The sequence below is a fragment of the Pseudomonas sp. Eth.TT006 genome (genome assembly GCF_054456575.1).
In genome coordinates, this window is sequence record NZ_JBTJEN010000011.1 from 109,709 (window position 1) to 195,167 (window position 85,459).

General features: G+C 60.4%; 84 protein-coding genes (1 of these 84 only partly in view). 44 read left to right on the plus strand and 40 right to left on the minus strand.

What is annotated here, in order from left to right; translation table 11 throughout:
- The 3 genes from ACXR0M_RS18600 to ACXR0M_RS18610 form a co-directional block, all read left to right on the plus strand.
- A protein-coding gene (locus tag ACXR0M_RS18600) for a DUF6311 domain-containing protein (protein WP_458833242.1) crosses the window boundary here: on the plus strand, positions 1-525 show its final stretch. 1,581 nt of this gene lie to the left of the window's left edge; the window shows 525 of its 2,106 coding nt (coding positions 1,582-2,106); the start codon falls outside the window, past its left edge; its stop codon occupies positions 523-525.
- 78 nt (positions 526-603) lie between these two features.
- Entirely contained in the window at positions 604-1,524 is a 921-nt protein-coding gene (locus ACXR0M_RS18605) for a LysR substrate-binding domain-containing protein (protein ID WP_458833243.1), read from the plus strand.
- A 106-nt stretch (positions 1,525-1,630) separates the two neighbouring features.
- Positions 1,631-1,996 carry a 5-carboxymethyl-2-hydroxymuconate Delta-isomerase gene (locus tag ACXR0M_RS18610; RefSeq protein WP_458833244.1) on the plus strand — a complete coding sequence of 122 codons (366 nt, stop codon included), beginning with the start codon at positions 1,631-1,633 and terminating at the stop codon, positions 1,994-1,996.
- A 3-nt stretch (positions 1,997-1,999) separates the two neighbouring features.
- Here ACXR0M_RS18610 and ACXR0M_RS18615 read toward each other — a convergent pair whose 3' ends face one another.
- Together ACXR0M_RS18615 and ACXR0M_RS18620 are read right to left on the minus strand one after the other, a co-directional pair.
- Positions 2,000-2,935, minus strand: coding sequence for a LysR family transcriptional regulator (locus tag ACXR0M_RS18615; RefSeq protein ID WP_458833245.1), 936 nt, complete (start codon positions 2,933-2,935; stop codon positions 2,000-2,002).
- A gap of 201 nt (positions 2,936-3,136) precedes the next feature.
- Positions 3,137-4,318, minus strand: coding sequence for a cyanate transporter (locus ACXR0M_RS18620; protein WP_458833246.1), 1,182 nt, complete (start codon positions 4,316-4,318; stop codon positions 3,137-3,139).
- 217 nt (positions 4,319-4,535) lie between these two features.
- On the opposite strand from ACXR0M_RS18620, the gene rnd reads away from it, so the two are divergent.
- From rnd to ACXR0M_RS18635, 3 genes are all read left to right on the plus strand, one after another.
- On the plus strand, positions 4,536-5,669 hold the full coding sequence (rnd, locus tag ACXR0M_RS18625) for a ribonuclease D (RefSeq protein ID WP_458833247.1): 1,134 nt from the start codon (positions 4,536-4,538) through the stop codon (positions 5,667-5,669).
- Entirely contained in the window at positions 5,666-5,959 is a 294-nt protein-coding gene (locus tag ACXR0M_RS18630; protein WP_458833248.1) for a YcgL domain-containing protein, read from the plus strand. Before rnd ends, ACXR0M_RS18630 begins: the two co-directional genes overlap by 4 nt.
- Before the next feature lie 117 nt (positions 5,960-6,076).
- The gene (locus tag ACXR0M_RS18635; protein ID WP_458833249.1) at positions 6,077-7,009 is read left to right on the plus strand and encodes a D-2-hydroxyacid dehydrogenase; all 933 of its coding nucleotides are present in this window, start codon (positions 6,077-6,079) and stop codon (positions 7,007-7,009) included.
- A gap of 122 nt (positions 7,010-7,131) precedes the next feature.
- On the opposite strand, the gene ACXR0M_RS18640 is transcribed toward ACXR0M_RS18635, so the two are convergent.
- Positions 7,132-7,725 carry a nitroreductase family protein gene (locus ACXR0M_RS18640; protein WP_458833250.1) on the minus strand — a complete coding sequence of 198 codons (594 nt, stop codon included), beginning with the start codon at positions 7,723-7,725 and terminating at the stop codon, positions 7,132-7,134.
- Between the two features lie 164 nt (positions 7,726-7,889).
- Here ACXR0M_RS18640 and ACXR0M_RS18645 point away from each other — a divergent pair, with 164 nt between their 5' ends.
- On the plus strand, positions 7,890-8,339 hold the full coding sequence (locus ACXR0M_RS18645) for a YcgN family cysteine cluster protein (RefSeq protein ID WP_064586443.1): 450 nt from the start codon (positions 7,890-7,892) through the stop codon (positions 8,337-8,339).
- Positions 8,340-8,435: 96 nt separating this feature from the next.
- Here the strand turns inward: ACXR0M_RS18645 and ACXR0M_RS18650 are convergent, their stop codons facing one another.
- The 4 genes from ACXR0M_RS18650 to ACXR0M_RS18665 all read right to left on the minus strand — a co-directional run bounded on the left by ACXR0M_RS18650 (position 8,436) and on the right by ACXR0M_RS18665 (position 10,666).
- Positions 8,436-8,813, minus strand: coding sequence for a YgaP family membrane protein (locus ACXR0M_RS18650; RefSeq protein WP_458833251.1), 378 nt, complete (start codon positions 8,811-8,813; stop codon positions 8,436-8,438).
- Between the two features lie 82 nt (positions 8,814-8,895).
- On the minus strand, positions 8,896-9,366 hold the full coding sequence (locus ACXR0M_RS18655) for an RNA methyltransferase (RefSeq protein ID WP_007911337.1): 471 nt from the start codon (positions 9,364-9,366) through the stop codon (positions 8,896-8,898).
- A 192-nt stretch (positions 9,367-9,558) separates the two neighbouring features.
- Positions 9,559-9,930, minus strand: a complete 372-nt coding sequence (locus tag ACXR0M_RS18660) for a YajD family HNH nuclease (protein ID WP_064586446.1) — start codon at positions 9,928-9,930, stop codon at positions 9,559-9,561.
- Positions 9,931-9,979: 49 nt separating this feature from the next.
- Positions 9,980-10,666 carry a spermidine synthase gene (locus ACXR0M_RS18665; protein ID WP_458833252.1) on the minus strand — a complete coding sequence of 229 codons (687 nt, stop codon included), beginning with the start codon at positions 10,664-10,666 and terminating at the stop codon, positions 9,980-9,982.
- 80 nt (positions 10,667-10,746) lie between these two features.
- On the opposite strand from ACXR0M_RS18665, the gene ACXR0M_RS18670 reads away from it, so the two are divergent.
- On the plus strand, positions 10,747-11,031 hold the full coding sequence (locus ACXR0M_RS18670; protein WP_458833253.1) for a hypothetical protein: 285 nt from the start codon (positions 10,747-10,749) through the stop codon (positions 11,029-11,031).
- On the opposite strand, the gene ACXR0M_RS18675 is transcribed toward ACXR0M_RS18670, so the two are convergent.
- On the minus strand, positions 11,028-11,501 hold the full coding sequence (locus ACXR0M_RS18675) for a cyclic nucleotide-binding domain-containing protein (RefSeq protein ID WP_007969596.1): 474 nt from the start codon (positions 11,499-11,501) through the stop codon (positions 11,028-11,030). The genes ACXR0M_RS18670 and ACXR0M_RS18675 overlap by 4 nt on opposite strands.
- A 199-nt stretch (positions 11,502-11,700) precedes the next feature.
- Entirely contained in the window at positions 11,701-13,755 is a 2,055-nt protein-coding gene (locus tag ACXR0M_RS18680) for a S9 family peptidase (RefSeq protein ID WP_458833254.1), read from the minus strand.
- A gap of 236 nt (positions 13,756-13,991) precedes the next feature.
- Here ACXR0M_RS18680 and ACXR0M_RS18685 point away from each other — a divergent pair, with 236 nt between their 5' ends.
- The 3 genes from ACXR0M_RS18685 to ACXR0M_RS18695 are packed head-to-tail and all read left to right on the plus strand — an operon-like array spanning position 13,992 to position 15,838.
- Positions 13,992-14,489, plus strand: a complete 498-nt coding sequence (locus tag ACXR0M_RS18685) for an MFS transporter (RefSeq protein WP_458833255.1) — start codon at positions 13,992-13,994, stop codon at positions 14,487-14,489.
- 15 nt (positions 14,490-14,504) lie between these two features.
- Complete coding sequence (locus ACXR0M_RS18690; RefSeq protein WP_401062963.1) at positions 14,505-15,281, plus strand: class II glutamine amidotransferase; 777 nt, start codon at positions 14,505-14,507, stop codon at positions 15,279-15,281.
- 14 nt (positions 15,282-15,295) lie between these two features.
- Complete coding sequence (locus tag ACXR0M_RS18695; protein ID WP_458833256.1) at positions 15,296-15,838, plus strand: DUF2937 family protein; 543 nt, start codon at positions 15,296-15,298, stop codon at positions 15,836-15,838.
- Between the two features lie 147 nt (positions 15,839-15,985).
- On the opposite strand, the gene ACXR0M_RS18700 is transcribed toward ACXR0M_RS18695, so the two are convergent.
- The gene (locus tag ACXR0M_RS18700; protein WP_458833257.1) at positions 15,986-16,900 is read right to left on the minus strand and encodes a LysR family transcriptional regulator; all 915 of its coding nucleotides are present in this window, start codon (positions 16,898-16,900) and stop codon (positions 15,986-15,988) included.
- Between the two features lie 159 nt (positions 16,901-17,059).
- Between ACXR0M_RS18700 and ACXR0M_RS18705 the strand changes: the two genes are divergently transcribed.
- The 4 genes from ACXR0M_RS18705 (at position 17,060) to ACXR0M_RS18720 (ending at position 20,798) form a co-directional block, all read left to right on the plus strand.
- Positions 17,060-18,346 carry an MFS transporter gene (locus ACXR0M_RS18705; RefSeq protein ID WP_458833258.1) on the plus strand — a complete coding sequence of 429 codons (1,287 nt, stop codon included), beginning with the start codon at positions 17,060-17,062 and terminating at the stop codon, positions 18,344-18,346.
- A 78-nt stretch (positions 18,347-18,424) separates the two neighbouring features.
- Positions 18,425-19,177, plus strand: a complete 753-nt coding sequence (locus ACXR0M_RS18710; protein WP_458833259.1) for a 5-oxoprolinase subunit PxpA — start codon at positions 18,425-18,427, stop codon at positions 19,175-19,177.
- On the plus strand, positions 19,174-19,878 hold the full coding sequence (pxpB, locus tag ACXR0M_RS18715) for a 5-oxoprolinase subunit PxpB (protein ID WP_458833260.1): 705 nt from the start codon (positions 19,174-19,176) through the stop codon (positions 19,876-19,878). The genes ACXR0M_RS18710 and pxpB overlap by 4 nt, the downstream gene beginning before the upstream one ends.
- Positions 19,875-20,798 (plus strand): 5-oxoprolinase subunit C family protein, encoded by a 924-nt coding sequence (locus ACXR0M_RS18720; RefSeq protein WP_458833261.1) that lies wholly within the window; start codon positions 19,875-19,877, stop codon positions 20,796-20,798. Before pxpB ends, ACXR0M_RS18720 begins: the two co-directional genes overlap by 4 nt.
- A 116-nt stretch (positions 20,799-20,914) precedes the next feature.
- On the opposite strand, the gene ACXR0M_RS18725 is transcribed toward ACXR0M_RS18720, so the two are convergent.
- Both ACXR0M_RS18725 and ACXR0M_RS18730 read right to left on the minus strand, forming a co-directional pair.
- Positions 20,915-22,093: a vWA domain-containing protein gene (locus tag ACXR0M_RS18725; protein ID WP_007956512.1), complete on the minus strand. Its 1,179-nt coding sequence runs from the start codon at positions 22,091-22,093 to the stop codon at positions 20,915-20,917.
- Between the two features lie 12 nt (positions 22,094-22,105).
- The gene (locus tag ACXR0M_RS18730; protein WP_458833262.1) at positions 22,106-22,951 is read right to left on the minus strand and encodes an AAA family ATPase; all 846 of its coding nucleotides are present in this window, start codon (positions 22,949-22,951) and stop codon (positions 22,106-22,108) included.
- Positions 22,952-23,152: 201 nt separating this feature from the next.
- Between ACXR0M_RS18730 and ACXR0M_RS18735 the strand changes: the two genes are divergently transcribed.
- Both ACXR0M_RS18735 and ACXR0M_RS18740 read left to right on the plus strand, forming a co-directional pair.
- Positions 23,153-23,383, plus strand: coding sequence for a DUF4160 domain-containing protein (locus ACXR0M_RS18735; protein WP_458833263.1), 231 nt, complete (start codon positions 23,153-23,155; stop codon positions 23,381-23,383).
- The gene (locus tag ACXR0M_RS18740; RefSeq protein ID WP_458833264.1) at positions 23,371-23,868 is read left to right on the plus strand and encodes a helix-turn-helix domain-containing protein; all 498 of its coding nucleotides are present in this window, start codon (positions 23,371-23,373) and stop codon (positions 23,866-23,868) included. The genes ACXR0M_RS18735 and ACXR0M_RS18740 overlap by 13 nt, the downstream gene beginning before the upstream one ends.
- Here the strand turns inward: ACXR0M_RS18740 and ACXR0M_RS18745 are convergent.
- Positions 23,865-24,941, minus strand: a complete 1,077-nt coding sequence (locus ACXR0M_RS18745; protein WP_458833265.1) for a DUF748 domain-containing protein — start codon at positions 24,939-24,941, stop codon at positions 23,865-23,867. The genes ACXR0M_RS18740 and ACXR0M_RS18745 overlap by 4 nt on opposite strands.
- Before the next feature lie 127 nt (positions 24,942-25,068).
- Between ACXR0M_RS18745 and cysK the strand changes: the two genes are divergently transcribed.
- From cysK to ACXR0M_RS18760, 3 genes are all read left to right on the plus strand, one after another.
- Positions 25,069-26,043 (plus strand): cysteine synthase A, encoded by a 975-nt coding sequence (gene cysK, locus ACXR0M_RS18750; protein WP_458833266.1) that lies wholly within the window; start codon positions 25,069-25,071, stop codon positions 26,041-26,043.
- A 183-nt stretch (positions 26,044-26,226) separates the two neighbouring features.
- Positions 26,227-27,165, plus strand: a complete 939-nt coding sequence (locus ACXR0M_RS18755; RefSeq protein ID WP_458833267.1) for an aspartyl/asparaginyl beta-hydroxylase domain-containing protein — start codon at positions 26,227-26,229, stop codon at positions 27,163-27,165.
- Between the two features lie 14 nt (positions 27,166-27,179).
- The gene (locus ACXR0M_RS18760) at positions 27,180-27,401 is read left to right on the plus strand and encodes a hypothetical protein (protein ID WP_458833268.1); all 222 of its coding nucleotides are present in this window, start codon (positions 27,180-27,182) and stop codon (positions 27,399-27,401) included.
- A 26-nt stretch (positions 27,402-27,427) separates the two neighbouring features.
- Here ACXR0M_RS18760 and ACXR0M_RS18765 read toward each other — a convergent pair whose 3' ends face one another.
- Complete coding sequence (locus tag ACXR0M_RS18765; RefSeq protein ID WP_458833269.1) at positions 27,428-27,967, minus strand: hypothetical protein; 540 nt, start codon at positions 27,965-27,967, stop codon at positions 27,428-27,430.
- Positions 27,968-28,416: 449 nt separating this feature from the next.
- Between ACXR0M_RS18765 and ACXR0M_RS18770 the strand changes: the two genes are divergently transcribed.
- Entirely contained in the window at positions 28,417-29,280 is an 864-nt protein-coding gene (locus ACXR0M_RS18770; protein ID WP_458833270.1) for a DMT family transporter, read from the plus strand.
- Between the two features lie 149 nt (positions 29,281-29,429).
- Here the strand turns inward: ACXR0M_RS18770 and ACXR0M_RS18775 are convergent, their stop codons facing one another.
- On the minus strand, positions 29,430-30,338 hold the full coding sequence (locus ACXR0M_RS18775; protein WP_458833271.1) for a DMT family transporter: 909 nt from the start codon (positions 30,336-30,338) through the stop codon (positions 29,430-29,432).
- A gap of 85 nt (positions 30,339-30,423) precedes the next feature.
- Positions 30,424-32,049, minus strand: coding sequence for a methyl-accepting chemotaxis protein (locus ACXR0M_RS18780; protein ID WP_458833272.1), 1,626 nt, complete (start codon positions 32,047-32,049; stop codon positions 30,424-30,426).
- 420 nt (positions 32,050-32,469) lie between these two features.
- Between ACXR0M_RS18780 and aceK the strand changes: the two genes are divergently transcribed.
- The 5 genes from aceK (at position 32,470) to ACXR0M_RS18805 (ending at position 40,683) form a co-directional block, all read left to right on the plus strand.
- Positions 32,470-34,191, plus strand: coding sequence for a bifunctional isocitrate dehydrogenase kinase/phosphatase (aceK, locus tag ACXR0M_RS18785; RefSeq protein WP_458833273.1), 1,722 nt, complete (start codon positions 32,470-32,472; stop codon positions 34,189-34,191).
- Between the two features lie 136 nt (positions 34,192-34,327).
- Positions 34,328-38,239, plus strand: coding sequence for an ATP-dependent RNA helicase HrpA (gene hrpA, locus ACXR0M_RS18790; protein ID WP_458833274.1), 3,912 nt, complete (start codon positions 34,328-34,330; stop codon positions 38,237-38,239).
- A gap of 314 nt (positions 38,240-38,553) precedes the next feature.
- Entirely contained in the window at positions 38,554-39,675 is a 1,122-nt protein-coding gene (locus ACXR0M_RS18795; protein WP_458833275.1) for a beta-ketoacyl-ACP synthase III, read from the plus strand.
- A gap of 166 nt (positions 39,676-39,841) precedes the next feature.
- A complete protein-coding gene (locus tag ACXR0M_RS18800) occupies positions 39,842-40,456 on the plus strand; it encodes an RNA polymerase sigma factor (protein ID WP_458833276.1) in 615 nt (204 codons plus the stop codon).
- On the plus strand, positions 40,450-40,683 hold the full coding sequence (locus tag ACXR0M_RS18805; RefSeq protein ID WP_458833277.1) for an anti-sigma factor family protein: 234 nt from the start codon (positions 40,450-40,452) through the stop codon (positions 40,681-40,683). Before ACXR0M_RS18800 ends, ACXR0M_RS18805 begins: the two co-directional genes overlap by 7 nt.
- Positions 40,684-40,846: 163 nt before the next feature.
- Here ACXR0M_RS18805 and ACXR0M_RS18810 read toward each other — a convergent pair whose 3' ends face one another.
- Positions 40,847-42,169: a putative porin gene (locus tag ACXR0M_RS18810; protein WP_458833278.1), complete on the minus strand. Its 1,323-nt coding sequence runs from the start codon at positions 42,167-42,169 to the stop codon at positions 40,847-40,849.
- 279 nt (positions 42,170-42,448) lie between these two features.
- Between ACXR0M_RS18810 and ACXR0M_RS18815 the strand changes: the two genes are divergently transcribed.
- Entirely contained in the window at positions 42,449-43,573 is a 1,125-nt protein-coding gene (locus ACXR0M_RS18815; protein WP_458833279.1) for a GNAT family N-acetyltransferase, read from the plus strand.
- Positions 43,574-43,682: 109 nt separating this feature from the next.
- Here the strand turns inward: ACXR0M_RS18815 and ACXR0M_RS18820 are convergent, their stop codons facing one another.
- The 6 genes from ACXR0M_RS18820 to ACXR0M_RS18845 form a co-directional block, all read right to left on the minus strand.
- On the minus strand, positions 43,683-44,021 hold the full coding sequence (locus ACXR0M_RS18820; protein ID WP_458833280.1) for a hypothetical protein: 339 nt from the start codon (positions 44,019-44,021) through the stop codon (positions 43,683-43,685).
- Positions 44,022-44,183: 162 nt separating this feature from the next.
- The gene (locus tag ACXR0M_RS18825) at positions 44,184-44,456 is read right to left on the minus strand and encodes a hypothetical protein (RefSeq protein ID WP_458833281.1); all 273 of its coding nucleotides are present in this window, start codon (positions 44,454-44,456) and stop codon (positions 44,184-44,186) included.
- A gap of 389 nt (positions 44,457-44,845) precedes the next feature.
- Positions 44,846-46,678 carry an ABC transporter ATP-binding protein gene (locus tag ACXR0M_RS18830; RefSeq protein WP_458833282.1) on the minus strand — a complete coding sequence of 611 codons (1,833 nt, stop codon included), beginning with the start codon at positions 46,676-46,678 and terminating at the stop codon, positions 44,846-44,848.
- Between the two features lie 88 nt (positions 46,679-46,766).
- A complete protein-coding gene (locus ACXR0M_RS18835) occupies positions 46,767-47,324 on the minus strand; it encodes a peptidylprolyl isomerase (protein ID WP_458833283.1) in 558 nt (185 codons plus the stop codon).
- Positions 47,325-47,327: 3 nt separating this feature from the next.
- Complete coding sequence (locus ACXR0M_RS18840; protein ID WP_458833284.1) at positions 47,328-48,131, minus strand: alpha/beta fold hydrolase; 804 nt, start codon at positions 48,129-48,131, stop codon at positions 47,328-47,330.
- Positions 48,132-48,145: 14 nt separating this feature from the next.
- Positions 48,146-49,069, minus strand: a complete 924-nt coding sequence (locus ACXR0M_RS18845) for a LysR family transcriptional regulator (RefSeq protein WP_007914443.1) — start codon at positions 49,067-49,069, stop codon at positions 48,146-48,148.
- 49 nt (positions 49,070-49,118) lie between these two features.
- Here ACXR0M_RS18845 and ACXR0M_RS18850 point away from each other — a divergent pair, with 49 nt between their 5' ends.
- The 6 genes from ACXR0M_RS18850 (at position 49,119) to ACXR0M_RS18875 (ending at position 56,067) form a co-directional block, all read left to right on the plus strand.
- Positions 49,119-49,433 carry a 3-phosphoglycerate kinase gene (locus tag ACXR0M_RS18850; protein WP_458833285.1) on the plus strand — a complete coding sequence of 105 codons (315 nt, stop codon included), beginning with the start codon at positions 49,119-49,121 and terminating at the stop codon, positions 49,431-49,433.
- A gap of 229 nt (positions 49,434-49,662) precedes the next feature.
- A complete protein-coding gene (locus ACXR0M_RS18855; RefSeq protein WP_458833286.1) occupies positions 49,663-50,262 on the plus strand; it encodes an FMN-dependent NADH-azoreductase in 600 nt (199 codons plus the stop codon).
- Positions 50,263-50,588: 326 nt separating this feature from the next.
- Complete coding sequence (locus ACXR0M_RS18860; protein WP_458833287.1) at positions 50,589-51,455, plus strand: carboxylate/amino acid/amine transporter; 867 nt, start codon at positions 50,589-50,591, stop codon at positions 51,453-51,455.
- 97 nt (positions 51,456-51,552) lie between these two features.
- Complete coding sequence (locus tag ACXR0M_RS18865; RefSeq protein ID WP_458833288.1) at positions 51,553-54,150, plus strand: S-type pyocin domain-containing protein; 2,598 nt, start codon at positions 51,553-51,555, stop codon at positions 54,148-54,150.
- Positions 54,134-54,409 carry a bacteriocin immunity protein gene (locus ACXR0M_RS18870; RefSeq protein ID WP_458833289.1) on the plus strand — a complete coding sequence of 92 codons (276 nt, stop codon included), beginning with the start codon at positions 54,134-54,136 and terminating at the stop codon, positions 54,407-54,409. Before ACXR0M_RS18865 ends, ACXR0M_RS18870 begins: the two co-directional genes overlap by 17 nt.
- Positions 54,410-54,492: 83 nt before the next feature.
- Entirely contained in the window at positions 54,493-56,067 is a 1,575-nt protein-coding gene (locus ACXR0M_RS18875; RefSeq protein ID WP_458833290.1) for a bacteriocin immunity protein, read from the plus strand.
- On the opposite strand, the gene ACXR0M_RS18880 is transcribed toward ACXR0M_RS18875, so the two are convergent.
- Positions 56,027-56,917 carry a LysR family transcriptional regulator gene (locus tag ACXR0M_RS18880; RefSeq protein WP_458833291.1) on the minus strand — a complete coding sequence of 297 codons (891 nt, stop codon included), beginning with the start codon at positions 56,915-56,917 and terminating at the stop codon, positions 56,027-56,029. The two genes, ACXR0M_RS18875 and ACXR0M_RS18880, sit on opposite strands and share 41 nt — an antisense overlap.
- Before the next feature lie 171 nt (positions 56,918-57,088).
- Here ACXR0M_RS18880 and ACXR0M_RS18885 point away from each other — a divergent pair, with 171 nt between their 5' ends.
- Positions 57,089-57,733, plus strand: a complete 645-nt coding sequence (locus tag ACXR0M_RS18885; protein WP_458833292.1) for a hydrolase — start codon at positions 57,089-57,091, stop codon at positions 57,731-57,733.
- Positions 57,734-57,895: 162 nt separating this feature from the next.
- Here ACXR0M_RS18885 and ACXR0M_RS18890 read toward each other — a convergent pair whose 3' ends face one another.
- Positions 57,896-59,194 carry a mechanosensitive ion channel family protein gene (locus ACXR0M_RS18890; RefSeq protein ID WP_458833293.1) on the minus strand — a complete coding sequence of 433 codons (1,299 nt, stop codon included), beginning with the start codon at positions 59,192-59,194 and terminating at the stop codon, positions 57,896-57,898.
- Positions 59,195-59,384: 190 nt separating this feature from the next.
- On the opposite strand from ACXR0M_RS18890, the gene ACXR0M_RS18895 reads away from it, so the two are divergent.
- Positions 59,385-60,725 (plus strand): DEAD/DEAH box helicase, encoded by a 1,341-nt coding sequence (locus tag ACXR0M_RS18895; RefSeq protein ID WP_458833295.1) that lies wholly within the window; start codon positions 59,385-59,387, stop codon positions 60,723-60,725.
- Between the two features lie 61 nt (positions 60,726-60,786).
- On the opposite strand, the gene ACXR0M_RS18900 is transcribed toward ACXR0M_RS18895, so the two are convergent.
- The 3 genes from ACXR0M_RS18900 to ACXR0M_RS18910 form a co-directional block, all read right to left on the minus strand.
- Positions 60,787-61,386, minus strand: a complete 600-nt coding sequence (locus ACXR0M_RS18900) for a hypothetical protein (RefSeq protein ID WP_458833296.1) — start codon at positions 61,384-61,386, stop codon at positions 60,787-60,789.
- A 12-nt stretch (positions 61,387-61,398) separates the two neighbouring features.
- Positions 61,399-61,983 (minus strand): papain-like cysteine protease family protein, encoded by a 585-nt coding sequence (locus ACXR0M_RS18905; protein WP_458833297.1) that lies wholly within the window; start codon positions 61,981-61,983, stop codon positions 61,399-61,401.
- A 263-nt stretch (positions 61,984-62,246) separates the two neighbouring features.
- The gene (locus ACXR0M_RS18910) at positions 62,247-62,522 is read right to left on the minus strand and encodes a hypothetical protein (RefSeq protein WP_458833298.1); all 276 of its coding nucleotides are present in this window, start codon (positions 62,520-62,522) and stop codon (positions 62,247-62,249) included.
- A gap of 196 nt (positions 62,523-62,718) precedes the next feature.
- Here ACXR0M_RS18910 and ACXR0M_RS18915 point away from each other — a divergent pair, with 196 nt between their 5' ends.
- Positions 62,719-63,111, plus strand: coding sequence for a transcriptional regulator (locus ACXR0M_RS18915; RefSeq protein WP_458833299.1), 393 nt, complete (start codon positions 62,719-62,721; stop codon positions 63,109-63,111).
- Positions 63,112-63,234: 123 nt separating this feature from the next.
- Here the strand turns inward: ACXR0M_RS18915 and ACXR0M_RS18920 are convergent, their stop codons facing one another.
- The 3 genes from ACXR0M_RS18920 to ACXR0M_RS18930 form a co-directional block, all read right to left on the minus strand.
- Positions 63,235-64,101: a DUF6279 family lipoprotein gene (locus tag ACXR0M_RS18920; RefSeq protein WP_458833300.1), complete on the minus strand. Its 867-nt coding sequence runs from the start codon at positions 64,099-64,101 to the stop codon at positions 63,235-63,237.
- A 71-nt stretch (positions 64,102-64,172) separates the two neighbouring features.
- Positions 64,173-64,889 carry a TorF family putative porin gene (locus ACXR0M_RS18925; protein ID WP_458833301.1) on the minus strand — a complete coding sequence of 239 codons (717 nt, stop codon included), beginning with the start codon at positions 64,887-64,889 and terminating at the stop codon, positions 64,173-64,175.
- Between the two features lie 204 nt (positions 64,890-65,093).
- Positions 65,094-65,282: a hypothetical protein gene (locus ACXR0M_RS18930; protein WP_016985943.1), complete on the minus strand. Its 189-nt coding sequence runs from the start codon at positions 65,280-65,282 to the stop codon at positions 65,094-65,096.
- A 339-nt stretch (positions 65,283-65,621) separates the two neighbouring features.
- Between ACXR0M_RS18930 and ACXR0M_RS18935 the strand changes: the two genes are divergently transcribed.
- The 3 genes from ACXR0M_RS18935 (at position 65,622) to ACXR0M_RS18945 (ending at position 68,165) form a co-directional block, all read left to right on the plus strand.
- Complete coding sequence (locus ACXR0M_RS18935; protein WP_458833302.1) at positions 65,622-66,458, plus strand: CvfB family protein; 837 nt, start codon at positions 65,622-65,624, stop codon at positions 66,456-66,458.
- 104 nt (positions 66,459-66,562) lie between these two features.
- Positions 66,563-66,967, plus strand: coding sequence for a DUF2177 family protein (locus tag ACXR0M_RS18940; RefSeq protein WP_458833303.1), 405 nt, complete (start codon positions 66,563-66,565; stop codon positions 66,965-66,967).
- A gap of 265 nt (positions 66,968-67,232) precedes the next feature.
- Positions 67,233-68,165 carry a DMT family transporter gene (locus ACXR0M_RS18945; RefSeq protein ID WP_458833304.1) on the plus strand — a complete coding sequence of 311 codons (933 nt, stop codon included), beginning with the start codon at positions 67,233-67,235 and terminating at the stop codon, positions 68,163-68,165.
- Here ACXR0M_RS18945 and ACXR0M_RS18950 read toward each other — a convergent pair.
- Complete coding sequence (locus tag ACXR0M_RS18950; RefSeq protein ID WP_458833305.1) at positions 68,110-69,291, minus strand: MFS transporter; 1,182 nt, start codon at positions 69,289-69,291, stop codon at positions 68,110-68,112. The genes ACXR0M_RS18945 and ACXR0M_RS18950 overlap by 56 nt on opposite strands.
- A gap of 104 nt (positions 69,292-69,395) precedes the next feature.
- On the opposite strand from ACXR0M_RS18950, the gene ptrR reads away from it, so the two are divergent.
- Positions 69,396-70,289, plus strand: a complete 894-nt coding sequence (ptrR, locus tag ACXR0M_RS18955) for a putrescine utilization regulator PtrR (RefSeq protein ID WP_458833306.1) — start codon at positions 69,396-69,398, stop codon at positions 70,287-70,289.
- A 143-nt stretch (positions 70,290-70,432) separates the two neighbouring features.
- Positions 70,433-70,561, plus strand: a complete 129-nt coding sequence (locus tag ACXR0M_RS18960; protein ID WP_256222727.1) for a PA1414 family protein — start codon at positions 70,433-70,435, stop codon at positions 70,559-70,561.
- Between the two features lie 115 nt (positions 70,562-70,676).
- Here ACXR0M_RS18960 and ACXR0M_RS18965 read toward each other — a convergent pair whose 3' ends face one another.
- The 5 genes from ACXR0M_RS18965 to speB all read right to left on the minus strand — a co-directional run bounded on the left by ACXR0M_RS18965 (position 70,677) and on the right by speB (position 75,967).
- Positions 70,677-71,402, minus strand: a complete 726-nt coding sequence (locus ACXR0M_RS18965; protein ID WP_458833307.1) for an MBL fold metallo-hydrolase — start codon at positions 71,400-71,402, stop codon at positions 70,677-70,679.
- An 84-nt stretch (positions 71,403-71,486) separates the two neighbouring features.
- Positions 71,487-72,866 carry a sodium:solute symporter family protein gene (locus ACXR0M_RS18970; protein ID WP_458833308.1) on the minus strand — a complete coding sequence of 460 codons (1,380 nt, stop codon included), beginning with the start codon at positions 72,864-72,866 and terminating at the stop codon, positions 71,487-71,489.
- A 158-nt stretch (positions 72,867-73,024) separates the two neighbouring features.
- The gene (locus tag ACXR0M_RS18975) at positions 73,025-74,527 is read right to left on the minus strand and encodes a purine-cytosine permease family protein (protein WP_458833309.1); all 1,503 of its coding nucleotides are present in this window, start codon (positions 74,525-74,527) and stop codon (positions 73,025-73,027) included.
- A 56-nt stretch (positions 74,528-74,583) separates the two neighbouring features.
- Positions 74,584-75,006: a YybH family protein gene (locus ACXR0M_RS18980; protein ID WP_458833310.1), complete on the minus strand. Its 423-nt coding sequence runs from the start codon at positions 75,004-75,006 to the stop codon at positions 74,584-74,586.
- Between the two features lie 10 nt (positions 75,007-75,016).
- On the minus strand, positions 75,017-75,967 hold the full coding sequence (gene speB / locus ACXR0M_RS18985; protein ID WP_458833311.1) for an agmatinase: 951 nt from the start codon (positions 75,965-75,967) through the stop codon (positions 75,017-75,019).
- Positions 75,968-76,364: 397 nt separating this feature from the next.
- On the opposite strand from speB, the gene ACXR0M_RS18990 reads away from it, so the two are divergent.
- Both ACXR0M_RS18990 and ACXR0M_RS18995 read left to right on the plus strand, forming a co-directional pair.
- Positions 76,365-77,258 (plus strand): LysR family transcriptional regulator, encoded by an 894-nt coding sequence (locus ACXR0M_RS18990; RefSeq protein ID WP_039772530.1) that lies wholly within the window; start codon positions 76,365-76,367, stop codon positions 77,256-77,258.
- A gap of 5 nt (positions 77,259-77,263) precedes the next feature.
- Entirely contained in the window at positions 77,264-77,860 is a 597-nt protein-coding gene (locus ACXR0M_RS18995; protein WP_458833312.1) for a tRNA-uridine aminocarboxypropyltransferase, read from the plus strand.
- A 145-nt stretch (positions 77,861-78,005) separates the two neighbouring features.
- Here ACXR0M_RS18995 and ACXR0M_RS19000 read toward each other — a convergent pair whose 3' ends face one another.
- The 3 genes from ACXR0M_RS19000 to ACXR0M_RS19010 form a co-directional block, all read right to left on the minus strand.
- On the minus strand, positions 78,006-79,367 hold the full coding sequence (locus tag ACXR0M_RS19000; RefSeq protein ID WP_458833313.1) for an HlyD family type I secretion periplasmic adaptor subunit: 1,362 nt from the start codon (positions 79,365-79,367) through the stop codon (positions 78,006-78,008).
- 136 nt (positions 79,368-79,503) lie between these two features.
- Entirely contained in the window at positions 79,504-81,666 is a 2,163-nt protein-coding gene (locus ACXR0M_RS19005) for a type I secretion system permease/ATPase (RefSeq protein WP_458833314.1), read from the minus strand.
- Positions 81,667-81,801: 135 nt separating this feature from the next.
- On the minus strand, positions 81,802-83,160 hold the full coding sequence (locus tag ACXR0M_RS19010) for a TolC family outer membrane protein (RefSeq protein ID WP_458833315.1): 1,359 nt from the start codon (positions 83,158-83,160) through the stop codon (positions 81,802-81,804).
- A gap of 532 nt (positions 83,161-83,692) precedes the next feature.
- Here ACXR0M_RS19010 and ACXR0M_RS19015 point away from each other — a divergent pair.
- The coding region (locus ACXR0M_RS19015) for a retention module-containing protein (protein WP_458833316.1) at positions 83,693-85,459 on the plus strand (1,767 nt) is incomplete at its 3' end.

Below are 85,459 nucleotides of genomic sequence, written 5' to 3' on the forward strand. Positions count from 1 at the left end.
AGAATCGATGGGTTGAATGTATTGGCGCCGGGCTGGAAACGTTGCGCCGAGTGCCTGCCGATATCGGCGCCGGACCCGTTGACGCTGATCTCGCCACTCAAGTCGGGCGAGCGAGTGGTGTTCACGCCTGGCAGTCTGGCGACTTTTTTTCTCGGCAAAGGCTGGTCGAACAATGAACCCTGGGGGACTTGGTCGGAAGGCAGTGAGTCGCAAATTATCCTGCGGCCTGATACGCCGGTGCATTCGTTTTTGCTGGAAACCACGGCGCTGCTGACTGCGTCACATACCGAGCAGGCGCTGGAGATCTTCGTCAATGATATTCGTGTGCTTTCTACCCGGCTGGTCAAGCCTGATGGGAATCGACTGAACGTCGAGTTGCCCGTCGAGGTGCAGCAGCGGGTCGAGCAGCAGGGCTTCATGAATATTCGCTTCAACTATGCCAACGCCGTTAGTCCCGAAGCGCTGGGCCTGAGCAAGGACCCGCGCAAACTGGCAATCGGGCTCCAAGCGCTGACGTTGAACTGAGTACCTTGCACCTTTCGCCCATAGACGATGCCTGTGGGCCTTTCTAAACTGCCCGCAGACCGGGAGTGGGGGCAGTGAATGAATCGCAATGAACTACGCAAGGCCGACATCAACCTGATGGTAGTGTTCGAGACCCTGATGCTCGAACGCAACGTGACCCGGGCGGCGGAGAAACTGTTTCTCGGCCAGCCGACCATCAGCTCGGCGCTCAATCGTCTGCGCGCGATGTTCAATGATCCGCTGTTCATCCGCGTCGGTCATCGCATGGAGCCGACGGCCCGCGCCGAAGAGCTGTTCAGGTACTTGTCGCCGGCCCTCGACTCGCTGTCGGTAGCCCTGAGTCTGACCCACGATTTCGACCCGGCGGTAAGCAACATGACGTTTCGCATCGGCCTGTCCGATGACGTCGAATTCGGCCTGCTGCCGCCACTGTTGCGCTCCTTGCGCCAGGAGGCACCGAACGTGGTGTTCGTGGTGCAACACGTCGATTATTGGCGCATCCCCGACCTGCTGGCCGCCGGTGATATTACGGTCGGCATCAGCCAGACCCGCGGCCTTCCGGCCAATGCCAAGCGCAAACTGCTGCGGCATATCCAGCCGAGCATCCTCCGTGCCGATGCTTCGGATTCGCCGCTCACCCTGGATGAGTACTGCTCGCGCCCGCACGTGCTGGTGTCGCACACCGCCAATATCAGCGGTTATGCCGATGAGTGGCTGGCGGAAATCGGCCGCACTCGCCACGTGGTGCTGTCGGTGCCGCAATACAGCGCGTTACCGGCGCTGCTCGCCGGCACCGACCTGATCGCCAGCCTGCCGGACTACACCGCCGAAGCCATGGCCGCCTCGGGCCGACTGTTCAAGGAACCGTTCCCGTTCAAGACGCCGATGCTGGACCTGTCGATGGTCTGGCTCAGCCACGTCGACAGCGATCCGGCCGAGCGCTGGCTGCGTTCGCGACTGGAAGCGTTCATGAGTGAGCGGCCGCTGACCGCGCCCTGATTGCCCGGCGCAATCGCGGCCTCGGCGTCGTCAGAAAAACCCGCAAGAGCGTAAGGCGCTGCTGTGGTATACGTACGACCTTTCTGCCGACTGACTGGAGCTCCTCATGCCACACCTGCACATGGAATACACCGCCAACCTGCCGCAACTGAATGCCGATGTGGCGTTGATCCGGCTCAACAACGTCCTGGTGGGCTCCGGTCAGTTCGCGGCAGAGTTCGACATCAAGAGCCGGGCGGTAAAAGTCGAAACCTTCAAAGTCGGCACCGGCATCAGCGAGCGCGGTTTTGTCTACGTGAAGCTGGCGATGCTCAGCGGTCGTTCGCCACAGATCAAGCAGCAGCTTTCCGAGAGCCTGTTGGCGGCATTGAAGGATTTGTGCGAATGGCCGGCCGGGGTAGAGCTGCAGCTGTGCGTGGAGCTGGTCGATATCGATCGCGAGTCCTACAGCAAAACTGCCATTGGCGTGTAGGACTCAGACCGCTTCCAGCTCACCGCAGACCTTGATCACCTGCTCGCGCAGCCAGACGTTGGCGCTGTCCTGATCGGCGGCCTGGCTCCATTGCATGTCGAGGGTGAACCCCGGCAAGCCGTTCGGCGCCTCGCAGTGATTGAACACTGCGTCATTGGTCAGCAGGCGCTGGATGCGTCGGGGCAGGGTGAGGATGAAGTCGGTGCCGGTGATCATTTTCAGCGCCGCACTGTAGCTGTTGGAGCGCGCGACGATCTGGCGTTTCTGCGCCTGCCGCGCCAGCCAGCCGTCGACCATATTGGTGGTGGAGGTCCACGGCGTCGGAAAAACATGCCGGCGCTCGGTGAAGGCCTGCAGGCTCAGGCGCGGTTCCAGCGGCGTGGCGCGTTTGTCGAAGACACAGACCAGGTCGTCCTCCAGCAGCTTTTGCGACTTGAGGTCGGTGTGGCTGCGGTGGAAATTGGGGCCGAAGCAGATCACCAGGTCGAGGCTGCCGTCGCGCAATTCTTCTGCGGGCACGTCGGTCTCGAACTTGTGCATGTTGACCATCACCGGCAAATCGTCGAAGTCAAAACGCTTCAACAGGCGCGGCAACACCAGTTGCTCGAAATATTCCGGGGCGCAGATATTGAAAGTCACCGCTTGCCGGGTCGGATCGAAGGCCGGTGCGCCGGCGTGACACAGGTTGATGCTTTCCAGAATCTTCTGCACATGGCCGTACATGGAGTCGGCCTTGTAAGTGGGGCGCATGCCGGTGCGGGTGTTGATGAACAGCTCGTCTTCAAAACTGGTGCGCAATTTTTTCAGGCAGTAGCTGACAGTGGACTGGCTGACACACAACGTCTCCGAGACGTCGGTGACGCTGCTTTGCTCATACACGGCGATAAACACCATGAGGTCCTGCATGTCGAGCTTTCGAAGCAAGTTACTGTTCAGCATCCGTTCCGTCCCACTGTGCTTCTTGCGCTGAAATCCGCGCAAACGTGTGCGCATGATCGTAACGGAACGATGGTCCCAGGACAAAGGCCTGTAGGACGATTCAGTGTCAGTTGTGGGACAGAAAGTTTTAGCAACACGACGTTACTAAACAATGCTCGGGAACGGTGGCAAGAGGCCTCTAGTCCGGCGCTGACATTTGCTTCAACGAATGTGCCGGGCGTATTGCCGTGGGTCGAAGCGCAGCACCATCAGCAGCATCACCACCATCACCGCGGTCAATGACCACCACGCCCATTCGAAGCTGCCGAGATGATCGCGGATGATGCCGGCCAGCAGTGGCGAGAGGCCGGCGATCAAATAGCCAATGCCCTGCACGAAAGCGGTCAGGCCACCGGCCCGTTGCGGGTTGTCGAGGTGGTCGAGCGCGACGATCAGGCTCATCGGGAACAGGCCGCCAATCCCCAGCCCCAGCAGACACGGCCACAGCAGGCTCAGCTGTTGCGGGCTGAGGATCAACCCGCAGAAGCCGGCAATGATCAGCAGCAGTAATGCCGCCAGGACCACACGACGATCACGGCTGCGGTTGGCGATGGCGGGGGTGAGCAACCCGGAAATCACCTCCATGGCCGTCAGCAAACCCAACAGCAGACCGGCATGTTGTTCGCTCCAGCCTTGTTCCACGTAATACGGCGCCAGCCAGGCGAGCACACAGGTGTAGGAAGCCGTCCCCAGACCGAAGAAGATTGCCAGCAGCCAGGCGCGGGAAAGGCCGAAGAATGATTGTTTGCCTACGACGGTGGTCTTTCTGGATGATGTGTTCGGTTGCGCGCACCAGACCAGCCACGCCAGTACGGCCAGCCCGGCCCAGATCGCCAGGCCGATGCGCCAACTACCGGTGTGCACCATCACCAGTGGCGCAAACGAAGCGGCCAGTGCAGCGCCGCCCATGATCGATGTGACGTAGAGGCCCATGCACAGCGCGACATGGTCCGGAAAACGTGACTTGATCAGCACCGGCATCAACGCCTGAATCAAGGCGATGCCGATCCCGGCCAGTACCGCGCTGCCAATCAACTGTGCCGCCGAATCCAGCCACAGCCGCGATAGCGTCGCCAAGCCGATAATCAACAATGACAGAATCACTGTGCGCTGCTCGCCCAGACGCCGACTGATGCCAATCCCGAAGAACATCGCCAGCCCCATCGCCATCACTGGCAGCATGGTCAGCAGTGAAGCCAGGCTGAAACTCAGCGCAATGTCACCGCGAATGGCTGACAACAAGGGGCCGACGGCGGCCATCGACGGACGCAGATTGAGCGCGACGAGGACGATGCCGAGCATCAGCCAGACAGCGGGGCGAGCAGGGGCGCGAAGGTTTTCCATCGGCAGACTCTGGTGGTTTGAGGCTGCCGATTAGGCGGCGCGACCCGCCTGTCGGCAAATCAGATTTCCCCGGCACTATTTAAAAACTAAATACCACTCCCCTGTAGGACTATTCTTTCTTTCTGGCAGGACATTTCGTTACAGCTGTGGCCCAGTGCAGGCGCGTAAAACGCCGGCGGCGATATATACTGCGCGCCATTCTTCAAGGGAGAGCCGTGTGGCTATCGATATTCACTGGATTCGCGACAACGAAAGCCTCGCGCAGTTTTGCGCCGAGTGGCAGCAGCTGCCGTTCGTTGCCCTCGACACCGAATTCATGCGGGTCGACACCTTCTACCCGATTGCCGGCCTGTTGCAGGTTGGCGACGGCAAACGCGCCTACCTGATCGACCCGTTGAGCATCGACGCCTGGCAACCTCTGGCGGCGTTGCTGGAAAACCCGGCGGTGCTGAAAGTGCTGCACGCCTGCAGCGAAGACCTCGAAGTGCTGATGCGCCTGACCGGCAGTCTGCCGGCGCCGCTGTTCGACACGCAACTGGCGGCGGCCTACCTGAACCTCGGGTTCTCGATGGGCTATTCGCGGCTGGTGCAGGAAGTGCTGGGCATCGAACTGCCCAAGGGTGAGACCCGTTCCGACTGGCTGCAGCGCCCGCTGTCCGACACGCAGATCAGCTACGCCGCTGAAGATGCGGTGCATCTGGCGGAAGTATTCGTACAGCTGCAGCCGAAATTGTCTGACGACAAATTCGCCTGGGTGCTGGAGGACGGCGCCGAGCTGGTGGCCAATCTGCGCCGCGAGACCGATCCGTACGAGGTGTATCGCGAGGTCAAACTGGCGTGGAAACTGTCCCGCGCACAGCTCGCGGTATTGCGTGAACTGTGTGCCTGGCGCGAACGTGAGGCCCGGGCGCGCAATCTGCCGCGCAACCGCATCGTCCGTGAACACTCGCTGTGGCCGCTGGCCCGCACGCAACCGGACAACCTCGCGGCGCTGGGCAAGATCGAAGACATGCATCCGCGTACCGTGCGTCAGGACGGCCAGTTTCTGCTTGATCTGATCAAGCGCTCTGGCAGTGTGGGGCCTGATCAATGGCCACCGGCGGTGCCAGAGCCGTTGCCGGTCGAAGCCGCTGCGCTGATCAAACAACTGCGCGCCCTCGGCCAGGTCGAAGCCGAACGCCTGGGCATCGCCCCGGAACTGATGCTGCGCAAGAAAACCCTCGAAGCCCTGGTCAAAAGCGGCTTTCCCGAGGGGCCTTATCAATTGCCTGAGTCGCTGCGTGGCTGGCGCCGCGAACTCATGGGCCAGAAGCTGCTCGACAGCCTGGCCAACGCCGGAGAACAGCCTTGAAACGTATTTGCTCCATTTACCAAAGCTCGAAGAAACCCGGGATGTACCTTTACGTGCTCAAGAGCGAGGCGCTGGAGCGCGTGCCCGAGGCGCTGATGGCGGCCTTCGGCAAAGCGAAGCACTCGTTCGATCTGGTGCTGACCCCCGAGCGCAAACTGGCGCGCGAAGACATCACCGTGGTCCTGGAAAACCTCGACAAGCAGGGCTATCACCTGCAGATGCCGCCTGCCGAGGACGAGTACATCGAACACCTGCCCGAAGAGTTGCTGCGACGCAACGATCCGGTCTGATCTGCGAGGCCCTGTTCTGGGCCTTTTGCTCCCTGGAACTGATTTTACGGCGACGACCGCCACGAAGGAGTGCGACTCCTTCGGCGGTTGCCTGCACGGTTTGCGAAAGGTTTGAAGATGCGCGTTCTGATTGCTGAACACGACCACGCGGTGTATGCCCGGCTGCTGCGTCAGGCGGCCCCTGAACTTGAAGTCCTGACCAGTGGCGACTCCGCCGAACTGGCCCGGCAGGCCGCCGATTGCCCGGTATGGCTGGGGCAGCCGGATCTGCTGGCGACGCTGTTGCGCCAGGGCCATCAACCGCAATGGCTGCAATCGACCTGGGCCGGCATCACGCCGCTGCTCGCCGACGGTTTGCGCCGTGATTACCGCTTGACCCGCGCGGTGGGGATCTTCGGTCAGGTGATGGCCGAATATGTGCTGACCTACATGCTCGGTCACGAGCGTGAAGTGCTGGCGCGTCTGGTCAGCCAGGTCGAGCGTAAATGGGACAGTCGCACCGGCCAGAGCCTGGTCGGGCGCAAGGTGCTGATCGTCGGCACTGGCGATATCGGCCAGAGCGTGGCGCAGTTTCTGCTGCCGTTCGGCGTCGAGTTGTACGGCATCGCCAGCGCCGCCCGCGAACAGGCGCCGTTCGTCGAAGTGGGATCGATGGAGGATCTGCCGCGGCTGGTGGGCGAAGTCGATTACGTGGTCAACCTGCTGCCGAACACCGTACACACCCACGATATTTACGACGCGGCGCTGTTCAAGCAATTCAAGCCGACCGGATTGTTCATCAACGTCGGACGCGGCGTGGCGGTGGTCGATGCCGATCTGGTCGAAGCGTTGAAGGAAGGGCACCTGGCCGGCGCGGTGATCGACGTCTGCCGTCAGGAACCGTTGCCACAGCGCCATCCGTTCTGGACTGCCTGGGGCCTGTTGCTGACCGGGCACAGTTCCGCGCCAACCTCGCCTGCGTTAATGACGCAGTTGTTCGTCGAGAATCTGCGGGCGTATCAGGCCGGTGAAGCGTTGCGTGGGGAAGTGGATTTCAACCGCGGTTATTGAGTCACCGCGATACCTGTAGGAGTGAGCCTGCTCGCGATGAGGGCGTGTCAGCCGACGTTAATGTTGTCTGACACGACGCCATCGCGAGCAGGCTCACTCCTACAGTGGTTTTGTGGTGTTGCTTAGAGGGTGAAATCGCCTTCCGCCACCAGCTCGCTCAGCGGGCGACGTGGGCTCGGCACTTCCCGCGCCTGCAGGTACTCGGCCAAAGTGGCCTTGTCACCGAGCTTGCCGACAGCAACCGCCGCGTGCAGTGCATAACCTTCAGGAATATTCAGCTCCTTGCGGGTCAGCTCCTGATCGAAACCGGCCATGCCGTGGGTGTGCCAGCCGCTGAGGCTCGCTTGCAGCGCCATATGGCCCCAGGCCGAACCGGTGTCGAAGGTGTGCCACAGCGCCGGCGTTTCTTCGCTGGCGCCGGGGGCGGTGAAGGTGGTTTTCGAGATCACGATCACCAGCGCCGATGCGTGTTGTGCCCAGCTGCGGTTGAACTCATTCAGTAGGCCGAGAAAACGCTCCCAGTTCGGCGTGTCGCGGCGCGCATAGAGGAAGCGCCACGGCTGCGAGTTGTAGGCCGAGGGAGCCCAGCGTGCGGCTTCGAAAAAGCTCAGCAGGGTGTCTTCCGGAATCGCTTCGCCAGTGAAGGCGCGTGGCGACCAGCGGTCGGTGAACTGCGGATGGATGGCGTAATCGGCAACGCGAGGGTTGGCACTCATCGAAGATTCCCAGTGGTGGTGGAGGCATGAATTCGTGGCAAAACCCTACTGGCCGGCGATTCGCCTGACAAGCACGATTTACCGACAGTCGCCAGCGCTTGGCCGACAAGGCCCAGGGCACTAGACTGGCGGCCTTTTCACCACCTGATGTTGATGCTTGAGCCATGGCCGCCAAAGTCGAACCGTTCTGGAAACGCAAAACCCTCGATCAACTGGATCATGAGGAATGGGAATCGCTGTGCGACGGCTGCGGTCTGTGCTGCCTGCAGAAACTCGAAGATGAGGAAGACAACAGCGTCTATTACACGCGCATCGCCTGCAAATTGCTGGACCTGAAAACCTGCCAGTGCAGCGACTACCCGAACCGCATCCAGTTTGTCCCGGATTGCATTCAGCTGACCCCGGGCCAGGCCGAAGAATTCAAATGGCTGCCGCCAACCTGCGGTTATCGGCTGGTAAGCGAGGGCAAGGATTTGCCGTTGTGGCACCACTTGGTCTGCGGTGACCGTGACGCTGTACACCACGAACGGATTTCCCAGTCCGGGCGCATGCTCGCCGAGGGTAGCGTGCCGGAGGATGACTGGGAAGATCATCTGATTTTCCGGGCCGGTTAAGCACCGTTATAAAGATCAAAAGATCGCAGCCTGCGGCAGCTCCTACAGAGATTGTGTAGGAGCTGCCGCAGGCTGCGATCTTTTGCTGTTAAACCGTTAAACCCCGGCTTTTGGCGATTTCACCGAATCATTGCCAGTCACCGTCGCGCTGCTGGTGGCCGCTTCGGCATTGGTCTTGAGCTGGCTCAGCTCTTCACCGGCGCGCTCGATCTTCGCCCGTACGTTGTTCATGTCCTGACGGCCTTTCTCCAGCAGGCTCTTCACCGAGCTGTGCCCGGTAATGCCGCGGGCCATCGCCACGCCGCCAATCGCTACCTGAATCAGGCCAAACACGCCGCCACGGCGCAGGCCCTTGCCGACCATGATCACGCCGCCCGCCAGCGAGCCGATGCGCTCCCAGCCTTCGACGTTCTGCTCTGAGCGAGTCTGAAACGGGGTGGATTCGATACGTTGGACGCGTTTGAGTTCGGTCATGATCTGTCTCCCAGGCTATGTGCAATAGATAGATAAGCTGACTGCCGCGGCCTTCAGCTTGTTCCATCGGATGTGCAACGTTTCAGCGGAATTTCGGCCCGGAGCGGGTGTTCAGACCCTTGGCCATGCGGTCGTAGAGCACGACGTTGACCGTGGCGGCGAGGTTCATGCAGCCGGTGGTCGGGATGTACACCACGTCTTCGCACCAGTCACGGATCTCTTTATCCAGCGAGCCGTCTTCCGGGCCGAAGATGTACAGCGCGCGGTCCGGGTGGGTGTACTCCGGCAGCGGGCGGGCGCCCTCGACCAGTTCCACGGCGACCGGCACGCAGTTGAGCGGCAGGATTTTTTTCAGGTCGTCGATGCCGATCAGCGGGATGTCGTAGTGCACACGCTTGGTGTCGGTGACGAAATCGGCGGCGCGTTCATAACGCTTGCCGGTGTAGAACACCGACGCCACGCCGTAACAGCCTGCGGCGCGCATCACCGAACCGACGTTCTCCGGTGACTTGGGGTTGTACAAACCAATGCAGCTGTAACGTTTGTCTGCCACGAGCGGGGTGCCTTCGGGAAAAAGAGCGCGATTATACGGGGATTGGGCGGTTGTGGTCAGATCATGGATTGGCGCTGTCTGGATGGCCGCCTTCGCGAGCAAGCCCGCGCCCACATTGGTTTTGTGTACGCCACAGATCCAATGTGGGAGCGGGCTTGCTCGCGAAGGGGCCAGTCCAGGCGCTGAAGAGTGTCAGTCTTCTTTCTTCATCAACCCGGCCAGCGCTGCAAACGGGTTATGCGTCGCCTTGGCAATTTTCGGCGTGCTCAGCGAGCCGTCGTCGAAGTACTGCTGGTCGGTGTAGCGCGAGTGTTCGTTGTCGTGGCAGTACAGGCACAACAGCTCCCAGTTCGAGCCGTCCTGCGGGTTGTTGTCGTGGTTGTGGTCGCGGTGGTGCACGGTCAGTTCGCTCAGGCGCTTGCCGGAGAACTCGCGGGCGCAGCGGCCGCACACGTGCGGGTACATTTTCAGGGCCTTGTCGCGGTAGCCCATTTCCTTGTCACGCTGATTGTCGGCCAGGATGCGATCAAGCTTCGAGGTGTTGGTCGGGGTGGACGAACTCATGGGTTCACCTTTGTAAAAAGACTGATGACGGTTATGCCGCCAGTTTAGCTCAGCCCTTGAGCTTCTCGGCAATCCAGATCGTATGGCGAGTGCCCTTGTTGCCGTGGGCGAACACCTGGACTTCTTCGGCCTTGAATCCGGCCTTCTTCAATTTGTCGGAAAACTGCCGGTCCGCGCTGGCCGACCACACCGCGAGTACGCCCTTGGGACGCAGGGCCTTGGCGCAGGCGTTGAGCCCGGCGGCGGAATACAGCCAGCTGTTGGTCTTCTGGGTCAGGCCTTCGGGGCCGTTGTCGACGTCAAGCATGATCGCGTCGAAGCCTTTCGGCTCGCTTTGCAGGACCTTGGCCACGTCATCCTGACGGATCACCGTGCGTGGATCGAGCAGCGGACGCCCGGACTTCTCACCCAGCGGCCCACGGTTCCATTCGACAACGCCCGGCACCAGTTCGGCGACCACCACTTCGGCGCTTTTGCCCAGATGCTTGAGCGCCGAGGCGAGGGTGAAGCCCATGCCCAACCCGCCGATCAGCACCCGCGAATTCGGCCGGCCGGCGACCTTGCGGCAAGGAATCTCGGCCAGCGCATCTTCGGAACCGTGCATGCGCGTGTTCATCAGTTGCCCGCCGTCGCCGCCCTGGATCTTGATGACGAAATCCTCGCCATACTCGAACAGGCACAGGGCGCCACCGTTGTCAGGGATCGGCGTGGTGTCGAGCAGAACGAAACGTTTCATGGAAATCTCTACAAGGGGGAAGGCAAGCAGGCCCGTTGGGAGTAGCCTGAGCGCAGACTAGAGGCCAAACGGAGCCCTTGATGAAGCGCACCATTCTAACGGTCATTGCCCTGGCCGCGCTCTCGATTACTGCAGTGCAGGCGCAGCAGACCTTTCCGGTCAGCCCGACGCCGCAACCCGGCGCGCCCGGGACCGCCACGCCGACGCCGTATCCGCAAATCACCCCGATCAACGTTCCCAAGTCCGGCGCCGGCAGTGGCAGCCCGCCGCTGGTGCCGATCGAAATGCCTAGCCCACCGAGCAAGGATCAACCGGTGCCGGGCATCGAGCCGGGCGCGACCAAGGCCAAATCCCCCGGCGGTTAAACCTGCTGCGCGGCCAGTTGACCGTCGGCCATGCGCAGGCGTTTGGACAGCGAGACGGCGAGGGCGCGGATGATTTTCGCGGCGATCTTCGGTGCGTCGTTGAGCATCTTTTCCAGCGAGTCCTTGCCCAGGTTCAACAACTGGCAGTTGCTCGCCGCGATGCAGGTGGCCGAGCGCCGTTCGCCATCCAGCACGGCCATTTCACCAAACGCCCGACCGCTGCGCAGGGTGGCCATGGTGATGACCTGGCCATCAGGCCCGGTTTTCTGTACCGCGACCTGACCGGTGTGGAGGATGCACATGAAGCTGCCGGCATCGCCCTCGCGAAAAATCGCCTCGCCCTCGGCCACGGTGCTGATGCTGAAATAGCCCGAAGCGGCGGCAAAGTCCGCCAGCTGCAATTGATCAAACAGGCCACAGTCCATCAGCCAGTCGCGGATTTCGTTGTTCAACAGAGTCGGTTCTGACATGTCATTGCGGTCTTTTTGTTTTCACATTCCAAGGCTTAACACGGACCCCTGTAGGAGCTGCCGAAGGCTGCGATCTTTTGATTCTGTTTTTTGAAAAGCAAGATCAAAAGATCGCAGCCTGCGGCAGCTCCTACATGGGGATCTGTGGATATCGGCCCCGCGGGTCTGGAGTTAAGACCCGAGTGACCGACGGAGTTCCTCAGGCCAGGCCCAAAACCTTGAACACAAATGCATATTCGAGTGCTACGTCACGTAATCCCTGATAACGCCCGCTCATCCCGCCATGCCCGGCGCCGAGTTCGGTCTTGAGCAGCAGCAGATTGTCGTCGGTCTTGGTCGCGCGCAGTTTCGCCACCCACTTGGCCGCTTCCCAGTATTGCACGCGGCTGTCGTTGTAGCCGGCGATGACCAGCGTGGCCGGATAGGCCTGTGCGCTGACGTTTTCGTACGGCGCATAGGCCTTGATCCGCTCGTAAACGTCCGGTTCTTCCGGGTTGCCCCACTCGTCGTATTCGGTGACGGTCAGCGGCAGCTCCGGGTCGAGCATGGTGTTGAGCACGTCGACGAAGGGCACTTCGGCAATCGCCACGCCGAACAGGTCCGGGCGCTGATTGAGCACCGCGCCGATCAATAGCCCCCCGGCACTGCCGCCGCTGATCGCCAGTTTCTCGGCGGTGGTGATGCCGTTGAGAATCAGGAATTCGGCGCAGGCAATGAAATCGCTGAAGGTGTTGGGCTTGTGTTCCTGCTTGCCGGCGCGGTACCAGGCTTCGCCCAACTCGCCGCCGCCACGCACGTGGGCGATGGCGAACGCCATGCCGCGATCCAGCAGACTCAGGCGGGCGTGGGAGAACCATGGATCGAGACTTGAGCCGTAAGCGCCATAACCGTACAGATACAGCGGCACCGGTTTGCCGAGCATCTCGCGCTTCATCACCAGACTGATCGGCACCTGCGTACCGTCCGGCGCGGTGGCCCACAGGCGTTGGCTCACATAGGCGTCAGCGTCGAACGGGCCGAGTACCGGGGTTTCCTTCAAAACCGTTTGCTCGCCGCTGGCAAGGATCAGTTGGCGCACCTGTGCCGGGCGATTCAACGCTTCGTAGCGCAAACGAATGCGGTCGCTCTCGAACTCCAGACTGTTTTGTACATAAAGGCTGTAGGCCGCATCCGGCAGTTGCACGCGATAAGGCGCCAGGCCCTGTGGGTGAACTTCGATGACCGGCAAGCCGCCTTCGCGCAGGCTCAGGGTCATGGCCTCGGCGTTGAGGGTGACGCCGTCGAGCATCACCTCGTCGCTGTGCGGGATCAGGTTCTGCCAATCGGCTTCGCTCGGCGCGATACCGGTGTCCGGGGCCTGATACAGGGCGAAGTTGATGCCGTCGCGGTTGGTGCGAATGAACCACGTCCACACGCCATCGAGCACGCCGTGGTCGACGTCGTATTCGTGATCCTCGACCCGTGGCGCCAGGCAGGTGAAGGGCAGGTGCGGCTGATGTGCGTCCAGCGCCCAGACTTCGCTGGTGGTCTTGCTGCCCAGGGTTAGCAACAGTTGCTGCTCGGAGCTGGAGCGGTAGCAATGCAGGAAGAAACGCCCGTCCGGCTCGTGGAATACTTCTTCGGCCGCGGTGCCGTCGAGGCGGTAGCGAAACAGTTTGTGCGGACGGTGGGTGTCGTCGAGCACGGCGAAAAACAGGGTCAGGCTGTCATTGGCCCAGGTCATGCTGCCGTCGCAGTCTTCGAATTCCAGTTCGCTGACCTTGTCGTTGGCCAGTTCCTTGACGAACAGGGTGTAGATCTCGTCGCCCGAGGTGTCGACGCTGTAGGCCAGACGCTGATGGTCGGGGCTGATGCTGAACGCACCGAGCGAGAAGAAGCCGCCGTTGGCCAGCTGGTTCGGGTCGAGCAGCAGTTGTTCGCGACTCTCGTCGAGGGTCAGGCTGTCGTCGGCCGGACGCGGGCAGCGGTAGTGCCGGGCGTATTCGTCGCCAGCGGTGGTGCGCGTGTAATACAGATACGGGCCCCACGGCGAGGGCAGGGACAGGTCGGTTTCGAGGATCCGGCCCTTGATCTCTTCGAACAGGCTTTCGCGCAGACCGGCCTGATCGGCGGTTTGGGCTTCCTGGTAGGCGTTTTCAGCCTTGAGGTAGTCGAGCACCACATCGGTGTCGCGCTCCTGCAGCCAGGCATACGGGTCGGTACCGGGCGCCCGCTGGGCAATCGGGGGAGTCATGACATTGGCGGATTCAGGCATGGAAGGCTCTCGGAAAATGTTCTGAATAAGGGTTTTCGCAGATAGTGAAACTGCTGCATTCCCTGTGGGAGCGAGCTTGCTCGCGAAGGCGTCCTGTCAGATGACATGTGTTTCACTGACCCGGCGCATTCGCGAGCAAGCTCGCTCCCACAGGGTTTGCTGTTGGCCGTCTGGTATTGGGACAAGCCTGGCGGGCGAAAAGTCGTTACTATAAGCGCCTCTTTGCCTGCCTTGCCATGGACACCATGACCGAGAACGACTATCTGATCGCCTGGGGCCTCTACGCCTTTGCCGCCGTAGGCTGCCTGTTGGTATGGCTGCGCCTGACCCGCTGGATGTGGCGCTGGCTGCGCGAGCCGCTAAGGGTGCTGATGGCAGTGTTGCTGTTCAGCCCGACCATCATCGACCCGGTTAAAGCCAAGGTCGCGCCGTCCATCGCCATCACCGCGCTGGACCTGGCCTTCAAGGTCGGCAACAACGCCTGGCGGGCGATTTCCGATCTGTTCATGTACGGCATGATCGCTTTCGGCATCTACCTGATTTTCGTGTTGATCCGTTTCCCGATCGAACGCGCTTCCCGCGCCCGTCGCGAGCAGGCCGAAGCCGCCAAAGCCGCGGCGCGGGCCGATGATCGAGACGACGATCAGCCGTTCGGCGCTGCCGGCGATGACCGCTACGGTCGGCCGCCGCTGCCAAACAACCCGCAGCGCATGCGGGTCGAGCCGCGTCTGTAAGCCGAGAGTCCGCACATGTGTGAATTACTGGGCATGAGTGCCAACGTGCCGACCGACATCGTGTTCAGCTTCACCGGCCTGATGCAGCGTGGCGGGCGCACCGGCCCGCACCGTGATGGCTGGGGTATCGCCTTCTATGAAGGGCGCGGCCTGCGTTTGTTCCAGGACCCGGCGGCGAGTTGCGAGTCGGAAGTGGCCAATCTGGTGCAGCGCTATCCGATCAAGAGCGAAGTGGTCATCGGCCACATCCGCCAGGCCAACGTCGGCAAGGTCTGCCTGTCCAACACCCACCCGTTCGTCCGCGAGCTGTGGGGGCGCAACTGGTGTTTCGCGCACAACGGCCAGCTCGCCGATTTCACCCCGATCAAGAGTTTCTACCGCCCGGTGGGCGACACCGACAGCGAAGCGGCGTTCTGCGATTTGCTCAACCGCGTGCGTGCCGCCTTCCCGGAGCCAGTGGATATCGAAGTGCTGCTGCCGGACCTGGTTGCCGCATGCGCCGAATACCGCAGCAAAGGCGTATTCAACTGCCTGCTCAGCGACGGCGACTGGCTGTTCTGCTATTGCTCGACCAAACTGGCACAGATCACCCGGCGCGCACCGTTCGGTCCGGCGCGGCTCAAGGACGTCGATGTGATCGTCGATTTCCAGGCGGAAACCACGCCCAACGACGTGGTCACGGTGATCGCCACCGAACCCCTGACCGAAAATGAAACCTGGACCCGTTACCAACCGGGCCAATGGAGCCTGTGGCGACGCGGCGAATGCGTCAGCCAGGGCACGACCGAATAAAGGATCTTTGCGCGATGTTGCTCAGTTATCTACGGCTGGTGTTGTTTGCGGCGGGCCTGTTGATCGGTGTCCAGGTGCCGGGGTTCATCAACGATTACGCGAAACGCGTCGAAGCCCATCTGATCGAAGCGCAGACCGGTTTGCGTGGCTTCCAGGGCACGGCCGAGCAGTTCTTCAAGGGCGACTTGCAGGCGCTGGTCGCACATTACCGTGCCAGTGACGACCCGGTGTTTCGCAGCGATGCCGACAGCCTGAGCACTTTGCTCAACCGCCAGATCGCACTGGATAAACAGTTCCAGGCCATGCAGGGTCCGTGGTACATCCGCTTCCTGCAAGTGGTGCTGGCCGCCGATCCGGACATCCGCAAGGAAACCTGGAACGGCTATAGCTACCAGATCCTGCTGACCCCGGAAGCGATGATCTGGGGCATGAGCGGCGCGCTGCTGCTGTCGTTCGGCATCGAGTGCCTGGTTCGGCTGATAGACTGGGTGGTACTGGGCGGCCGGCGTTTGCGCCAGAGCCGGCCGATCGAAGACCGCGACGTGCGCGGCCTCTAAAGCTTACAAGGCCCTCTGTGGCGAGGGGATTTATCCCCGATGGGCTGCGAAGCAGACCTGAATCCTGATAACTTGAACCCATCTGGGACAACGCTTGGGGCCGCTTCGCGCCCCATCGGGGATAAATCCCCTCACCACAAATAGCCTTCAGTCAGTCAGCGTGATGTAGTCTTTGCCAACCTTGCGCGCATAGTCTCCCAGCACCTGCTGACACAGCGTCACCATCTCCTCGACCCATTCCACGCCGACTCGCCAGGACACCACCACCTGTAAGTTCGGCGGTCGCTGATCGATACCGAGCAACGTCAGTTCGCCCCGCGCCAGTTCCTCAGTCACCAATACCGGCGGCAGCACCCCAATACCAAAGCCATCACGCAACAGCCGAGTGATCGCCGACACCGAGTTCACGCAGTTCAGGCGCGGCGCCGGTACGCCGTTGGCCTGCATCAATGCCAGCAGATCCTGATGCGGTCGGGAGTTTTTCGAGTAGGTGATGATCCGCTCCTGCGCCAGTTCAGTGAGGTCGGCGTAGTCACGGTTGTAGATGGACTGGCTGGCGACGATCCAGCCCAGCGGATGGCTGGCCAACTCCAGGCTGCGGACACTTTCATGGCGGATCAGATCGGTTTGCAGAACGATGTCAAGAAAGCCCTTTTGCAGCTGATCGCAGAGGTTGAGCGAGGTATCGGCGACCAGCTCGATTTCCACTCGCGGATACACATCGGTCATCTGCGCCACCAACGGGCTGAGCCAGGTGTGAATCACCGTGTCCATGACGCCGATGCGCACCCGGCCGACTTTGCTCGAACGGGTCTCTATCGATTGCTTGAGCGCGGTCATGGTGTCGAGCATCTGCTCGGCGTAATCCAGCACTTTCAAGCCTTCGGGGGTCAGGCTGACGCCGCGTGAATCACGCAGAAACAGCTTCACCCCCAACTCACCTTCGAGCACCGCGATGCGGCTGGAAATCGACGCCTGGGTGGTGAACAGCTTGTCGGCGGTCAGGCGAAAACTCTTCAGCCGGGCGACCCAGACAAAGGTCTCGAGAAACTTCAGGTTCATGGGCAAGGCTCGGGTGACAAGTTTTTCTTATGCCTAAGGCGGGTTTTTATTCGTTGGACGCAGCAGGGCGACGCGCCCAAAAATCGGCGCATCCGGTTCCCACGATAGGCGTCGTCGGGGCTGCGAACAAGACCAATAAAAAACCTGCGGAGATAAGCCATGAGTGCTCCCAACACCCTTGAAGCATCCACGACGACGGCGCGTCCGGGACCGTTCGACTGGTATCGCAACATCAATCAGCAGGAGCGTCGCACCTTCTGGAGCTGCAAGATCGGCTACGGCCTGGACGGCATGGACACGCAGATGCTCAGTTTCGTGGTGCCGACCCTGATCGCCATGTGGGGCATCACCACCGGGCAGGCCGGGCTGATTCACACCAGCACCCTGATCGCCTCGGCCATCGGCGGCTGGGTGGCGGGGATTCTCTCCGACCGCATCGGCCGTGTGCGCACCCTGCAATTGACGGTACTGTGGTTCGCCTTCTTTACCTTCCTTTGTGGCTTCGCCCAGAGTTACGAGCAGCTGTTGATCGCGCGAACCCTGATGGGTTTCGGTTTCGGCGGTGAATGGACCGCCGGCGCGGTGCTGATCGGGGAAGTGATCCGCGCCAAAGACCGCGGCAAAGCGGTGGGCATGGTGCAGTCCGGCTGGGCGCTGGGTTGGGGGCTGACTGCGATTCTGTATGCGCTGCTGTTCTCGGTATTGCCGCCAGAGGACGCGTGGCGGGCGCTGTTCATCCTCGGCATCGTGCCGGCGATCTTTGTGATCTTCGTTCGGAGGCTGGTGAAAGACCCGGAGATCTATCGCGAAGCCAAGGCGGCGCAAACCCCGGAGAACCCGGCGAAGTTCTACGAGATTTTCGCCCCCGGCATGCTTTTCACCACGTTCCGCGCCTCCTTGCTGACCACTGGCGCACTGGGCGGGTATTACGCGATCACCTCGTGGCTGCCGACCTTTCTCAAGAACGAGCGTGGCTTGAGCGTGCTCGGCACCGGCGGTTATCTGGCGATGGTGATCATCGGCTCCTACGTCGGCTATGTGATCAGCGCTTATCTTACCGACCTGCTGGGACGTAAAAAGAACTTCATTCTGTTCGCGGTCGGCTCGTTCACCATCGTCTTGCTGTACACGCAGCTGCCGGTGAGCAACGGCGTGATGCTGTGGCTGGGCTTTCCGTTGGGCTTCTTCGCCTCGGGGATTTTCAGCGGCATGGGCGCGTTTCTCACCGAGCTGTTTCCGACGCGGATTCGCGGTTCGGGGCAGGGCTTCTGCTACAACATCGGCCGGGCGCTGGCGGCACTGTTTCCCCTGTTGATCGGTTTGCTCAGCCAGAAAGTGCCGCTGAGCGTGGGTATCGGCGCGTTTGCTGCGGTGTCCTACGGGGTGGTGATTCTCGCCGCGTTGAGCCTGCCGGAAACCCGCGGCAAGCAACTGGATGCGCAGTAACTGATAATCTGCGAGGGCATTGCCCATCGGGTATTTGTCCTACGGATAGAAAGACAAGAAGCTACAGGAGTGTTTACTGTGAGCCGCCTGTTATTGAATTGTGACATTGGCGAGAGTTTCGGCAGCTGGACCATGGGGCTGGACGCCGAGATCATGCCCTTCATCGACTGCGCCAACGTCGCCTGCGGATTCCATGCCGGTGATCCGAGCATCATGCGCAAAACCGTCAGCCTCGCGCTGAGCCATGGCGTGCAGATCGGCGCGCATCCGGCCTATCAGGATCTGGTGGGCTTTGGACGCCGTTCGATGGCGTATTCCGCGCAAGAGCTGCAGGACATCCTGCATTATCAGATCGGCGCACTCGACGGCATTTGCCGGGCGCAGGGCGGGCGCGTGAGCTACGTCAAACCCCACGGCGCGATGTACAACGACATGATGGCCAACCCGGCGCAATTGCGTGCGGTGCTTCAGGCCATCACTGCGTACGACCGCAGTTTGCCGCTGATGCTGATGGCCACCCGCGATAACTCGGCGGCGCAGCAACTCGGTGATGAATACGGCGTGACCCTGTGGTTCGAGGCCTTCGCCGATCGCGCCTACGACAGTGCTGGCCGACTGGTCTCGCGGCAACTGCCGGGCGCGGTGCATCACGACGCGCAGGTCATCATCGACCAGGCCCTGACCATCGCCCGTGGCGATGAGCTTGTTGCCAGCGACGGCAGCGCCTTGCATCTGCAGGCCAACACCCTCTGTGTGCATGGCGACAACGCCAGTTCGGTGGCCGCCGTGCAGCGCATTCGCGAGGCCTTGAATCAGCAGAGCGCGTCATGAAGCCACGGATTGAAGTGGTGGCGGTGGACTGCCTGATGCTGCGCCTGTTCGATGACATTGCCGAAGCCAACATGCCGTGGATGCTCGCCGCCAGTGAGCGTTTGCGCGCTATGTTCGGTGCGCAGTTGATTGACCTGGTGCCGTCCTACACCACGTTGATGGTGCATTACGACCTGACCGCGCTGAGCCCGAATCAGGCGCGGGAATTAATCGCCGAGGCATTGATCGACCTGTCGCCGAACGAGCAGGGTGGTGGCCAGTGTCATGTGCTGCCGGTCTGGTACGACCTCAGTGTCGGCCCGGAACTTAGCCTGTTGGCGCAGCGCAGCGGTCTGGCGGTGGACGAGGTGATCCGTCGTCACAGCGCGCGCGAATATCAGGTGTTTGCCCTCGGCTTTGCTCCGGGCTTCGCCTTCATGGGGCTGGTGGAAGAGGCGCTGGCAGCACCGCGTCTGGACACCCCGCGCAAGAAAGTCGCGGCCGGCAGCGTCGGCATCGCCGAACGGCAGACCGCCGCTTATCCGGTAGTGTCACCCGGTGGCTGGAACCTGATCGGCCGCACCCCGGCCAGATTGTTCGACCGCCATCGCGACGGCTACAGCCTGATGCAGCCCGGCGATACCGTGCGTTTTGCAGCGGTCAGTCACGCCGAATTCATCAACCTTGGCGGCGATGACACACCGCTGGAGGCGCTGGCATGAGCCGACTGACGATTGAGGCGAGCACGCCGCTGTGCCTGCTACAGGACGCCGGACGCTTCGGCGTGCGCCATTTGGGCGTGACCCAGGGCGGCGCGGCGGACTGGTGTTCGATGAGCTGGGCCAACTGGTTGCTGGCTAATGCGCTGGATGCGCCGGTGATCGAAATCACCCTCGGCGGGTTTGCGGTAATCGCGGAAGACGATTGCCTGCTGGCTCTGGCCGGGGCGGATCTTGGCGCGCAGATCGATGGCCAGCCATTGGCGCCATGGCGCAGTTTCAAATTGGGCAAAGGGCAGAAATTGCAGTTCACCCAACCATTGCTCGGCGCGCGAGCTTATCTGGCGGCGCCTGGCGGTTTTGACGCGCCACAGGTGCTGGGCAGCAGCGCCACGGTGGTGCGCGAAGAACTCGGTGGTCTCGATGGTCTGGGGTTGCCACTGACCAAAGGTGCGGCGCTGAGTTATCAGGGCAAATCGCAGCAGGTGCGTGAAGTGCCAGCGCCGCATCGGCCGGATTTTCGCCTGAATACCCCGCTGGATCTGGTGCTTGGCGCGCAGATCGGTCAGTTCAGTGGGCAGAGTCTGTTTGATGTGTTCAACAGTGGCTGGACGCTGGACAGTCGCGCTGACCGCATGGGTATTCGGTTATTGGGCAAGGCCTTGCAGTATCAGGGGCTGCCGATGATTTCCGAGGGCATTCCGTTGGGCGCGGTGCAGGTGCCGCCGGACGGGCAGCCGATTGTATTGCTCAATGATCGGCAGACCATTGGCGGCTATCCGCGCCTGGGGGCGTTGACGCCATTGGCGTTGACGCGGCTGGCGCAGTGTCTGCCGGGTGAGAAGGTGTGGCTGAGGCCGGTGGTGCAGGATGTTGCGCACCGGGAGCATGTCGAATATTTGCGGCGTTTCAGAGCTGGCTAAAAGCTTCGCGAGCAAGCCCGCTCCCACAGGTATCGAGGTGGACACAAATCTTGTTAACACCGCTGATCACTGTGGGAGCCGGGCTTGCCCGCGAAGGCGTCCGCCCAGACAACCCATTATTTGGACAGAAACCGCATCCCTTCCTCAAGCCCGCGCAGGGTCAACGGATACATCTGATCCTCGATCAAATCGCGCACGATATTGGTCGATGAGGTATAGCCCCAGGTGTCCTTCGGGTACGGATTGATCCAGATAAGCTTCTTGTATTTCTCCATGAAGCGCTGCATCCACACATAACCCGGTTCTTCGTTCCAGTGCTCGACGCTGCCGCCGGCCTGGGTGATTTCGTACGGCGCCATGGCGGCGTCGCCGATGAAGATCACTTTGTAGTCGGCGCCGTACTTGTGCAGCAGGTCTTGGGTCGAGGTGCGCTCGGAAGTGCGGCGCATGTTGTTCTTCCACACCGATTCATAAATGAAGTTGTGGAAGTAGAAGTACTCCAGATGCTTGAACTCGGTCTTGCAGGCCGAGAACAGCTCTTCGCAGATCTTCACGTGTGCATCCATCGAACCGCCGATATCGAACAGCAGCAACAGCTTCACCGTGTTGCGCCGTTCCGGGCGCATCTGGATGTTGAGCAGGCCGGCGTCTTTGGCGGTGTGGTCGATGGTGCCGTCGATGTCCAGCTCTTCCGCCGCCCCCTGGCGGGCGAATTTGCGCAGACGCCGCAGGGCGACCTTGATGTTGCGCGTGCCCAGTTCCACCGAATCGTCGAGGTTCTTGTACTCGCGCTGATCCCAGACCTTGACCGCTTTGCCTTGGCGCTTGCCGGCGTCGCCGACGCGGATGCCTTCCGGGTTGAAACCGCCGGAGCCGAACGGGCTGGTGCCGCCGGTGCCGATCCATTTATTGCCGCCGGCATGGCGTTCCTTCTGTTCTTCGAGGCGTTTCTTGAACTCTTCGATCAGCTTGTCGAGGCCGCCGAGGGACTGGATCTGCGCGCGTTCCTCATCGGTCAGCGAGCGCTCGAATTCCTTGCGCAACCAGTCTTCGGGAATCAGCGCCTGCAAATGGTCATCGAGTTTTTCCAGACCATTGAAGTAGGCGCCGAACGCACGGTCGAACTTGTCGAAATGCCGTTCGTCCTTGACCAGAATCGCCCGCGACAAGTAGTAGAACTCGTCCATGTCGGCGAAGGTCACGCGTTGTTTCAGCGCGTTGATCAGGTCGAGCAGCTCGCGCACCGACACCGGCACCTTGGCGGCACGCATTTCATTGAACAGGTTGAGCAGCATGGCATTCGCCTCTTAGCGCGAACCGCGACGGCTCATGAACGCCAGGCGCTCAAGCAGTTGCACGTCCTGTTCGTTCTTCACCAAGGCACCGGCCAGTGGCGGGATGGCTTTGGTCGGATCGCGCTCGCGCAGCACCGCTTCGCCGATGTTGTCGGCCATCAGCAGCTTCAGCCAGTCGACCAGCTCCGAGGTCGACGGCTTCTTCTTCAGGCCCGGCACCTTGCGCACATCGAAGAACACGTCCAGCGCTTCGCTGACCAGATCCTTCTTGATGTCCGGGTAGTGCACATCGACGATTTTCTGCAGGGTAGTGCGGTCGGGAAAGGCGATGTAGTGGAAGAAGCAGCGGCGCAGGAAGGCGTCCGGCAGCTCTTTCTCGTTGTTCGACGTAATGATGATGATCGGGCGCTTTTTGGCCTTGATGGTCTCGTCGATCTCGTAAACGTAGAACTCCATCTTGTCGAGTTCTTGCAGCAGGTCGTTGGGGAACTCGATGTCGGCCTTGTCGATTTCGTCGATCAGCAGAATCACCCGCTCGTCGGACTCGAAGGCCTCCCACAGCTTGCCTTTCTTCAGGTAGTTGCGCACGTCATGGACTTTTTCGTTGCCCAGTTGCGAGTCGCGCAGACGGCTGACTGCATCGTACTCGTACAGCCCCTGATGGGCCTTGGTGGTGGACTTGATGTGCCAGGTGATCAGCTTGGCGCCGAACGATTCGGCCAGTTGCTCGGCAAGCATGGTCTTGCCGGTGCCCGGCTCGCCCTTGACCAGCAGGGGCCGCTCCAGGGTGATGGCGGCGTTGACCGCCAGCTTCAGGTCATCGGTGGCGACGTAGGCCTGGGTGCCTTCGAACTTCATCTGCTAATCCTCGAACGGTAACGCCGACCTGCACAGGCAGGGCGGAGGCGAAAAATCGGATGCCTCGACTATAACGCGCAGCCCGGTCGACTGTGAACGCAGACGGCGTATTCAGTCTCTGAATGGGGCGTCACATGTTGACTCAGTTTCGGCCCGGGGCCAGTATTCAGGTATCGCCGATTTGGCGATAGCCTCTCAGGCATGACGACTAAATACCGATTTCGCGACAAATACCGCATTCAGTTGCGCGAGAAGGATCACCCGCCACCCCATGTCCACCTGATCGGAGGCGGCGTGGAAGTGATGCTTAGCCTTGAAACTGTTGAAGTCATGGCGGGCAAGGCCCCACCGCTGATTATCAAGGAAGCGCTGGCGTGGGTTGCCGCTCATCAGGTGCAACTGCTGGAGGACTGGAAACGATGTTACCCATGAAAAGACCGCGTCTGGCAGCTGTTCAGGCACTGGCAGACTTTCGATTGAAGCTGACTTTTGTTGATGGTCAGGAACTGATGCTTGACCTGGGCCGAGATATCCACGCTTATCCAGGCTTGCATCCATTACTTGATCCTGAGGTGTTTGCCTCTGCCACCCTAGACGACTATGGTTGGACTGTTGAATGGATGGAACCCGATATACAGATTGGTGCAGACACACTCTATATGGATGCATTGGCGCAAAACGCTACCGATGAAAACACCCGGATTTTCATCGATTGGCGGGCACGTACCGGACTCACTCTGAGTCAGGCAGCCGAAGCGCTGGGGGTCAGCGTCCGCAGCATCAGTCGATACAGCAATGGACGGGAGACGGTGCCAAAGGCACTGGCCTTGGCTTGTCTCGGTTGGGACTCATTGCAACAAAAATCCGCGCTGGCAGCTGAAGACTCCGGTCGATATATCGTCAATCGTAAATCTTAGCCCGCATCCGGCTTAGGCCGTTCATACCGCGCATTAAAGGCTTGAATAAAACCATTGCGCAGAATCTGCAAAAACGCTTCGAACGCGCTGATGTTCTGCTGATGCACGTTGCCGCTGAGTTCTACCTTGGTGGCGAACTGGTTTTTCGCCTGGTTCTTCAGCACGGTTTCCGTACCGCCGACCAGTGCCTCCCAGACCGAACGGAAGATGCTCTTGTCCTTGTTTTCGACGTCCTGTTGCCAGTTGAACACTTCGACGTCGCGCAGCAGTGGTTTGATGTAGCCGCTGACCTGGGCTTTTTTCGCCTGGGCTTCGATGACCACGTCGCCGTGGCCGGCATTGAAATCGAATTTGCCGTAGGCCGAGGCGAAGTCGTTCATGCGCTTGAGTTCGATGTCGCGGGCGCGCAGGCGGAACTGGAAGTCTTCGAAATTGCTCAGCGGATCGAAGGTTGCGGTGGTTTCCAGCGGGGCGTGCCCCAGCAGCAGGGCTTTGCCGTCGAAGCGGGCGTCGCGTTTGCCCTCTTTGTCGACCACGTTGGTCAGGTTATAGATGCTGGCCTCGACCTTGGTCGCGTTCATGTTCACCGGTGGCTTGGAGCTGAAGTTGCGGAAAGTGATTTTGCCGTCGTGAATCTGCACCTCGTCGAGGGTGATCGGCAGCAATTTGCCGAGTTGCTCGCGCCAGTCGGTGCCTTTACCGGTCTGGGAATTCTGCTTGTTGGGCCCGCCATCGACAAAGTTGATCTCGGGGTTGAGGAACTGTACCTGCGCTACCACGGCATGCTCGTACCACAACGAATGCCAGCTGACGGCCAGATCGATCACCGGTGCGTTGACGAACGGCACCGGCACCTTGCCGTCGACCTTGACGATTTTCAGCCCGTTGATCTTGTAGGCGCCGCGCCACAAGGCCAGATCGACGTCGGTGATCTGCCCTCGATAGTCACCCATGTCCGCCAGTTTGCCGTTCAGGTAGTCGCGCACCATGTACGGCAAGGCGATGTGCAATGCGATCAGCAACACAACGATGATGGCGAAAATGCCCAGTGGCCAACTGTAGCGACGTTTCATGAAGACAACTCCCTGACGATGTTAGCGATTGACTGTCGTGTGGCGCAGACGTTCGACCCGACTGGACTGCGCCAGGCAACAGGCATACCTTGGAAGGCTGAATTCAACGCTGCATAAGGACCCAGCCATGAGCCGTATTTTTGCTGACAACGCCCATTCCATCGGCAACACGCCGCTGGTGCAGATCAACCGTATCGCGCCGCGTGGGGTGACCATCCTGGCCAAGATCGAGGGGCGCAACCCCGGTTATTCGGTCAAGTGCCGGATCGGCGCGAACATGATCTGGGACGCCGAAAGCAACGGCAAACTCAAGCCGGGCATGACCATCGTCGAGCCGACCTCGGGCAATACCGGCATCGGTCTGGCCTTTGTCGCGGCGGCTCGTGGTTACAAGTTGATGCTGACCATGCCCGCGTCGATGAGTATCGAGCGGCGCAAGGTGCTCAAGGCGCTGGGCGCAGAGCTGGTGTTGACCGAGCCGGCCAAGGGCATGAAAGGCGCGATCGAGAAGGCCGCGGAAATCGTTGCCAGCGATACCAGCCAATACTTCATGCCGTCGCAGTTCGATAACCCGGCCAACCCGGCGATTCACGAGAAAACCACCGGTCCGGAAATCTGGAACGACACCGATGGCGCGGTGGATGTACTGGTGGCTGGCGTCGGTACCGGCGGAACCATCACCGGCGTTTCACGGTATATCAAGAATACCCAGGGCAAACCGATTCTGTCGGTGGCGGTGGAGCCGCTGTCCTCGCCGGTGATCAGCCAGGCGCTGGCGGGCGAAGAGATCAAGCCGAGCCCACACAAGATTCAGGGGATTGGCGCCGGTTTCGTGCCGAAGAACCTCGATTTGTCGATCGTAGACCGGGTAGAACAGGTCACCGACGACGAGTCCAAGGCCATGGCGCTGCGGTTGATGCAGGAAGAAGGCATCCTGTGCGGGATTTCCTGCGGCGCGGCCATGGCGGTGGCGGTTCGGCTGGCCGAGACGCCGGAGATGCAGGGCAAGACCATCGTGGTGATTCTGCCGGATTCCGGTGAGCGTTATCTGTCGAGCATGCTGTTCAGCGATCTGTTCACTGACCAGGAGAATCAGCAGTAAGCCGTTGATTCAGATCAGCCGGGATTCAGGCTCGTTATGCTAATAAATGCTTTGTTGCGCAATGCTTGACACTGAATCTTGGCCTGGGCGGGTTTTTCCCGAGGCCGGTAGTGTTTATCATGGCCGGCTGCCATGCCGAATAAAGGGCCTTGCGCAGCGTTGTCTTTATTTTAGGAGTCGTTGATGACCTTTTCGTTAGCCGCCAAGGTGTTGGTGTTGCTGCTGTTTGTCGGCAGCATCCTCTATGTGCATTTGCGCGGCAAGGCGCGTCTGCCGGTCCTGCGTCAGTTCGTCAACCACTCGGCGCTGTTCGCACCGTACAACGCCCTGATGTACCTGTTTTCGGGCGTGCCGTCCAAGCCGTATCTGGATCGCAGCAAGTTTCCGGAACTGGATGTGTTGCGCGACAACTGGGAAACCATTCGCGACGAGGCGATGCACCTGTTTGACGAAGGCTATATCCGCGCCGCCGAAAAGAACAACGATGCCGGTTTCGGTTCGTTCTTCAAGAAGGGCTGGAAGCGTTTCTACCTCAAGTGGTACGACAAACCGCTGCCGTCAGCCGAAACCCTGTGCCCGAAAACCGTGGCCCTGGTCAGTGCGATTCCCAACGTCAAGGGTGCGATGTTCGCCCTGTTGCCCGGTGGCAGCCACCTGAACCCGCACCGCGATCCGTTTGCCGGCTCCTTGCGTTATCACCTGGGCCTGTCGACGCCGAACTCCGACGATTGCCGGATCTTCGTCGACGGTCAGGTCTACGCCTGGCGCGACGGTGAAGACGTGATGTTCGACGAGACTTACGTGCATTGGGTCAAGAACGAAACCGAAAAGACCCGCGTCATCCTGTTCTGCGACGTCGAACGTCCGCTGAGCAACCGTCTGATGACTCGCATCAACCGCGCGATCAGCGCCTGGCTGGGCCGTGCTACCGCGCCGCAGAACCTTGATGACGAACGGGTCGGCGGGATCAACCAGGCCTACGCCTGGAGCAAGACCTTCAGCGACCGATTCAGTGGCGTGGTCAAGCAGTGGAAACGCCGCAATCCCAAGGCCTACCGCATCATGCGTCCGATTCTGGCGGTGGTGGTGCTGACGTTGTTGGGCTATTGGCTGTTTGGCTGAAGCTGGACGTTGCAATGAAAAAAACCGCTCCTTGCGAGCGGTTTTTTGATCAAGCGAAGGTGAAAGAGGCACCGGCGAGAACGCCTCCTGGCTCTTCAGCGGCGGGTTTTACCAAAGCTTCCCTGATTCGCTGCAACTCTTTTTCAGACAACTCCCCAGCACAGCGCTTCCTGTTGGTCGATTTGACGTCTGATGTTTTGTTTTTGACAAGACTTTTCATGGCGTCCCCGATTTGATCATTAAATGAACAGTTAAGCCGATACTAGACGTACTCGACAGGCTTCACAAGCCGTCCTTCCGAGTCGAAATCGAAACCCAGTTGCTGGTAGAGAGGAATAGCACCTGCCAGAGGCTCCTGAATTTCGATCTGTCTACTGCCAATGATTCGGGCGAAGTGAGTAACAGCGGTCAGGGCAAACGTCGCGATCCGGCTCTTGAGCGGGTGATCGTTTCCAGGCTTGCCTTCCAGACGCACAATCTTCACGCGTAACCGACTCTGGTTAGGGTTTGCAAAGCACAGTCCGCATAGCTCATGGTCGAACCAGATAGCCAGATCAAAACCCATCGGTTCTCTGGATTTCCATCTGACAATTTCCCGCCATGAGAAATGCGGGTCGAGCCATTCCTCATAAGCACTCAGAGCTAGCGTATCGACCGCTTCAAATCGAACTCTGGAGTGGTCGACATCCACGATCCCCTTCTGCTGCAAATCTTTCTGGAGTTTTGCAAAAGTATTAGAAGCCTGCTTCCTCGCCTCCGACCGATACAACTGATACCGCAAATTTGTCCGTTCCTTTGGCATGTGATCTCAAGCATTCCTTGTCTCCCCATCAACGGGCCAATCCATTGCTCATCAGCCTATGCGCCCGCCATCGAACTGTCCCTGCTGGCCCTTTGGCCAAATCATTGCAATCCATGTCCCGGGCTGGTTATAGTCGGCGCTCGTGAGTCGCACGGCTCACCTTCCAACCCTTCAAAAAAGATCAGTCCAATGCCTGCATCCCTCATCAACGCGGTAGTCGATTCAGCGGTCAACGCTGGCGTCGTGCCGTGCGGGAATCAGCAGCCTGGGCAGATCAGTCATTACCCTCCACCTGTCAGTAGCACGCCGGTGTGCAGCGTCGTAGCACCGCCGGGCGTTGGCGTCCGGGGCTGATCGGCAGTTTCTGCTGACCCCTGCGCCCGCCAGAACAACCTACTGAATTTCAGCTTCGGCTGAGTTGGCTATGTGCCTGACTACAGGTGGTATTCATGTTTGTCTTTTCGAAAAAATCCGCGCTCGCGGCGACGTCCACGAGCCTGTTCGTTCTGCTGTGGAGCAGCGGCGCGATCTTCTCCAAATGGGGCCTGGCCCACGCTTCGCCCTTTGCCTTTCTGCTGATCCGCTTTGTGATCGCCCTGTGCGGGCTGCTGTTGCTGACGCCGCTGCTCAAATTGAAGCTGCCCAAGGGCGGGCGGCCGATGCTGTATGCAATCGCCACCGGGGTGGTGCTGTTGGGCGCTTATCAGATTTTTTATCTGCTGGCGCTCAACACCCGGATCACCCCCGGCGTGATGGCGACCATCATGGGTGTGCAGCCGATCCTCACCGTGGTGCTGATGGAACGCCAGCGCTCGGCGAGCCGGATGTTCGGTCTGGCGCTGGGGCTGGCCGGTCTGATCATGGTGGTCTATCAGGGGATCGGTCTGGCCGGGATGTCCTGGACGGGCATGCTGTTCGGTCTGTTGGCGCTGGCGAGCATGACTCTGGGGTCGATCATGCAGAAGCGCATCACCGACAATCCGCTCGGCACGTTGCCGGTGCAGTACCTGGCCGGGCTGTTGTTGTGCGGGCTGTTCGTGCCGTTTCAGCCGTTTCACTTTGAACACAGCGCAGGTTTCATCGTGCCGGTGTTGTGGATGGGGCTGGTGGTGTCGGTGCTGGCGACGTTGTTGCTGTATCGCCTGATCGCCCGGGGCAATCTGGTGAATGTCACCAGCCTGTTTTACCTGGTGCCGGCGGTGACCGCAGTGATGGACTATCTGATCTTCGGCAATCGCCTGGCGGCGCTGAGTGTGCTGGGGATGCTGTTGATCATTGTCGGGCTGGCGTTTGTGTTCCGTAAAACCGGTTGATAGCCAGTTGAGGTGTGGCGGCTGATCGGCCGCCATCGCGGGCAAGCCCGCTCCCACAGGGTTTTATGTTGAACACACATGATGTGGACGACATCGATCACTGTGGGAGCGGGCTTGCCCGCGAAGACTGAGTCAGCAACGCCGCCGAATCAGCGAGCCGACACCTCTGCAGGCTTCACCACCGCAGGCTTCAACACCAGCCACAACGCCAGCGCAATCAACACCCCGCCATACAGATGCGCCATCGACAGCGGTTCATCCAGCAGCAACGCCCCCCACAGCACGCCGAACGCCGGGATCATGAAAGTCACGGTCATCGATTTGACCGGCCCGATGGAGCTGAGCAGGCGGAAATAAATGATGTAGGCAAACGCCGTGCAACCCAGGCCCAGGCCCAGCAGCGACAGCCAGACATTCCAGCCACCCCAGCTTGCCGGCGGCGCGGTGATCGCGCTGTAGCCGAACAGCGGCAACAGAAACAGCGAGGCGCCGAGCATGCTGCCCACCGCCGACAAGCGACTGTCGAGGCCACCGCTGTGATCCAGCCAGCGCCGCGTTAGGAACCCGGCGAAACCGTAGCAAGTGGTGGCGAGCAGGCAGGCGAGGGCGCCCATCAGCAATTGCAGGTCGAATGCCACCGGCCCTGCGCGCGTCAGCACGCCGACACCGAACAAGCCGAGAAACACTCCGGTCAGTTTCGCGAGCGTGAGCTTTTCACTGAAAAACAGCCCGCCAATCAACACGCCCATCAATGGCGTGGTGGCGTTGAAGATCGCCGAGTAACCGGCCGGCAACACCTGGGCCGCGACCGAATACAGCGTCGCCGGAATCCCCGAGTTGATCACCCCCAGCAACATCACGGTTTTCAGTTTGCCCTTGAAATCCCAGCTGATGCGCATCAACCCGAGGATCACCAGCAGACCGACGGCCGCAATCGAAACGCGAAAGAACGCGGTCGGAATGGTGCCGATCACCGGCGCAATGATGCGCATGAACAGGAAGCTCGCGCCCCAGATGGCTGCCAGCGACAGCATGCGGAAAATATCGACAGCGCTCACGGTGGCACTCCTTCCTTGATCGGGACGAGAGTGTTGCCGAGCGCCCTGTCGATGGCAACCGCCAATCGGGCATTTAATTTTTTGTTCAGAGCACGAAGCGTGTGACCAGACCGTTGAGGTCGATCGCCAGGCGCGACAGTTCCTGACTCGCAGCGGAGGTCTGGGTGGCGCCGGCGGCGGTCTGGGTCGACAGGTCGCGAATGGTCACCAGGTTCTGATCGACCTCGCGCGCGACCAGTGCCTGTTGCTCGGCGGCGCTGGCGATCACCAGATTGCGCTGGTTGATCTGCGAGATCGACGCGGTGATTTTCTCAAGGGCCTGGCCGGCACTGTTGGCCCGTCGCAGCGTGTGGCTGGCCTGTTCGGCGCTGCTCTGCAGGGCGCCGACGGTGGCACCGGTGCCTTGCTGGATGCTGCTGATCATCAGCTCGATTTCTTCGGTGGAGTTCTGCGTGCGCAGCGCCAGTGAGCGCACCTCGTCGGCCACTACCGCAAACCCGCGTCCGGCTTCACCGGCGCGTGCCGCTTCAATCGCCGCGTTGAGTGCCAACAGGTTGGTCTGCCCGGCGATCCCGCGAATCACCTCCAGCACCTTGCTGATGTCCTGGGCCTGAGTGGCCAGACCTTCGGCCTGTTCCGACGCACCGAGAACCGCGTCCACCAGTTCCTGAATCGAGCTGATGGTTTCGCTGACCTGCACGTGCCCGTGCTTACTGTCCTCGTTCGATGCTGCGGACGCTTCGGCGCTGGACACCGCGTTGGCCGCGACTTCATCCACGGCGGTGCTCATTTCGGTGACGGCGGTTGCAGCCTGTTCGATCTGATCGTTCTGCTGCTGCAGACCGCGGGTGCTTTGCTCCATCACCGCGCTCATCTCCTCGGCGGCGGACGCCAGTTGTTGCGCCGATTCGCTGATGCCGCGAATGGTCGAACGCAGGTTGCCTTGCATATCGCCCAAGGCGTCGAGCAGCTGCGCCGCTTCATCGCGACCGCTGCTGACGATCTGACCAGTGAGATCACCGGCGGCAATCCGCCGTGCCACCGCCAACGCCTGATTGATCGGCGTGGTGATGCTGCGGGTCAGCATCCAGGCGAGCAGCAGGGTGGCGACCAGGGCGATGACGATGATGGTCGCGACGATCCACAGCGCGCGCTGGTACATCGACTCGGCGGCCTCGGCGGCGGCGTCGGCGCCTCGCTGATTGAAGCTGATCATCTGCTCCAGCGTCTTGTCGAGCACTTTGCCCTGTGGCGCCAGGTCATTGTTCAGGCGGGCGTAGGCCTGTTCAGTCTGCCCGGCGTCGATCTGGCTGATGATCTGGTCAAGGATGCTCAGGTACTTGCCGACGTCGACACTCAGGCCGGCGAGCATCTGCCGTTCCTCATCGCTGGCGAGCAGGGCTTCATGGTCTTTGAGGCGTTGCAGCAATTCTTCGCGCTGCGCCTTGATCAGGCCTTTGCTTCTGTCGCGCACGGCCGGCTGGGTGCTGGTGATCAGGCGCAGGGATTCGAGGCGGATACTGGCAATATTGGCGGCGGCGTCATGAATGCTCTCGATGCTCGGCATCCATGACTCTTCGAGGACCGCAGCGCTTTCACGCAGGGTTTTCATTTGGCCCAGGCCAAACAGGCCGACGATTACCAACAGACTGGCCAGCACGGCGAAACTCAAACCGGCGCGCAAACCGATGCGCAGATTACGGATAAACATCAATGTGCTCCTTGATCTTGGAAAGGAAGAGGTCGTCCTCGTAGGCCGAGGATCTTGTTGTGAGGGCAGTGCTGGCGGGCTGTATATCAAAGTGCCACTATTTTGGTAAGACCAATCTGCGGATGTCTTTGAATAGTCGAGAGTCGCGAGCGGCGGGCGGGAGAGATGCAGTCCAGAGCGCTTTTGTTGATGATTGGATCCGAAAGCCAATGAATTCGCGGCTCTGGCTCAGGCGGGTGGTCAGCGTGACTGCGACTGCCGGGGCGTTTTGCTGACCGATCGGTCGAGTAAAAAACTTTGATAAAAACTGCATCGCTGTACAAGGCTTCCGCGCATTTGGCAGAAATTGCACTTCTCCTTCACGCGCATCCGTGGCTAAGCTCAGGCACAGATTTCCACTTGTCCGCCGAGGTCTACTCTATGCCGCAGCCATGGCCCGCCACCGACATCGCCCGGATGATCCTCGATGGCTTTGACGATTACCGCGAGCATTTCCGGCGGATCACCGACGGCGCGCGTGAGCGCTTCGAGCAGGCGCGCTGGCAGGAAACGCAGACCGCATCGGCGGCGCGGATCAACCTCTATGAAGAAAAGGTCGGCGAAACCATCGGCCGCTTGCGCGAGCACTTCGACGACGAAACGTTGATGAATGTCAGTTGCTGGCCGCTGGTGAAAAGCGCCTACATCAGCGTGATCGACCTGCGCTTCGACGATGAGCTGTCGGAGACCTGGTACAACTCAATCTTCTGCGGACTGTTCAGCCATGACTTGATCAGCGATGGCTGCATGTTCATCCATACCACGCGCCCGAGCCTGCGCCGCGCCAGGGCCGCGCAAACCCGCACCTACAAGCCACAGGGACAGTTGGCGTCGATGCTCGCCAGCATCTTCGCCGACTACCGCTTCAGCGAGGACTACGCCGATTTGCCCGGCGACCTGCAGCGCCTCGAAGCGCAACTGCGCGAGAACCTGCCGGACTGGGTATGCAAGGATCCGGAGCTGAGCGTCGAGCTGTTTTCCTCGGTGCTGTATCGAAACAAAGGCGCGTACCTGGTCGGGCGCATCTACACTCGCGACGAGCAGTGGCCGCTGGTGATTCCGCTGCTGCACCGCGAAGGCCGGGGGATTCAGATCGATGCGCTGATCACCGACGAAGCCGACGTGTCGATCATCTTTTCCTTCACCCGTTCGTACTTCATGGTCGATGTCGCGGTGCCGGCGGAATTCATCGGTTTCCTGCGGCGCATCCTGCCGGGCAAGCATATTGCCGAGCTGTACACCTCGATCGGCTTCTACAAACACGGCAAATCCGAGTTTTACCGCGCGCTGATCAATCACCTGGCCAGCACCGACGACCAGTTCATCATGGCCCCCGGCGTGCGCGGCATGGTCATGAGCGTGTTTACCCTGCCGGGCTTCAACACGGTGTTCAAGATCATCAAGGACCGTTTCTCGCCGTCGAAAAACGTCGATCGGGCGACGGTGATCGAGAAGTATCGGCTGGTGAAAAGTGTCGACCGGGTCGGGCGCATGGCCGATACCCAGGAGTTCGCCGATTTCCGCTTTCCGTTGAGCAAGTTCGATCCGGCGTGCCTTGAAGAACTGCTGGAAGTCGCGCCGTCGACGGTCTCGGTCGAAGGCGACACAGTGCTGATCCGCCACTGCTGGACCGAGCGCCGCATGACCCCGCTCAACCTCTACCTGGACAACGCCAACGAAGCCCAGGTGCGCGAGGCGCTGGAGGATTACGGTCTGGCGATCAAGCAACTGGCGGCCGCCAACATCTTCCCCGGCGACATGCTGCTGAAGAACTTCGGCGTCACCCGTCACGGGCGCGTGGTGTTCTATGACTACGACGAAATCTGCTTTCTGACCGAAGCCAACTTCCGCCACATCCCCGCGCCGCGTACGCCTGAAGACGAAATGGCCTCGGAGCCCTGGTATTCGATCGGCCCGCTGGACGTGTTCCCCGAAGAGTTTCCGCCGTTCCTGTTTGCCGATGCCGGGCAGCGCAAGCTGTTCGATCAACTGCATGGCGAACTGTACAACGCCGATTACTGGAAGGGCCTGCAAGAGGCCATCCGCGCCGGCAAGGTCATCGACGTCTTCCCCTATCGGCGCAAGGGCCTGGATAACGAATAACAGCAGCTGAAAGTACCAAGCTGCAAGCTACAAGTGAGAAGCCGCTTTGAACTTGCGGCTTGTAGCTTGCCGCTTGTAGCTGCTTTTCTGCGACAATCCGCCCCCTGCATAAACAGACGACCGAATTGCGTACCCGATGACCGACGAATCGCCCTCCATCGACAAACTGCTGAAAAACCTCGATCACGCCATGCTCGCCGACCGTCACCGGCTGCGGCGGCAGTTGCTTGAGCTGCGCAAGAAACCCGACGAGGCCAAGCTGGCCCAGTGGGTGGCGCGTATGCAGGCGTCCTGTGATCAGGTGCTGGCGCGCAAGGCCAGCCTGCCGGTGATTCGTTACGACGACAGTCTGCCGATTGCGGCCAAGCGCGATGAAATCAAGGCGGCGCTGGAAAAGCATCAGGTGCTGATCATCGCCGGCGAAACCGGTTCGGGCAAAACCACCCAGTTGCCGAAAATCTGTCTGGAAATCGGTCGCGGTCAGCACGGTCTGATCGGCCACACCCAGCCGCGCCGGATCGCTGCGCGCAGCGTCGCCAGCCGGGTCGCCGAAGAACTCGGCACGCCGTTGGGCTCGCTGGTCGGCTATCAGGTGCGTTTCGAGGATCAGAGCGACGCCAACACCCTGATCAAACTGATGACCGACGGCATTCTGCTGGCGGAAACCCAGAACGATCGCTACCTCGAGCGCTACGACACGATCATCGTCGACGAAGCCCACGAACGCAGCCTCAACATCGACTTCCTGCTCGGTTACCTGAAAACCCTGCTGCCGCGCCGCCCCGACCTGAAAGTCATCATCACTTCGGCGACCATCGATCTTGAGCGTTTCTCCAAGCATTTCGACGATGCACCGATTGTCGAAGTCTCCGGGCGCACCTTCCCGGTGGAGACCTGGTATCGCCCGCTGACTTTGGAGCAGGACGAAGAGGGTAACCGTGTCGAGGACGACCTGACCGTCGATCAGGCGATCCTCGCCACCCTCGACGAAATCGCCGCCTACGAGCGCAGCGAACGCCGCAGTCCGGGTGACGTGCTGGTGTTTCTGCCCGGCGAGCGCGAGATTCGCGACGCTGCCGACATGCTGCGCAAGGCTCAGCTAAAACACACCGAAATCCTGCCGCTGTACGCGCGCCTGTCGCCGGCCGAACAGCAGCGGATTTTCCAGTCGCACCCAGGCCGGCGCGTGGTGCTGGCGACCAACGTCGCCGAGACTTCGCTGACCGTGCCGGGCATCCGTTACGTGATCGACAGCGGTACCGCGCGCATCAGTCGTTATAGCTACCGCGCCAAGGTTCAGCGGCTGCCGATCGAGGCGATTTCCCAGGCCAGCGCCAACCAGCGTAAAGGCCGTTGCGGTCGGGTCGAGCCGGGTATTTGCGTGCGTTTGTACAGCGAGGAAGATTTCCTCGGCCGGCCGGAATTTACCGACCCGGAGATTCTGCGCACCAACCTCGCCGCCGTAATCCTGCAGATGCTGCACCTGCGCCTCGGCGAGATCACCGCGTTCCCGTTCATCGAGCCGCCGGACGGCAAGGCGATCAGCGACGGTTTCAACCTGCTGCAAGAACTCTCGGCGGTGGATCGCAACAGCCAGCTGACACCGCTGGGTCGCCAGTTGGCGCGTCTGCCGGTGGACCCGCGCATGGGCCGCATGCTGCTTGAAGCGGCCAAGCTCGGCAGCCTGCAGGAAGTGCTGATCGTCGCCAGCGCGATGTCGATTCAGGACCCGCGCGAGCGTCCGCCGGAGCGCCAGCAAGCGGCCGACCAAGCGCACGCGCAATGGAAGGACAGCGATTCGGACTTCGCCGGGCTGGTCAATCTCTGGCGTGGTTTTGAAGAGCAGCGCCAGGCGCTGACCGCCAGCCCGCTGCGCAACTGGTGCCGCAAGAACTTCCTCAACTATCTGCGCTTGCGCGAGTGGCGCGACTCCCATCGCCAGTTGAGCCTGATCTGCCGCGACATGCAGTTGAGCCTGAACAAGGAGCCGGCGGATTACCCGAAACTGCACAAAGCGGTGCTGGTCGGCCTGCTTAGCCAGATCGGCCAGAAAACCGAAGACGGCGACTACCTTGGCGCGCGTCAGCGACGGTTCTGGATTCACCCGTCGTCGGGCATCGGCAAGAAACGTCCGCAGTGGCTGATGACCGCCGAACTGGTGGAAACCACCAAGCTCTATGCGCGCATGGTCGCCAAGATCGACGCCGACTGGATCGAGCCGCTGGCCGGGCATTTGATCAAGAAAAACCACTTCGAACCGCACTGGGAGAAGAAGCGCGGCCAGGTTGTTGCTTATGAGCAGATCACTCTGTTCGGGCTGATCGTGGTCGGCCGCCGTCCGGTGCACTACGGCCCGGTGGATCCGGTGGTTTCGCGTGAACTGTTTATCCGCGAAGGTCTGGTGCGCGGCGAGATTCAGTCGAAAGCCAAGTGTCTGAGCGCTAATAAACAACTGCTCGAACAGCTCGACGAACTGGAAGCCAAGGCCCGGCGCCGCGACATCCTCGCCGACGAAGAAACCCTGTATGCGTTCTACGACGCACGCTTGCCGGCGGAGATTCACCAGACTGCGACCTTCGACAGCTGGTATCGGGTCAACAGCCAGAAGAATCCGCAGTTGCTGATCATGCGCGAGGAAGACGTGTTGGCCCGCGAGGCCAGTGAGGTCACTGCGCGCGATTACCCGGACACGCTGCACATCGGCGATCTGGAGCTGGCGCTCAGTTATCACTTCGAACCCAATCACCCGCGCGATGGCGTGACCCTTCGCGTGCCGGCGCCGCTGTTGCCGATGCTGCCGCCGGAGCGCCAGGAATGGCTGGTGCCGGGGTTGATCGAGGCCAAGTGCATCGCGCTGGTGCGCAACCTGCCGAAAGCCTTGCGCAAGAACTTCGTGCCGGTGCCGGACTTCATTAAAGCTGCACTGCAACGCATGACCTTCGCCGAGGGCTCGCTGCCGCAAGCGCTCGGTCGCGAGCTGCTGCGCATGACCGGGGCGCGGGTCAGCGATGAGGCATGGGCGGAAGCTGCGCAGCAGGTCGAAGCGCATCTGCGGATGAACCTGGAAATCGTCGACGCTCAGGGCAAGTTCCTTGGCGAGGGCCGCGATCTGGCTGAACTCACCGCACGTTTCGCCGAAGCCAGTCAGGCTGCTTTGGCGGTGCCGCAAACAGCAAAAAGTCAGCAACCGGTGGAGGCCAAGGTTTTCGCTCCGGTGGCGGAAAAGACTCAACAGAAGATCGCCGGGCTGTCGATGACGGTGTATCCGGCGCTGGTGGAAGAGGGCGGCACGGTCAAGGAAGGGCGTTTTTCGACCCCGGCCGAAGCCGAGTTCCAGCATCGCCGCGCCTTGCAGCGGCTGCTGATGCAGCAACTGGCCGAACCGGCGAAGTTTCTGCGCGGCAAACTGCCGGGCATCACCGAGCTGGGCTTGCTCTATCGCGAACTGGGCCGCGTTGACGCGCTGGTCGAAGACATTCTGCTGGCCAGCCTCGACAGCTGCATTCTGGACGGCGAAGACCCATTGCCGCGTGACGGCGCCGGTCTGGCGGCGTTGGCTGAACGCAAGCGCGGCAGCTGGACCGAACACGCCGAGCGCGTGGCGCGGCTGACGCTGGAGATTCTCAAGCTGTGGCACGGTCTGCAAAAACGCTTCAAGGGCAAGATCGACCTGGCGCAAGCGGTCGCGCTCAACGACATCAAGCAGCAAATCAACAATCTGGTGTATCCGGGGTTTGTCCGGCAAACGCCGATGCAATGGCTCAAGGAGTTGCCGCGTTATCTCAAAGCGGTCGAGCAGCGTTTCGAGAAACTGGGTGCGCAGGTGCAGAAGGATCGGGTCTGGAGCGGCGAACTGGCCGGGCTCTGGAGCCAATACCAGACCCGCGCCGCCAAGCATGCCCAGGAAGGCAAGCGCGATCCGCAGCTTGAACTGTACCGCTGGTGGCTGGAGGAATACCGGGTATCGCTGTTCGCCCAGCAGTTGGGGACGAAAGTGCCGATCTCCGACAAACGCCTGAGCAAGCAGTGGGGTCAGGTGGAACCCTGATCCGACGACGTTCAACGATCTGTAGGAGCTGCCGAAGGCTGCGATCTTTTGATCTTTGTTTGTGAAAAGACAAGATCAAAAGATCGCAGCCTTCGGCAGCTCCTACAGGGGGGTAAGCGGGAGAAGGCGCCAAAAGCCAAGGTTTATGGCAAACTTCGCGACCATAAATGCCGTTTTCGCGACCCAGAGCCTTCACCAAGGTCGCGGCTGCAATAAAAGATGCCAGGTCAGCGTCCCGCGGACGGGAATAGACCCTTTGTGTGTTGGTACGTCGGTGCCAGCGCTTTCTGCCTGAACAGATTAGAGAAACGACCATGCATAACGTCGTCATCAGCGGCACCGGCCTGTATACCCCGGCCAACAGCATCTCCAACGAAGAGCTGGTGCAGTCTTTCAATGCTTATGTCGCGCAGTTCAACGCGGACAACGCCGAAGCCATCGCCCGCGGTGAAGTGGAGGCGCTGACCGAATCCAGCGCCGCGTTCATCGAAAAGGCCTCGGGCATCAAGAGCCGTTTCGTCATGGACAAGGACGGCATCCTCGATCCGCAACGCATGGCCCCGCGCCTGCCGGAGCGTTCCAACGACGAATGGTCGGTACTTTGCCAGATGGCCATCGGCGCCGCCGAACAGGCCCTGCAACGTGCCGGCAAGACCGCTGCGGACATCGACGGCGTAATTGTCGCTTGTTCCAACCTGCAGCGCGCCTACCCGGCAATCGCCATCGAAGTTCAGGAAGCGCTGGGCATCCAGGGTTTCGGTTTCGACATGAACGTCGCCTGCTCATCCGCCACCTTCGGCATCCAGCAGGCCGCCAACACGGTGCAACTGGGCCAGGCCCGGGCGATCCTGATGGTCAACCCGGAAGTCTGCACCGGTCACCTGAACTTCCGCGACCGCGACAGCCACTTCATTTTCGGTGACGCCGCCACTGCCGTGGTCATCGAGCGTGCCGATACGGCGACGTCGAAATACCAGTTCGACGTGGTCAGCACCAAACTTCTGACCAAGTTCTCCAACAATATTCGCAACAATTTCGGCTTCCTCAACCGCGCGGCGGAAGAGGGCATTGGCACCCGCGACAAACTGTTCGTGCAGGAAGGCCGCAAGGTGTTCAAGGACGTCTGCCCGATGGTCGCCGAGCTGATCGGTGAGCACCTGGAAGAAAACAAACTCAACGTCGCTGACGTCAAGCGCTTCTGGTTGCACCAGGCCAACCTGAGCATGAACCACCTGATCGTGCGCAAACTGCTGGGCCGCGAAGCCACCGAAGAAGAGGCGCCGGTGATTCTTGATACCTACGCCAACACCAGCTCCGCAGGTTCGGTGATTGCCTTCCACAAGTATCAGGATGATCTGGCCGCCGGTTCGCTGGCCGTGCTGAGCTCGTTCGGCGCCGGTTACTCGATCGGCAGCGTGATCTTGCGCAAGCGCTGAGTTCACCATCCTGTGGCGAGGGGGCTTGCCCCCGTTGGGCCGCGAAGCGTCCCCCAGCCGAATACCATCGGTAATGGGTGACTGCTACGCAGTCGAACGGGGGCAAGCCCCCTCGCCACAATTATTTTCTGTGCCGAAATGCCAGTGGATATGACACGAGGTCTGCATGGCCGCAACAGACGACACTCAACTGCTCGAACGCCTGCTGGCGGGCGAACAAAAAGCTTTCAAGGAACTGGTCAGCACCTACCAGAGCGCCATGCGCGCCGTGGCGTACGCCATCGTTGGCCAGCGTCACGTCGAAGAAGTGGTGCAGGATGCCTGGTTGTCGGTGGTGCGCCATATCGGCGGCTTCGAGGGCCGCTCCAGTCTCAAGACCTGGCTGCTGACCATCACCGCCAACTCGGCCAAGAGTCGTTACAAACAAAATCGCCGCGAAGTGTTGATGGATGACCTGCCATCGCCGCACGGCACCATCGACGACGATCGTTTTTCCCCCGGTGACGGCCACTGGCTGGTGGCACCGTTCGCCTGGCATCAGGACACCCCGGAAGCCTTGCTCACCGAAGGCGAATTGCGCGATTGCCTGGAGCACACCTTGCTCAGCCTGTCGGAACTGCAGAGCAGCGTATTGCTGCTGCGCGAGCGTCAGGGGCTGGAGCTGGAGGAGATCTGTAATCTTCTGGAGATCTCGCTCTCCAATGTCCGTGTGCTGCTGCATCGTGCGCGGCTGAAAGTCTTCGCCACGGTGGAGCATTTTGAGGAGACCGGCGAATGCTGACCTGTAAGGAACAAGTGGCACGTTCCAGCGATTATCTTGATGGCCAGTTGAGCTTTCGCGAGAAGCTGCTGGTGCGTCATCACCTGATGTTTTGCCCCAACTGTCGGCGCTTTATGCGGCAGATGCGGTTGATGCAGGCCACGCTCAAGGCGATGCCGGAGAAACCGGAAGAGGGTGTGGATGCGCTGGCTGAACGTCTGGCCGAACAACGTCGCCAGGAAAAATAAACCCCTGTAGGAGCTGCCGAAGGCTGCGATCTTTTGATCTTTAAAAACAAGATCAAAAGATCGCAGCCTTCGGCAGCTCCTACAGGGGCAACAGGCTGACACAGAAGAAACGAACGGATGATGGGGATCGTTTCGCCTGCGCCAGGCTATTGGATAACGCGGTTTAGAACTTCGCTTCCGCATCCAGCTGCAGGGTGTTGGTGTCGGCGTCACGCTGGGTACGGCTGGAGAAGTCGGCCTTGGTCAGGAAGTAGGTGGCGCCGATGGCGAAGTTCTTGTCGATGTCATAACCGACCTTGAACTTGTGCCCACGGGAACCGGTGGTGCCGTTGGCGAAGTCGGAGTCGGTGAATGCGCCGACCACGGCGTCACGCTGCACGTCACGATAGTTGTAGTCGAGGTTCAGGCCGAACACTTTCGACTTGGCGCCGATCAGCCACGCGGTATCGGCATCGGTGATGGCATCGTTGTTCTTCACGTACTGGCCGTAGAACGACAGCGGCATTGGCAAACCACCGATATCGATCTGGCTGAAGCCTTCGTACAGACGGAATTCGTTGTTCGCCGAGTTGCCGTTAACCGACAGCGCGCACGGTGTGGAAGTACCGGTGCAGCGGCTGTCTTCGTCGTTCTGGTAGGCGTAGACGCTGCCGCCCAGGGTCAGTTTCAGGTTGTCGGTGAGGGTGAAGCGGCTACCCAACTGGCCAGCGGTCAGGCGCAGGTCGTGGCGAAATTGCACGCCTTCGCCGTCGACGTTGTCCTTGAGGGTGTAGTTACCCAGGCTGCCGAACAGCTCGGCGCTGCTGCCCAGTGGGTATTTGTAGGTTACGGCCAGACCTTCCGGGTTGATGTCGCTGTCCCAGATCACGTCGCCCATGCTGACCCACGGTTGCAGCATTTTGCCGCCGATCACGTGCAGGTTCTTGATCGCATCCGGGTGGTAGTCGATGTAGCCCAGGTCCAGCCAGATCTGCTTCTTGTCGAAGTAGTTGTCCATGTCCTGGTTGGTCGAGCGTGCATCGTCGCCGCCGCCGGTGGCGATACGGATGCCGGTGTCGACTTGCGGATTGATCTCGGTGTAGGCACCCAGACGCGCACGGATACGCTGGCGATCCTTGTCGCGGCCACCGTTGTTCGATTCGCCGTCGATTTTCACGGTTTCCTGGCGAATGCGTACGTCGCCCTTGAACTGGGTCTTGGCCGCCCAGGCGAGTTTCTGGTCGAAGGAACTCAGCTCATTGGTTTTCTTCGCGGTTGCCGCGATTTGCTCGTTGGTCTCTTGCTGCGCCTGCTGGGCGATTTGCTGAGCCTTCTGATCCTTGGCCAGTTCAGTTTGCAGTTCAATGTACTGCGCCTGGGAAATGGAACCGTTAGCCTTGAGCATGTCGAGCAGTTTGGCGTCGACTGCAGCGCTGGCCGGAACGCTCATGGCCAGCAACAGGCCACCGCACAGGGCCGCCGCAGTTTTCGTGGAAGCAAGACGCATAGCAATCTCCGAAGATGAGAGGGGATGGCTGAGCCATCCTGGGCACACCGACGTGGACGTCGGAAAACAGTGTCCGGGTAGAACCCGGCGCTCTAAAAACAGGAGCGAGTATCGCGATGGTTTATGACAGAGCAGTGGCTAAGTGATGTCATGTCGATGACGATGCAAAATCACTCTGAACTATCGCGCTAGAGCACTGTCGCCCGAATGAGCGTGTGCGATGGTGGCCGATCGGCGATACTCGCCGGGCTTTGACGCCAAGATGTGGAGAGCCAGTTGATGCCGTTGCAACGCCTGCAAAACCTGTCAGAAATCGCCCCGGCGACCTGGGATGCGCTGGTGCCCGAGAACCAGCCGTTCCTGCGCCACGGGTTCCTCAGCGCACTGGAAGACAGCGGCAGCGTCGGCCCTCACACCGGCTGGCAACCCGAGCATCTGCTGCACGTTAAAGATGATCGGTTGATCGCTGCACTGCCCAGCTACCGCAAATGGCACTCCTACGGCGAGTACGTGTTTGATCATGGCTGGGCCGATGCCTGTGCCCGGGCCGGCATCGATTATTACCCCAAGTTGCTGACCGCGGTACCGTTCAGTCCGGTCGGTGGTCCGCGCCTGCTGGCTGCTCGGGTCGAAGATGGCTTCGAACTGCTCAAGAGCCTGCCGGGTTATCTAGAGATCGAAGAACTTTCCAGCGCTCATATCAACTTTACCGACCCGTTCACCGACGCCGCCATGGCCGAGCAGCCAGGTTGGCTGCAGCGCATCGGCTGTCAGTACCATTGGCAGAATCGCGGTTATCGGGACTTTCAGGACTTTCTTGACATGCTCAGTTCGCGCAAGCGCAAGCAGATGCGCAAAGAGCGCGAGCAAGTGGCGGGGCAGGGCTTCGAGTTCGAGTGGCTGCAGGGGCGGGAGCTGGACGAGGCGCAATGGGACTTTGTCTACGCCTGCTACGCCAATACCTACGCCGTGCGTCGACAGGCGCCGTACCTGACGCGCGAATTCTTCAGTCTGCTGGCCGAGCGCATGCCGGAGTCGATTCGCGTGGTGTTCGCCCGACAGGGCTCACGGCCGGTGGCAATGGCCTTCAGTCTGGTCGGGGGCGACAGCTTCTACGGACGCTATTGGGGATGTCTGGCCGAGTTTGACCGGCTGCATTTCGAGACGTGTTTCTATCAGGGCATGGACTATGCGATTGCCCAGGGGTATCAGCGCTTTGATGCGGGTGCTCAGGGGGAACATAAACTGATTCGCGGTTTTGAACCGGTGATCACCCACTCGTGGCACTACCTGCGCCATCCCGGCCTGAAGGCCGCAGTAAAAGACTTTTTGCAACAGGAACGTGCTGGGGTGTTGGCTTATGTAGCAGAGGCGGTCACGGCTCTTCCTTATAAACAGACTTGATGTCTCCACCGGATTCGATGGCACGCAATTGCAAGGTGACAGCACAAGGCCCGAAATGATTCGGGCCTTGTGCTGGTGTGCCCACTATTAAGCAGGCCAAGACAAGAAGTTAGAAACCTGCACCGGCAAAGCAATTCGCCAGGCCCTTCTCGGCGGCCACTTTGTCAAACTCTTCGATAGTGGCAATCGACGAGTAATAATAAATCATCAGTCCGGGTTTTTTGGCAACTTTGCAAGTGTATACATTGGCTGGTCGCCCGCATTGCGTAACGCCGGTACCGCCATTTACCGAACACTTTATTTCCGGACGTACTTCCGACAACGCTTCGGCGATGTTGAATGCGATAGGCGTGTCGCTGTCCACGGTTGGCGATAGCACCGCCGAGGCGAAACCCGAATAAGTGGCAGCGATGAATAAGGACAGAATAATGGTTTTGTAATTTTTCATTTCAGTTGACTCGATTTTTAGTGTTGTTTTTATGCGAATTAGTTTGGTAGTGCGTGACGTGTGTGATCGCCGTAAGCTCCCGTTTTTGGTAACTTTCGTCATCAAAGCGCGACTTTGCTCGAAGGGGCAGGTGCGCCTGATTTAACCCGTGTCGATCGGCCGTTACCACTCCCAATGGGTGGCGTTATCTTTGTCCAGCCAGACTTTGCAGTTCTTTAAACCCAATGTCTTGGCGGAGTCGGTATTCATGAACTCTTCGGCGGTGGGCGCTTCGTGATAAAAGCGTTTGAACTTCCAGATGTAATTCTTGAAGTCGTCGCTGTACTGCTGGCAGCGATAAACGTTGGTGGTTCCGTTTTCGGCGGCGAACGCGCTGTTTTGCATCAGACCAGTAGTCAGTGCAAGGGCAATCATGCTCTTGATCAAAGTATTCATGTCTCAGTCCTTGAGAAGCGAATGTTTTAGTGTGTGAAGTAAGTTGCTGAGGTTCACGCTTTTAAAGTAATACGGATGTTCGGGAATGTCAGCGATTACGCTGTTTCAGGATGTTTGATGTTGCCGAGGTGTTAGTTGAAAAAAACGCATCGCTAGTTATAGCGATGCGGATTTTAAGTTGAGCAGTATTCTTGATAGGTGTGCTATCGAGACTATCGAGTTGTGCTGCCTTGGCGATTTACGACAGGTTCCAGCTGTAACCTTGGCTGACTACAGCAGGGATTCGTGGATTTCCAGCGACCCCAGAAGCAAAGATCGCAGCCTTCGGCAGCTCCTGCACCGATTCCTGTAGGAGCTGCCGCAGGCTGCGATCTTTTGACCTTGCGGTTTCAATCAATCCCGACAAACCCGCCGGTCTGATGCGCCCACAGCCGCGCATACAAGCCGCGATGCGCCAGCAGTTCGGCGTGGGTGCCGCTCTCGGCGATCTTGCCGTTTTCCAGCACCACCAGGCGGTCCATGCGCGCGATGGTCGAGAGACGGTGGGCGATGGCGATCACGGTTTTGCCCTGCATCAGGGTTTCCAGGCTTTCCTGGATTGCCGCTTCGACCTCCGAATCGAGCGCCGAGGTCGCTTCGTCCATGATCAGGATCGGCGCGTCCTTGAGCAGCACCCGTGCGATGGCGATGCGCTGACGTTGGCCGCCGGACAGTTTCACCCCGCGTTCACCGACATGCGCATCGAAACCGGTGCGACCTTCGGCGTCCGACAGCAACGGAATGAACTCGTCGGCCCGCGCCTTGTGCACCGCGTCCCAGAGTTCGGCATCGGTGGCGTCAGGCTTGCCGTACAGCAGGTTGTCGCGGATCGAGCGGTGTAGCAACGAAGTGTCCTGAGTGATCATGCCAATCCGCGCGCGCAGGCTTTCCTGGCCGACTTCGGCGATGTTCTGCCCGTCGATCAGAATTCGCCCGCCCTCGACGTCGTACAGCCGCAGCAGCAGGTTGACCAAGGTCGATTTGCCGGCGCCGGACGGTCCGATCAGGCCAATCTTCTCCCCCGGTTTGATGGTCAGGTTGAGGTCGCCGATGATGCCTTTCTTCTTGCCGTAGTGAAAATCCACCTGCTCGAAACGCACTTCGCCACGGGCCACGGCCAGCGGTTTGGCCTGCTCCTGGTCGGTGACGCTGACCGGTTGCGAGATGGTCTGCAGACCGTCCTGAACCATGCCGATGTTTTCGAAAATGCCGGTGACCACCCACATGATCCAGCCGGACATGTTGACGATGCGGATCACCAGACCGGTAGCGAGCGCGATAGCACCCACGGTGATCAGCGACTGCGTCCACAGCCACAGCGCCAGCGCGGTGGTACCGACGATCAGCAGGCCGTTCATGGCAGTGATCACCACGTCCATGCTGGTGACCACGCGACCAGCCATTTGCGCCTTGACCGTCTGTTCTTCGATGGCTTCCTTGGCGTAGTGCTGCTCGAAGTTGGTGTGGGCGAACAGCTTGAGGGTGGCGATGTTGGTGTAACCATCGACGATGCGGCCCATCAGTTTCGAACGGGCGTCGGAGGCTTCTACCGAACGGTTTTTGACCCGTGGCACGAAGTAATACAACGCGCCAATGTAAGCGACGATCCATGTCAGCAGCGGGATCATCAGGCGCCAGTCGGCTTCGGCGAACAGCACCAGCGAGCTGATCGCGTAGATCACCACGTGCCACAGCGCATCCACCGCCTGCACCGCCGAATCACGCAGCGAGTTGCCGGTCTGCATGATGCGCTGGGCGATACGTCCGGCGAAGTCGTTCTGGAAGAAATTCAGACTCTGCTTGAGCACATAGCTGTGGTTCTGCCAGCGAATCATGCTGGTCATGCCTGGGCTCAGGGTCTGATGCACCAGCAGGTCGTGCAGGCCGAAGAAAATCGGCCGCAGCACCAGGGCAACCACCAGCATCCACGTCAGTTCGAGGGCGTGGTCGCTGAAGAAATTCGGGTTGGGGGTGCCTTGAGCCAGGTCGATGATGCGGCTCAGGTAACTGAACAGCGCCACTTCGATCAATGCGGCAAACAGGCCGACCACCAGCAGGGCGGCGAAACTCGGCCAGACCTGTTTCAGATAATAGGTGTAGAAAGGCCAGACACGATCCGGAGGGGAAGCGGTCGGGGCGTCGCGGAATATGTCGATCAGTTGTTCGAAACGGCGATAGAGCATCAGATAACCGCCCGGTAGCCGGGCTCTCCTTTTATCGGTGTGAGCGGCGCGGGATCAGGCCTGCGCCGCTCGGAACGCCCTGTACAGCTTAGTCGATGACTTTGGCCGATTTGATGATCACAGGGTCGGCAGGCACGTCTTGCATACCGCTTTTGCTGGTGGTTTTCGAGTTGACGATGACGTCGACCACGTCCATGCCTTTGACGACTTTGCCGAATACAGCATAACCATCGCCTTGGTCGAGGAAATCGTTGTCCTTGACGTTGATGAAGAACTGGCTGGTCGCCGAGTCAGGCACCGAGGTGCGCGCCATGGACAAGGTGCCGCGCACGTTGGCCAGACCGTTTTTGTGTTCGTTTTTGATCGGCGCCTTGGTGTCTTTCTGTTGCATCTGCGGGGTGAACCCACCACCCTGGACCATAAAGCCCGGGATCACGCGGTGAAAAATCGTGTTGGTGTAAAAACCGCTGTTGACGTAATCGAGGAAGTTCTTGGTACTGATCGGCGCCTTGACCGGGTCCAGTTCGATTTCGATCTGGCCGTTGCTGGTGTCCAGCAGCACGTGCGGCGCTTTGGCCGGGGTGGCGGCCATCAGGTTGGCAGCAAACAGCACGGTGCCGGCGGCGAGGGCGAGTTTTTTCAGCATGGGTCAGTGATCCTGAGATTGAATATCGGCTGTGGCGAGAAACTCCAGCAGCGTTTGGTTGAAGCGTTCGGGTTGATCGAGCGGGGTGGCGTGGCGCGAATCGGCGATCACCACCAGCCGCGCATCGGGCAGCAGCTTTACATAGGTTTCTTTCAGCGCCACCGGTGTGTAATCACGGTCGGCGGTGACGATGAGCGTTGGACAGGTCACCCGGGAAAGTCGTTCCTGCACGCCCCAGCCAACAATCGCATCGAAGCTGGCGAGATAAGCACGTTTGTCGTTTTTTGCCCAGCGCTCGGCCATTTTTTGCCGCAAATTCGCCTGTTCCGGCTTGGGAAAAAGTTTGCTGCCCAACGCTTTGCCGATGCTCGCGAGGCTGAGTACGCGCATCAGGCTCCAGCGCTTGAACCATTGCCAGTAATCGTCGCGGCTGCGGATTTTGACTTCGGGGGCGCTGTTGACGATGGTCAGGCTTTTCAGGCTCTGCGGCTGATCGACAGCGAGTTGAAAACCGATCATCCCGCCCATCGACAAGCCGACATAGTGCACCGGGCCAAGCTGCAAATGCTCGATCAATGCCAGCACATCAGCGCTGAAACCGGCGATGCTGTAACGCTCGCGGGGTTTGTCCGAGCGACCGTGACCGCGTATGTCCAGAACGATTACCCGGTAGTGCGCCGACAACGCGGGGATCTGCATTTCCCAGTCCAGGGTGCTCGAACCAAGCCCGTGAACCAACAGCAACGGCGTCCCCTGGCCATATTCCTCGTAGTACAGGTTGCAACCTTGGTGCGTGAAATAGGCCATTGCTCAACTCCGTGTCAGGCTTGTTCAGGGGCGGCGAACGGCGCGTCCAGCGGCAAGGTGTCGAAGGTGCGCAACAGTTCAATGAGGATTTGTGTCGCCGGGCCCAGTGGTTTGTCCTTGTTCGAGTACAGATAGAAGCTGGAATTGCGGTTCCCGCCCCTGTCCAACGGTAGCAGCTTGAGCGAGCCATCCTTCAGTTCCCGCTCGATCATGTGCCGCGGCAACCAGGCAAAACCCAGGCCGCTGCTGACGAAGGTGGCGGCGGTGGCGAGGCTGCCGACGGTCCAGCGCTGCTCGGCGCCGAGCCAGCCGACGTCACGCGGTTGCTGGCGCCCGGAGTCGCGGATCACCACCTGCATCTGGGTTTCCAGGTCCTGGAAACTCAGTTCGCGGTTGAGCCGGTGCAGCGGGTGATCGGGGTGGGCGACGGCGACAAACTCGACGTCGCTCAATTCCGCGCCAAGATAGCCGGGAATGCTCAGGCCAGTGATCGCCAGATCGGCGACACCTTCGAGCAAGACTTCCTCGACCCCGGATAACACTTCTTCGCGCAACCGCACGCGGCAACCGCGACTCTGCGGCATGAACGCGGTCAGCGCGCGAACGATGCGCGCGCTCGGGTAGGCCGCATCGACCACCAGCCGCACCTCGGCCTCCCAGCCTTGCTCCATGTGATGGGCGAGGTCCTCCAACTGGCTGGCCTGTTTCACCAGTTGCCGCGAACGGCGCAGCAGAACCCCGCCGGCTTCGGTGAGTACCGCCTTGCGGCCGTCGATGCGCAGCAACGGCACGCCGAGCTGGTCCTGCATGCGGGCGACGGTGTAACTCACCGACGATTGCGAACGGTGCAGGGCCTCGGCGGCCTGGGCGAAGCCGCCGTGGTCGACCACGGCCTGCAATGTTCGCCACTGATCAAGGGTCACGCGGGGCGCTTTCATCAATAGCTCCTCTTGTCCTAAGCTGGCCGTCCCTCATGGAGACTGGCGAATGAAAAAATTCTGTTGTGTGCTGCTCACGTTGCTGCCGCTGACGGCGTTTGCTTACCCGATCGATGTGCAGAAGAACCTCAATGGCTTGAAGATCGACTACGAGACCTTCGATACCGACAAGGACATCGGCTCGATCCGGGTCGCCAACTACGGCGATGTCGATGCAACCTGCAAAGTCGTGTTCAACAATGGCCCGGAAGCCCCGCGTACGCGCAACATCGAGGTGCCGGCGCGCAAACATACCAATGCCACGGCCAAGTTCTCCCGCGAGATCATCAGGCTGCGCGTCGAACTGAGCTGCAACCCGAAATAACGATCGCCCCCTTGTAGGAGTGAGCCTGCTCGCGATAGCGGTGTGTCAGTCAACGCTGCTTTAACTGACAAACCGCTATCGCGAGCAGGCTCACTCCTACAGGGGTATATGAGCATCTAAACTAATTATTCGATGCTTTGCAGCAATTATTTGCGCTTTTTCATCGAAGCAACCCTGTTTAACCTTCACTCCATCGACTTACAACATTCTCGGATGGAGACTACACACCATGTCCCGCGTTCTGATCATCGAAAGCAGCGCCCGCCAGCAAGACTCGGTTTCCCGTCAACTGACCCGGACCTTCATCGCTCAATGGAAAGCGGCGCACCCTAACGATCAGATCACCGTGCGTGACCTCGCCGTGAATCCGGTGCCACACCTGGACGCCAACCTGTTAGGCGGCTGGATGAAGACTGCCGAGCAGCGCAACGCCACCGAACAAGCGTCGCTTGAACGCTCCAACGAACTGACTGATGAATTGCTGGCCGCCGACGTGCTGGTGATGGCGGCGCCGATGTACAACTTCGCCATTCCAAGCACCCTCAAGGCCTGGCTCGACCACGTGCTGCGTGCCGGGGTGACCTTCAAATACACCGAAACCGGCCCGCAAGGCCTGCTCAGCGGCAAGCGCGCCTACGTACTCACTGCTCGCGGCGGGATCTACGCCGGCGGCCCGGCCGACCATCAGGAACCGTACCTGCGTCAGGTCATGGGCTTCATTGGCATCAACGACGTGACCTTCATTCACGCCGAAGGCCTGAACCTGGGCGGCGACTTCCAAGAGAAGGGCCTGAATCAGGCCAACGCCAAACTGTCCCAGGTCGCTTGAGATGTTAATCGCCAGATAATCGCTGATTGTTTAAGTGACCTGGCGCAACCCCTTCAAGGCTCTACGCGCATCGAACCTCCCTTTGCACTTGTTGCTCCTGAGTGCTGTAGCCCGATTGAACGCTTTAGCGAGATCGGGCTTTTTTTTGTCCGCGATTTATATGGCTCACACCTATCCCTGTAGGAGCTGCCGAAGGCTGCGATCTTTTGCCTGTAAAAAACAAGATCAAAAGATCGCAGCCTGCGGCAGCTCCTACAGGTTGATTTTGTATTGGTTGCAGCCTGTAAAACCCGCTATCGTCGCCGCCATTCGAAACAGAGGCGACCATGGGCTATCTACTTTTTGTCACGCTGATCCAGGCGTTTTCCTTCAGTCTGATCGGCGAATACCTCGCCGGGCATGTCGACAGCTACTTCGCAGTGCTGGTGCGCGTGGTGCTGGCCGGGCTGGTGTTCATCCCGCTGACCCGCTGGCGCTCGGTCGAACCGGCATTCATGCGCGGCATGCTGCTGATCGGCGCGTTGCAGTTCGGCATCACCTACGTCTGCCTGTACCTGAGCTTCCGCGTGCTGACGGTGCCGGAAGTGCTGCTGTTCACCATCCTCACGCCGTTGCACGTGACGTTGATCGAAGATGCGCTGAACCGACGCTTCAACCCGTGGGCGCTGGTCGCCGCGCTGGTCGCGGTTGGCGGTGCGGCGGTGATTCGCTTCGACCGGATCAACCCGGACTTCTTCATGGGTTTCCTGCTGCTGCAACTGGCCAACTTCACCTACGCGGCAGGGCAGGTGCTGTACAAGCATCTGGTGGCGAAACACCCGAGCGACCTGCCGCACTATCGGCGTTTCGGTTTCTTCTACCTCGGCGCGCTGGCGGTGGTACTACCTGCGTTCCTGATGTTCGGCAAAGCCAACTTTTTGCCTGAGGCGCCGCTGCAGTGGGGCGTGTTGCTGTTCCTCGGCCTGGTCTCGACGGCGCTCGGCCTGTACTGGTGGAACAAGGGCGCGTGCATGGTCAACGGCGGCACCCTGGCGGTGATGAACAACCTGCATGTGCCGGTGGGCCTGCTGCTGAATCTGCTGATCTGGAATCAGCATGAGGAGCTGGGAAGGTTGTTTATCGGCGGCAGCGTCATCCTCGCCGCCGTCTGGATCAGCCGGTTGGGGATTCGCAAGCCGCAGGCCATTGGCTGAATGCCACTTCACCCATCATTTCCACCGCGATAACTATGTACCGCACCTGACTACCGCTTGATCGACACGCTGTGCCCTACAGACAAGGAGTGACTGTATGGCACAGAACAATTTCAACGATGGAACGTCGGGAAGCGTCGTCATCCGAACCGGGCCACCCGCGTCGGGTGGCGGATCAGGTGGTGGTTTTGGTGGCGGCGGCGGGGTATCGGGCGGCTTCGGCAAGGTCAGCAAGAGCAAGCAAAAGGCTCGGGCGCGAGCCAAAGCGGCACACCGGCAAAAACAACAGCAAGAACAAGCTCAAGCGGCGGCTCAGGCACAAGAAGCTGCCGCCCAGGCACAGGCCGCCGCCACGCAGGTTCAGGAACAGGCGCGTCATCAAGCGCTGATGCAGTTTCTGGCGGGACTGGCGCAACGACATGACGCCATCAGGGCCGAGGTCGATCGTCGTTTTGCCGAAAAGGCCGGGCAGTTCGTACCTGCACTGGAGCAGGAAATTCGGGCGGCGAGCACGTTATCCGACCCGAATCACAGTGAGCGCTGGCAGCTCTACCAGATCAGCAAGCAGAAAAGCGAAATCGACGGGCTGATCGCCCGTAAATCCGCAGACTTCAATGCGCACATGGCGGTGGCTTCATCCTTCGATGGCCACGACCCTCTGACGCGCACGTCCCAAGACTACCTGACGCGACTCGGCGAGTTCGGCCAGGCGCTCGACGACGGCCACCGGATCTGGGAAAGCGCTTACACCGCCGCCCATGAGGCGCGGTTACTCACCTCGCAGCTCCATGCCCTGCGGGAAAAGTCCGCAGCACTGGTCAGGCATCATGCCGAGCAGACTGTGGTCTGGCGTGAAAGGGAAGCGGTTTGGGAGGCCCAGCGTCAATACGCTGTGCAGCGTGAGGCACGGGTTCGATTCAAGCAACAGGCTGACGAAGATGCACGCGTAAGCCGAACCCGAGAGGCCAACACACTGACCGTCCCGCTGTCGTCGATGACGCACGGCGCGATGGTGTTGACGCGTTCCGGGGCACTCGTTGCCCAGCACGCGGGTGCACTCATCGAGGCAGGTGTACGGCAAGCGGTCAGGCATCTTCCCCTCGCCATGCTGGTTCCCCATCCGTCCACGGTATTGATCGCCGGACTGGTGTACTCGCCAACGCTGGGTGATGGAGAGCTGACGCCGGAACAGCGACGAAGATTGTTTCAGTCTGTCGCCGTGCCTGCCCGGGCGCTGGGGCTTTCCGATGAGCAGGCGCTGCGTACGATCGCCGATTCCGGCGGGTCGGTGGACATGCCTTATCGGCTCAAGCCTGAGGCCGTAGCGCAAGGCACCGCCGTCATTGCGGTCACCACCGGCAATGAGATCGGCGCCAGTGTCCCGGTTATCAACGCGGTGCCTGATCCGCTGACGGGAAACTACACCGCAGAAGTCCCCGGTTCACCGCCCCGGCACCTGCAATTCACGCCCGATGCCAGCATCACCAAAGCGGTTCCGAGCCAGAGTCGGATAGCGCTGCTGCCACCGGTTGTTCAGGACTTGCCGAAGGGCGTCGACCTGCGCATTCAGGATTGCATCATCTGCGTGCCGGGTTCGGCGCCGATGTACCTGTCTTTCAACCTGCCGCCGCTGGGCACGGGCGTCGTCACAGGTAGTGGTCAACCCGCGACGGCGCACTGGTGGAACACGGCCAGCCGCAGCACCGGTGCAGCCATTCCCGGTCAGATCGGCGACCAGTTGCGTGCGCGCGAAATTCAGTCATTCGGCGCATTTGGCGACGCGCTGTGGCGCACATTGGGTGAGCAATCTGCACTCACCAGCCAGTTCGATGAGGTCAACAAAAAACGCGTCGAGCAAGGCTTCGCACCTTATGCACCGAAGAGCACCTGGGTGGGTGAACGCCGCGAGTTCGAACTGCGCTTTCAGGACGATGCATCCGTTGGCGCGAATCCGTTCAATCTCGACCGGGTCAGCATTGTCGCGCCGCAAAGTGCCCACGGACGACGTGGCGTTCTTCCCGCCGTCCAGCCTTGGCCGATTCCTCCGGTGGGCATTGGAACCTGGACACCTCTGGTGCCACCGGGCAGCGAACACCTCGGGCCGACCATCACACCGATTTCCCCCTCGACCCCCACGGCTTATCCCGGCAACCCGCTCATCCCGATCCTACCGGCAAACGAGACGTTTCCGGCTGTTGATGAAGGGCAGGCAGGTGCGAGTATTCCGGGGTTCCCGGGGAATATGGAGCTGCCTTCGCCGGATGTGCTGTTTCTGGATCGAAGGGATGATCCGGGGGTTGCGACGGGAGTCGGACAGCAGGTTACGGGAGTTTGGTTGGGTGAGGCAGCGAGAACGGTGGGGGCGTCAATTCCTGCGCAGATTGCCGATCAGTTGAGAGGGAAGGTGTTTGCCAATTTTCATCGGTTCAGGGAGGTGTTTTGGAGGGCTGTGGCTGCTGATTCAGATCTTGGCTTTCAGTTTTCTGATCACAATTTAAGGCGAATGCAGGCCGGCATTGCTCCTTTCCCTCCGGTTACAGATCAGAGAGGAGGAAGAAAGACGTTTGAACTTCATCATGATGTGGAAGTTGTAAATGGAGGTGAGGTTTATGGGATCGATAATATTTTGGTGATGACACCACGGCGACACATACAGCTGCATCAGGAGAGGAAGGGAAATGAAATTCAAAGATAAATTTGAGCACTACACCGAAGCCGAGTTTTTATCTTTTCTACAAGGATTCGTGCACTTTCCCAAAGAGCTGGAGGGGGCGGCGTTAGAGGCCCATTTGGACAGACTAGTCGATCATTTCGAGCTAATCACCGAACACCCCGACCGCTCGGACGTCATCTTCTACCCCAAGGAAGGACGTGAAGACAGCCCCGAAGGCATCCTGAAAGAAGTGAAAGAGTGGCGCGCACTCAATAACAAACCTGGCTTCAAACCTGAGTAACTTTGAAGCAAGTGACCAAGGATGGAGGGCATTCGCTTGAATGCCCTCCGAAGTCATGCGGACAAACAAGGAAGTAAAAAACCATGAAACTCAAATCAACCCTCGGCGATTACACCGAGCCGGAGTTCCAGGCGCTGGTCGAGCGGATCTGGGCCGTCGATGTGCCCAAAAAGGATCACGATCGATTGATCAATCACTTCGACCAGATAGCGGGGCATCCCCAAGGTGCCGACTTGCTGTTTTATCCGCCACGGGATGAGTTCGACAACGTTTATCAGGCCGACACGGTGGTGTATTTCGTCAAGGACTGGCACCAGCAACAGGGCCGCGCCGCGTTCAAGGGGCAAGCGATGCCTGCTGCCAATCTGTCTCACGCTCGCCCGAATGCTCCGTTCGATTGGGCGCAGATCACACAGCAGCGCATCGCGCAAAACCTTGCGGACATCAAGACGTTTTCCACTGATATGTCCATCGCGGAGCAAAAAGTACAAACAGCCCTTGCAGCCCAGGAGCAATGCTTCAAACATTTGCTTGAACAACAAGGTTCTCCATCTGGAGTAGATGTAAGTGCAGCGGCTATCCGAGCGCTGGAGGCGGCCGAATTCGGTGCGAGGTCTGCCGTTCGCCGCTTTGTTACTCTGCAACTACGCATCAAGTTTGCAAGGGATGGTGCCCGCAGTGATGTGGTGCACGCTCAAACCCTGCATGTGCAATGGCAAGGTATCGCCCAGCAACTCTCGACGCTCTACGACAGTTCCATCGCGAAGGTGAACGTCTTCAATCAGCGTCTCGCAAACGTGCAGAGCGAATCATTGCTGGCAACGGCCCAGAGTCGACTTGTCGATTTGCGTCGTCAGACGGGTGGTGACCCTGCGCGGCTCTTTGCGCCGCTTGCTTTCGTCGGCGCGCGCCCGGCGATCCTTGTCGAGGATGCACTTTCGCCGTCATTGGAAAATCATCGTGTCGACCTGCAAAAAGCCATTCGTTCGGCGGTGGCTGAGTTCACCTGGCAAATCACCTTGGGCGACGCCGTCCATCAAGGTCAATATATCGCGATACTGGAGTTCGACTTTTTCAGCCGTGCTGAATCGGGGTTCTATGGGATTTGCCTTCCAGTGTCCGAATTTATTCCGGTTGAAGGCGTGGATTGGCAATACCTTTCTGCGACTCGGGCAGAGATAGAGTTGCCATTGCGAATCAGCAGCGCAAGCTGTTCCGTGTCGGCTGGAAGGCTGTCGCGAAGTCTGCGAGAAATAAAAACGCTGCATCAGGTGCTCATTACGCCGACGAATGGCTCTGCGATATCGCCCGGTGTCAGGGTGCGATCTGCTGCCTGGAATAAGCACTCGCAGACTTACGATTTCACCGCAGATGGCGCTTCAGCGGTTTCGGTGAGCTGGAGTACTCCCGCCCCTCTGGACACCAAAATGTCGTCTGATCCTGATGTTGAAGACCGGCTGGAATTCGTTCGATCCAGCGCTGTGCCCTCGCTCGAAAACTTCCAGGATCTCTCAACGGTTAGCTTTGACGACTATGTCGTGGTTTTTCCCGAGGGATCCGGGCTCGCACCGCTGTACTTGATGTTCAGGGATCCGCGTGATGCAGCCGGGCAGTCGCTCATACCTGAGGCGCCAATTGTTCTACCAGAAACTCGATAAACGCCCGGGTCTTTTGCGGCACCCGCCGCGCTGAAGAATACACCGCGTTGATGGTGATCGCCGGGGCTTGCCATTCGCACAGCACCGGCACCAGTCGCCCGGCGGCCAGCGCTTCTTCGACAATGAAGTCCGGCAGCAGCGCAATGCCCATGCCGGCCTCGGCTGCCTGGGCCAGCAAGTCACCGTTGTTGGCGTGCAGGGGGCCGGTGACGTTGACGCGTTGCGTCTCCTTGCCGTTGCACAGTTGCAGGCTGACGCCGCTCTGCAGATAGCCATAGTTCAAACACTGATGTGAGCGCAGATCCTGTGGCGACTGCGGCGTGCCTGCGCGTTCGAGATAAGCCGGGGAGGCGACCATGATGCGCGGCGCGGGCGCCAGTTGCCGGGCGATCATGGTTGAGTCGGGCAGGCTGGCGATGCGGATCGTCACGTCGAAACCGCCGCGCACCGGGTCGACCTGCTGATCGCTGAGCACCAGTTGCAGCTCGATGTTCGGGTGTTGCTCGTGGAACAGCGGAATCAGCTTGCCCAGGCGGCGCAGGCCGAACGACATTGGCGCGTTGACCCGCAACACACCGCGTAATTCTCCAACACCGTCCCGTGCGCGCTGTTCGGCCTCGTCCAGTGCCGCAATCACTTCCCGCGCCGCTTCGAAATATTCGGCGCCCGCCTCGGTCAGGTGCAGGCTGCGGGTGGTGCGTTGCAGCAACTGCACGCCGATCGCCTCTTCCAGTGCCTGGATCTGTTTGCTGACTTTCGAGCGCGGCACATCCATGGCTCGCGCCGCTGCGGCGAAGCCGTTCTCGCCAACGGTCACCACGAAGGCGCGCATGCATTCGATGCGGTCCATGATTGTCCCTATTTTAGAATCAATGATTCTCGATTTTATGGAATTGTCCCTTTATCCGCCAGCCCCTAAAGTGACATCCAAGCCGAGACAACAACGCCGCAGACGGCAAAACGCCTCGACTCATCCATTACCCAATCGAAACGCTTGAATCGACATCAAAAGGAACGCGCCATGTCTATCCGTGAACTGCTCAACCCAACCAACTCCGCTCTGATCCTGATCGACCACCAGCCGCAAATGGCCTTTGGCGTGCAGTCGATCGACCGCCAGACCTTGAAGAACAACACTGTCGGCCTGGCCAAGGCAGCGAAGATCTTCAACGTGCCGACCATCTACACCTCGGTCGAAACCGAAAGCTTCAGCGGCTACATCTGGCCGGAACTGTTGGCAGTGCACCCGGAGCAGAAGCCGATCGAGCGCACTTCGATGAACTCTTGGGAAGACAAGGCGCTGGTAGACGCGGTGAAGGCCACCGGCCGCAAGAAACTGATCATTGCCGCGCTGTGGACCGAGGTCTGCCTGACCTTCCCGGCACTGGAAGCGCTGGCTGAAGGCTACGAGGTGTACATCGTCACGGACGCTTCCGGCGGCACCAGTAAAGAAGCCCACGATATGTCGGTACAACGGATGATTCAGGCCGGTGCGGTACCGGTGACCTGGCAGCAAGTGCTGCTCGAATTCCAGCGTGACTGGGCGCACAAAGAGACGTACGAAGCGGTGATGGAACTGGTGCTGGAACACAGCGGCGCGTATGGCATGGGCGTCGATTACGCCTACACCATGGTGCACAAGGCGCCGCAACGGCAGGCCAGATAACCCTTGGCAGAAACACAAAAACGCAACTTCGATTGCGTTTTTTTATGGACGCAATCCTGTAGGAGCTGCCGCAGGCTGCGATCTTTTGACGTTGATTTTTCAAGATAAACAGATCGTCCGATCGCGGCCCGAGCCTGCGGCAGCTCCTACACGGATTGTGGGTTACATCAGGTGTTTCTGCGGCTCGGGAATGCTCGCCGAGCCCAGCACCGCCGGCAACAGCCCCGAACGCAAATCCCCACCACTCGGCTGCTGATAAAGACTCAGCCCGAACTCCGGCAGCACCGCCAGCAGATAATCGAAAATATCCCCCTGAATCCGCTCGTAATCGGCCCACACCGTGGTGGTCGTGAAGCAGTAGATCTCCAGCGGAATACCCTGCGCGGTGGTTTGCATCTGCCGGACCATGCAGGTCATGTTCGGCTGCACCTCCGGGTGACTCTTCAGATACGCCAGCGCATAGGCGCGGAAGGTGCCGATATTGGTCATGCGCCGGCGGTTGGCCGCCATCGCCGCGACGTTGCCCTGGGCCTCGTTCCACGCCTTGAGTTCGGCTTTCTTGCGGCCCATGTACGCGGTCAGCAGGTGCACCTGCGAGAGTTTCTCTTCTTCGTCATCACGGATGAAGCGCACGCCGCTGGCGTCGATGAACAGGCTGCGCTTGATCCGCCGCCCGCCGGACTGCTGCATGCCGCGCCAGTTGCGGAACGACTCGGACATCAGGCGCCAGGTCGGGATCGAGACAATCGTCTTGTCGAAATTCTGCACCTTGACCGTGTGCAGAGTGATATCGACCACGTCGCCATCGGCGCCGACTTGCGGCATTTCGATCCAGTCGCCGACCCGCAACATGTCGTTGCTGGTCAGTTGCACGCTGGCGACGAACGACAGAAGGGTGTCCTTGTAGACCAACAGAATCACCGCCGACATGGCACCGAGACCGGAGAGCAGCAACAGCGGCGAACGGTCGATCAGAGTGGCGACGATGATGATCGCGCCGAACACGTACAAGACCATTTTCGCCAGTTGCACGTAGCCCTTGATCGAGCGGGTGCGGGCGTGTTCGGTGCGCGCGTAGATGTCCAGCAGCGCATTGAGCAGGGCGCTGATCGACAGCAGCAGGAACAGAATGGTGAACGACAGCGCGACGTTGCCGAGGAAGGTCATCGCGGTTTTGCTCAGTTCCGGCACCAGATGCAGGCCGAACTGGATCACCAGCGACGGGGTCATCTGCGCCAGGCGCTGAAACACCTTGTTGTGGCGAAAATCGTTGATCCAGTGCAACGCCGGCTGGCGCCCGAGCATGCGGCTGGCGTGCAGGATCAGGTAGCGCGCCACTCGTCCGACTACCAGTGCGATCACCAGAAGCAGCATCAGCGCCAGGCCGGATTGCAGAAACGGGTGCTTTTCCAGGGTACCCCAGAGGTCTTGGGCGTTGAGCCAGAGCTGTTTGAAATCCATGTGAGCAACGATCTTCTGTAGGACGCGATGGGCGATTAGAGCATTTAAGACGCTGTGTATTACCGTTGAAGACAAATCGAGCAACAAAAAAGCCACTGATTACGTCCGTTTGTATAAAGAGACTCGGCCTGAGCGCTCGAAACCGGTAACCTATGCAGCTGTTTTTTTGCATATCTTCGAGGTAGCACCCGTGTTTTCCCAATTCGCCCTGCACGAACGCCTGCTCAAAGCCGTGGCCGAGCTGAAATTTGTCGAGCCAACGCCTGTGCAAGCAGCGGCCATTCCGCTGGCGCTCCAGGGGCGTGATCTGCGGGTGACGGCGCAAACCGGTAGCGGTAAAACCGCCGCTTTCGTTCTGCCGATCCTCAATCGCCTGATCGGCCCGGCGAAGATTCGCGTCAGCATCAAAACCCTGATCCTGCTGCCGACCCGCGAACTGGCCCAGCAGACCCTGAAGGAAGTCGAACGCTTTTCGCAGTTCACTTTCATCAAGTCCGGTCTGATCACCGGCGGTGAAGACTTCAAGGTCCAGGCCGCGATGCTGCGCAAGGTGCCGGACATCCTCATCGGTACCCCGGGGCGGATGATCGAGCAGCTCAACGCCGGCAACCTCGACCTCAAGGAAGTCGAAGTGCTGGTGCTCGACGAAGCCGACCGTATGCTCGACATGGGTTTCGCCGAAGACGTGCAGCGTCTGGTCGACGAATGCCCGAACCGTCAGCAGACCATGCTGTTCTCTGCCACCACCGGCGGTTCCGGCCTGCGCGAGATGATCGCCAAGGTGCTGAACAACCCTGAGCACTTGCAGCTCAACGCAGTCAGCCAGCTGAACTCGACTACCCGTCAGCAGATCATCACTGCCGACCACAATCAGCACAAAGAACAGATTGTGAACTGGTTGCTGGCCAACGAGACCTACCAGAAGGCCATCATCTTCACCAACACCCGCGCCATGGCCGACCGCATCTACGGCCGCCTCGTCGCGCAGGAATACAAGGCGTTCGTGCTGCACGGCGAAAAAGACCAGAAGGATCGCAAACTGGCGATCGACCGTCTGAAGCAGGGCGGGGTGAAAATTCTGGTCGCCACCGACGTGGCAGCCCGTGGTCTGGACGTTGATGGTCTGGATCTGGTGATCAACTTCGACATGCCCCGCAGCGGCGACGAATACGTGCACCGCATCGGTCGTACCGGGCGTGCCGGCAACGATGGTCTGGCGATCTCGCTGATCTGCCACGGCGACTGGAACCTGATGTCGAGCATCGAGCGCTACCTCAAGCAGAGTTTCGAGCGCCGCACCATCAAGGAAGTCAAAGGCACTTACGGCGGACCGAAAAAGGTCAAGGCTTCGGGCAAAGCGGTTGGCGTGAAGAAGAAAAAGACCGACGCCAAGGGTGACAAAAAGAAAACCGCCGCCAAGACTCCGACCAAGCGCAAGAGCGCCAACCGGCCGAAGCCGGACTCGTTGGTCAGCAGCGACGGCATGGCCCCGCTCAAACGCCGCAAGCCGGCCGAGCCTGCGGCTGAGTAAGCCGTTTTCAGGCCAATAAAAAACCCGGACCGTGTCCGGGTTTTTTTATGCGCAACGTTTGTCAGCTACCCAGTTGCCCACTGGTGTCGGCATCAAAGCGTTGTTTGGCGCGATCCGCTGCCGGTTTTAGCAGCGCGAGCAGCGCTGCTTCGCCGTACAGCCGCGAGGCGCCCAGCGCTTTGGGCGTTGGCTCGATCGGGATCAGTACATCGGCATCGTCCGCATGCAGCCAGATCGCCACGACATGCAGCGCCGAGACAAACAGCACGCGCAATTCGACGGTTTTACCCTGCAATTGCGGCGCCTGTTCCGCCAGTTTCAACGCCCCCACGGTGTCGGCGGCCCGCGTGCCGTGGTTCAGCGAAGCGAACTCGACATGGCCGCGAACCTCGGCCAGTTGCGCATCGGCAATGGTCACGTCGTCGGCAAATACCAGGTAATGCCAGTCACCGATGCGCGCGTCCTGCAGACCTTTGCCCAGGCTCAGGTCGTCCAGCGTCAGCGAGTAGCCGCGATAGGCCTCGCTCAGGCTGATCTTCGCCGCCGCCGCACTGGCGAATTGACGATTGGCGCCGAAGCCCTGGGTTTGTAGCGCCGCCTGGAGTGCCGGGCGCAGGGTCTGCACGCCATTGGAAGGCGCCTTTGGATAAGTCAGTTGCATGATGTCGCCCTCCTAATTTCTTGCGGTGAAGTAAGTGTGAGTCCAGTTGCCGCCGCCATTGTACGAACCGGGGAAGGCGTTGAGGGCACGGGTCGAGTAACCGTAGATCGAGTCGGCGACCAGCACGTAATTGCCGTTGGTGCCGTAGATCGCGAGGAAGTGCGCACCGCCACCGTACCAGGCGCAACGTAGGCCGACCGGGCGGCCCATATTGATCTGGTTCTGAATCGCCGACATCTGCAACGAGCCCTGATTCATGCCGTTGTAGCTGCGAGTGGTCTGTAACGCTGAATCCAGATAACCATAGACGTTGCACGGCCCCGGCTGACTGCAGCAATTGCGGTCCAGCTGCGTACTGGCGACTCCGCACTGAGTCCACGACCCGGTGCCGTAGTAGTTGCCGACCGAGGCGGACACGGCGGCCCAGCACCAGTTGGTCTGGGTCTGCTTCTGCATGCTGAAGTTGAGACTGGCGGCAGCCGATGCCGCGCTGCGCGAGGTGGCTTCAACCTCGACCAGTTGCGGGTCGAGCAGATGGCCGACGAGGCACCTTGGCAGGCTCTCGCTGGTGAATGATGTTGCTTGAGTGGTTAACATTTTTCAGTCCTCCATGAATGAAAACAAGCGTCCAGCTTGTAGGTGTGTTGCGGTGTTACCGAGCGATCGCTGGTTAACGGATTTCATCTGCGATGAACGGTGCCGATCTCCTTGCTCGAGGTAACCTTAGCTCCGATATGCGTTTGTGCAAGAAAATAAATGCATTTATGCATTTCTAAAGTCAAAAGATCGCAGCCTCCGGCAGCTCCTACACAGATCGAATGTAGGAGCTGCCGAAGGCTGCGATCTTTTGATCCTGGTTTTTAGCCCTCGGCTTTTTTCTCAGCCGAGCCCAATTCTTTCAAGCGCTGATCAATCAACTGACACTTGTCCGGCAGATCGGCGCTGGCGGTACCCAGATCCATCTTCTGCAACTCGGCGTAGATCTCCTTGGCCTTGGCCGGATTCTGTTCGGTGAGCTTGGAGACTTCCTTGGCCAATTGTTCGCGTTTGGCAGTGGCTTCCTCGGGCGTGCAGGCCCAGGCGGGCAGGGCGCAGGCGAGGGTGGCGGCGAGGGTGAGCTTGAGCAGGGTTTGCATGGGGGCGGGCCTCCGTTCCGGTTAAGGCGGGTTAACCGGTGGAGGTCTCGGGGCGGGGAAAAGTTCATTCGGGCCTTGGCCAGTCCTGCAGACCCCCGGGCGGTGGTGGCGTGAAATGCGGCGGAACGGCTGCCGCAGGCTCCGGTCACAACCAGTGAACGCGCCATTAATCACGCGCACCGGAGGTTGAATCAGGATGACGACTTATAACTGGGATTTGATTGAACGCCTGCTCCACGAAGTGCAGAACAGCGCTGGCGAAAGTTTTGCCCCGCGCAAATATGCAGAAGACTATGCGGCGGCGAAAGCCAGTGCCGGCGAGCCGATCGAGAATCTGGATCACTTGAAAACAGTGGCGTGTGACTATGAAAAGTTGCTGCTGGAGCGCGGGTTTATTGCGCCACGCCCGGATCACGAGGGCAGTACCGGCAACAACTTCATTCTGACGCCGCGCGGCTCAAGTCTGTTGAGCCTGATCGACAGCAGCATTCCCGGTAACGATCATCCGCGCCAGGTGCTGGATGAGCAGGACGATGCGCTGAATGAGGCTACCTTCGACGAAGTGGCGTCCAAGGCGCAGATTGCCTGAAACGCCGTGTCTTCTGTAGGAGTGAGCCTGCTCGCGATAGCGGAGTGTCAGTCAACGCATCATTGACTGAAGGATCGCTATCGCGAGCAGGCTCACTCCTACAATAGGTCTCCGTTTTTCTTGTTATTTTTGCGCGGCCTTCAGGCACTTCAGATCATTGAAGTCTTTCCGCACCCCCTCGATCTTCTTCAACAAACGCTGACGCTGCTGCGGCGTGCTCTCGGCCATCAGATCAACTGCCAGCGCGCGCGCCTGCGCTTCGGTGTTGGCGTAAGCCTTCTGGTAATCCGCGGTCCATAAACGCTCGCGATTGACCAGAAGTGTCTCGATTCTTTGTGGGAATTCAGGACTTTTACGCTGAGCAACGGCATTGCTGAACTGCTGCTGCCAATGCGCGCGGTTGGCGATCCATTGCCTGTTCTGATCGCCCAGCGCGGTGGCCCAGGCCACCACTCGTTGTTCCTGGGTCGCGCTCAGCGGGCCAAGCCAATCGGTGAGGCGTTTATCCATCCTCGCGCCACGTTCGGCAATTTGCTGGTCCAGTGGCGGTTTGACGTATTCCTTCTCGCGTTTGCGCAGGTCCTTGGCAAACGCGTCGTTCATCTCCGCGACCTGTTTGTCGTCCAGCCCTTGCAGCAGTTCGATGGCCGACGGGGTGATCTGGCGGGCAGTGTCGGCAATGGCTTTTTTTGCTTCGGCGGTTCGCGCCTGCAGCGCTGCGTCGGTCACCTGATTGGTTTCGACCATTGTCTGCAAGCGATCCAGCCAGTCGAGGTAATCCGGCAATTGCGTGGTGCAGTGCCAGTTCAGGTGCTCCTTGAGGCGCTCGTTGAACCAGTCCTTTTGCTCGCCGCTCATGTCCAGGTAGTCGCTGAGCGTCCATGGAATGATCACGTCGAGATTGCGGTACGCCAGCCCGACGCGGCTGCAGGCGCCGAGGGCGAGGGTGAAGATCAGCAAAGTGGCGATGTGCTTGAACCAGCGAGACATGGGCGAATCCTTGCGAGAGCCTGACGTCTGATTCTTATGTGAACGCAGGATGCTCCCGGCAGTTCAGCCGATCAATAGAAGGCGCGCTCGGCCTTGAGCGTGACCAGACCGTCGCATTCACTGTTGTGGCCGGAGTAGGCCGAGCAATCACTGCCGCTGAGGTTGGAATTGCTGTAAATCAGGTCAAGGTCGACGCCCATGAACGGCCGGGAAAATTTCACCGACCAATCGGTAAAACTGCTGACGTAGCCACCGTCCACCGAGACCGGGGTGTTCAACTGATGGGTGGTGTATTTCATGCTGATCCCGATGCCGAACGGCTGATTGCCGCCAAGGTCGGCGAACAACGTGTTGTTCTGTTTATCCGGGTCATTGCTGAAGGCCACGCCGAAGCGGCTGCCAAGCAGGGTCAGGCCGCCGAACAGTTCCTGGCTGTCGAGGGTGTCCACTTTGGGGTAGCTGTAGTGGATCATCCCGACTTCGTAGCCGAGGGTTTGGTCGAAAGGTTGTTTAAAGCCGACGTAGGAATCGATCTCGAGATTTTTGCCCGGGGTGAGGCCCATGCTCGGCGCGTACTGGCCGAAGTACAGGCCGCTGTCATGACTGAGGTCGAGGCCTCCGTGGAACGAGCCGACCGCAGCGGGCTTGACCAGTCCCTGGGCCATGCTGCGGCTGGGCGTGGTGCCCAGTTTGAGGTCGAAATCACCGAGCTCGCGCTGGAATACCTGCGCGTGCGCCGCTGAGCAGGCCAGCAGGCCGACAAGCAATAAACAGTGAGATTTGCGCATGCGTCACTCCATGAACAGCGAGCGCAGGACGTCGGGCCTGCTGAAACGCTTGATCTAGACGTGTGCAAGGATACCGGCGATTCATCGGAGTCGATGGCCGTTGGTCGATTTTTGCGGATTAATTAAACAGAAGGGAGGTGGTGCGGGTGCCAGTCCAGACGCTTCGAAGCTCAAAGCGCCTCAGGACAGGTGTATTACCGGGTATTACTTCTTGCCCAGGCTGATCTGCTTGGACGGGCCGAATGTCTGGCCGCTGACGCCTTTGGCAATCTGCTGAATCTCGCCGCCGGACTTGAGGAAGGCTGCGATCTGATCGTTGATCGATTCGCTGGTTTCAACGGCTGGAGCTGGCTTTGCTTTGCTGGTGGATGCTTTTACACGCATGGCGGCCATTAACCTTTAGAAAAGTAACTCGGCCAGGCATCGTACAGGAAACACTTGACAATAGCTTGGTAAATATCCCCGGCATTGCCCGCTGCAGGTCGGCATCATCGTTGATTAATTATTCTGAACAGGAGCCTAAGCTGCTGTTTTAAATAAGAACATTCAAGCGCTACGGCACTGTGATATTGCACGCTTGCCGGCTGCAGCAGACTGACGAGCGGCAGCTGCCGCATCTGCAACCAAGGAAAATCAAGGCGTCACGCAGATTTCCCGCCACGGACGGATCTGGTGCCCGACGTTTTCGGCAAAACCGGGTAGAATGCCGCCACGCAATGAGGGTTCTGGAAAATGGCTTTAGTCGGGCGTTACAACAGTTTGCAAGTGGTTAAACACACTAACTTCGGTTTATATCTGGACGGCGGTGCCGACGGCGAGATTCTTTTGCCCAACCGTTATATCCCTAAAGATATTCCCAGCGAAGATGAAGACTGGCTCAACGTATTTATATACCTGGACAGCGAAGACAAACTTCTCGCGACCACTGAAAAACCAAAAGTTCAGGTCGGCGAATTTGCCAGCCTGAAAGTTGTTGAAGTCAACAGCATCGGTGTGTTCCTCGATTGGGGCCTGCCGAAAGACCTGTTGCTGCCGTATTCCGAAGAAAAGCGTCAGATGACCGCTGGCGAATACTGCGTGGTGCACGTCTACCTCGACAAACACACGCGGCGCATCACTGCGACGGCGCGTCTGGATCGCTACCTCGACAAGACCCCGGCCAACTACAGTGCCGGCCAGGAAGTTGATCTGCTGGTTGCCGAAGCCACCGACATGGGCTTTAAGGCAATCATCAACAACAAGCACTGGGGTTTGATCCACAAGAACGAGATCTTCAAGTTCATGCGTGCCGGCATGCGCGAGAAGGGCTTTATCAAGGAAGTGCGCGCCGACGGCAAGATCAGCCTCAGCCTGCAGCCGGTGGGGCAGGAAGCGGCCAGCAGCCTGAGCTCGAAGATTCTCGCCAAACTGCGTGAAAGCAATGGCACGCTGGCGGTCAGCGACAAGAGCGATCCGGCGCTGATCAGCAGCCTGTTTGGTGTCAGCAAAGGCAACTTCAAGAAGGCCATCGGTTCGTTGTACAAGGATGGCAAGATCGTCATTCATGCCGATCGCATTGAACTAACCTGAGCCACCGCCGGCCCGATGCAGGAACTGCCGCAGGCTGCGATCTTTTGATCTTACAAAGGCAAAAGGATCGCAGTCTGCGGCAGCTCCTACATGAGGGTTCGCCAATGAAGAAAGCTCTGGCTGCATATGTTGCCACGCTGATTGCGTTTCTAGCGCTCGACGGCCTCTGGCTCGGCGTGTTGATGGCGCCAACCTACCGCGAACTGCTCGGTTCGTTGATGCTCGAAAAACCGCTGCTGGTTCCGGCAGCGGTTTTTTATGGCCTGTACGTTTTTGGTTGTGTGGTGTTTGTGGTGTTGCCGGCGCTGAACTGGCAGGGGGCGGCGAAGCGGGGCGCGTTGTTGGGGCTGGTGGCGTATGGCACCTATGACCTGACCAATTGGGCGACGTTACGCGGCTGGTCGGTGCAGGTGAGCTTGATGGATTGGGTGTGGGGGACGTTCGCCACGGCGGTGGCTTGTAGTGTCGGGTTTTTAGCGGCGAAACGACTTCTCAGGTCAGAGCCTTGAGCCGGGTTGATTGAACTGGCGTCATCGCTGGCAAGCCAGACTCCCACAGGGTTTTGTGTCGAACAAGGAATCTGTGACCAACCCGGACCTTGTGGGAGCTGGCTTGCCAGCGAATGGCGCGCAGCCGCCAACCATTCCGCGCTGCCGCAACAGACAAACACAATGTCTTTTCCAGACGGCTTTTTTCGCCCGACTGATTGATAATCCCCGAACAGATTACTGACCAATGGATGGCTGCCATGTTGTGTGGGTGCGGGGTGTTGCAATGAGTGTCGAGCGGCGCAATGCCGACGGGTTTGCCTTGCAGGTGATGATCGGCCTGTGCCTGATCTGGGGCGTGCAGCAGGTGTTGATCAAGTGGGCCGCGCCGGACATCGCGCCGGTGATGCAGGCGGCCGGGCGTTCGGGGATTTCCGCGTTGCTGGTCGGCTTGCTGCTGTGCTGGAAGGGCGGCTGGAATCAGGTCGGCAGCACCTGGCGCGGCGGGCTGCTGGCCGGTGCGTTGTTCGGTCTGGAATTTCTGTTCATCGCCGAAGGCCTGCAACTGACCACCGCCGCGCACATGTCGGTGTTCCTCTACACCGCGCCGATTTTCACCGCGCTCGGCGTGCATTTTCTGCTGGCCAGCGAGCGCCTGAGGCCGGTGCAGTGGCTGGGGATCTTCCTCGCATTCATTGGCATCGCCATCGCCTTTGCCGGCGGCGTGTCGTGGGACAATCTCGACCGGCGCATGCTGCTGGGTGATGCATTCGGCGTGCTGGCCGGGGCGTGCTGGGGCGCGACCACCGTGGTAGTGCGCGCCTCACGACTTTCGGAAGCACCGGTGACCTTGACCCTGTTCTATCAATTGATCGTCGGTTTCGTCGGCCTGCTGTTGATCGCGCTGTTCAGCGGGCAGATCACCCATGTCAGCCTGACCGGCGTAGCGGTCGCCAGCGTGCTGTTCCAGGGCCTGGTGGTATCGTTCTTCAGTTACCTGACCTGGTTCTGGCTGCTGCGGCGTTATCTGGCGGCCAATCTGGCAGTGTTTTCCTTTATGACGCCGTTGTTCGGCGTCACCTTCGGCGTGGTGTTGCTCGGCGAACAACTGAGCCTGAACTTCGTCATCGGCGCGGTGCTGGTGTTGCTCGGCATCACCTTTGTCAGCGCCGAGCAGTGGGTGCGTCGGCGTTTGCGCAAAGTGCTCGGTCAGCAGTAGACGCTTGCAAGGCGAGCCCGCCGGCAATCAGCAGTCCGCTGCCGGCGATCACCAGCGCCGGTTGCAGACCACCACTGAAATGGCTGCTCAGCGCCGCGAGTAACGGGCCGCTGAGCTGGCCGACAGCGAAGCACGCGGTCAGCAGACCGGCGTTGCGCTGAGTGCTGTGCGGCGCCAGCTCCCGCGAACGTTGCATCACCAGTTGCATGCAGGCCAGGAACGGCATGCCGCACAAAATCACTCCCAGCGCCAAGCCAAAACCGCTGCCCAGCAGGCAAGCAAAAACGCCGAGTGCCTGCAGCCACAGGGTCGCCGTCAGCCAGTGGCGCGTGGTGTTCGGGTCGTGGCGACGCAGGCTCACCAGCAACACACCAAGCGCCGCGCCAAGGCCGAAGCACGGCCAGAACAGATCAGCCTGCCATTGCCCGTGAAACTGCGCGTTGGCCATTTGCGCGAGGAACGTGGCCGGGATGATGTAGCCCACGCCGTACAGCGCATACACCGCCGCCAGTCGTGGAATGCCGCGATTGGAGTGGCTGACATTCAGCGTGGCGACCGGCGTGTGCACGCCCGGTTGCGGCAGGAACCGCATGATCCCCAGCAACATCAGCAACGCCACGCCGGCATAGATCAGCCACAGCGTGGCCGAAGTCTGCTGCAGCAGATGTGAGACCAGCGCCAGCAACCCGGTGAGAAAAATCCCCAGCCCCGGCCCGGCAAACACCAGCGCCCCCAGCCGTGGCCGACCCGCCGCAGCCGCCAATGGCTGACTCAACGCGGTGATCATCACCAGCACCCAGGCACTCGCCACCCCGGTGCCGAAGCGCAGCAACAGATGCGACCAGAAACCGTTGGCCCAGAACGACGCCAGGGTCAGCAGCACACACAGCCACAAGCCACCGTGCAAACGCCGCTGCACTTGCGGCGGGCGATGGGCGAACATCGCGTCGACCGCGCCCAGCAGGTAGCCGAGGTAATTGGCCGCGGCAATCAGACCGGCGGCGGTCAGATCCACCTGACCTTCGCTGAGCAGGTGTGGCATCTGTGGGGTGAGGGCGAAACGCCCAATGCCCATGGCCATCATCAGGGCAACGAAACAGGCGGATAAGCGAATCAGGGGCGACATGGTCGGGATTCCTGTGAAGGAGCAATGACCGACAGGCTAGAACCGATTGACTTTCTTTAAAATTGAATAATAGTGAGAAACTTGTTCTGTTCGGGAGAAAGGTTGTGGAGTTCAGCCAGTTGCGCATCTTTCAGGCGGTGGCCGAGGAAAGTTCGATCACCCGCGCCGCCGAGCGTCTGCACCGGGTGCCGTCCAACCTGTCGACCCGGCTCAAGCAGTTGGAGGAGCAGTTGGGCGTCGAACTGTTCGTTCGTGAGCGTCAGCGTTTGCAGTTGTCGCCTGCGGGAAAAGTCCTGCTGGACTACACCGGCAAACTGTTCGCCCTGCGCGATCAGGCCAGCGCCGCAGTGATGGGCGGGCAACCGGCCGGAGACTTCGTCCTCGGCACGCTGTACAGCACGGCGGCTATCCATCTGCCGGCGTTGCTGGCGCGCTATCACAAGCAATACCCGGCGGTGAACCTGCAAGTGCAGTCGGGCCCCAGCGGCGAGCTGCTCGAAGGACTGATCTCCGGGCGCCTTGATGCGGCGCTGGTGGACGGCCCGCCGCAACTGGCGGGGATCGACGGCGTGCCGCTGTGCGACGAGCGTCTGGTGCTGATCAGCGAAGCCGATCACCCGCCGATCCGCAGCGCCAAGGAGGTCGAGGGCCGGGCGGTGTTCACTTTTCGTCACGGCTGCGCTTATCGCGCACGGCTGGAGGCGTGGTTTGTTCATTATCAGGCGGCGATGGGCCGGGCGATGGAGATTGAGTCCTATCAGGGCATGCTCGCCTGCGTGATCGCCGGCAGTGGCGTGGCGCTGATGTCGGAGTCGATGCTCGCCAGCCTGCCGGGGCGCGAAAGCGTGGCGGTGCACCCGTTGGTCGAGCCGTTTGCCAGTGCGACAACGTGGCTCATGTGGCGCAAAGGCATGGTCGGGGCCAACCTGAATGCGTGGATTGAGCAGCAGCAAGCGCTCTATCCCGTGGCATCGAGCGAAACCCGGCAGATAGCCTGAACCAACGGCCGGGAATTCTGTTCAATTCAGTAACAGATCATTGCGGATTTGGCCGAGCATTGCGTAGGACTTCGGACTATTATCAGTGCGAAGCGGCCTCAGAATTCCGGTTGCTCAGCACTACCCTGAAGGGGGGCATGACGATGAAAGAGAAAATTCAGAACTGGCTGCACGACTTGGGTGTAGCCCTCGGCTTGATCGAACCGCCTATGCAACCCATTCCGATCCGCACCGATGACGAACAGCGCCGGCGTCAGCCTCGTCGGCGGTAGTGCTCGAATAAAGATCAAAAGATCGCAGCCTTCGGCATCTCCTACACGTTCTCTGTAGGAGCTGCCGAAGGCTGCGATCTTTTGCTTTGAAACCCGCTGAAGTGCGCGGTCGCATTCACGCATGCCCACGCAGCCACTCATCAATCATCGACCCTAAACGCTCGCCGGAAAAACTGCCGAAATGCCCGCCATGCACGGTGCGGATCGGCAACGCCTGCAGGCGCCGCAGGCTGGCGGCATAGTCATTCAGATCGGAGTGGTAGGCGTCTTCGATCAGCGGCCCGTCGTAGATGATGTCGCCGCTGAACAGGGTTTGCGTCGCCGCCTCATACAGGCTGATGCCGCCCGGCGAATGCCCCGGCGTGTGCAGCACTTGCAAGGTGCGATTGCCCAGATCCAGCACGTCGCCATCCTCGATAAATCCTGTGGCTGGCGCCGCCTTGACCCGGTATTCGGCGTAGCACAGCGGGCAGTCCGGATGCGCTTCGAACATGTCGTCGCCGACGAAGGCCCGGCTCAGATCGTTGTCACCGTCCGGCGCGGCCAGAATGTCCGCTTCGGCGCGATGCACCAGGCGTTCGGCAAACTCGTGATGCCCGGCGATGTGATCGAAATGGCAATGACTGGCGACGGCCACTAGAGGACGCTCGGTCAGCCACGGCAACTGCTCGCGAAGGCTGACCAGCCCTGAACCGCTGTCGAGCAACAGGTCCTTGTCGCGCCCTTGGATGTGCCACAGGTTGCAGCGGTAGAAAGGGCGGATATACGGCTCGTGAATCAGGCGGATGCCATCGCTTAAACTCAAAACTTCAAACCACTGATCGCGAGAGACGATCTCCATAGGCCATTTCTCCAGACGAAAAAAACGGGTGTGGCAACCGACGCCACACCCGCCGAAGAAAGCATCAAGTCGTTACATCAAAGCTTAGATCGCACTCGCCACCGTCGCCGGGCGAGGGGAGACCAGGCTCACCACCACAAAACTCACCAGCCCCACCGCCAGGCTGTAGTAGATCGGCGTGTTGGCATCCAGACCGTCCTTGAACATGAACAGTAGCGCCGTGGCGAAACCCAGACCCATGCTGGCGATGGCGCCGGCGGTGGTCGCGCGTTTCCAGAAGATCGCGCCGATCAGCGGAATCAGCATGCCACCGACCAACAGGTTGTAGGCCAGGGTCAGGGCGCTGATCACGTCATTCACCACCAGCGCGATGCCCAGCACCACGATACCGGTGAGCAGGGTGAACAGGCGGTTGACGCCCAGGCTCGACTGTTTGCCGCCGCGCAGTTTCGGCAGCAGGTCTTCGGTCAGGGTGGTGGCGGCGGCGAGCAGACCGGCGCTGGCGGTGGACATCATGGCGGCCAGCGCTGCGGCGATCACCAGACCGCGGATGCCGTCCGGCAGCGACAGTTTGACGATGGCAGCGAAGGCGTTGTTGACGTTGTCCAGCTCCGGGATCAGTACGTGCGCGGCCATGCCGATCAAGGCACAGGCCAGACCGTAGAGGATGCAGTAGATACCGGCGATGCTGCCGGCGTACTGCGCGACTTTGGCGGTCTTGACGGTGAACACCCGTTGCCAGATGTCCTGACCGATCAGGATGCCGAAGAAGTAGATCATGAAGTAGGTGATGATCGTGTCCCAGCCGATCGTGGTGAAGCTGAACGCCGCGGCCGGCAGCTTCAGCACCAGCTCGTCCCAGCCGCCGACGCGGTACAGGCAGATCGGCAACAGGATGAACATCAGGCCGACGGTCTTGATGATGAACTGGACGATGTCGGTCAGGGTCAGCGACCACATGCCGCCGATGGCCGAGTAGATCACCACCACGCCTCCGCCGAGCAATACCGAGATCCAGAACGGCAGGCCGAACAGCACTTGCAGCACGGTGCCGATGGCGAGGATCGAGGTCACGCCGATCATCAGTGCGTAGGCCAGCATGATCGCGGCGCTGGCCGAGCGGGCCATCGGGTTGTAGCGTTTTTCCAGGACCTGGGTAACGGTGTAGATCTTCAGTTTCAGCAGCGGTTTGGCGAGGAACAGGTTCAGCGCGACGATGCCGCAACCGAGTGCCGCGCACAGCCAGAAACCGGAGATGCCGTGCACGTAGCCCAGACGCACGGTGCCGACGGTGGACGCGCCACCGAGGACGGTCGCGGCCATGGTGCCCATGTACAGGCTCGGGCCGAGGTTACGCCCGGCGACGAGAAAATCCTCGTTGGTCTTGGCCTTGCGCATGCCGTAATAGCCGAGCAACAGCATGCCGGCGGCGTAGATGAGGACGACGAATAAATCCAAAGCCATGATGGCGTGTCTCCGATTGTCTTTTTTATGTGAGGCGGAATTCGATTTGCCCTTGTGGGAGCGGGCTTGCTCGCGAAGGCGTCGGTACATTCAAAAGTGATGTGACTGACAGATCGCTTTCGCGAGCAAGCCCGCTCCCACAGGGGTTGTGTGTTTCTTCAGGCAGCCTGGCGCAGTTCAGGTTTTGCTACGGCTTGGCGGCGGGCATCCTGCGGCCCGAACACTTCCCGCGGTTCCGGGAACAGGCTCAGCAACGTCAGGTACACCACCGAAGCCAGACCCAGCGTCACCGGCAAGCTGATGTCGATGCCACCGGCCAACTCACCCAGCGGGCCGACGAACTGCCCCGGCAGATTGACGAAGCACAAACCCACCGCCGCGCTCGGAATCCATGCGCCCAGACCACGCCAGTTCCAGCCGTGGTTGAACCAGTAGCGTCCGCCCTGTTCGCCGCGCGTGAACACTTGCAGGTCATCCGGGCAGTAGAAGCCGCGCCGCACCAGCAGGCCGATGATCATGATCACCATCCACGGGGTGGTGCAGGTGATGATCAGCACGGCGAAGGTCGACACGCTCTGCACCAGATTCGCGGCAAAGCGGCCGATGAAGATGAAGGCAATCGACAGCACGCCGATCAGCAGCGTCGCTTTCACGCGCGAGAGCACTCGCGGGAACACGCTGGACATGTCCAGCCCGGTGCCATACAGCGAAGTGGTGCCGGTGGACATGCCGCCGATCACCGCAATCAGGCACACCGGCAGGAAGAACCAGCTCGGCGACACCGCCAGCAGACCGCCGACATAGTTGTTCGCCGCGATGTAGTCCGGCGCCTTGATCGCGACGATGGTCGCGGTGCTCAGGCCGAACAGGAACGGGATGAACGTGGCAATCTGCGACAGCACCACCGCGGCCATGATCCGTTGCTTGGAGGTGTCACGCGGGATGTAACGCGACCAGTCGCCGAGGAACGCGCCGAAGGAAATCGGGTTGCTCATCGCCACCAGCGCAGCGCCGATGAATGCCGCCCAGAAGCCCGGCTGACCAAGGTTCACCGTGCCGGCGTAGTTGACGTCGAAAGGACCGGCGAAGGCGAAGACGCCCAGCAAGAACAACAGGCTGGCGCTCCACACCGCGATCTTGTTCACCCACAGCAGAAAGCGGAAGCCGTAGATGCACACGGTCAGCACCAGAATCGCGAACAGACCGTAGGCCAGGCCCAGGGTCAGGTCGGTTTCGGGCAGACCGATCAGGCGTTTCGCCCCACCGATCAGCGCATCCCCCGAACTCCACACCGAGAGCGAGAAAAACGCGATGGCGGTCAACAGCGACAGGAACGAACCGACGATCCGCCCGTGCACGCCGAAATGCGCACCGGACGACACGGCATTGTTGGTGCCGTTGAGCGGGCCGAACAGGCCCATCGGCGCGAGGATCAGTGAGCCGAGCAGCACGCCCGCGACAATCGCCCAGACGCCCGCCTGAAACGACAGGCCGAACAGCACCGGGAAACTGCCGAGCACGGCGGTGGCAAAGGTATTCGAACCACCGAAGATCATCCGGAACAAATCCGTCGGACCGGCGCTGCGTTCGTGGTCCGGGATCTGTTCGACCCCGTGGGTTTCAATTTGCGTAAGGCTTTGGTCGTTGTTGTTGTTATTCATGATCTGCTCCGATCATAAAGGCGCGCCTCATCGTGCGTGTGGCGTCACCTGTTTGGCTAAGGGGATGGCAGCCCTTCCGGCATTGCGGACAAATGTTCGTGACAGGCCAGCCAAAGGCCTTGTTGTTCTAGGCTCGACGCTTGTTTCTTGAAAACAATCGTCTCGCGCTCCTGGCTGAAGTGTTGCTCCCCTTGCATGCGCAGCTCGGTGGCCACGTCATGGATGAAAATCGCCACGTCACCTTGCAGGCTGACGAAGGCGTTGCTCGAGGTGCACGACAGCACTTCGAAGCCATCCTCGGTGCGCCAGCGGTCCCACAACGCCTGATAGGCATCGCGCGACAGCAGCGGCTGTTCGAGGGTGTAAAACACTAAGCTCGCATCGGCGCTGAACGCGCCGAAGTAAGCCTCGCGATCGTTGCGGGCGAAGGCGGACACCAGCGCGGCGGCCGCCTGCAAAACCTGATCACGTTCGTGCATGGTCGAACCCTCAGCGATGGACCACGCCTGGCAGTACACAGAGCATTTCGTACAGCAGGTTGGCGGCCAGCAGCGAGGTGTTGCCGGTGGTGTCGTACGCGGGCGAGACTTCTACCAGATCGCAGCCGATCAGGTCGAGGCCCTGGCAGCCACGGACGATTTCAATCGCCTGAATGGTCGTCAGACCACCGATTTCCGGGGTGCCGGTGCCCGGCGCCCAGGCCGGGTCGATGCCGTCGATGTCGAAGCTCAGGTACACCGGACCGCCACCGACTTTCTCGCGCACTTCAGCCATCAACGGCGCCAGCGACTTGTGCCAGCACTCTTCGGCCTGCACTACGCGGAAACCTTGATCGCGGCTCCAGTTGAAGTCGTCAGCGGTGTAACCCTGCGCGCGCAGACCGATCTGCACCACGCGGTCGCAGTCCAGCAGGCCTTCTTCGACGGCGCGGCGGAAGGTCGTACCGTGGGCGATTTTCTCGCCAAACATGTGATCGTTCACATCGGCGTGGGCATCGATATGCACCAGCCCGACCTTGCCGTGCTTTTTATGAATCGCGCGCAGGATCGGCAGGGTGATGGTGTGGTCGCCACCCAGGGTCAGCGGGATCACGTTGTGCTCGAGGATGTTGTCGTAGGCTTCTTCGATGATGCGCACGGCGTCGAGCAGGTTGAAGGTGTTGATTGCCACGTCACCGATGTCGGCGACCGACAGCGAGTCGAACGGGGCGGCGCCGGTCGCCATGTTGTACGGACGGATCATCACCGATTCGGTGCGGATGTCGCGTGGCCCGAAGCGGGTGCCGGGGCGCAGCGAAGTGCCGATGTCCAGCGGCACGCCAACGAACGCGGCGTCGAGGCCGGCGGCGGTCGGTACATGGGGCAGTCGGAGCATGGTGGCGATGCCGCCGAAGCGCGGCATTTCGTTGCCGCCCAGTGGTTGGTGAAGGATCTTGTCCACGGGTAGGGCCTCATCGTCTTTGTTTTATTTATGTCGGCGCGCCGTCAAGCACAGGTGCGGGCGCCGCTGTGGGGCCGATCATGCGAAATGCCGTGCGGGGGAAGAATCGCTGCGGGCAAAAACTTAGTTCAGATATTTCTAAACTAATGGTGATGGGCGGGATAGACTTTGGCGGGTTCGAATGGTGTGCTCGGCTGGCGATTGTTGCCCTCACCCCAGCCCTCTCCCAGAGGGAGAGGGGGCCGACCGAGTTGTTGGCGGAATCTGCATCGACCTGAAAAATCGCCTCGAACTCAGGATTTGAAAGCCATGGAGATTAGCTCCCTCTCCCTCCGGGAGAGGGCTGGGGTGAGGGAAAGTTTTATCAGGCAACACATCTCTAAAGCCCGGAGCAGACATGGCCAACGCTTTACCCGACCTGAAACTGTTGCGCATCTTCGTCAGCGTGGTCCGCCATCAGGGCTTTGCCAATGCGCAGCAGGAGCTGAACCTGTCGACCTCGGCGATCAGCACCTACATGAGCCAGCTCGAAGCGGCGCTCGGGCTGGTGCTGTGTCATCGCGGGCGCGGCGGGTTCAGCCTGACCAGCAAGGGCGAGCTGTTCCACCAGGAAACCCTGCGCCTGCTGGCCGAACTCGAAGGCTTCGAGCAATACGCCGCTGCGCTCAAGGGCGAACTGCGTGGCACGCTCAACCTCGGGGTGATCGACTCCACCGTCAGCGATAAAGCCCTGCCGTTTGCCGAAGCCATCGGCGCCTACAGCCAGGAACACCCGGCGGTGCATTTGCACCTGTCAGTGATGAGCCCCTACGAACTGCAACTCGGCGTGCAGGACAACCGCCTCGACCTGGCCATCGGCGCGTTCTCCACGCGTATGAGCGGTCTGGTCTACATGCCGCTGTACCGCGAGCAGCACTGGCTGTATTGCAGCAATCGTCATCCGCTGTTCAACGAGCGGCGAATTCCCGAGCAGGTCATCACCCAGCAACGCATGGTCGGTCGCGGTTACTGGAGCCAGGCGGAACTGGCGCGTCACGGGTTCAAACACAGCGCCGCCACCGTGGAAAGTATGGAAGCGCAGCTGATTCTGGTGCTGTCCGGCGCTTACATCGGTTACCTGCCGGAGCACTATGCCCAGGCCTGGGCCGACAAGGGCGATTTGCGCGTGCTGCTGCCGGCGACCTTCGGGTATCAGGCGCCGTTCTCGATGATCATGCGCCGCGGCCGCAGTCGCGAACCGCTGATCCAGACTTTTCGCGATCTGCTCAAAGCACAGCTCAATCAGGCCTGAAGACCATGTCCAGACCCCAATGCCCGCGCTGCCAGCGCCCCCAGACCCATTGCCTGTGCCCGCTGATCCCGAGTCTCGACAGCCGCACTCGAATATTGCTGCTGCAGCATCCGAGCGAGGTCAATCACGCGCTGAACACCGCGCGGCTGGCGGCGCTGGGGTTGAGCAATGCCGAGCTGATCGTCGGTGAAGTGTTCGAGGATCTGCCGGCGCTGCTCAATCGACCGGGGTATCAGGCGCGCTTGCTGTTTCCCGCCGACGATGCGCAGCCGCTGCAGGCTTACCGCGAATCTGATCAACCGTTATTGCTGGTGGTGCCGGACGGCACTTGGCGCAAGGCGCGCAAGATGCTGCATCTGAATCCGCTGCTGGCGGCGCTGCCGCGGGTGACGCTGGCCGAAGGTGGAGTCTCGCGCTACCGATTGCGCAAGGCGCCGGGGCCGGGAGCGCTCTCGACCATAGAGGCGATCGTGCAGGCGCTGGAAACCCTTGAAGCACCGACCACGTTTGCGCCGTTGCTCAAGCCGTTCGAGGCGTTGATCGAGGGGCAGATTGCGGCGATGGGGGAGGAGGTTTTTCAGCGTAATCATGGCGACAGATAGACGTTGTATGAGCTGGCCTCATCGCTGGCAAGCCAGCTCCCACAGGTTCTGAGGTGTTCACAGATTTTGTGGTCTGCACAGACACTGTGGGAGCTGGCTTGCCAGCGATGAGGCCCGTCAATTCAACACACAATCAGGATAACGACTAGCGCTCACGCATCGCCTCGGTTCTGGCCTTCAGCACCGGTTTGAGCAGGTAATCCAGCACGCTTTTCTCCCCGGTAATAATGTCCACCGTCGCCACCATCCCAGGGATGATCAGCAGCGGTTTCACATCCCCGCCCAAATGGTTTTTATCGGTGCGCACCTGAATCAGGTAGAAGCTGTTGCCCTTGTCATCGGTGATGGTGTCGGCGCCGATCAGCTCGAGCTTGGCGCTCAGCCCGCCGTAGATCGTGTAGTCATAAGCGCTGAACTTGACCATGGCTTTCTGGCCCGGATGCAGGAAGGCGACGTCTTGCGGGCGGACCTTGGCTTCGATCAGCAGGTTGTCTTCCAGCGGCACGATTTCCACCATGTCGCTGCCCGGCTGCACCACGCCGCCGATGGTGTTGACCTTGAGCTGCTTGATCACCCCGTGCACCGGCGAGGTCACGGTGGTGCGGCTGACGCGGTCGTCGATGGCGATGCTCGATGCGGTGATTTTCGACAGGTCGGTGCGTTTCTGGTTGAGGTCCTTGGCGGCGTCGGAACGGAAGGTCTGTTCCGACTCATCGATCTTGCTCTTGATCTCGTTGATCGCCGATTCGGCCCGGGGAATCGCCAGGGTGGTCGCGTTCAGCGATCCGCGAATCTCCACCGCGCTGCGCTTGAGCCGCAGGATCTCCACCGGCGACACCGCGCCAGTGCCGACCAGCGGCGCCGACATGTTCATCTCTTGCTGCAGCAGCGCCAGGCTGGAACTGTACTGGCCTTGCTTGGAGCGGAATTCCGCCAGCTCCTGAGTCTTTTGCCGCAACTGTTCGGTGAGGGTTCGTTGCTCACTGGCCAGCCGCCGTTGGCGTTGCTCGTACAGCGCCAGTTCGTCTTCTGCGACCTGCGGCGCCTTGGCGAGCACCTCGGCAGACGGCTTGAACGGTCGTCCCTCGGCTTCGGCGGACAGGCGTTCGACCTGCGCGGTCAGGGCGTAACGGTCGGCCTCGCTTTCACCCTTGTTCGACAGGAAGCGCGTGTCATCCAGGCGCAGCAGCTTGTCGCCCTTGTTCACCATCTGCCCTTCGCGCACGAAGATCTCGGTGACGATCCCGCCCTCGAGGTTCTGGATCACCTGGACCTTGCTCGACGGAATCGCCTTGCCTTCGCCCATCGTCACTTCTTCAAGCACCGCGAACTTGGCCCAGACCAGCGCACTGATCAGCAGCGCCGCCGCGAGCCACACGGTGATCCGCGACCAGCGCGGCGAATCCTGCAACGACGCGCCAGCGGTTTCCGGCATGAACTCGACCTCGGCGCTTTTGCCGAAACTGTCGAAGTAGCCACGTGATTTGCCATCGGATGCAGCTGTCATGGGGCGATACCCCTCAATAAAGAACCATCAGACCGACACACAATGTTGTGGCCAGCAAACCTTTCTTTTGGCCAGAGAACTTCACTGGCACCCAATAGCTTCCCTGTGGTGAGAGCCACAGATTCTTGGTACCCATTCAAACCGCCGCCGAGCCAACGCGGCCTTTGCGCAACGCATCGATCACCGCGTCTTTCGGCCCATCGGCGACGACCCGGCCGTTGTCCAGCACCAGCAACCGGTCCACCAGACTCAGCATCGAGGTGCGGTGGGTGACCAGCAGCAGCGTCTTGCCTTGCACCCAGCCGTGCAGCTTCTGCCGCAGCAGGTCTTCGCTGCTGTTGTCCATGGCGCTGGTGGGTTCGTCGAGCAGCATGATCGGTGGGTCGAGCAGCAGCGCGCGGGCCAGCAACACCGCCTGACGCTGACCACCGGAGAGCAGTTGCCCGCGCTCGCCCACTGGCCGGTCGAAGCCTTGCGGATGCTGGCGCGCCAGTTCGGTGACGCCGGTCAGTTCGGCGACTTCGAGCATGCGCGAATCGCTGATGTAGCGTGCGCCAAGGGTCAGGTTGTCGCGCAGGCTGCCGGCCAGCAGCGGCAGGTCGTGGGCGACATAACCGATCTGCTGGCGCAGGTCGGCGACATCCAGTTGCCGCAGGTCGAGACCGTCGAGCAGCAACTGGCCTTCCTCGGGTTCATAGAAGCCCATCAGCAGTCGCGCCAGGGTGCTTTTGCCCGAGCCGCTGCGGCCGATGATGCCGATCCGCTCGCCGGGTTTCATGCTGAAGCTGACATTGCTCAGCGCCGGCGCGTTCTGCCCGTTGTAGTGAAAGGTCACGCCGCTGACGTCCAGCGCTCCTTGCAGTTGCGTACGCTCCAGTGGCCGCTGCTTGCCGTCGCGCTCCTGCGGCAGGCCCATCAGCGCATCGGTGCTTTTCATGGTCAGTTGCGCTTGCTGGTAGCGGGTGATCAACCCGGCGATCTGCCCCAGCGGCGCGAGTACGCGGCTGCCGAGCATGTAGCTGGCGACCAGGGCGCCGACGCTGAGGTTGCCGGCGATGATGCTGTAGACCCCGGCAACAATCGTCGCCATCCCGGAAAACTGCTGGATGAACAGCGTGCCGTTGGTCGCCAGCGCCGACAGGTTACGCGCATGGCTGTCGAGGCGGGTGAGGGCGCCGTGGGTGCTTTCCCATTTGTGCTGGCGCTCGCTTTCGGCGCTGCAGGCCTTGAGGGTTTCCAGGCCGCCGAGGGTTTCGATCAGCAGCGCCTGACGCTCGGCGCCGAGGCTCAGGCTTTTCTGCACGGTGTCGCGCAGGCGCACCTGGATCGCCAGGGCAAACATGATCGTCAGCGGAAACGCCAGCAACGGGATCACCACCAGCCAGCCGCCGAGCAGACCGATCACCACCAGCATCAACACCACGAAGGGCAGGTCGATCAGGCTGGTCAGGGTCACCGCCGTGAGGAATTCGCGCAGGCCCTGAAAATCGTGAATGCTCTGGGCGAAACCGCCGATGGTCGCCGGCCGCGCCTTCATCGCCATGCCGGTGATCCGTTCAAATAAAGTCGCGGAAAGGATCACATCGGTTTTCTTCCCGGCGGTGTCGAGCAAGTGCGCGCGCACCACGCGCAGCACCAGCTCAAAACCGGTGCCGATCAGCAAGCCGACGGCCAGGACCCACAGGGTCGAGGTGGCCTGATTCGGCACCACGCGGTCGTAGGTCTGCATGACGAACAACGGCACCATCAGGCCCAGCAGGTTGATCAGGAAACTGGCGAGGATCGCATCGCTGTACAGCCATTTCGACAGCTTCAGGGTGTCGCGAAACCAGGCCTGGACGCGCGGCACCAGCGGTGAGCGCAAGTCTTCGAGTTCGTGGCGCGGACGGGCGAACAAGGCCTGACCGCTGTAGTGTTCGGCCAGCTCTTCGCGGCTGACCCATTGCTCGCCGCCATCGGCTTCGCTGGGCAGGATCAGCGCCTTGCCGTCATCGGCGAAGCGCCGCAGCACGGCGGTGCGGCCATCGTTGAGCAGCAGCAGAATCGGCAGATTCAGTACCGAGATATCTTGCAGTTCACGCCGCAGCAGGCGCGCCTGCAAACCGGCCCGGGCTGCGGCGCGGGGCAGCAGGTCCAGACTCAGGCGTTGTTTGTTCATGGGCAGCCCGGCACTCAGGCTGGCACGGCTGACGATTGCGCCGTGGAGTTTGCAGAGAATCAACAGACCGTCGAGTAACGGATCATCGAAGCTCAGGCGCGGATCGATCCCGACGTTACCGCCTTCGGCCATGCTGGTCATATTGATCGCCTCTGTGGAACGACTCGGCTATCGACGCATCACCCTGTAGGAGCTGCCGCAGGCTGCGATCTTTTGATCTTTTTTCAGGATCAAGATCAAAAGATCGCAGCCTGCGGCAGCTCCTACAGTTATGCGTTATTTCAGCTCGGGCAGGCGTGCCTCATTTTTGACTTCGGTCGCCGCAATGGCATCCGCCGGCAGCACCACCCGTTGCTTGCTCAGCAACTGACCCATGTTCGCCAGCACGCGGTACATCGAGTATTCCTCGGTGTAGCGGATTTCGGTGTAGCGGCGGTCGGCGTTGTACAGCTCGTTTTCACTGTCGAGCAAGTCGAGCAGGGTGCGTTGGCCGAGGCCGAACTGATCCTGATAAGCCGCGCGTACACGCTTGGTGGTCTCGGCGTATTCGCGGGCGGTCGGGGTCTGTTTCTTCGCGTTGACCATGGCGTTCCAGGCCAGGTGAATGTTCTCGTTCAACTGACGCAGGGCGTTGTTGCGGATGTCCATTGCCTGGTTGATCTGGTGCGCATCGGACGCCAGTCGGGCCTTGTCGCTGCCGCCACGGAACAGGTTGTAGTTCATGATCACGCCGACCCGCCATTCGTTGTCGTGGCCTTGATCGCCCTGCACGTTGTTGTTCGCGCCCACCGCGGCTTCGGCGTCGAAGCGTGGGTAGAACGGCGACTTGGCAACTTCATACTGACTCTCGGCCGACTGCACGTCCGCCTGCGCGGATTTCAGGTACGGGTTGTTCTCGACCATGCTCTGCTGGGCTTCCGGCAGACTGGCGGGGATTTCGCCGCGGGTCGAGGCGGGCGCTTCGAGCTCGTCGGGCATGCGTCCGACCACGGCAAAGAAGTTCGATTCGGCATCAGCCAGATCGACTTCGGCGGTGTCGAGGTTGTTTTGCGCCAGCGCCTTACGGGCGACCGACTGATCGGAGTCGGCGGTGCTGCCGATGCCGCGCTGGGTGCGCAGGCCGATCTGATCGTTGACCCGCAAGTGCGCTTGCAGGTTGTTCCGCGCCAGGGTCACCAGCTCCCGGCGCTTGAGCACTTCGAGGTAGACCTCGATGGTGCGCAGGGCCAGATCCTGCGCGGTGCCTTGCGCGTAGTAGGCGCGCGAGTTGGACACGCCCTTGGTGCGCTCGACCTCGTTGGCGGTGTTGAAGCCGTCGAAAATCATCTGCCGCAGGCGTAACTCGGACTGGGTGTAATTGAGAATCGAGGTGTGGTGGTTACCCAGCGCCCGGGTGTTGGTGTTGTCGCTGTAGCCGCGCCCGTAGGCGGCGTTCAGATCGACCGACGGATAGAAGCCGCCCTTGGCCACTTTCACCTGTTCATCGGCCGACAGCTTGGCATCGACCCGCGAGGCCAGTTCCGGGTGAACGGCGATGGTGCTTTGAATCGCTTCGGTCAGGTTCATGGCCTGGGCTTGGGAAGTGCAAGCCATGGCCAGCAAAACCGCGCTGCAGAGGGGGGTTAAAACGCGCATGGGGTGCATCTCCCTGGTCCTGATGGTGTGTTACTGTCGCCAAATATTTGACGATAATTGGGGGTGTAAGCGTTTCACTCTTGTAACAACAGAGCTAAGAACATCCTGAAGCGTAGCTAAGAAAAAATTTTCATAAGGCTTATGCCGAAAAAAACTTATGCGCTTGGCGAAAACCGGCACATTGTTCAGGACGAAAGCCTTTGCAGGGCGCGCTTCAGGGAGCGCGCAAAGGCTTGAGGAAAGTTCCATTCACTTTGCGACATACGGCGAAGTAATGCTGAAGGGGAGGGACGCGTAGCGGCAGATGAGCGACAGATTTTTGTCACTCGAGTGATTCACCACCGTTACGTAGCGCTAGTGGGTTGGCAGCAGCGATCAGGATGCCGAAGTGCTTGAGGGCACTGGATTTTCCTGGTTGGCGCAACCTGCGAAACGAACTGTCGAGGTGCGAGCGTCACCCGGCAACCCGCATGAGCCATGGGCGTGCTTCGCGAACCAGTGCCGACGGTGGTCGGCAGCGGAGGAGTTTCACATGGCAACGCTCATCGGCACCGTCACTAAAGTCATTGGTCAGGTTTTTGCGCAGGGGGCAGACGGCACACGCCGCGAGCTTTCAGTTGGCGATCGCTTGTTTGCCGGCGATCAACTGATCACCGGGGCAGAGGGCGCGGTTGCCGTTCATCTGCAAAACGGCCATGAACTGACCCTGGGCCGCGACAGCAGCATGATCCTGTCCGGCCAACTGCTGGCCAACCAGGCGGTGCATGTCGACTCCCCTGAAGCGCTGACGCCGAGCCAGGCGCAACTGACCGATGTCGAGCAGATCCAGAAAGCCATCGCCGCCGGCGACGACCCGACCAAAGCCGCCGAAGCCACCGCGGCGGGGCCGAATGCGCCGACTGGCGCGCCAGGCCAGGCGGGCGGCGGCCACAGCTTTGTGTTGCTGACCGAAGTCGGCGGACGAGTGGATCCGGTCATCGGCTTCCCGACGGCGGGGTTCAACGGGATTCCCGAGTTTCCGCAAGTGCGGCCATTTGTGGTGGTCGACAATGGCGACAACACGCCAGCGCCTGTGGTGCCGCCAGTCAACAACCAAGTGACCCTGACCGGCCTCGCCGTACCCGGGGGCGAACTGACCCTCAACGAAGCCAACCTGCCTGACGGCTCCTCGGCCAACTCCGGCGCGCTGACCCAGAGCGGCAGCTTTACCGTGTCGGCACCGGACGGCCTGAGCAGCCTGAACATCGGCGGGATCAACGTGGTCAGCGGCGGCGTGGCGGCAGGTTTCCCGCAGTCGATCACCACGCAACTGGGCAACACCCTGACCATCACCGGCTACAACGCTGCCACCGGGGTCGTCAGCTACAGCTACACCCTCAACGGCAACGACGCGCATCCGGCCGGCGCTGGCGCCAACAGCCTCAGCGAACAGTTCACCGTGGTAGCCGGCGACAGTAACGGCGACTCGGCGACCGGCACACTTGAAGTCAACATCATCGACGATGTGCCACGGGCGGTGAACGACAGCAATGCCAACACTGCCTCCGAAACTTTGCTGACCCTGACCGGCAACGTGCTGACCAACGACGTGCAAGGCGCCGACCGCGTTCCCACCGGCCCCGTTACTGCCGGCACCTTTACCGGCACTTTCGGCACCCTGGTGCTCAACGCCAACGGCACTTACACCTACACCCTGAACACCAGCGACGCCGACTTCAAAGCCCTGCACGGCGGTGGCAACGGCACTGAAACTTTCACCTACACCATCACCGACTCTGACGGTGATACCAGCACTGCCAACCTCGTCCTGCAGATCCACAACAATGACGATCCGGTGCTGATCAACGGGCTGAATGTCGAGGGCGGCGAACTGACGGTCTACGAGAAAAACCTCAGCGACGGCAGCGCACCGGATTCCACTGCGTTGACCCAAAGTGGCACCTTTACCATCACCGCGCTCGATGGCGTCACCACGTTGACCGTCGGCGGCATCGCCGTGGTCACCAACGGCGTTGCCGCCGGTTTTCCGCAATCGGTGACCACGCCACTGGGCAGCACGCTGACGATCACCGGTTTCAACGCGGCGACCGGCGTTGTCAGTTACAGCTACACGCTTGATCACAACGAAGCACACCCAACCGCCAACGGCGCCAACAACCTGCCTGAGCAATTCGCCGTCACGGTGGTCGATGACAACGGCACCACGGCCAATGCGACCCTCGATGTGAACGTGATCGACGACCTGCCCAAAGCGGTCGATGACAGCAATCCCGGCACTGCTGCCGAAACGAATCTGGTC

What these genes read in the sequence shown, in the direction of transcription:
- ACXR0M_RS18975 (WP_458833309.1), bottom strand. Translation starts at nt 74,527, where the DNA reads ATGAATAACAACAACAACGACCAAAGCCTTACGCAAATTGAAACCCAC.
- pxpB (WP_458833260.1), top strand. Translation starts at nt 19,174, where the DNA reads ATGAAGCCACGGATTGAAGTGGTGGCGGTGGACTGCCTGATGCTGCGC.
- ACXR0M_RS18810 (WP_458833278.1), bottom strand. Translation starts at nt 42,169, where the DNA reads ATGCGTCTTGCTTCCACGAAAACTGCGGCGGCCCTGTGCGGTGGCCTG.
- ACXR0M_RS18795 (WP_458833275.1), top strand. Translation starts at nt 38,554, where the DNA reads ATGCATAACGTCGTCATCAGCGGCACCGGCCTGTATACCCCGGCCAAC.
- ACXR0M_RS18780 (WP_458833272.1), bottom strand. Translation starts at nt 32,049, where the DNA reads ATGTTTATCCGTAATCTGCGCATCGGTTTGCGCGCCGGTTTGAGTTTC.
- ACXR0M_RS18835 (WP_458833283.1), bottom strand. Translation starts at nt 47,324, where the DNA reads ATGCTGAAAAAACTCGCCCTCGCCGCCGGCACCGTGCTGTTTGCTGCC.
- ACXR0M_RS19000 (WP_458833313.1), bottom strand. Translation starts at nt 79,367, where the DNA reads ATGACAGCTGCATCCGATGGCAAATCACGTGGCTACTTCGACAGTTTC.
- ACXR0M_RS18900 (WP_458833296.1), bottom strand. Translation starts at nt 61,386, where the DNA reads ATGCAACTGACTTATCCAAAGGCGCCTTCCAATGGCGTGCAGACCCTG.
- ACXR0M_RS18980 (WP_458833310.1), bottom strand. Translation starts at nt 75,006, where the DNA reads ATGCACGAACGTGATCAGGTTTTGCAGGCGGCCGCCGCGCTGGTGTCC.
- ACXR0M_RS18645 (WP_064586443.1), top strand. Translation starts at nt 7,890, where the DNA reads ATGGCCGCCAAAGTCGAACCGTTCTGGAAACGCAAAACCCTCGATCAA.
- ACXR0M_RS18705 (WP_458833258.1), top strand. Translation starts at nt 17,060, where the DNA reads ATGAGTGCTCCCAACACCCTTGAAGCATCCACGACGACGGCGCGTCCG.
- ACXR0M_RS18970 (WP_458833308.1), bottom strand. Translation starts at nt 72,866, where the DNA reads ATGGCTTTGGATTTATTCGTCGTCCTCATCTACGCCGCCGGCATGCTG.
- ACXR0M_RS18865 (WP_458833288.1), top strand. Translation starts at nt 51,553, where the DNA reads ATGGCACAGAACAATTTCAACGATGGAACGTCGGGAAGCGTCGTCATC.
- ACXR0M_RS18850 (WP_458833285.1), top strand. Translation starts at nt 49,119, where the DNA reads ATGAAAAAATTCTGTTGTGTGCTGCTCACGTTGCTGCCGCTGACGGCG.
- ACXR0M_RS18740 (WP_458833264.1), top strand. Translation starts at nt 23,371, where the DNA reads ATGTTACCCATGAAAAGACCGCGTCTGGCAGCTGTTCAGGCACTGGCA.
- ACXR0M_RS18635 (WP_458833249.1), top strand. Translation starts at nt 6,077, where the DNA reads ATGCGCGTTCTGATTGCTGAACACGACCACGCGGTGTATGCCCGGCTG.
- ACXR0M_RS18620 (WP_458833246.1), bottom strand. Translation starts at nt 4,318, where the DNA reads ATGGAAAACCTTCGCGCCCCTGCTCGCCCCGCTGTCTGGCTGATGCTC.
- ACXR0M_RS18805 (WP_458833277.1), top strand. Translation starts at nt 40,450, where the DNA reads ATGCTGACCTGTAAGGAACAAGTGGCACGTTCCAGCGATTATCTTGAT.
- ACXR0M_RS18840 (WP_458833284.1), bottom strand. Translation starts at nt 48,131, where the DNA reads ATGGCCTATTTCACGCACCAAGGTTGCAACCTGTACTACGAGGAATAT.
- ACXR0M_RS18615 (WP_458833245.1), bottom strand. Translation starts at nt 2,935, where the DNA reads ATGCTGAACAGTAACTTGCTTCGAAAGCTCGACATGCAGGACCTCATG.
- ACXR0M_RS18940 (WP_458833303.1), top strand. Translation starts at nt 66,563, where the DNA reads ATGAAGAAAGCTCTGGCTGCATATGTTGCCACGCTGATTGCGTTTCTA.
- ACXR0M_RS18725 (WP_007956512.1), bottom strand. Translation starts at nt 22,093, where the DNA reads ATGCTGCTCAACCTGTTCAATGAAATGCGTGCCGCCAAGGTGCCGGTG.
- hrpA (WP_458833274.1), top strand. Translation starts at nt 34,328, where the DNA reads ATGACCGACGAATCGCCCTCCATCGACAAACTGCTGAAAAACCTCGAT.
- ACXR0M_RS18890 (WP_458833293.1), bottom strand. Translation starts at nt 59,194, where the DNA reads ATGGATTTCAAACAGCTCTGGCTCAACGCCCAAGACCTCTGGGGTACC.
- ACXR0M_RS18770 (WP_458833270.1), top strand. Translation starts at nt 28,417, where the DNA reads ATGTTTGTCTTTTCGAAAAAATCCGCGCTCGCGGCGACGTCCACGAGC.
- ACXR0M_RS18650 (WP_458833251.1), bottom strand. Translation starts at nt 8,813, where the DNA reads ATGACCGAACTCAAACGCGTCCAACGTATCGAATCCACCCCGTTTCAG.
- ACXR0M_RS18605 (WP_458833243.1), top strand. Translation starts at nt 604, where the DNA reads ATGAATCGCAATGAACTACGCAAGGCCGACATCAACCTGATGGTAGTG.
- ACXR0M_RS18825 (WP_458833281.1), bottom strand. Translation starts at nt 44,456, where the DNA reads ATGAATACTTTGATCAAGAGCATGATTGCCCTTGCACTGACTACTGGT.
- ACXR0M_RS18720 (WP_458833261.1), top strand. Translation starts at nt 19,875, where the DNA reads ATGAGCCGACTGACGATTGAGGCGAGCACGCCGCTGTGCCTGCTACAG.
- ACXR0M_RS18910 (WP_458833298.1), bottom strand. Translation starts at nt 62,522, where the DNA reads ATGCAAACCCTGCTCAAGCTCACCCTCGCCGCCACCCTCGCCTGCGCC.
- ACXR0M_RS18930 (WP_016985943.1), bottom strand. Translation starts at nt 65,282, where the DNA reads ATGGCCGCCATGCGTGTAAAAGCATCCACCAGCAAAGCAAAGCCAGCT.
- ACXR0M_RS18880 (WP_458833291.1), bottom strand. Translation starts at nt 56,917, where the DNA reads ATGGACCGCATCGAATGCATGCGCGCCTTCGTGGTGACCGTTGGCGAG.
- ACXR0M_RS18755 (WP_458833267.1), top strand. Translation starts at nt 26,227, where the DNA reads ATGACCTTTTCGTTAGCCGCCAAGGTGTTGGTGTTGCTGCTGTTTGTC.
- ACXR0M_RS18695 (WP_458833256.1), top strand. Translation starts at nt 15,296, where the DNA reads ATGTTGCTCAGTTATCTACGGCTGGTGTTGTTTGCGGCGGGCCTGTTG.
- aceK (WP_458833273.1), top strand. Translation starts at nt 32,470, where the DNA reads ATGCCGCAGCCATGGCCCGCCACCGACATCGCCCGGATGATCCTCGAT.
- ACXR0M_RS18935 (WP_458833302.1), top strand. Translation starts at nt 65,622, where the DNA reads ATGGCTTTAGTCGGGCGTTACAACAGTTTGCAAGTGGTTAAACACACT.
- ACXR0M_RS18815 (WP_458833279.1), top strand. Translation starts at nt 42,449, where the DNA reads ATGCCGTTGCAACGCCTGCAAAACCTGTCAGAAATCGCCCCGGCGACC.
- ACXR0M_RS18760 (WP_458833268.1), top strand. Translation starts at nt 27,180, where the DNA reads ATGAAAAAAACCGCTCCTTGCGAGCGGTTTTTTGATCAAGCGAAGGTG.
- ACXR0M_RS18765 (WP_458833269.1), bottom strand. Translation starts at nt 27,967, where the DNA reads ATGCCAAAGGAACGGACAAATTTGCGGTATCAGTTGTATCGGTCGGAG.
- ACXR0M_RS18640 (WP_458833250.1), bottom strand. Translation starts at nt 7,725, where the DNA reads ATGAGTGCCAACCCTCGCGTTGCCGATTACGCCATCCATCCGCAGTTC.
- ACXR0M_RS18730 (WP_458833262.1), bottom strand. Translation starts at nt 22,951, where the DNA reads ATGAAGTTCGAAGGCACCCAGGCCTACGTCGCCACCGATGACCTGAAG.
- ACXR0M_RS18735 (WP_458833263.1), top strand. Translation starts at nt 23,153, where the DNA reads ATGACGACTAAATACCGATTTCGCGACAAATACCGCATTCAGTTGCGC.
- ACXR0M_RS19005 (WP_458833314.1), bottom strand. Translation starts at nt 81,666, where the DNA reads ATGACCAGCATGGCCGAAGGCGGTAACGTCGGGATCGATCCGCGCCTG.
- ACXR0M_RS18925 (WP_458833301.1), bottom strand. Translation starts at nt 64,889, where the DNA reads ATGCGCAAATCTCACTGTTTATTGCTTGTCGGCCTGCTGGCCTGCTCA.
- ACXR0M_RS18745 (WP_458833265.1), bottom strand. Translation starts at nt 24,941, where the DNA reads ATGAAACGTCGCTACAGTTGGCCACTGGGCATTTTCGCCATCATCGTT.
- ACXR0M_RS18965 (WP_458833307.1), bottom strand. Translation starts at nt 71,402, where the DNA reads ATGGAGATCGTCTCTCGCGATCAGTGGTTTGAAGTTTTGAGTTTAAGC.
- ACXR0M_RS18920 (WP_458833300.1), bottom strand. Translation starts at nt 64,101, where the DNA reads ATGTCTCGCTGGTTCAAGCACATCGCCACTTTGCTGATCTTCACCCTC.
- ACXR0M_RS19010 (WP_458833315.1), bottom strand. Translation starts at nt 83,160, where the DNA reads ATGCGCGTTTTAACCCCCCTCTGCAGCGCGGTTTTGCTGGCCATGGCT.
- cysK (WP_458833266.1), top strand. Translation starts at nt 25,069, where the DNA reads ATGAGCCGTATTTTTGCTGACAACGCCCATTCCATCGGCAACACGCCG.
- ACXR0M_RS18990 (WP_039772530.1), top strand. Translation starts at nt 76,365, where the DNA reads ATGGCCAACGCTTTACCCGACCTGAAACTGTTGCGCATCTTCGTCAGC.
- ACXR0M_RS18700 (WP_458833257.1), bottom strand. Translation starts at nt 16,900, where the DNA reads ATGAACCTGAAGTTTCTCGAGACCTTTGTCTGGGTCGCCCGGCTGAAG.
- ACXR0M_RS18845 (WP_007914443.1), bottom strand. Translation starts at nt 49,069, where the DNA reads ATGAAAGCGCCCCGCGTGACCCTTGATCAGTGGCGAACATTGCAGGCC.
- ACXR0M_RS18915 (WP_458833299.1), top strand. Translation starts at nt 62,719, where the DNA reads ATGACGACTTATAACTGGGATTTGATTGAACGCCTGCTCCACGAAGTG.
- ACXR0M_RS18800 (WP_458833276.1), top strand. Translation starts at nt 39,842, where the DNA reads ATGGCCGCAACAGACGACACTCAACTGCTCGAACGCCTGCTGGCGGGC.
- ACXR0M_RS18875 (WP_458833290.1), top strand. Translation starts at nt 54,493, where the DNA reads ATGAAACTCAAATCAACCCTCGGCGATTACACCGAGCCGGAGTTCCAG.
- ACXR0M_RS18610 (WP_458833244.1), top strand. Translation starts at nt 1,631, where the DNA reads ATGCCACACCTGCACATGGAATACACCGCCAACCTGCCGCAACTGAAT.
- ACXR0M_RS18665 (WP_458833252.1), bottom strand. Translation starts at nt 10,666, where the DNA reads ATGAAACGTTTCGTTCTGCTCGACACCACGCCGATCCCTGACAACGGT.
- ACXR0M_RS18820 (WP_458833280.1), bottom strand. Translation starts at nt 44,021, where the DNA reads ATGAAAAATTACAAAACCATTATTCTGTCCTTATTCATCGCTGCCACT.
- ACXR0M_RS18905 (WP_458833297.1), bottom strand. Translation starts at nt 61,983, where the DNA reads ATGTTAACCACTCAAGCAACATCATTCACCAGCGAGAGCCTGCCAAGG.
- ACXR0M_RS18660 (WP_064586446.1), bottom strand. Translation starts at nt 9,930, where the DNA reads ATGAGTTCGTCCACCCCGACCAACACCTCGAAGCTTGATCGCATCCTG.
- ACXR0M_RS18675 (WP_007969596.1), bottom strand. Translation starts at nt 11,501, where the DNA reads ATGTCAGAACCGACTCTGTTGAACAACGAAATCCGCGACTGGCTGATG.
- ACXR0M_RS18855 (WP_458833286.1), top strand. Translation starts at nt 49,663, where the DNA reads ATGTCCCGCGTTCTGATCATCGAAAGCAGCGCCCGCCAGCAAGACTCG.
- ACXR0M_RS18995 (WP_458833312.1), top strand. Translation starts at nt 77,264, where the DNA reads ATGTCCAGACCCCAATGCCCGCGCTGCCAGCGCCCCCAGACCCATTGC.
- ACXR0M_RS18680 (WP_458833254.1), bottom strand. Translation starts at nt 13,755, where the DNA reads ATGCCTGAATCCGCCAATGTCATGACTCCCCCGATTGCCCAGCGGGCG.
- ACXR0M_RS18685 (WP_458833255.1), top strand. Translation starts at nt 13,992, where the DNA reads ATGGACACCATGACCGAGAACGACTATCTGATCGCCTGGGGCCTCTAC.
- ACXR0M_RS18950 (WP_458833305.1), bottom strand. Translation starts at nt 69,291, where the DNA reads ATGTCGCCCCTGATTCGCTTATCCGCCTGTTTCGTTGCCCTGATGATG.
- ACXR0M_RS18860 (WP_458833287.1), top strand. Translation starts at nt 50,589, where the DNA reads ATGGGCTATCTACTTTTTGTCACGCTGATCCAGGCGTTTTCCTTCAGT.
- ACXR0M_RS18870 (WP_458833289.1), top strand. Translation starts at nt 54,134, where the DNA reads ATGAAATTCAAAGATAAATTTGAGCACTACACCGAAGCCGAGTTTTTA.
- ACXR0M_RS18670 (WP_458833253.1), top strand. Translation starts at nt 10,747, where the DNA reads ATGAAGCGCACCATTCTAACGGTCATTGCCCTGGCCGCGCTCTCGATT.
- ACXR0M_RS18690 (WP_401062963.1), top strand. Translation starts at nt 14,505, where the DNA reads ATGTGTGAATTACTGGGCATGAGTGCCAACGTGCCGACCGACATCGTG.
- ACXR0M_RS18960 (WP_256222727.1), top strand. Translation starts at nt 70,433, where the DNA reads ATGAAAGAGAAAATTCAGAACTGGCTGCACGACTTGGGTGTAGCCCTC.
- ACXR0M_RS18945 (WP_458833304.1), top strand. Translation starts at nt 67,233, where the DNA reads ATGAGTGTCGAGCGGCGCAATGCCGACGGGTTTGCCTTGCAGGTGATG.
- ACXR0M_RS18830 (WP_458833282.1), bottom strand. Translation starts at nt 46,678, where the DNA reads ATGCTCTATCGCCGTTTCGAACAACTGATCGACATATTCCGCGACGCC.
- ACXR0M_RS18885 (WP_458833292.1), top strand. Translation starts at nt 57,089, where the DNA reads ATGTCTATCCGTGAACTGCTCAACCCAACCAACTCCGCTCTGATCCTG.